This is a genomic window from Martinezella lusitana (assembly GCF_014207095.1).
GTDB classification, from domain to species: domain Bacteria; phylum Pseudomonadota; class Alphaproteobacteria; order Rhizobiales; family Rhizobiaceae; genus Rhizobium; species Rhizobium lusitanum_B.
Genome location: NZ_JACHBG010000004.1, coordinates 286565 through 401907, shown reverse-complemented (window position 1 = coordinate 401907; position 115343 = coordinate 286565). Strand labels below are relative to the sequence as shown.

Annotated in this window: 106 protein-coding genes (2 of these 106 running past the window's edge); 47 read left to right on the top strand and 59 right to left on the bottom strand. The window is 59.9% G+C overall.

The annotated features are described in order from the left end of the window. The 3 genes from GGD46_RS12235 to GGD46_RS12225 all read left to right on the top strand — a co-directional run. On the top strand, nt 1-718 hold the 3' portion of the coding sequence (locus GGD46_RS12235; RefSeq protein ID WP_184704088.1) for a YcjX family protein. The gene continues 758 nt to the left of window position 1, outside the view; only the last 718 of its 1476 coding nucleotides appear in the window; the start codon falls outside the window, past its left edge; the stop codon is at nt 716-718. After that, a complete protein-coding gene (locus GGD46_RS12230) occupies nt 715-1800 on the top strand; it encodes a YcjF family protein (protein WP_184704086.1) in 1086 nt (361 codons plus the stop codon). Before GGD46_RS12235 ends, GGD46_RS12230 begins: the two co-directional genes overlap by 4 nt. A gap of 104 nt (nt 1801-1904) precedes the next feature. Next, the gene (locus tag GGD46_RS12225; RefSeq protein ID WP_184704085.1) at nt 1905-2456 is read left to right on the top strand and encodes a hypothetical protein; all 552 of its coding nucleotides are present in this window, start codon (nt 1905-1907) and stop codon (nt 2454-2456) included. A 63-nt stretch (nt 2457-2519) separates the two neighbouring features. Here GGD46_RS12225 and folK read toward each other — a convergent pair whose 3' ends face one another. From folK to folP, 3 genes are all read right to left on the bottom strand, one after another. Beyond that, complete coding sequence (gene folK, locus GGD46_RS12220) at nt 2520-3020, bottom strand: 2-amino-4-hydroxy-6-hydroxymethyldihydropteridine diphosphokinase (protein ID WP_184704083.1); 501 nt, start codon at nt 3018-3020, stop codon at nt 2520-2522. A gap of 10 nt (nt 3021-3030) precedes the next feature. Then, on the bottom strand, nt 3031-3402 hold the full coding sequence (gene folB / locus GGD46_RS12215; protein WP_184704081.1) for a dihydroneopterin aldolase: 372 nt from the start codon (nt 3400-3402) through the stop codon (nt 3031-3033). 64 nt (nt 3403-3466) lie between these two features. Continuing rightward, nucleotides 3467-4336 (bottom strand): dihydropteroate synthase, encoded by an 870-nt coding sequence (folP, locus tag GGD46_RS12210; protein WP_184704079.1) that lies wholly within the window; start codon nt 4334-4336, stop codon nt 3467-3469. A gap of 92 nt (nt 4337-4428) precedes the next feature. Here folP and GGD46_RS12205 point away from each other — a divergent pair, with 92 nt between their 5' ends. Both GGD46_RS12205 and GGD46_RS12200 read left to right on the top strand, forming a co-directional pair. Continuing rightward, nucleotides 4429-5049 (top strand): DUF922 domain-containing Zn-dependent protease, encoded by a 621-nt coding sequence (locus GGD46_RS12205; protein WP_184704274.1) that lies wholly within the window; start codon nt 4429-4431, stop codon nt 5047-5049. A gap of 154 nt (nt 5050-5203) precedes the next feature. Then, nucleotides 5204-5515, top strand: coding sequence for a hypothetical protein (locus tag GGD46_RS12200; protein ID WP_184704077.1), 312 nt, complete (start codon nt 5204-5206; stop codon nt 5513-5515). On the opposite strand, the gene GGD46_RS12195 is transcribed toward GGD46_RS12200, so the two are convergent. Continuing rightward, entirely contained in the window at nt 5506-5826 is a 321-nt protein-coding gene (locus GGD46_RS12195) for a 2Fe-2S iron-sulfur cluster-binding protein (RefSeq protein WP_184704075.1), read from the bottom strand. The two genes, GGD46_RS12200 and GGD46_RS12195, sit on opposite strands and share 10 nt — an antisense overlap. Before the next feature lie 144 nt (nt 5827-5970). Beyond that, the gene (locus GGD46_RS12190; RefSeq protein ID WP_184704073.1) at nt 5971-6339 is read right to left on the bottom strand and encodes an Hpt domain-containing protein; all 369 of its coding nucleotides are present in this window, start codon (nt 6337-6339) and stop codon (nt 5971-5973) included. A 494-nt stretch (nt 6340-6833) separates the two neighbouring features. On the opposite strand from GGD46_RS12190, the gene GGD46_RS12185 reads away from it, so the two are divergent. Continuing rightward, nucleotides 6834-14018 (top strand): hypothetical protein, encoded by a 7185-nt coding sequence (locus GGD46_RS12185; RefSeq protein ID WP_184704071.1) that lies wholly within the window; start codon nt 6834-6836, stop codon nt 14016-14018. Nucleotides 14019-14156: 138 nt separating this feature from the next. Here the strand turns inward: GGD46_RS12185 and GGD46_RS12180 are convergent, their stop codons facing one another. From GGD46_RS12180 to GGD46_RS12135, 10 genes are all read right to left on the bottom strand, one after another. Beyond that, a complete protein-coding gene (locus tag GGD46_RS12180) occupies nt 14157-14486 on the bottom strand; it encodes an RcnB family protein (protein WP_184704069.1) in 330 nt (109 codons plus the stop codon). 138 nt (nt 14487-14624) lie between these two features. Beyond that, entirely contained in the window at nt 14625-16235 is a 1611-nt protein-coding gene (locus GGD46_RS12175; RefSeq protein WP_184704067.1) for a glycoside hydrolase family 43 protein, read from the bottom strand. Nucleotides 16236-16316: 81 nt separating this feature from the next. Continuing rightward, entirely contained in the window at nt 16317-17348 is a 1032-nt protein-coding gene (gene mgrA, locus GGD46_RS12170; protein WP_184704065.1) for an L-glyceraldehyde 3-phosphate reductase, read from the bottom strand. A 69-nt stretch (nt 17349-17417) separates the two neighbouring features. After that, complete coding sequence (locus GGD46_RS12165) at nt 17418-18551, bottom strand: Gfo/Idh/MocA family protein (protein WP_184704063.1); 1134 nt, start codon at nt 18549-18551, stop codon at nt 17418-17420. An 11-nt stretch (nt 18552-18562) separates the two neighbouring features. Beyond that, on the bottom strand, nt 18563-19324 hold the full coding sequence (locus GGD46_RS12160) for a sugar phosphate isomerase/epimerase (RefSeq protein WP_184704061.1): 762 nt from the start codon (nt 19322-19324) through the stop codon (nt 18563-18565). A gap of 105 nt (nt 19325-19429) precedes the next feature. Further along, on the bottom strand, nt 19430-21895 hold the full coding sequence (locus GGD46_RS12155) for a beta-mannosidase (protein WP_184704059.1): 2466 nt from the start codon (nt 21893-21895) through the stop codon (nt 19430-19432). 56 nt (nt 21896-21951) lie between these two features. Further along, entirely contained in the window at nt 21952-23043 is a 1092-nt protein-coding gene (locus GGD46_RS12150; RefSeq protein WP_184704057.1) for an ABC transporter ATP-binding protein, read from the bottom strand. Between the two features lie 3 nt (nt 23044-23046). Beyond that, a complete protein-coding gene (locus GGD46_RS12145; protein ID WP_184704055.1) occupies nt 23047-23943 on the bottom strand; it encodes a carbohydrate ABC transporter permease in 897 nt (298 codons plus the stop codon). 15 nt (nt 23944-23958) lie between these two features. Then, a complete protein-coding gene (locus GGD46_RS12140) occupies nt 23959-24849 on the bottom strand; it encodes a carbohydrate ABC transporter permease (protein WP_184704053.1) in 891 nt (296 codons plus the stop codon). A gap of 90 nt (nt 24850-24939) precedes the next feature. Next, nucleotides 24940-26178, bottom strand: a complete 1239-nt coding sequence (locus GGD46_RS12135; protein WP_184704051.1) for an ABC transporter substrate-binding protein — start codon at nt 26176-26178, stop codon at nt 24940-24942. 462 nt (nt 26179-26640) lie between these two features. On the opposite strand from GGD46_RS12135, the gene GGD46_RS12130 reads away from it, so the two are divergent. Continuing rightward, nucleotides 26641-27675 carry a LacI family transcriptional regulator gene (locus GGD46_RS12130; protein ID WP_184704272.1) on the top strand — a complete coding sequence of 345 codons (1035 nt, stop codon included), beginning with the start codon at nt 26641-26643 and terminating at the stop codon, nt 27673-27675. A gap of 63 nt (nt 27676-27738) precedes the next feature. On the opposite strand, the gene gndA is transcribed toward GGD46_RS12130, so the two are convergent. From gndA to GGD46_RS12095, 7 genes are all read right to left on the bottom strand, one after another. Next, nucleotides 27739-29166 carry an NADP-dependent phosphogluconate dehydrogenase gene (gndA, locus tag GGD46_RS12125; protein ID WP_184704049.1) on the bottom strand — a complete coding sequence of 476 codons (1428 nt, stop codon included), beginning with the start codon at nt 29164-29166 and terminating at the stop codon, nt 27739-27741. A 511-nt stretch (nt 29167-29677) separates the two neighbouring features. Continuing rightward, nucleotides 29678-30292, bottom strand: coding sequence for an ABC-type transport auxiliary lipoprotein family protein (locus GGD46_RS12120; protein ID WP_184704047.1), 615 nt, complete (start codon nt 30290-30292; stop codon nt 29678-29680). A 38-nt stretch (nt 30293-30330) separates the two neighbouring features. After that, nucleotides 30331-31701 carry an MlaD family protein gene (locus GGD46_RS12115; RefSeq protein ID WP_184704045.1) on the bottom strand — a complete coding sequence of 457 codons (1371 nt, stop codon included), beginning with the start codon at nt 31699-31701 and terminating at the stop codon, nt 30331-30333. A 9-nt stretch (nt 31702-31710) separates the two neighbouring features. Next, nucleotides 31711-32574 carry an ABC transporter ATP-binding protein gene (locus GGD46_RS12110; RefSeq protein ID WP_184704043.1) on the bottom strand — a complete coding sequence of 288 codons (864 nt, stop codon included), beginning with the start codon at nt 32572-32574 and terminating at the stop codon, nt 31711-31713. Nucleotides 32575-32586: 12 nt separating this feature from the next. Then, complete coding sequence (locus tag GGD46_RS12105) at nt 32587-33747, bottom strand: ABC transporter permease (protein WP_184704041.1); 1161 nt, start codon at nt 33745-33747, stop codon at nt 32587-32589. A gap of 153 nt (nt 33748-33900) precedes the next feature. Further along, nucleotides 33901-35118 (bottom strand): MFS transporter, encoded by a 1218-nt coding sequence (locus tag GGD46_RS12100; RefSeq protein ID WP_184704039.1) that lies wholly within the window; start codon nt 35116-35118, stop codon nt 33901-33903. Nucleotides 35119-35284: 166 nt separating this feature from the next. Next, a complete protein-coding gene (locus GGD46_RS12095; protein WP_184704022.1) occupies nt 35285-36091 on the bottom strand; it encodes a UDP-2,3-diacylglucosamine diphosphatase in 807 nt (268 codons plus the stop codon). Nucleotides 36092-36433: 342 nt separating this feature from the next. On the opposite strand from GGD46_RS12095, the gene GGD46_RS12090 reads away from it, so the two are divergent. Together GGD46_RS12090 and GGD46_RS12085 are read left to right on the top strand one after the other, a co-directional pair. Then, a complete protein-coding gene (locus GGD46_RS12090; RefSeq protein ID WP_184704020.1) occupies nt 36434-38746 on the top strand; it encodes an NADP-dependent malic enzyme in 2313 nt (770 codons plus the stop codon). Nucleotides 38747-38893: 147 nt separating this feature from the next. Beyond that, nucleotides 38894-39643: a hypothetical protein gene (locus GGD46_RS12085; RefSeq protein WP_184704017.1), complete on the top strand. Its 750-nt coding sequence runs from the start codon at nt 38894-38896 to the stop codon at nt 39641-39643. On the opposite strand, the gene GGD46_RS12080 is transcribed toward GGD46_RS12085, so the two are convergent. The 3 genes from GGD46_RS12080 to GGD46_RS12070 form a co-directional block, all read right to left on the bottom strand. After that, entirely contained in the window at nt 39603-41384 is a 1782-nt protein-coding gene (locus tag GGD46_RS12080) for an ankyrin repeat domain-containing protein (RefSeq protein ID WP_184704015.1), read from the bottom strand. The two genes, GGD46_RS12085 and GGD46_RS12080, sit on opposite strands and share 41 nt — an antisense overlap. Nucleotides 41385-41561: 177 nt before the next feature. Beyond that, nucleotides 41562-42389 (bottom strand): PD40 domain-containing protein, encoded by an 828-nt coding sequence (locus tag GGD46_RS12075; RefSeq protein WP_184704013.1) that lies wholly within the window; start codon nt 42387-42389, stop codon nt 41562-41564. Between the two features lie 28 nt (nt 42390-42417). Beyond that, on the bottom strand, nt 42418-44097 hold the full coding sequence (locus GGD46_RS12070) for an NAD+ synthase (RefSeq protein ID WP_184704270.1): 1680 nt from the start codon (nt 44095-44097) through the stop codon (nt 42418-42420). A gap of 201 nt (nt 44098-44298) precedes the next feature. Between GGD46_RS12070 and GGD46_RS12065 the strand changes: the two genes are divergently transcribed. Beyond that, nucleotides 44299-44835 carry a DUF1003 domain-containing protein gene (locus tag GGD46_RS12065; RefSeq protein WP_184704011.1) on the top strand — a complete coding sequence of 179 codons (537 nt, stop codon included), beginning with the start codon at nt 44299-44301 and terminating at the stop codon, nt 44833-44835. A 133-nt stretch (nt 44836-44968) separates the two neighbouring features. On the opposite strand, the gene GGD46_RS12060 is transcribed toward GGD46_RS12065, so the two are convergent. The 5 genes from GGD46_RS12060 to rpiA all read right to left on the bottom strand — a co-directional run bounded on the left by GGD46_RS12060 (nt 44969) and on the right by rpiA (nt 49916). Further along, nucleotides 44969-45367, bottom strand: coding sequence for a GFA family protein (locus GGD46_RS12060; protein WP_184704009.1), 399 nt, complete (start codon nt 45365-45367; stop codon nt 44969-44971). A gap of 160 nt (nt 45368-45527) precedes the next feature. Continuing rightward, nucleotides 45528-46901, bottom strand: coding sequence for a class II 3-deoxy-7-phosphoheptulonate synthase (locus GGD46_RS12055; RefSeq protein WP_184704007.1), 1374 nt, complete (start codon nt 46899-46901; stop codon nt 45528-45530). 153 nt (nt 46902-47054) lie between these two features. Next, nucleotides 47055-48440: a glutathione-disulfide reductase gene (gor, locus tag GGD46_RS12050; protein WP_184704005.1), complete on the bottom strand. Its 1386-nt coding sequence runs from the start codon at nt 48438-48440 to the stop codon at nt 47055-47057. A 185-nt stretch (nt 48441-48625) separates the two neighbouring features. After that, nucleotides 48626-49201 carry a DUF2059 domain-containing protein gene (locus tag GGD46_RS12045; RefSeq protein ID WP_184704003.1) on the bottom strand — a complete coding sequence of 192 codons (576 nt, stop codon included), beginning with the start codon at nt 49199-49201 and terminating at the stop codon, nt 48626-48628. Nucleotides 49202-49214: 13 nt separating this feature from the next. After that, a complete protein-coding gene (gene rpiA, locus GGD46_RS12040; protein ID WP_184704001.1) occupies nt 49215-49916 on the bottom strand; it encodes a ribose-5-phosphate isomerase RpiA in 702 nt (233 codons plus the stop codon). 197 nt (nt 49917-50113) lie between these two features. Here rpiA and GGD46_RS12035 point away from each other — a divergent pair, with 197 nt between their 5' ends. Together GGD46_RS12035 and GGD46_RS12030 are read left to right on the top strand one after the other, a co-directional pair. Beyond that, nucleotides 50114-50788: an HAD family hydrolase gene (locus tag GGD46_RS12035; RefSeq protein WP_184703999.1), complete on the top strand. Its 675-nt coding sequence runs from the start codon at nt 50114-50116 to the stop codon at nt 50786-50788. A gap of 172 nt (nt 50789-50960) precedes the next feature. After that, nucleotides 50961-52130, top strand: a complete 1170-nt coding sequence (locus GGD46_RS12030) for a TIGR02281 family clan AA aspartic protease (protein WP_184703997.1) — start codon at nt 50961-50963, stop codon at nt 52128-52130. A gap of 102 nt (nt 52131-52232) precedes the next feature. Here the strand turns inward: GGD46_RS12030 and GGD46_RS12025 are convergent, their stop codons facing one another. Further along, nucleotides 52233-54134, bottom strand: coding sequence for a murein L,D-transpeptidase (locus tag GGD46_RS12025; RefSeq protein ID WP_184703996.1), 1902 nt, complete (start codon nt 54132-54134; stop codon nt 52233-52235). 409 nt (nt 54135-54543) lie between these two features. On the opposite strand from GGD46_RS12025, the gene fumC reads away from it, so the two are divergent. Continuing rightward, nucleotides 54544-55935, top strand: coding sequence for a class II fumarate hydratase (gene fumC / locus GGD46_RS12020; RefSeq protein ID WP_184703995.1), 1392 nt, complete (start codon nt 54544-54546; stop codon nt 55933-55935). A gap of 57 nt (nt 55936-55992) precedes the next feature. Here the strand turns inward: fumC and GGD46_RS12015 are convergent, their stop codons facing one another. After that, the gene (locus GGD46_RS12015; RefSeq protein ID WP_184703994.1) at nt 55993-56229 is read right to left on the bottom strand and encodes a hypothetical protein; all 237 of its coding nucleotides are present in this window, start codon (nt 56227-56229) and stop codon (nt 55993-55995) included. A 238-nt stretch (nt 56230-56467) separates the two neighbouring features. Here GGD46_RS12015 and GGD46_RS12010 point away from each other — a divergent pair, with 238 nt between their 5' ends. Next, nucleotides 56468-58075: a fumarate hydratase gene (locus GGD46_RS12010; RefSeq protein ID WP_184703993.1), complete on the top strand. Its 1608-nt coding sequence runs from the start codon at nt 56468-56470 to the stop codon at nt 58073-58075. A gap of 200 nt (nt 58076-58275) precedes the next feature. Then, the gene (locus GGD46_RS12005) at nt 58276-59343 is read left to right on the top strand and encodes a GGDEF domain-containing protein (RefSeq protein WP_184703992.1); all 1068 of its coding nucleotides are present in this window, start codon (nt 58276-58278) and stop codon (nt 59341-59343) included. A gap of 55 nt (nt 59344-59398) precedes the next feature. On the opposite strand, the gene GGD46_RS12000 is transcribed toward GGD46_RS12005, so the two are convergent. Together GGD46_RS12000 and GGD46_RS11995 are read right to left on the bottom strand one after the other, a co-directional pair. Continuing rightward, entirely contained in the window at nt 59399-60007 is a 609-nt protein-coding gene (locus GGD46_RS12000; RefSeq protein WP_184703991.1) for a pyridoxamine 5'-phosphate oxidase family protein, read from the bottom strand. Between the two features lie 62 nt (nt 60008-60069). Then, nucleotides 60070-61035 (bottom strand): alpha/beta hydrolase, encoded by a 966-nt coding sequence (locus tag GGD46_RS11995; RefSeq protein ID WP_184703990.1) that lies wholly within the window; start codon nt 61033-61035, stop codon nt 60070-60072. Nucleotides 61036-61081: 46 nt separating this feature from the next. Here GGD46_RS11995 and GGD46_RS11990 point away from each other — a divergent pair, with 46 nt between their 5' ends. Next, complete coding sequence (locus tag GGD46_RS11990) at nt 61082-61567, top strand: MarR family winged helix-turn-helix transcriptional regulator (protein WP_184703989.1); 486 nt, start codon at nt 61082-61084, stop codon at nt 61565-61567. On the opposite strand, the gene GGD46_RS11985 is transcribed toward GGD46_RS11990, so the two are convergent. Next, nucleotides 61561-62760, bottom strand: coding sequence for a low temperature requirement protein A (locus tag GGD46_RS11985; protein ID WP_184703988.1), 1200 nt, complete (start codon nt 62758-62760; stop codon nt 61561-61563). The two genes, GGD46_RS11990 and GGD46_RS11985, sit on opposite strands and share 7 nt — an antisense overlap. 34 nt (nt 62761-62794) lie before the next feature. Next, nucleotides 62795-63169: a gamma-butyrobetaine hydroxylase-like domain-containing protein gene (locus tag GGD46_RS11980; protein WP_184703987.1), complete on the bottom strand. Its 375-nt coding sequence runs from the start codon at nt 63167-63169 to the stop codon at nt 62795-62797. A gap of 134 nt (nt 63170-63303) precedes the next feature. Between GGD46_RS11980 and moaA the strand changes: the two genes are divergently transcribed. After that, nucleotides 63304-64353, top strand: a complete 1050-nt coding sequence (gene moaA / locus GGD46_RS11975) for a GTP 3',8-cyclase MoaA (RefSeq protein ID WP_184703986.1) — start codon at nt 63304-63306, stop codon at nt 64351-64353. Between the two features lie 19 nt (nt 64354-64372). Then, nucleotides 64373-65125 (top strand): MBL fold metallo-hydrolase, encoded by a 753-nt coding sequence (locus tag GGD46_RS11970; RefSeq protein ID WP_184703985.1) that lies wholly within the window; start codon nt 64373-64375, stop codon nt 65123-65125. Nucleotides 65126-65229: 104 nt separating this feature from the next. Here GGD46_RS11970 and GGD46_RS11965 read toward each other — a convergent pair whose 3' ends face one another. Beyond that, complete coding sequence (locus GGD46_RS11965; RefSeq protein ID WP_184703984.1) at nt 65230-67779, bottom strand: methyl-accepting chemotaxis protein; 2550 nt, start codon at nt 67777-67779, stop codon at nt 65230-65232. A 334-nt stretch (nt 67780-68113) separates the two neighbouring features. Here GGD46_RS11965 and GGD46_RS11960 point away from each other — a divergent pair, with 334 nt between their 5' ends. From GGD46_RS11960 to mobB, 3 genes are read left to right on the top strand one after another with little or no spacing between them, the layout of a single operon-like run. Further along, nucleotides 68114-69025 (top strand): DMT family transporter, encoded by a 912-nt coding sequence (locus GGD46_RS11960; RefSeq protein WP_184703983.1) that lies wholly within the window; start codon nt 68114-68116, stop codon nt 69023-69025. A 10-nt stretch (nt 69026-69035) separates the two neighbouring features. Next, nucleotides 69036-69686, top strand: coding sequence for a molybdenum cofactor guanylyltransferase MobA (gene mobA / locus GGD46_RS11955; RefSeq protein WP_184703982.1), 651 nt, complete (start codon nt 69036-69038; stop codon nt 69684-69686). Next, the gene (gene mobB, locus GGD46_RS11950; protein WP_184703981.1) at nt 69683-70213 is read left to right on the top strand and encodes a molybdopterin-guanine dinucleotide biosynthesis protein B; all 531 of its coding nucleotides are present in this window, start codon (nt 69683-69685) and stop codon (nt 70211-70213) included. Before mobA ends, mobB begins: the two co-directional genes overlap by 4 nt. Nucleotides 70214-70260: 47 nt before the next feature. Here the strand turns inward: mobB and GGD46_RS11945 are convergent, their stop codons facing one another. Then, on the bottom strand, nt 70261-72783 hold the full coding sequence (locus tag GGD46_RS11945; protein ID WP_184703980.1) for an OmpA family protein: 2523 nt from the start codon (nt 72781-72783) through the stop codon (nt 70261-70263). 370 nt (nt 72784-73153) lie between these two features. On the opposite strand from GGD46_RS11945, the gene GGD46_RS11940 reads away from it, so the two are divergent. The 4 genes from GGD46_RS11940 (at nt 73154) to GGD46_RS11925 (ending at nt 76141) form a co-directional block, all read left to right on the top strand. Continuing rightward, nucleotides 73154-73936 carry a lysine/arginine/ornithine ABC transporter substrate-binding protein gene (locus GGD46_RS11940; protein WP_184703979.1) on the top strand — a complete coding sequence of 261 codons (783 nt, stop codon included), beginning with the start codon at nt 73154-73156 and terminating at the stop codon, nt 73934-73936. A 118-nt stretch (nt 73937-74054) separates the two neighbouring features. Further along, nucleotides 74055-74867 (top strand): ABC transporter permease, encoded by an 813-nt coding sequence (locus tag GGD46_RS11935; RefSeq protein WP_184703978.1) that lies wholly within the window; start codon nt 74055-74057, stop codon nt 74865-74867. Next, nucleotides 74864-75694, top strand: a complete 831-nt coding sequence (locus tag GGD46_RS11930) for an ABC transporter permease (protein WP_184703977.1) — start codon at nt 74864-74866, stop codon at nt 75692-75694. The genes GGD46_RS11935 and GGD46_RS11930 overlap by 4 nt, the downstream gene beginning before the upstream one ends. 180 nt (nt 75695-75874) lie before the next feature. Then, the gene (locus GGD46_RS11925; protein ID WP_184703976.1) at nt 75875-76141 is read left to right on the top strand and encodes an usg protein; all 267 of its coding nucleotides are present in this window, start codon (nt 75875-75877) and stop codon (nt 76139-76141) included. Nucleotides 76142-76188: 47 nt separating this feature from the next. On the opposite strand, the gene GGD46_RS11920 is transcribed toward GGD46_RS11925, so the two are convergent. Further along, entirely contained in the window at nt 76189-76914 is a 726-nt protein-coding gene (locus GGD46_RS11920) for a DUF2270 domain-containing protein (protein ID WP_184703975.1), read from the bottom strand. Nucleotides 76915-77059: 145 nt separating this feature from the next. On the opposite strand from GGD46_RS11920, the gene GGD46_RS11915 reads away from it, so the two are divergent. The 4 genes from GGD46_RS11915 to GGD46_RS11900 all read left to right on the top strand — a co-directional run bounded on the left by GGD46_RS11915 (nt 77060) and on the right by GGD46_RS11900 (nt 79512). After that, complete coding sequence (locus GGD46_RS11915) at nt 77060-77884, top strand: class I SAM-dependent methyltransferase (RefSeq protein WP_184703974.1); 825 nt, start codon at nt 77060-77062, stop codon at nt 77882-77884. Between the two features lie 128 nt (nt 77885-78012). After that, nucleotides 78013-78705 (top strand): glutathione S-transferase family protein, encoded by a 693-nt coding sequence (locus tag GGD46_RS11910; RefSeq protein WP_184703973.1) that lies wholly within the window; start codon nt 78013-78015, stop codon nt 78703-78705. After that, nucleotides 78698-79039 (top strand): helix-turn-helix transcriptional regulator, encoded by a 342-nt coding sequence (locus GGD46_RS11905; protein ID WP_184703972.1) that lies wholly within the window; start codon nt 78698-78700, stop codon nt 79037-79039. The genes GGD46_RS11910 and GGD46_RS11905 overlap by 8 nt, the downstream gene beginning before the upstream one ends. Then, a complete protein-coding gene (locus GGD46_RS11900) occupies nt 79036-79512 on the top strand; it encodes an SRPBCC family protein (protein WP_184703971.1) in 477 nt (158 codons plus the stop codon). The genes GGD46_RS11905 and GGD46_RS11900 overlap by 4 nt, the downstream gene beginning before the upstream one ends. Here GGD46_RS11900 and GGD46_RS11895 read toward each other — a convergent pair. From GGD46_RS11895 to GGD46_RS11880, 4 genes are all read right to left on the bottom strand, one after another. Next, the gene (locus tag GGD46_RS11895; protein WP_184703970.1) at nt 79509-80309 is read right to left on the bottom strand and encodes an ABC transporter ATP-binding protein; all 801 of its coding nucleotides are present in this window, start codon (nt 80307-80309) and stop codon (nt 79509-79511) included. The two genes, GGD46_RS11900 and GGD46_RS11895, sit on opposite strands and share 4 nt — an antisense overlap. Nucleotides 80310-80319: 10 nt before the next feature. Then, entirely contained in the window at nt 80320-81156 is an 837-nt protein-coding gene (gene ssuC, locus GGD46_RS11890; RefSeq protein ID WP_184703969.1) for an aliphatic sulfonate ABC transporter permease SsuC, read from the bottom strand. A 24-nt stretch (nt 81157-81180) separates the two neighbouring features. After that, nucleotides 81181-82356 (bottom strand): FMNH2-dependent alkanesulfonate monooxygenase, encoded by a 1176-nt coding sequence (gene ssuD, locus GGD46_RS11885; protein WP_184703968.1) that lies wholly within the window; start codon nt 82354-82356, stop codon nt 81181-81183. Between the two features lie 193 nt (nt 82357-82549). Then, nucleotides 82550-83518, bottom strand: coding sequence for an aliphatic sulfonate ABC transporter substrate-binding protein (locus GGD46_RS11880; RefSeq protein ID WP_184703967.1), 969 nt, complete (start codon nt 83516-83518; stop codon nt 82550-82552). A gap of 267 nt (nt 83519-83785) precedes the next feature. Here GGD46_RS11880 and GGD46_RS11875 point away from each other — a divergent pair, with 267 nt between their 5' ends. After that, complete coding sequence (locus tag GGD46_RS11875; RefSeq protein ID WP_184703966.1) at nt 83786-84658, top strand: NAD(P)-dependent oxidoreductase; 873 nt, start codon at nt 83786-83788, stop codon at nt 84656-84658. Nucleotides 84659-84719: 61 nt separating this feature from the next. On the opposite strand, the gene GGD46_RS11870 is transcribed toward GGD46_RS11875, so the two are convergent. The 3 genes from GGD46_RS11870 to GGD46_RS11860 form a co-directional block, all read right to left on the bottom strand. Then, entirely contained in the window at nt 84720-85208 is a 489-nt protein-coding gene (locus tag GGD46_RS11870) for an Lrp/AsnC family transcriptional regulator (RefSeq protein WP_068388031.1), read from the bottom strand. A gap of 66 nt (nt 85209-85274) precedes the next feature. Continuing rightward, complete coding sequence (locus GGD46_RS11865) at nt 85275-85907, bottom strand: uracil-DNA glycosylase family protein (protein WP_184703965.1); 633 nt, start codon at nt 85905-85907, stop codon at nt 85275-85277. After that, on the bottom strand, nt 85897-86475 hold the full coding sequence (locus GGD46_RS11860; protein WP_210325530.1) for a thermonuclease family protein: 579 nt from the start codon (nt 86473-86475) through the stop codon (nt 85897-85899). The genes GGD46_RS11865 and GGD46_RS11860 overlap by 11 nt, the downstream gene beginning before the upstream one ends. A gap of 126 nt (nt 86476-86601) precedes the next feature. Here GGD46_RS11860 and GGD46_RS11855 point away from each other — a divergent pair, with 126 nt between their 5' ends. Further along, nucleotides 86602-88131: a HAMP domain-containing sensor histidine kinase gene (locus tag GGD46_RS11855; RefSeq protein ID WP_184703963.1), complete on the top strand. Its 1530-nt coding sequence runs from the start codon at nt 86602-86604 to the stop codon at nt 88129-88131. Between the two features lie 130 nt (nt 88132-88261). Here the strand turns inward: GGD46_RS11855 and GGD46_RS11850 are convergent, their stop codons facing one another. Both GGD46_RS11850 and cobT read right to left on the bottom strand, forming a co-directional pair. Beyond that, nucleotides 88262-88654, bottom strand: coding sequence for a diacylglycerol kinase (locus GGD46_RS11850; RefSeq protein ID WP_184703962.1), 393 nt, complete (start codon nt 88652-88654; stop codon nt 88262-88264). Nucleotides 88655-88841: 187 nt separating this feature from the next. Then, the gene (cobT, locus tag GGD46_RS11845) at nt 88842-89858 is read right to left on the bottom strand and encodes a nicotinate-nucleotide--dimethylbenzimidazole phosphoribosyltransferase (RefSeq protein ID WP_184703961.1); all 1017 of its coding nucleotides are present in this window, start codon (nt 89856-89858) and stop codon (nt 88842-88844) included. A 128-nt stretch (nt 89859-89986) separates the two neighbouring features. Between cobT and GGD46_RS11840 the strand changes: the two genes are divergently transcribed. From GGD46_RS11840 to GGD46_RS11825, 4 genes are all read left to right on the top strand, one after another. After that, nucleotides 89987-90763 (top strand): adenosylcobinamide-GDP ribazoletransferase, encoded by a 777-nt coding sequence (locus GGD46_RS11840; RefSeq protein ID WP_184703960.1) that lies wholly within the window; start codon nt 89987-89989, stop codon nt 90761-90763. 19 nt (nt 90764-90782) lie between these two features. Next, entirely contained in the window at nt 90783-91004 is a 222-nt protein-coding gene (locus GGD46_RS11835; RefSeq protein ID WP_184703959.1) for a DUF1289 domain-containing protein, read from the top strand. Further along, the gene (locus GGD46_RS11830; protein WP_184703958.1) at nt 91001-91702 is read left to right on the top strand and encodes a TIGR02281 family clan AA aspartic protease; all 702 of its coding nucleotides are present in this window, start codon (nt 91001-91003) and stop codon (nt 91700-91702) included. Before GGD46_RS11835 ends, GGD46_RS11830 begins: the two co-directional genes overlap by 4 nt. Before the next feature lie 106 nt (nt 91703-91808). After that, nucleotides 91809-92714, top strand: coding sequence for a DMT family transporter (locus tag GGD46_RS11825; protein WP_184703957.1), 906 nt, complete (start codon nt 91809-91811; stop codon nt 92712-92714). A 130-nt stretch (nt 92715-92844) separates the two neighbouring features. Here the strand turns inward: GGD46_RS11825 and GGD46_RS11820 are convergent, their stop codons facing one another. The 6 genes from GGD46_RS11820 to GGD46_RS11795 form a co-directional block, all read right to left on the bottom strand. After that, nucleotides 92845-93375, bottom strand: a complete 531-nt coding sequence (locus tag GGD46_RS11820) for a GNAT family N-acetyltransferase (RefSeq protein WP_246806278.1) — start codon at nt 93373-93375, stop codon at nt 92845-92847. After that, nucleotides 93372-94700 (bottom strand): bifunctional folylpolyglutamate synthase/dihydrofolate synthase, encoded by a 1329-nt coding sequence (locus GGD46_RS11815; RefSeq protein WP_246806277.1) that lies wholly within the window; start codon nt 94698-94700, stop codon nt 93372-93374. The genes GGD46_RS11820 and GGD46_RS11815 overlap by 4 nt, the downstream gene beginning before the upstream one ends. Before the next feature lie 159 nt (nt 94701-94859). Beyond that, nucleotides 94860-95621: an ABC transporter permease gene (locus GGD46_RS11810; protein WP_184703956.1), complete on the bottom strand. Its 762-nt coding sequence runs from the start codon at nt 95619-95621 to the stop codon at nt 94860-94862. After that, the gene (locus GGD46_RS11805) at nt 95618-96544 is read right to left on the bottom strand and encodes an ABC transporter ATP-binding protein (protein WP_184703955.1); all 927 of its coding nucleotides are present in this window, start codon (nt 96542-96544) and stop codon (nt 95618-95620) included. The genes GGD46_RS11810 and GGD46_RS11805 overlap by 4 nt, the downstream gene beginning before the upstream one ends. 388 nt (nt 96545-96932) lie before the next feature. Further along, the gene (locus GGD46_RS11800; RefSeq protein WP_184703954.1) at nt 96933-97187 is read right to left on the bottom strand and encodes a hypothetical protein; all 255 of its coding nucleotides are present in this window, start codon (nt 97185-97187) and stop codon (nt 96933-96935) included. 106 nt (nt 97188-97293) lie between these two features. Beyond that, complete coding sequence (locus GGD46_RS11795) at nt 97294-98481, bottom strand: extensin family protein (RefSeq protein WP_184703953.1); 1188 nt, start codon at nt 98479-98481, stop codon at nt 97294-97296. Nucleotides 98482-98714: 233 nt separating this feature from the next. Between GGD46_RS11795 and GGD46_RS11790 the strand changes: the two genes are divergently transcribed. The 6 genes from GGD46_RS11790 (at nt 98715) to GGD46_RS11765 (ending at nt 104135) form a co-directional block, all read left to right on the top strand. Beyond that, entirely contained in the window at nt 98715-99104 is a 390-nt protein-coding gene (locus tag GGD46_RS11790; protein WP_184703952.1) for an acyl-CoA thioesterase, read from the top strand. 4 nt (nt 99105-99108) lie between these two features. Continuing rightward, nucleotides 99109-99699, top strand: coding sequence for a hypothetical protein (locus GGD46_RS11785; protein ID WP_184703951.1), 591 nt, complete (start codon nt 99109-99111; stop codon nt 99697-99699). 119 nt (nt 99700-99818) lie between these two features. Continuing rightward, a complete protein-coding gene (locus GGD46_RS11780; RefSeq protein ID WP_184703950.1) occupies nt 99819-101411 on the top strand; it encodes an SEL1-like repeat protein in 1593 nt (530 codons plus the stop codon). Between the two features lie 54 nt (nt 101412-101465). Next, a complete protein-coding gene (locus GGD46_RS11775) occupies nt 101466-102536 on the top strand; it encodes a tetratricopeptide repeat protein (protein WP_184703949.1) in 1071 nt (356 codons plus the stop codon). A gap of 151 nt (nt 102537-102687) precedes the next feature. Beyond that, nucleotides 102688-103524 (top strand): RDD family protein, encoded by an 837-nt coding sequence (locus GGD46_RS11770; protein ID WP_184703948.1) that lies wholly within the window; start codon nt 102688-102690, stop codon nt 103522-103524. A gap of 107 nt (nt 103525-103631) precedes the next feature. Continuing rightward, nucleotides 103632-104135 carry a hypothetical protein gene (locus GGD46_RS11765; RefSeq protein WP_313206295.1) on the top strand — a complete coding sequence of 168 codons (504 nt, stop codon included), beginning with the start codon at nt 103632-103634 and terminating at the stop codon, nt 104133-104135. A 53-nt stretch (nt 104136-104188) separates the two neighbouring features. Here the strand turns inward: GGD46_RS11765 and GGD46_RS11760 are convergent, their stop codons facing one another. Continuing rightward, on the bottom strand, nt 104189-105439 hold the full coding sequence (locus GGD46_RS11760) for an MFS transporter (RefSeq protein ID WP_184704262.1): 1251 nt from the start codon (nt 105437-105439) through the stop codon (nt 104189-104191). A gap of 285 nt (nt 105440-105724) precedes the next feature. Here GGD46_RS11760 and uvrB point away from each other — a divergent pair, with 285 nt between their 5' ends. The 3 genes from uvrB to GGD46_RS11745 all read left to right on the top strand — a co-directional run bounded on the left by uvrB (nt 105725) and on the right by GGD46_RS11745 (nt 110384). Continuing rightward, the gene (uvrB, locus tag GGD46_RS11755; protein WP_184703947.1) at nt 105725-108511 is read left to right on the top strand and encodes an excinuclease ABC subunit UvrB; all 2787 of its coding nucleotides are present in this window, start codon (nt 105725-105727) and stop codon (nt 108509-108511) included. Between the two features lie 188 nt (nt 108512-108699). Further along, a complete protein-coding gene (locus GGD46_RS11750) occupies nt 108700-109155 on the top strand; it encodes an SRPBCC domain-containing protein (RefSeq protein WP_184703946.1) in 456 nt (151 codons plus the stop codon). A 164-nt stretch (nt 109156-109319) separates the two neighbouring features. Next, the gene (locus tag GGD46_RS11745; protein WP_184703945.1) at nt 109320-110384 is read left to right on the top strand and encodes an adenylate/guanylate cyclase domain-containing protein; all 1065 of its coding nucleotides are present in this window, start codon (nt 109320-109322) and stop codon (nt 110382-110384) included. 44 nt (nt 110385-110428) lie between these two features. Here GGD46_RS11745 and GGD46_RS11740 read toward each other — a convergent pair whose 3' ends face one another. Further along, the gene (locus tag GGD46_RS11740; RefSeq protein ID WP_184703944.1) at nt 110429-110947 is read right to left on the bottom strand and encodes a nucleoside deaminase; all 519 of its coding nucleotides are present in this window, start codon (nt 110945-110947) and stop codon (nt 110429-110431) included. Nucleotides 110948-111420: 473 nt separating this feature from the next. On the opposite strand from GGD46_RS11740, the gene GGD46_RS11735 reads away from it, so the two are divergent. Further along, on the top strand, nt 111421-111633 hold the full coding sequence (locus GGD46_RS11735) for a cold-shock protein (RefSeq protein WP_184354750.1): 213 nt from the start codon (nt 111421-111423) through the stop codon (nt 111631-111633). Nucleotides 111634-111871: 238 nt separating this feature from the next. On the opposite strand, the gene dusA is transcribed toward GGD46_RS11735, so the two are convergent. Next, entirely contained in the window at nt 111872-112885 is a 1014-nt protein-coding gene (dusA, locus tag GGD46_RS11730; RefSeq protein ID WP_184703943.1) for a tRNA dihydrouridine(20/20a) synthase DusA, read from the bottom strand. Between the two features lie 141 nt (nt 112886-113026). Here dusA and GGD46_RS11725 point away from each other — a divergent pair, with 141 nt between their 5' ends. Together GGD46_RS11725 and GGD46_RS11720 are read left to right on the top strand one after the other, a co-directional pair. Beyond that, nucleotides 113027-113722, top strand: coding sequence for a fumarylacetoacetate hydrolase family protein (locus GGD46_RS11725; protein ID WP_184703942.1), 696 nt, complete (start codon nt 113027-113029; stop codon nt 113720-113722). A gap of 16 nt (nt 113723-113738) precedes the next feature. Continuing rightward, entirely contained in the window at nt 113739-114269 is a 531-nt protein-coding gene (locus tag GGD46_RS11720) for a gamma carbonic anhydrase family protein (protein WP_184703941.1), read from the top strand. A gap of 51 nt (nt 114270-114320) precedes the next feature. On the opposite strand, the gene GGD46_RS11715 is transcribed toward GGD46_RS11720, so the two are convergent. Beyond that, nucleotides 114321-114719, bottom strand: a complete 399-nt coding sequence (locus tag GGD46_RS11715; RefSeq protein WP_075850764.1) for a Fur family transcriptional regulator — start codon at nt 114717-114719, stop codon at nt 114321-114323. Further along, nucleotides 114716-115343 carry the 3' portion of a zinc ABC transporter permease subunit ZnuB gene (gene znuB, locus GGD46_RS11710; RefSeq protein ID WP_184704260.1) on the bottom strand. It continues 200 nt past the right edge of the window, so the window shows 628 of its 828 coding nt (coding positions 201-828); the start codon falls outside the window, past its right edge; it ends in the stop codon at nt 114716-114718. The genes GGD46_RS11715 and znuB overlap by 4 nt, the downstream gene beginning before the upstream one ends.

Here is a 115343-nt window from a genome sequence, read left to right as displayed (position 1 = left end):
TTCGCTCTGGGCGATGATGGAGCGCCGCTACGAGGCCTACAAATCGGTCGTGGTCAAACCCTTCTTTCGCGAACACTTCGCCCGCCTCGACCGCCAGATCGTTCTCGTCGATGCATTGCAGGCCATCAATCGCGGTCCGGAAGCCGTGCAGGATCTCGAACGCGCACTGACGGATGTGCTTGCCTGCTTTCGTCCCGGCAATAATTCCCTTCTTTCGTCGCTGCTGGGCCGGCGCATCGACCGCGTGCTGGTGGCAGCCACCAAGGCCGACCATCTCCATCACGAAAGCCACGACCGGCTGGAGACCTTGACCCGCCGTCTCGTCGAGCGCGCCATCGAGCGGATCGGCATGGCGGGTGCCGGCATCGAAGTCATGGCAATCGCCTCCGTGCGCGCCACACGCGAGGCGACGGTCACGCGCGACGGTGAGACGCTTCCCGTCATTGTCGGCACGCCGATGGACAGGGAAACGATTGCCGGCGAGACTTTCGACGGCAACCGCAAGACGGCCGTCTTCCCCGGCGACCTGCCCACCAGTCCGCATTGGCTGTTCGAAGCCCTTGAATCGGATGGAGCGAAGGTCCACTTGCCGGAGGTGAATGTCGTCCGCTTCCGCCCGCCGGAGCTGGACGAAGCCAATGGTGGCATCAAACTGTCTGTGCCGCACATTCGGCTCGACCGCGCCATGCAGTTCCTGTTCGGAGACCGTCTCGCATGACGAAACCGACCGCAAACGAACCCGGCGGGACCGCCCGCCGCCCGGCAGCCTTTGCGCTAGACCCGAGCGAAACGAGCGCCAAGGCACCCCCCGAAACCGTACGCCGCAAGCCGCAGAGCTTCGATACGGAAATCGTACTCACCCCGGATGAGGAAGATCCGTTCCTCAATCCGGCCCTCGACCCGGCATTTGCCGGAACCGCCGAGGCAAAACCGCGCCGCCGCGGCTTTTCCTTCGGCAAGGTTGCCTTAAGCGCGCTCGGCATTCTCATATCGCTTGCCTTCGGCCTCTGGACCGATCAGCTCATACGCAATCTGTTCAGCCGCGCCGACTGGCTCGGCTACACGGCCCTTGCTGCGGTCGCCGTCGGCATTCTTGCCGTGCTCGCCATCGTCATCAGGGAAACGGCAGGCATGATGCGGCTTGCTGCCGTGCAGACGATCAAGGCCGAGGCGGAAGCTGCCATATTGGAGACACGACCGGCGCGAGCGAAAGCCCTTGTGAAGCGCCTCTGCGTCATTCTCGAGGCCAATCCTGAAACAGCGAGGGGCCGCGCAACGCTGAAGGCGGCAGAGGATGACATCATCGATGCGCCGCAGCTGATCGACCTCGCGGAGCGCGAGCTCCTCGGCCCTCTCGACCGGCGCGCAAGGGCACTCATCCTCGGTGCATCAAAGCGCGTCTCGGTCGTTACGGCCGTCAGCCCGCGTGCGCTCGTCGACATCCTCTACGTTCTCTATGAGGCAGCCAAACTGGTGCGCGCCATGGCGGAACTCTATGGTGGAAGACCAGGCACGCTCGGAATGGTCAGGCTGGTGCGTGATGTGCTCGCCCATTTGGCCGTCACCGGGTCGATCGCGGTCGGTGATAGCATCGTTCAGCAACTGATCGGCCATGGTCTTGCGTCCAAGCTCTCGGCGCGACTCGGCGAAGGCGTCGTCAACGGCATGATGACGGCACGAATCGGAATCGCAGCCATGGATCTGTGCAGGCCGCTCGCTTTCAAGGCGCTCAAACGACCCGGCATTGCCGACTTCGCCGGTGATCTCACACCGAATGTAGCCGGCCGTTCCACAACGTAAACGCTTGCAAACCCGGCCTTGCAAGGCGCAAGAAACCAAGCATTAACCATTATCAGGCAAAAGTGAGTACCAGTTTTACGGTTCCGCCTCGCTAGGGAATGTCCATGTTTTCGCGTCAATTTCTTCTTGTAAGCAGCCTCGCCGCCGCGCCCCTCACCGCCGGTGTTTGCGTGCACTCTGCCGAAGCGGCTCCCCGCGACAAGGCATTCTTCCAGTCGGTCGCTGGCTCGTGGAATGGTCCGGGGGAAATCGTCGCCGGCAAATACAAGGGCACGAAGTTCACCTGCAGCCTCACGGGCAAAGCAATCGATGGCAGCGGCGCCGGCGTGAAGCTCGACGGCACCTGCCGCGTCGGCGTCTTCCAACAGCCGATGTCGGCGGAGATTACGCAAAGCGGCGGCTCTTATTCCGGCAAATTCTTGGATGGCGCAGCCGGAAAGGGCCTCGACGTCACCTCCGGCACGGTCAATGACGGCACGGTGGTTCTCGGCCTCAACCGACAGAAACTGAACGGCGCCATGATCGCCCGGGTTTCCGACAGCAAATCGATGAACGTCACGATCTCGGTCAAGGTCGGAGAACAGATGGTACCGGTTATCGGCGTCACTCTGAAGCGTGCCGATGTAGACCCGATAGCGGTGGGATCGATTCAGTAATTGCGGTGCACAGCACCATGATCGAAGGCCGGCTATTTGCCGGCCTTTTTCATTCATCCTCGTTCAGGCCGACCGCCACCACTCCTGGCTCTGATCGGCGACTTCAATTCCCTCGATCTCGACGTCCTGGAGCCACTCATTGATGGCCCGGCCTCCGACCACGAGATCCCCGGCAAAATCGGCAAGCGGCATCAGCACAAAGCCACGCTCGGTCATGCGCGGATGCGGAATGGTGAGCAACGGCTCGGCTTGCACCAGATCATCATAAGTCAGGATATCGATATCGATCGTGCGCGGCCCCCAACGCTCGATCCGGACCCGCTTCATTTGACGTTCGATGTCGAGACAGACGTCGAGCAATGCTTCCGGTGTAAGCGTGGTATCGATTGCCGCGCAAGAATTATAAAAGAAGGATTGATCCGTCTTGCCCCATGGCGGCGTGCGATAGAGCCGCGACACCGCAACCACATGGCAATCGTCGCGCGCATCGATGGCACGCAAGGCAAGCGCCATTGCCCGCACCGGATTATCAAGATTGCCGCCCAGACCGAGCGTCGCACGCATCGCAGTACCTTCAGGCAAAGTGCTCAACGCTCACCTGTACGTAATCGAGAACGCCGGGCACTGGGGCATTGGGCTTGCGCACCGTGATCTTAGCCCGGCGAATGCTGGGGAAACGCCGGCACAGCTCCTTCGCCACATCGAGCGCCAAAGCCTCGATCAGATAGCGGCGGCGACCGGTAACGATTTCCTCGATAACCGTGAAGGCGATGCCGTAGTTGACGGTATCGTCGATCGAATCGCGCTCTAACGCGTCGCCGGCCTCCACATCGAGTTCGGCATCGACAAAGAAGCGCTGTCCGAGGAATTCTTCCTCGTCATGCACGCCGTGGCGGGCAAAGAATGCGCAATTCTGCAGAGTAATAGTATATGTCACAGCGCTCATGGCGTCCCTCCATTTCGAACAGGCACGACGGCGTCCGAAAACCGTTCCCTATCATGTTTCGGGATCATGCTTTAAGTCTCGCGCGCGTCCTGAGAATAGCATCAGCAACCGCCAGTGCATCTCTGTTGATTGCGACATTGTGCACGCGGAATAGGGCAGCTCCCTGCAAACGCAATATCGCGCTTGTCGCCGCCGTACCCGCATCTCGATCCCCCGCATCGCGCCCCGTGATCGTACCGACAAACCGCTTGCGCGAAGTGCCGACCAGAAGAGGCAGCTCGAACCGGAGCAGCGCATTGAAACGCGCCATCAGTTCGAGATTTTCCTCGGCGCTTTCCTTGGCAAAGCCGAAACCGGGATCGAGCACGATATTCTGTCTGCTGACGCCCGCCGCGGCTGCAATGTCGAGCGAGCGGTTGAGGAACAGCAATTGGTCGTCGATCACATCGGGAAGCTTCTGCCGGTCGCGGCCGGTATGCATGATGCAAAGCCCCGCTCCTGTCTGCGCCGCCAAGTCAGCGATATCAGGCTCTCGTTGCAGCCCGAAGACATCGTTGACGATATGCGCTCCCGCGCCGATCGCCAGCCGGGCCGTATCGGCGCGGTAAGTGTCGACCGAAATCAATGCGTCGGTCTTGCCGCGCAATGCCTCGATGACGGGCAGCACCCGCCCCTGCTCCTCGCTGGCGCTGACGGCATCAGCGCCCGGCTTCGTCGATTCGCCGCCGATATCGATAATGGCAGCTCCGTCTTCGACGCAGGCGAGCGCATGGGAAACAGCTGCATCGACAGCTTCATAATGCCCGCCGTCGGAAAAGGAATCCGGCGTCACATTGACGATCGCCATGATCAGGCTCTGCTTGCCGACCTCGATGCTGCGGCCATGTGCGACATGCCAGATGTGGCTGCGAAGCTCCGTCAAGAACTGTCCCATCCCATTGAAAATGAAAAAACCTTGCGCTTGATATTGCGCTCACAGTGGCTATGCCGCAAGGTTCGCCGAAGTTCAACATGGTAGCGACACGAATGCCGCTTGCATCCCAAAAGTTCAGTATTTCGTGTGCATTGCTGCTCGCGTTGTGCCTGCCTGAAATAGCCAGGGCCGAAGTAGTCGCCCGCAAATCCATTTCCTATTTCGACATCAAGGGCCGCACCGCCGACGAAATCGACGCGTCGCTGAACCAGCGCGGTCCGCTTGCGATGGGCTCCAGCAGCCATCATCCGGGCGCCACCAAAATTCGCTTCGGCGGCAACGCGACCTATAGCGAGGCGAAGGGCCGCTGCTACATCTCGGGCGTCAAGGTCACGGTCGACACCGAGATCATCCTGCCACGCTGGCGTGACAGGCGCGGTGCAAACAAGCAGCTGTCGATGATCTGGGATACGCTGACGGCCGACATTCGTCGCCATGAAGACCGGCACGTCGAGATCGCCCGTCAGCATGCGCGACAGATGGAACAGCAGATCCTGGCGCTGCCGCCGGCGACCGACTGCGACACGCTTCAGGAACGGGCAAACGAGGTCACCGCAAGAGAAACAGATCGGCATGATGCCGATCAGGCGCGCTTCGATCGCGTCGAGGCGATCAACTTCCAGAGCCGTATGCGGAGACTGCTCTATTATCGCAGCCGGCAGAATAGCCAATAATTCATCTGCGAGAGCATCATCCCTGTGGGAATGATGATCGGAAGCCCGCCCTCTGTGGGAAAACCGCCACTATATCTGTGAATCGTCCCGTTTTTTCGTTCTTTGAACTTTACGAGAATCTGAAATAGGTTTTTTCTATCAAGCATAGAGATAGATGTACCAACTGATTCTAAAGAGCGGACAATATCTCGAAACGGAACGATTTTTGAGTGCCTGCGCCGTCAGGTTATCTCAGTGTTCGGCGCAGTTTGGGGTTTGTTTTTCAAAGCATGCGCTAAGTGTTCTCCTGGCGCGTCCTGAAGCCGCAGGTGTTTCCTCCCTTGCCTGTGGTGATGCGCCCGCCTCGCCTCGCTCGCTGCACCAGCTGAGCGGGGCATCTTTTTGGTACGGGCGCCAACCTCAGTATCCGACAGACCGGCAGGAAAAACACTGGCAGCCAATCAGCGCCGGAAAATCTCAGGCTTGACGTTCCGGCACATGGACGACGAGCCCGTCAAAGGCAGCCTTCATCCGGATCTGACAGGACAAGCGCGAGTTCGGGCGAACGTCGAAGGCGAAGTCGAGCATGTCTTCTTCCATCGCCTCGGGGCTGCCGACCTTCTCCGTCCATTCCTCGTCGACATAGACATGACAGGTGGCACAGGCGCACGCGCCGCCGCATTCGGCTTCGACGCCCGGAACGGAGTTGCGCACGGCATTCTCCATTACGGTGGATCCGTTGTCGACATCGAGGTCAAAGCGTGTGCCGTCGAAGGCGACGATGGTCAGTTTGGTCATGTCAGTGAATTCCGAAATTCGTGAATGAAGAACGATCCTGAATTTTACTTCCAACAAATCGTCTAGCCAGTCAACATTTGCGCCGCCGAAACGGTTTTGCCCGTCTGGCGGCGCAAGCATTTACCGATTGCCGGAGCGAAGAGGTCAGCGCGACAATTTGAGGATGAAGTTCTCTGCCTCGATCACCGAGGTGGTGACAGCCGCCATTTGAGCGGCGTCGCTTCCATTCCTTTCGAGCGCAGCAGCGGCATCCGCGACGCGGAACGCACCGACGGCGCTCGCCGCACCTGTCAGCTTGTGGGAGGCGGCGTGAATACGCTTGGCGTCGCCGCTGCCGATCTCCTGCAGACAGGAACGAGCCTGCCGGGCGAACATCTGCAGCACCTCGACTTCGAGTGCCTTGTCGCCCATCGTCTGTTTTCCGAGATGAACAAGATCGATTGCCTTCGTCTGCGCGGGGGTCGGTCCTCGCGAGTTATCCGGAGATTCAAATGCAATATTCGATGCTGCCATGTGCCAACGCTCCCGTCCTTTATCTATGACTGTATTAGCGACCTGCCCTATACTTGCGGCCTGGGCATGGCCATCGAGTTAAATTTTGGCACATTGAGGGCGTAAAACTCGAGACATGGTTAACGTGCGTTAAACATGCTCAAAATCTTGGATTTTCGTGACGTTGAACGTGCAAAGAGGGTTAACGCGACCCTAACGATCCACTGTATTTAAGGTGGAATTAATTGTCATGACTGGGGGAATGTGTCACTACGATACTGGTGAATTGGGTAGATGGCACATGCCTTTGCCCAGGAAGTGGATGATGGTAATGTTTTCATAACATCCGTTTGAAAAACCAGTTATCCACTCTGAAATGTAATGGGAATTCCAATACCGGTTTCGACCGGAGGCGGAGCCCCCCACGGGAGGCAGGGTTCGTCTTTTCCGGACGCGGCGGAATTACCGGAAACGACACGGCAGGCCCGAGTGAGTTTGTAACGAGGCGTAACCGCATGGCGAACAAGAAGTACATCGAGTCGGTCGAGGACAAAGCCTTCCAGGCGTTGGACGAAGCATTGCAGATCGATTTCAGTGACGAGAACTTGGAGTCTCGCAGCGGCCCTGCGCCTGATGTCCCGGAGCGAAAAGTGTCTGAGCCGCCAAAACAGCCGATCAAGCAGACCATGGACGATGCCGCTCGCAAGACCGCCGGCGCACGCAGTGCAGCCGCCCCGGCCGCATCGCCCCGCTCCGCCGAGGCGCCAAAGAGCCCTAACCTGGCAGCCGCCAACGACGGCAACCGGGCAAGCCCCGCCAGCATCCTGAAGGCGCTCGACGGCGGCTCGCAGAGCCATGCTGTCCGCAACGCGACGATCTTCTCGCTGTTCTGGATCATCGGCGGCGCCGGCCTCGCCTTCCTTCTTTATGGAGAGCAGATCCGCAACATTCGCTCGATTGCCGATCTCGCCGCCCTTCCCGGCGTCATCGCATGCATTGTCGGCGTCGTCGTTCCGGTTTTGCTGTTCTACGCCTTCGGCATGATGATTTCGCGAGCGCATGACATGCGCAATGCCGCGCGCTCCATGGCGGAAGTCGCCCTGCGCCTCGTCGAACCCGAAACCGTTGCCTCCGAGCGCATCATGACGGTCGGTCAGGCCGTTCGTCGCGAAGTATCCGCGATGAACGAAGGCATCGAGCGGACCATCGCACGCGCCACCGAACTGGAAACCCTCGTCCATTCGGAAGTCAACGCGCTCGAACGCAGCTACGCCGATAATGAATTGCGTGTCCGCGGTCTCGTCCACGAACTCGGCACAGAGCGGGACGCGATCGTCAACCACGCCGAACGGATCCGTTCGTCGATCGCAGGCGTTCACGATCAGATCAAGGAAGACCTGTCGCTTGCGACTGAAGAGATCGCGGTGCGCCTCTCCACCTCAGGCGAAGCCTTCGCATCCATGATCGATACGCGCGCTGCGGCGCTGATGGAGAAGTCGGATTCTGCCGTCCAGGCGCTCGGAACCCTGCTTTCGGCCAAGACCGACAGCCTCCTGCAGAACCTCAACGCTTCCGGCCTGGCGCTCAGCCATGAATTCGACTCCCGATTGGATGCGCTGTCATCGACGCTGAGCGAGCGCGGCAAGGAACTGCTCGGCCAGTTCGAGACCCGCGCATCCACGCTCGACGCGAACACGGAAAAGCTGAACAACGCGCTCAACGATCGCGCCCGCCAGCTGAACGAAACGCTGGTCGCCCGCACCCGCGAAATCAGCGAGAGCCTCACGGGCGGCGAACGCTCCATCACCGGTACGCTGGACAATGTTCTTGCCAAGCTCAATTCGTCCCTCGACGAAAAGGGCGCGAGCTTTCGCCAGAGCCTGCAGTCGACGGCCGACGATGCCATCATGGACATCGACCTGCGCTCCGGCTTCTTCGAGGAACGCTTCCAGTCGACGATCGCACAGCTTTCGACGACTTTCGACGAACGCGTCTCGGAATTCACCTCGGCCTTCGACAAGCGCGCCGGCACGCTGGACAGCAAGCTTTCGGAAAGCCTCGCCCGCATCAATCAATCGCTCGGCAGCAACTCCGAGGCTCTCGAAGGCATCCTGACTTCGAGCATCGAGCGTCTCGGCTCGTCCCTCACGGATCAGTCCTTTGCTCTTGCGACCACCCTTGCCACCGGCCAGGAAGTGCTGGAAAGCGCAATCGGTTCCAGAGCCGGGGAAATCACTTCCGCGCTCCAAAACGCCACCAGCGGAATTTCGTCAGCCCTCAGCTCCGGCACGGGCGAGTTGCATTCCGCGCTGTCGACCCACGCAAACACCTTCACCAATGCTGTGCAGGGTGTGACCCGGGACGTCACCGCCGCGCTTCAGAGCGGCACTGAAGAACTCACGACGACCTTCACTGGCCGCGCCGCCGAGATCAACGACACGCTCTCTTCGCGCACCAGCGAAATCACGCAGGCGCTGGGCTCTGCCCATGAGCGCATCGACGCCGTCATGGCCTCGCGCAGCAGCGCCCTGTTCGGCGCTTTGGCCGACAATCAGTCGCGCTTCGAGAAGACGCTCGCCGAGCGTTCCGAAGGTATCGTCAGCGCCGTCAGCGGCTCGCATGAGCATCTGACTGCCGCGCTCGACGAGCGCACCTCGATGCTGGCGATCTCACTGGCCGAAAACCAGCTTCGTCTGGAAAATACGCTGGCGAGCCGCTCCGATGCCATCACCGGCGTACTCGCCGATACCCATGGCAAGATCGCCGATACGCTAGACGATAAGACGATGGCGCTTGCCATCGCCCTCTCCGAAAGCCAGTCGCGGCTGGAAGATACTGTCTCCGGACATGCCGAGCAGGTGGCCGGCACCCTGGATGAAAAGACCAAGGCCATCGCCCGCGCTCTTGCGGAAGGTCAGGCCCGCCTTGAAAGCACCGTTTCCGGTCACGCGGAAAGCGTCACGAATGCGCTCGACGACCGTACCATGGCGTTGGCGATCGCTCTCTCCGAAAGCCAGGCTCGCCTCGAAGACACCGTTTCCGGCCATGCCGAGCGCGTCACCGAGACATTGGACGGCAAGACCGGAGCGCTGGCGCGCGCCCTCTCCGAGGGTCAGGCTCGCCTGGAAAGCACTGTGTCCGGCCATGCGGAAAGCGTGACCAACGCGCTTGACGACAGGACGATGGCCCTGGCGATCGCACTCTCCGAAAACCAGGCGCGTCTTGAAGAAACCGTCTCCGGTCACGCAGAGCGCGTCGCAGCAACGCTCGACGGCAAGACCGGAGCTCTGGCTCGCGCCCTTGCCGAAGGGCAGGCACGCCTGGAGAGCACCGTTTCCGGACATGCGGAAAGCGTAACCAACGCGCTCGACGACCGTACAATGGCGCTGGCGATCGCTCTCTCCGAAAGCCAGGCTCGCCTCGAGGAAACCGTCTCCGGCCACGCCGAGCGCGTCGCCGATACGCTGGATGGCAAAACCGGCGCCCTCGCCGCAGCCCTCACCAGCGGACAGAGCCGCCTTGAGGAGACGCTTTCCAATCGCGCCGAAGAGATCATCCGGGCGTTTGCCGGCAATCATGCCGCCCTGGCCAATGCGCTCGACGACAGGACGATGGCCTTGGCCGTCGCACTGGCCGAGAGCCAGGCTCGCCTGGAAAGCACCGTCTCCAGTCACACCGAAAGCGTTACGAACACGTTGGACGACAAGACGATGGCGCTTGCCATTGCTCTTTCGGAAACCCAATCCCGCCTTGAAGACACCGTTTCCGGCCATGCCGAGCGCGTCGCCGATACACTGGACGGCAAGACCAGAGCGCTCTCGGATGTTCTGACGAACGGCCAATCCCGCCTTGAGGCGACGCTTGCCAATCGCGCCGAAGCCATCGCCAGCGCATTTACCAACAACCATGCTGCCCTGGCCGATGCTCTGGACGACAAAGCGATGGCACTCGCCATTTCGCTCTCCGATACCCAGTCGCGCCTCGAAGACACGCTTTCGAGCCGGTTGGACGCGCTGTCCAGCACCGTGGCCGGCACCCACGACAAGATCGTCAACAGCCTCGACGACAGAACGATGGCGCTGGCAATCTCGCTCTCGGAAAACCAGGCGAAGCTCGAGGAAACGCTGGCCAACAGCGCTCGGACCATCGCAAACACGGTAACCAGCGGCCACGACGCGCTAACCAATACGCTCGATGACAAGAGCATGGCTTTCGCGATCTCTCTCGCCGAAAACCAGAACCGCTTCGAAAGCACGCTGGAATCACGCGCCAACGCCCTGCTCGACAGCGTCTCAGGCGCTGAAGCACGCGTCGCAGGCGCCTTTGGCGACAAAGCGGATGCCATTCGCGCTGCCTACTCCGAAAATCAGGATCGCCTCGATCGCTCGCTTGCCGCCCACACGGAATCCCTTTCCGGATTGCTCGGCAGTAACGCCGATCGGATGGAAAATGTCCTCGGCAACACGACGCGCCAGCTTGAGAATACGCTTGGTACGGGCCTGTCCGAAATGGATCAGAACCTTGCCTCTGCCTACGAGCGCATGCGTTCCACTTTGGAGGATCGCAGTAACGCGATCAGCCTGACGCTTCGCGATGCCCATGCCCAGATCGACAATACGCTGCTTGAGCAGACCACCAACATCGGTACGTCGATCGCAACCAGCGCCAGCATGTTGGAAATGTCTCTCGAAGACCGCGAAGCCTCGCTGCGCCAGACGATCGACAGCAGTGCCAAGATCCTCGAAGAGCGTCTGAACAGCGGTGCCGGCAATATCGCCGGCCGCATTCAGCAGGCCGCGGGCGATATCGCTCGCTCGGCCGATACCTTCTCGTCCAACCTCAATCAGTCGATCGACGGCATGAACAGCCGCTTCGCTGAAACTGGCTCGCGTGTCGAGGCAAGCCTTTCTGCCCTCGAAAACCGCATCCATGAGGGAGTGTCCGGTGTCACCGCCCAGGTCGACGCGTCCGGCAACCGCCTCTCGGACACGTTGGCAACCGGCTCGGCCCGGATCGATAGCAGCGGCAACGAGGCTGCGGCTCGGATCGAAGAGCGCCTGGCCACTATGGATCGCGCCCTCAATCTCGGTCTCGAAGCCGTCAACCGCACGATCGAAGGCAAGGCTGCCAACCTCGCGACGACACTGCGCACTGCCGTTGCCGATGCGGCTCAGGGCATGGACAGCGAGGCGACCCGCATGGCCGACCTGCTTGCCCAGACCGGCCAGCTGTTTGCCGAAAACCTTGGCACCCGCAGCGATGCCTTCACCCGCGCCATGACAGAACGCTCCGACGACCTCGTCAGCCGCGTCTCGGAAACGCAGAACCGGCTGGCAAGCCAGGCGGCTGCGGTTGCGCAGACCTTCTCAGAGGCCGGCAACGCGATCGTCAACAAGGTCGCGGAAGCCGAAGGCCTCGTCAGCAACCAGGTCAACACGATCTCACAGGCCCTTTCTTCAGCCGAGCAGTCGCTGGAAGCCCGTGGCGCAGCCATCCGCAATACGCTTGCCGGCGGCAGCGAACAGATCGCCTCCACCATGTCTCAGGTCGAGCGTGCCCTCGAAGAGCGCAGCACGGCTATCCGCAGCTCGCTGGAAGACCGTGCCCGCGAGATCGACGCCACACTCGCAGATGTCGACAAGGCACTGGAAGCACGCGGCTCCTCGATCCGCACGTCGCTCGACGAACGCACCCGCGAACTGAACTCGATGCTGGCCGGACGCTCCACCGAACTGTCTCGCCTAATCGACGAGAAGGCGCGCCCGATCGTCGACCGCTATGCAGCAACCGGCCAGGAAGCGGCAGCGCTCATCACGGCGGCGGCGCAGGAAAGCACAGAGCGCCTGCGCGCCGAAAACGCCGCCCTGATCAACGCCATCGCATCGCGCACCGAGCATGCAGTCGGCACCGTCAGCGCGCTGGAAAACAACCTGCTTGCAAGCGTCAACGGCATCATCGCCCGTCTTGCGGAAAACAACTCCGCTATCACCGGCCTGCTCTCCAATGCCGCAGCCGAGTTCGCAAGCGTCGACGATCGCCTCAGCGCAACATCGGCACGCTTCGCCGACTCCGCTGCAAAGGCCGGCGAGATGGTTTCGGCTTCCAGCCGTCTCCTCGAAGGCAAGGTCGACAAGCTGTCTGAGATCACCGGCCAGACCCTGTCGCAAGTCGGCAGCATCGTCGGCCGCTTCGACGACCACTCCAAGGTGCTGACGCAGGCCTCCCATCTCCTCGGTGCCGCCCAGTCGAACCTCGTATCGACGCTGGAAGAACGCGAAACGGCGCTGCAGAATCTGGCCGTCGGCCTCGTTCAGCGCTCGGAAGAGATCGAGAACACCATGCGCGCCCTCGGCTCCATGGTGGAAACCGCCTTCGATCGCGCCGAACAGCGTTCGAACCAGGTCACCGGCAATCTGCGCCAGAGCGTGCAGTCTTCCTTCGCGGACATCGGCCGCGTTCTCTCCGACGCAGAGAAGCGTGCCGAGGATGCAGCGGAAAACATGCGCGGCTCTCTCCAGAAGGCCGGCGAGGAAGCAAGCCAGGCGATGGAAAGCAGCTTCGCCAATGCCGAGCGCCGCTCCAACGATCTCACCAGCCGCCTGCGCGGTGGCTTGACCTCCTCTCTGTCGGAAGTCGAGCGGATGTTTGCCGAAGCCGGCAAGACCTCCGACGGTGCCGCCGAACAACTTCGCGAAACCCTGCGTGTCGCAGTCGATGACGCGATCGGCCGCTTCGCCGGCGCCACCGACGAGATCCGTCGTTCGGCCGGCGATATCCGTCGCGAACTCGACCTGACCCGCAGCGAGCTGAAGCGCGGCGCATTCGATCTGCCGGAAGAAGCCAAGGAAAGCGCCGCTGCCATGCGTCGCGCCGTAGCGGAACAGATCAAGGCGCTGCAGGACATCTCGCAGATCGTCGGCCGCTCGACGCAGCAGCTGGAAATCTCCGAACCCGCAGCGCGCGCCCTGGCAAATGCACAGCCGGCGCCGCGCCCGCAGCCCGCAGCAGCCCCCGCACCGGTGGCCGCCGCTCCCGCCCCAAGGCCGCAGCAGCCTGCTCCTCAGCCGGCACCGCAGCAGAGCGTCCAGCAACCGGCGCCGCAGCCGCAGCAGCCTTCGATCGAGACGCTCGGTCTTCGCGGTTCGATCCCTGTCGAACGCCAGGCCGTCCAGCCGCAGCGCCCTGCTGAAACGCCCGCACCTGCCCGCCAGGAAACGGCAGCCGGCGGCGGCTGGATCAGCGACTTGCTGCGCGGCGCCTCTCGCGACGAAAACGCAGATCTGCCGCCTGCGCGTCAGGCCGCGGCGCGTGCGCAGGTTGAACAGCCAGCCGCTCCGGCAGCTCGCAACCCGCGTCACGTCGTCGAGTCGCTGAACTCGCTGTCGGTCGATATCGCTCGCGCCATCGATCATGACGCCTCGGTCGACCTGTGGCGCCGCTATCAGCGCGGCGAGCGCGACGTGTTCACCCGTCGTCTCTACACGCTGAAGGGCCAGCAGACCTTCGACGAAATCAAGCGCAAGTACGACCGCGAGCCAGAATTCCGCACAGCAGTCGATCGCTACATCGCCGATTTCGAAAAGCTGCTTGCAGACGTTGCCCGCACAGATCGCGACCGCACCGTCACGCAATCCTATCTCACCTCGGATACCGGCAAGGTCTATACCATGCTGGCCCATGCCGCAGGCCGGTTGAGCTAGGATCCGGACAAGCAAGGATACTGAAAATCCCCGGCTAAACGCCGGGGATTTTGATTCCAGGCAATCGTGCGTTTGATGATATGAAAAAAGGCGCCCCGAAAGGCGCCCTCTCAAAATCCGTCGATGACAGTGCTGGAACTACCGGGCTTCATGCACCTTGGAGATCAGGCCGCTCGTAATGCCGACGAGCAGGAAGTTGTTCTTGATGCGAACCCAATGATAGCCGCGCGGCGGCGTCGACAGCTGCAAGGCGCGATAGTCGATTTCCACCGCACGACGCCGATCAGAAGCCGACAAACGCCGCCCCTTCACCCAGCCGCCCTTGCGCACGACGACCTTCTTCTTCACCACCTCCTTCTCGGCAGCGACGGCTTGCTTGCCGGCTGGCGCCGGCTTGACTTGCGCTGTCGCAGCGAACGGCATCGCCAGGATGGACACCGTAAGAAGGACGGTGAAGATTTTTCTCATTGGTGTTTCCTCATTTCAGAATCTGTGCGCACTCTTATCGTGACAAACATGAAACGAATCTGACAGTCGAATTACAATTCGGCAATGAAGACGATAGCTTACAGCCTTTGCTGCACATCGCAGCGAGCCATCGCACCCTTACAGTTCATCGTAGTTGAACCAGTCAAAATCCGCCGTCTTTGCCCGGCCTGACGTATCGAAGGCAAACATGCCGACGAAGGCGCCGGTGAAGGATCCGTGTTCGCCGCGCCCGCCCTCATCGGAGATGACGCCGGCGTCGAGCACCGGTCCGATCGCTTGCCACGCGCCCATGCCTTCCGCCTGCCAGAAGAACTGCAAATCATTGTCATGCACTTCCATGGCAAGCTGTATCCGTCCGTCCGGCACGGCTACACCGCCCGCGATCGGAAAGCTCAAGCGACCGTTCGGATAGTCTCCTGGGCAGGTCAGGATAGTGACACAGCGACCGAGCTTCTCATGCAGGGTTACGGCAATGGCGTGCAGCTTGAAGCGATTGTAGTAATGCGTCAGGCCGGCAACCTGCTGATAGGTATCGGGCTCGAAGTCGATGACGGTCTCGGCGCGGAAATTATGATGCTCCTGCCGGCGTGCCACAAGCGACTGCTCGAACCAGGAGCCGATGCTTTCACGGGCGAAAAGCCGCAAATGGCCGGGACGCTCCGTCACGCTGAAGATGCGCTCCGGCTGCGGCGTGCGCAGCCACTGGAAATCCGCCGGAAGTGTGCGCTCGTCGAAATTATAGCCGCTGCGGTGGGGCTTCTCGATGCGTCGGGCGCCATTCAGGCCAGCGACCTCGACATCGGGCACGCTGGTACCGTTCTCAAGATAGAGCCAGCCATCCTCTTTCCAAACACATTTCTGCAGGGCGGTCTCGCGACCGAGTGTGCAGCGTCGATGCGGTGGCAAAGGCCGGCCGCAAAGATGCGTATGATAGAACTGGCCATCCTGCGTCTCGACATATTGGCCGTGACCGGCACGCTGCAAGACCGCTTCCGGACGATCCTTCGAGGTGATCAGGTATAGGTTCGGATGCAGTTCGTAAGGGCCGGCGATGTCGCGGGAACGCGCCATGGTTACCGCGTGATCGTAGCCGGTGCCGCCTTCCGCCGTGGTCAAGTAGTACCAGCCGTCACGCTTGAAGAGATGCGGCCCCTCGACCAACCCCAGCTCCGTGCCTGCAAAGATGTTCCTGATTGGGCCTTTCAGGGATTTCGCCGCCGAATCCCATTCCTGCAGCAGGATACCGTCGAAAGCCGGCGTCTTCGGTGAGCCGCCATAGCTCTCTGTGCGATGGTTCCACTGCATGTTGACGAACCACTTGCGTCCGTCATCATCGTGGAACAACGAGGGATCGAAGCCCGAGGAATTCACATAGGCCGGCTCGGACCATTCGCCTTCGATGGTCGGTGACGTCACGATGTAATTATGGGCATCCTTGAAGTTGCCGTCGTAGCGCTTCACATCGGTGTAGACGAGCCAAAACTGACCGTCCGCATGGGAGAGGCAAGGCGCCCAGATGCCGCAGCTGTCGGGCTCGCCGCGCATGTCGAGCTGCGACGCGCGCTCGAGCGGCCGCCTGACGAGCGTCCAGTTCACCAGATCACGCGAATGATGGATCTGCACGCCGGGATACCATTCGAAGGTCGAGGTAGCGATATAATAGTCCTCGCCGACACGGCAGATGGACGGATCGGGGTTGAACCCCGGCAGGATTGGATTGCGGATCATGAAGCTCCCTCCTCCAGAGACCACGATAAGCACCGGCAAAAGCAAAAACGCCCGGAAACCAGTTCCGGGCGTTTCAGATGATCAGTCCCTCTCAGCCGACTTGGCCCAGAGATTGACGTCAGCCTCCTTGGCGTAGATGTCGATCTGCTTCAGCTCTTCTGCCGTGAACTCGCGATTGTCGAGCGCCTTGACGCAATCGACAATCTGCGACGAGCGGCTGGCGCCGATCAGAGCGGAAGTGATGCGGCCGCCGCGCAGAACCCAGGCGATCGCCATCTGGGCCAGCGTCTGGCCGCGCTTCTCGGCGATCTCGTTGAGCTTTCTTATATTGTCGATGATCGACGGGCGGATGAAGTCGCGCTTCAGGAAGTGGTTCTGGGCTGCACGGCTATCGTCCGGAATGCCGCCCAAATACTTCGTCGTCAGCATGCCTTGTGCCAGCGGCGAGAAGACGATGGAGCCGATGCCGAGATCTTCGAGCGTCTCCACCAGACCGTCATCCTCGACCCAGCGATTGAGCATGGAGTAGCTCGGCTGATGGATCAGGCATGGCGTGCCGAGATCTTTGAGGATCGCTGCAGCCTCGCGCGTGCGCTGCGAGTTGTAGGAGGAAATGCCGACATAAAGCGCCCTGCCCGAGCGGACGATATGATCGAGCGCGCCGCAGGTTTCTTCGAGCGGCGTATCGGGATCGAAGCGGTGCGAATAGAAGATATCGACATAGTCGAGACCCATGCGCTTCAGGCTCTGGTCGCAGGAGGCGATCAGATACTTGCGGCTGCCCCATTCGCCATAGGGACCCGGCCACATGTCGTAGCCTGCCTTGGAGGAGATGATCAGTTCGTCGCGCAGACCGGCGAAGTCGGTGCGCAGGATCTCGCCAAAGGCAGTCTCTGCGCTGCCGGGAGGCGGCCCGTAATTATTCGCGAGGTCGAAATGGGTAATGCCGAGGTCGAAAGCCGTGCGGCACATGTCGACCTTGCGATCGTGCGGCGTGTCGCCGCCGAAATTGTGCCAAAGCCCCAGCGAAACGGCCGGCAGCTTCAGACCGGAACGGCCGGTTCTGTTGTACTTCATTTTCGAATAGCGATCGGATGCCGGTTGCCAGGCCATGGTGGAATTCCTTCGAGATGAAAAAGCGCGCGGGTTGGTCACCCGCGCGCAAACTAGCTTTTATTGCGCTTACTTCAAGAGTGCCTGCGCTTCTTCAATGCCAAGGGCTGCAGGCTGCGTGCAGGTCGTGGTCAGATCGATGAAACGGCCTTCCTCGCCGGACTTCAGGATCGAGGTCATGACATCGACGCCGTGCAGGGTGCGGTCGAGCGAGCAACGCGCATCGCGCCCGTCGATCAGCGATGCTGCCATATCGGCAAGGCCAGCGGTGCGATAGTTGGCGCGCGAGCCGTTCGGGCTTTCCTGATTGACGATGCCGAAAGGATGCGCCCAATTTTCCAGCGGCTTGATGTCTTTGTCGCGGCCGCTCGCCTCGACGATGCCGCCGAAGAAATTCGGATCGGGCACATAGAGCGAGCCTTCGGTGCCGTAGAGCTCCATATTGGCATGGCGATGAGACCAGACATCCCAGCTTGCCGTCAACGTGATCCGCGCACCGCTGACGAATTCCAGCAATGCTTGGATCGTCGTCGGCGTCTTCACCGGGATGATCTCGCCATTGCGCGGCTGGCTGGTGATGGTGCGGGTCGGCGACGCCATCGAGGTCATCGCACCCACTCGCTTCACCGGACCGATCAGGTTGATCAGATTGGCAACGTAGTACGGGCCGAGATCGAGGATCGGGCCGCCGCCGGGCAGGAAGAAGAAGTCCGGGTTCGGATGCCACATTTCCATGCCTGGGCTCATCACATGGCAAGACCCAGAGGTGATGCGGCCGATGCCACCGTCATCGATGAATTTGCGGGCGAGCTGATGGGCGCCGCCGAGGAAGGTGTCCGGAGCGCAGCCGACAGCCAGCCCCTTTTCCTTGGCGATGCGGCGCAGCTCCTCACCCTGCTCCAGCGTGAGCACGAGCGGCTTTTCGGAATAGACGTGCTTGCCCGCCTCGAGGATGCGCTTGGAAACCGGGAAATGCGCATCCGGGATGGTCAGGTTGACGATGACGTCAAGCTCGTCATTGGCGAGCAGTTCGTCAATGGTCTGGGCCTTGACCTTGTATTCCTCGGCGCGCGCGCGCGCCGCATCCATGTTGATATCCGCGCAGGCCAGCACCTTCAGGCCCTTGAAGAGCGGTGAGAGCGAGAAGTAGGTGGTTGAGATGTTGCCGCATCCGATGATACCGACGCCAAGTTCCTTAGTCATGTGGAAGTGCCTCAAAAGCTCTTGAAGGATGCGATGGAGCGGGTGATCAGGCGATCGACGTCGCTCGGATTGTCGTGTTCGACGATGAAGTGCTTGGCCTTGGTGCCGGCGAGCGCCTTGAGCAGCTTTGCCCACGGAACCGTGCCGTGGCCAACATCGGCCCAGCCGTCTTCGTTCTTGTTCTCGCCAACCGGCGCAATGTCCTTGACGTGAACGGCGGTGATACGCGGACCGAGCTTTTCGATCCAGGCGAAGGGATCGCCGCCGCCACGGACGACCCAGGCGATATCTGCTTCCCAGGAAATATCCGGTGCAGCTTCAAAGATCTGCTCGATTGGTAGCGAGCCGTCCGCCTGCTTGACGAATTCGAAGTCGTGGTTGTGCCAGCCGAATTCGAAGCCCGCATCCTTGTAGGGCTTGCTCATTTCATGCAGGCGCTTGCCGAAAGTGCGCCAGCCGGCGGCATCGGTCGGACGCTGATCGGCAGCGATATGCGGCGCGTAGATCGAATCCATGCCAAGGACCTTGCCGATGGTGAGCGACTTCTGCACTTCGCCGTCAAGGAAGTCCGGGCTGAAATGGCCGCTTGCCATCCGCAGGCCGTTCCTGTCGAGTTCCGCGCGCAGGCTCTTGAGGCCCGTCTCGTCGAGATCGGCATAAATGCCGCCAAAGCCTTCCACTTCGGCATAGCCGGCCTTGCCGAGCTTTACAAAGATCTCCGAATAGGGCTGGAAATTGCGGGCGCTATAAAGCTGAAATCCAAGTTTCGTCATCGATACTCCTCCAATGGCCTCCGGGCCGTCTGTCCTGGGCTTGTGGCCCCGAAAGCGCCGCCGATGCGGCGCGATAGTTCAATCCATCAGCAAGGTGGCCGCCAGCTAGCTGTCCACCGACTGACTGGATTGCAAATCGTAGATGCGGAATGCAGGGGCGCCACCTGCAATGGGTTTGGCCGGCGTGAAAACGATGCGGCGGCTCTCGCCGGCGGCAAGATCGAAGGCGTTGTCGGAATAACGTCCCTCGATTTCGCTCTCGATCATCACGAACAGCGCAAGTCCCTTTGCGGTGACGGTGAGCTCCACTGTCCCGTTTTCCTCCTTCTCCTCCCTCAGCACCGTCAGACCGGCAGGCTGAAGCTCGAGCGCCTTGTAGGTGCCGTGGACATAATGCCCCTCGCCGCCCATGCCGTTCGATGCGGTGAAACGCCACGCCAGCAGGCAATCCGCCGGTATCTGGTCCGCATCGATCGACAAGGCCGTGACAGCCGCATCCGTCGTACAGGCGGCATGCGCCGTGCTGAGCGGCACCCGCTCGCCATTGAGCTTCAAGAGCGAGACGGAGATATCGGCCGTGACATCCGCATTGGTGTCGTTGACCAGAGAGAAGCGGATCGTCTTGCTGTCTTCGGAGGGAATGGCCGCAACAGATACTGGCTGGAAGAAGCGCCGCACCAGATAATGCATCACCTTCCACCGGCCACCGTAATCCAGGCTGGACCAAGAAGCCACTGGCCAGGTGTCGTTGAGCTGCCAGTAGATGGTGCCCATGCAATGAGGCTTCAGCGACCGCCAATATTCCACCGCCGTCTTGATCGCGAGGCCCTGCTGGACCTGGCTCAAATAGACGAAATTCGGAAAGTCCTTCGGGAAACGGAAATAGCGGAACATCGTGCCGGCAATCCGCTCGTTGCCGCCGGCATTTTTCTGGTGCAGCTCCATGACCGGAGAGGCGATATTCATATCCTTCGCCTCGGCATAGGTCTTGATAACAGGCAGCGAGGTGTAGGACTGGAAGCCGAACTCCGAGCAGAAGCGCGGCTGCACGGTGCGATAATTGTCGAAAGACTTATTTTCGTGCCAGACCGACCAGTAATGCATGTCGCCCGAGCCGTCGGCATGCCATGCGTCGCCGAAGTTGAGATAGCCCGAAGCCGGGCTCGACGGCCACCAGATCGCGTCCGGCAGCGCCTTCTTCATCGCCTTCTCGATCGTCCTGTTCAGGCGATCATAGGAGACGAGGTAGCGATCACGGTCTTTGCGGGACTCCTCGAACCAGGTAAGCGCGCCCACCAGTTCGTTGTCGCCGCACCAGAGAACGATGGACGGATGCGTCGCCAGACGGCGAACCTGATAGCCGACCTCCTCCTCGACATTTTCCAGGAAGTCACCCGTCGACGGATAGAGATTGCAGGCGAACATAAAGTCCTGCCACACCATGAGCCCCAGCCGGTCGCAGGTGTCGTAAAACCAGTCATGCTCATAGAAGCCGCCGCCCCAGACGCGGATCGCATTCATATTGGCGTCGACGGCCGATTGCAGCAGACCCTCGGTCGCGGCCGGGTTGGAGCGGGAAAACAGCGCATCGGCCGGAATCCAGTTTGCCCCGCGCGCAAAGATCTCACGACCATTGACCTTCAAAGCAAAACGGCTACCCGCCTCATCCTCGGTGGTAATCAACTCGACCGTGCGCAGGCCGATCTGCCGGGTGACGGTTTCAAAATTGGTTTCCACGGATAGGGCATAAAGCGCCTGCTCGCCATTGTCGGCCGGCCACCAGAGCTTGGGCTTGTCTATGTGGAAGAAGTGGGTGATCGACGTTTCGCCGGCATTGACGCCGACATCGAGACGCACCCGCTCATCATCGAGCATAAAATGGAGCTGCGCGATCCCGGTCCCCTTGGCAAACAACGCCACCGTCACCTTGAGGTCAACCGAGCCGTCGTCATTGTGAATCTGTTGAGTGACGAGATTTTCGATCCGGGCGATCTCAAGCTTCTTCAGCGCAACGGTGCCATAAAGACCAAGCGGCGCGATTGCGATGTTCCAGTCCCAGCCGAAGTGGCACTGCGGTTTGCGCAGCATGTTACCATTCGGAATCGGCGAATTGCCGGTGCTGTAGGGAATGTAGAACGGTTGCTTCGCCTGCAGGGCGGAGCCGGCCGAAATGCTTGAATGCAGGACGATGCGAAGGGTATTCTCGCCTGTCCTGAGCGCCTTCGAGACATCGGGACGATAGCGCTGGAAGCAGTTGTTCGCCTCCAGCACGAGCGCATCATTGACGTAGACGCTGGCGACCGTATCGAGATAATCGATGTCGAGATACCAGTCTCCGTCGACATCATCGAGCTTGAAGCTGCGCGTCAGCTCCCAGTCCTGCTTGGCGACCCATTGCACGACCTCTTCGTTGCGCGCGAAATAGGGGTCGGGAATAAGCCCTTCCGCATGCAGCGCGGAATGGACGTCACCAGGCAGAGACATGGACAGCGAATGATCGCTGTCGGGAGACGTCAGCCTCCATGACCCGGCCAGATCGATGGTGAAGTTATCATTGAGCGAAGACGACATCGGACCTCCCCGGACCGCTGTAGGTTGGAGGCGGTCAACCCGCCCCCGTGCATGGATCAAATTCTGAGTTCCGTCTGCGCATCAAAGAGCGATGCGAGAGACATGTCAAAGCCGAGTTTCACAGCCGAACCCGCGCCGAAACGTCTGGCGCCGTTGACGCGAACCGACATGGTATGGCCGGCATGCTTGAGCCACAGCAGATTGTCGGCCCCCATCGGCTCCTCGATATCGACGGTGGCATTGTGGATTTCAGCGCCGGACGCGGCTTCCTCGTTGACCTTGATGTGCTCGGGGCGGACGCCCAGCACGACCTTGCGGCCAGCATGCAACGCCTCACAGGACTTGTAGCCGTCGAGAGAAAACAGCACGTCATTGGTCGCGAACACGATCTTACCTTCGCGATTGGCCAGCTCTCCCCTAAGGAAGTTCATGGACGGCGATCCGATGAAGCCGGCCACGAAGAGATTGCGCGGCTCGTTATAGATCGTCGTGGGATCGTCGAGCTGCATGATGACGCCGTTCTTCATGATCGCGATGCGGTCAGCGAGCGTCAGCGCCTCGATCTGGTCGTGGGTGACGTAGATCATCGTGTTCTTCAACGACTGGTGCAGCCGCTTGATTTCCACACGCAGCTCCGAGCGCAACTTGGCATCGAGGTTCGACAGCGGTTCGTCGAAGAGGAAGACATCGACATCGCGCACTAAGGCACGGCCGATCGCGACGCGCTGGCGCTGGCCGCCCGAAAGCTCGGCCGGCTTGCGCTTCAAGAGCGGCTCGATCTGCAGGATTTCGGCAGCGCGCGCGATACGCTTGTTGATCTCGTCCTGCGGCACCTTGGCGACGCGCAGGCCGAAGGAGAGATTCTTCTCCACCGACATCTGCGGATAGAGCGCATAGGACTGGAACACCATGCCGATGCCGCGATCCTTGGGCTCTTCCCAGGTGACATTCTTGCCCTTGATGAAGATCTGCCCTTCGCTGATGTCGAGCAGGCCGGCGATGCAGTTGAGCAAGGTCGACTTGCCGCAGCCGGATGAGCCGAGGAGCACCAGGAACTCCCCGTCGTCGATTTCGAGATTGAGGTTTTTCAAAACACTGACCGCACCGAAATTCAGCGAAAGGTCTTTGATGGAAACGCTGCTGTTCATGGATCAACCCTTCACTGCGCCGGCGGCGATGCCCCGGACGAAGAGCCGTCCGGACACGAAATAGACGATAAGCGGCACCGCGCCAGTCAGGAGCGTTGCGGCCATGTTGACGTTGTATTCCTTCACGCCCTGCACGGCGTTGACGACGTTGTTGAGCTGCACGGTCATCGGATAGTTCTGCGTGCCGGCGAAAATCACGCCGAACAGGAAGTCGTTCCAGATGCCGGTGATCTGGATGATCATGCCGACGACGAAGATCGGCAGCGACATGGGCAGCATGATGCGCAGGAAGATCTGCCAGAAGCCCGCGCCATCGACGCGCGCCGCCTTGAAGAGTTCCGGCGGCAGCGAGGCGAAGTAGTTGCGGAACAGCAGCGTGTTGATCGGCATCCCGAAGATCGTATGCACAAGCACGATGCCGCCGAGCGTCGAGAACAGGTGAAGTTCGCGCAGCACCATGACGAGCGGATAGAGCATGACCTGATAGGGAATGAAGGCGCCGAACAGCAGGATCGTGAAGAAGACTTCCGATCCCTTGAAGCGCCAGTTGGCAAGCGCATAGCCGTTGACCGACGCAATGGCGATCGAGACGATGACGCTTGGAACGAGGATCTTCACCGAATTCCAGAAGCCGACCTGAATGCCGTGGCAGTAAAGCCCGGTGCATGCCTGCGACCAGGCTTTCACCCAAGGCTCGAAGGTAATCTCAACGGGTGGCGCGAAGATATTGCCCATGCGGATTTCAGGCATGCCCTTCAGCGAGGTGACGACCATCACATAGAGCGGCAGCAAATAGTAGAGCGCGGCCAGCCCGAGGATGCCGTAGAGCATGATCGTGCGCGGTGCGAAGCGGCGCTTGGGCTTAGCGCCCGAAGGTTCGATGGTAGCGGTAAGTGCCATGGGTTGCTTCCTCCCTTACCGGCGCTTCTGGCGGAACTCGTAGAGAGCCCACGGCACGACGAAGATGAACACGGTGACCAGCATGACCGTCGAGGCGGCAAGCGCCTGCCCGAGGTTCGAGCGCTGGAACATGAAATCATAGACATATTTGGCGGGCATTTCCGATGCGAAGCCCGGACCACCCGACGTCATGGCAACGACGAGATCGTAGACGCGCACAATGCCAGAGGCGACGATGACGAGCGTGGTGACGAAGACGCCGCGCATCATCGGAATGACGACGAAGATGTAGGTCCGCCAGGCCGGAATGCCGTCGACGCGGGCGGCCTTCCAGATCTCGCCGTCGATCCCGCGCAGGCCCGCGAGCATCAATACCATGACAAGCCCCGTACCCTGCCAGAGACCGGCGATGACGAGCGCATAAAGCACGGTCTTCTGATTGCCGAGCAGCGCGAAATTGAAGCCGGTGAACCCCATGTCCTGCATCAACTTCGGCAGCCCGAGCGACGGGTCGAGGATCCATTGCCAGACAAGGCCGGTCACGATGAAGGACAGAGCGAAGGGATAGAGAAAAATGGTTCGGAACGTGTTCTCGAAGCGGATCTTCTGATCCATCAGTACGGCCAGGAAAAAGCCGACGACGAAGGCGAAAACCAGACTGAGAACGCCGTATGTCGCGAGATTGCCGATGGAGACGTTCCAGCGATCGGTGCCCCATAGACGCTGATACTGCGACAATCCGACGAAGTTGGAACTGGGCAGCAGTTTGGAATCGGTGAACGAGTAGATGACGGTCCAGAGCGTGCAACCTACGAAGACGACGATTACCGTCAGCACCATCGGAATGGCGGCGATCTTTGCATTGAGATTGCGGAACAGACCAAGTGGCCGGACAGCGTTAGCCATCGATACCTCCGTTGGTGGCGTCACCGGGACAGGCAAGAACTCTCGCCTGTCCCAATGTCAGCCATCGCGATTGATAGGATGGTCGTCTGCTTACTGAGCCTGCTTGAAGATGGCGGTCTGCTTTTCGATCGCCTCGTCCACGGTCATCTTCGACGAGAAGAACTGCAGGCCGAGATCGGTCATCTGGCCGCGCGTATCGGGATCGATCAGCTGCGTCACGCCCGGCAGCACGTTGTCCGGGTTCTTCAGGATTTCCAGACCCTTCTTCATGCAGGAGCTGGCGGCGGTCAGATCGACATCGCCGCGAACAGGCAGAGAACCCTTGGCGAGGTTGAACTTGACCTGGGTTTCCTTGGAAACCAGCATGCTGGCAAGCTCGAGCTGCGCCTTGGTGATGTCCGGATTGCTGTTCTTCGGAAAATAGAAGCTGTCGCCACCGGTATCGAGCAGCGCATGGAATCCGAGGCCTGGCAAGCAATCATAGTCCTTGCCTGCAACCTGCTTCGCTACGCCGAACTCGCCCTGCGCCCAGTCGCCCATGATTTGGCCTGCAGCCTTGCCCGTAATGACCATGTTGGTGGCGACGTTCCAGTCGCGGCCGGAATAGCTGTCGTCGACCATGCCGCGAGCCTGTGCAAATGCATCCCAAACCTTGCGGTTCTCGGGGTTTTTGACCGCATCTGCGTTCTTCTTGTCGTAGATCGCCAGATAGGTCTCCTTGCCGCCGATGCCGACCTGCATGACGTTGCGGATACCGTCGACCTGCCATGGAGCGCCGGTCGCGAGCGGAACGATACCCTTTTCGCGCAGCTTCGGCGCATCGGCTGCAAACTCGTCCCAGTTCGCCGGCACCTTCATGCCGTTGTCTTCGAAGACGTGCCGATTGAGCCACAGCCACTGCCAGGAATGAATGTTGAGCGGCACGCAGAAGACGCGCCCTTGATAGGTGCACGAAGCCAGCAGGCTCGCCGGACGAATGATATCCTTCCAGTGCTCTTTTTCGGCGAGATCGGTCAGGTCCGTCATCAGGCCGGCCTTGACCAGCTCTTCGGCGTCGCGACCCGTATTGAGCTGCGTTGCGCCCATCGGATTGCCGCCCAGAATACGGCTGACGATCAAGGGCGTAGCCGTCGAACCGGATCCGGCAATCGCGCCGTCGACCCAGTGATTGTCGCCCAAACCATTGTACTGTTCGGCCAAAACCTTCACCGCGGCTGCTTCGCCGCCCGATGTCCACCAATGCGTTACCTCAAGATCGGTCGCATTTGCGGAAAAGGCTGGAATAGCGACAGATGCGAGCAAAGCGGCAGCCATCAAACGAATATTCATGAGTTCTCCTCCCTCACTGAAACGTTGCCGGAAAAACCTAGTCGAATCATTTTCGGTGCGCAACCGCCTATCCGAAAATTTTTTCGACGCACGCAATTATACAACCCATAGAGGAAAATAGACTTGTGAAGAACACACATTCGCAGCTCCACCTTCAAGCGAAAACCCTGCGGGAGGCAGTATCAGTGATTTGATTTTTATAATAAAATACCTTTGAATACGTCACCCATCCCATCGCCTTGCCATCGGGGACGGGAAAATCTTCGAAAAAGCAGACCGATACAACCAGGAAGTATTACTCCGGCAAGTCGTCATAAAATAGCACTCGACAATCGAACTGTATCGTTACAGTTTTTATCACTGACGATGGAGCGATCGCATTGCATCTATGCTTGCGGCGCAAGCATGAGCAATATAAGCGGATTGGTCGCGGGAGGCGGCCGGGAGGCGAGCTTGGACGAAATGGAAAATAAGAAGACTTCAGCGAGCGGCACGCAGCAGACGGCACCGGAGCGGCCGACGCTCAAGACGATCGCCTTCATGACCGGGCTTGGCATTACCACGGTATCCCGCGCATTGAAGGATGCCCCCGATATCGGTGCCGAGACCAAGGAACGCGTGCGCATGGTCGCCCGGCAGTTGGGCTACCAGCCGAACCGCGCAGGCGTACGCCTGCGAACCGGCAAGACCAACGTCATCGCTCTGGTTTTGAGCATCGACGAGGAAATCATGGGCTTCACCAGCCAGATGGTCTTCGGCATTTCCGAGGTTCTGGCGGGCACGCAATACCATCTGGTCATCACGCCGCATTCCCACAGCAAAGATCCGCTGGTGCCGGTGCGCTATATTCTCGACACCGGTTCGGCCGACGGCGTCATCATATCGCGCACGGAGCCGGATGATCCGCGCGTTCGCGTTATGCATGAACGCGGACTGCCGTTCGCCACGCATGGACGCACGGATATGGGTATCGTCCACCCCTTCCATGATTTCGACAACGAAGCCTTTACTCACGAGGCCGTGCGCGCACTTGTCGCCAAGGGGCGGCGTCGCCTGGCCCTGCTACAACCAGCCAGCAAGCTGACCTATTATTCGCATACCCGTATCGGCTTCCAGATCGGCCTTCATGAGTACGGCGCCGAGGAGATCCCGCTCAGGGTGACGACGGACGCGCCGCTTGCCGATATCAGGGACAGCGTGGAAGCATTGATGCGCTCCTCCCATCCGCCCGACGGTATCGTCTGTTCCAGCGGCGCCGGCGCCATCGCCGTCAACGCCGGCATCGAGGCGGCTGGTTTCCGCCTCGGCCGCGACATCGACATGGTCGCCAAGCAATCGACCGACGTGCTGAACTGGATCCGCCCGGAGATTATCACGATCTACGAGGACGTCCGTCAGGGCGGCCGTGAGCTGGCCAAGTCGATCATCGCCCGAATCGACGGCATAGAGCCGGAACTGCTGCAAAGCATCAGCTCGCCTGTCTGGCCGAAGAGCTGATGGCAAAAGCCCGCCGGATTTCTCCGACGGGCCTTTTTCTCAAAATCACATAGGACTGTTTTCTCAGCCCTGAGCGCCGCTGCCCCATGGGCCGTGGTGGATGTCCTTGCCGTCGACACGATCGAAGCCGTGCGCGCCGAAGAAGTCGCGCTGGGCCTGGATCAGGTTGGCGGTGCCGCGTGCCTGACGATAGGCATCGAAGTAAGTGAGCGCCGAAGCCAACGCCGGAACCGGCAGGCCGGCAGCAGTCGCAGCCGAAACGATGCGGCGCAGCGACGGGATCGATTCCTTGACCATCTCGGCAAAGGCCGGCGTGACGATCAGGTTCGCCGCATCCGGAGTCTTGGTGAAGGCGCTGGTGATCTCGTCGAGGAACTGCGAGCGGATGATGCAGCCGGCACGCCAGATCTTGGCGATGACGGGCATCGGTAGCGACCAGTTGAACTCCTTCGAAGCCTCCGCCATCACAGCAAAGCCCTGCGCATAAGCGCCGATCTTGGCGGCAAACAGCGCAAGCTCCAGATCCTTCAGCAGCTCAGGGCCGAAAGCGATCGGGAATTTATAGTCCGGCGTACCGAAGATCTTTTCGGCAGCTTCGCGCTCGCTCTTAAGGGCCGACAGGCTGCGCGCGGCAACGGCTGCCTCGATCGCGGTTGCCGGAATACCCATGTTCTGGGCTTCGATGGCAGACCACTTGCCGGTGCCCTTCTGGCCGGCCTTGTCGAGGATGACGTCGGGCATGGCGCTGCCGGTTGCCGGGTCCTTGGCGGCGAGAACCTTTTCGGTGATCTCGATCAGATAGGAATTCAGGCGGCCCTTGTTCCAGTCGCCGAAGATCGAGCTGATAGCGGCGGCACTCTTGCCGAGACCATCGCGCAGAATGCCGTAGATTTCGGCGATCATCTGCATGTCGGCATATTCGATGCCGTTGTGGATCGTTTTGACGAAATGGCCGGCACCGTCATTGCCGAGCCAGGCAACGCACGGATCGTCATTGTACTTGGCCGCAATCGACGTCAGCACCTTCTCGACGCGCTTGTAGGAGTCCTCCGTGCCGCCGACCATGATCGACGGTCCATGGCGTGCACCTTCCTCGCCGCCGGAAACACCCATGCCGATGAAGGTAAGGCCAGTGTCCTTGAGGCGGTCGAAGCGGGCGATCGTATCGCGGAAATTGGCGTTTCCGGCGTCGATCATGATATCGCCCTTGTCGAGATAGGGCTGCAACGCCGCCATCTGCTGGTCGACCGGCTCGCCGGCCTTGATCATGATGATGATCGGCCGCGGCGGACGGATCGCCTCCACAAACTCCTCGATCGTCTTGCAAGGGATGATCTTGTCCTTGAGCGCGCCCGCATTGGCGTAGAATTCATCCGTCACCTGCGGCGTACGGTTGAACACTGCGATCTTGTTGCCTTTTTCGGCGATGTTGAGCGCCAGATTCGATCCCATCACCGCGAGACCAATCAGCCCGATTTCTGCCTTTTCCACGACAATCCTCCAGTGAGTCGTTGGCTGCGCCGACCCATTCCGGAGATTCGGAGGACGCAACCACTTCCGATTTGACGCAATACCGCCGACGCTTGGCGCGACCGGCGAAAGCCCTGCGTTAGGGGTGTTGTTACACTCCGAACGGAAAACGGCAAGCCTCCGCGGGCCGTGAGCGGTTCGCTTTGCAGGACTGTGCAAGAATGTTGCGGAAATCGCCATTCAGCCGCTTCAGAGCCTGCGCCTGCTTCGCCGACCGAAACTCCGTTCTGAACGATATAGAGGAGGAAACCACCATGTCGACCGCAAGTGCAAAGATCGTGTATGTGTCGATCCCTAGCAATTGAAGAGGCCTGCGGAAGAAAGATACGCAACGCCCGAACAGGCTCCGCCACCCGAACCATTTCGGCGTGATCGACGATTGGATGAGGCGGTAACCCTCCCCGCATAGCCACAATGCTTCAGGCATTGCCGCCGATGGCAAAAGCTAAGAAGCAATCTTCGCCAAGCGCTTCTACAGCGAGCGCAGCGTCCAGTCGACAAGCTCGCCCGTCACGCCCGCAAATGCCGAATCGAGCGCCTTCACGAAGTCCGGATTGCTGCTGCCGCTGACGGGCACGACTTTGCGGAAGACGTTCTGTGCCTTCACAGTGCCCGTGCGGTCGTTCAGGATTTTCTCCGAGATTTCAACAACCGCTGTCTTCTGGCCACGCGACGCATTGACTTCGAAGGAGCGGATGTCCGTCACGATCTGATAATCGATCGCCAGTCCCTGCCCCGGAACCCCGACGCCGCCGAGCTTGCCGGTATTCTCAAATGCTTCCGCCAGCTTGGACTGGACCATCTTGCTCAGCTTGTCACTCCATTGCGACTTGCCGAGATACTGGATTTCCGAGGACGAAACGCGAATGACGATCTGGTTGCTGTCGAGCGCCTGCAACGCTGTCGGTTGAGGGATCAGGATCTGCATGCTCTTGGCCGAAGGCCCGTTCACCTTCGCCGACCCCGAGAGATCATAGGTATCGTTGTGGCCGGAGGTACCACAGCCTCCGAGCAAGGCTGCGAGCAACGGCAACGCAATCACGGCCTTCCACATCTGACGACGCTCACTCGATACGCAACCGACCATATTTCGCTTATCCCCTGGAGACCAGATCTCGCTATTCATCAACGCCGCGCGCGGCCGTCATATGTCTTCACCGTATCGCCACCGAACAGCAGTCGTTGCGGGTTACGGTCGAAATTACTGATAGTCGTGTTCAGATTGTCAACCGTACCGCGCATATCGTTGATAAGCGTCTGGGCATCGCGCAGACCGCCGCTCGAGAACTTCTGCAGATTGTCGGCAATCGGTCCGATACGCGAATTGAGATTGTCTGCCACCTTCTTGAAGGATTCGAGCGTATCCTTCGCCTCGGCGAACAACGATTTCGTGCTGTCGTCGCCGAGCAGCGAATTGACCTTGGTCAGGATCCCGTCGACCTTGCCGGATGCCGAATTGAGTTTGGTGGAAATATCACGCGCGTTGGCAATCGTCTGATCGATATCCTGCTGATGCGCCGCGACCGAACTGGCCACATCGCGGATGGAGGCAACAGCCGTACGCGCCTGCTTCGTCACGTCGGCAATGTCGTCGACCGATCCCTTGATCTTGGCCGGGTCGATCTGCGCGACGATCGCATCGACGCGATCCAGGGTCTTTTGCGCGTTCTGCCCGAAGGTCGTGTAGGTATCGGCCGTCTGCTTGAAGCTCGCAATGGTCGCCTTCAGGTCAGTCGTCGCGTCGGCAACGTTGGCCGTAATGCGGTCGGCATTGGCAATGACGTCATTGACCTTCTGGGCATCGACGGCACGCACCAGCTTCTCGACTGCGTCCAGGGTCGAATCGACGCGTGTCGAAACGGTCTTGAACGTATCGGAGAGCTGCCCGACGCTCGCCAGGAATTTGTCGATATTGTCGGAATTGTCAGCAATCGCCTTGGAGAATTTCTGCGCATTGCGCACCGTATCGGTGAGCGGCCCGCGTGAATCCGAGACGAACCCCTGAATGTCGCCGATCGTGTCGTTGGCGCGGTTCAGGATCTTGTCGGCCGTCGTCAGCAGGTTCGTGACGCTGGATTGATCGGCGAGAAGCACCGCTCGCTTGCCCGTATCGATAGAGCGTTTCAGAATGTTTTCGTCGCCATTGCGGCCGCCGGAAAGCTCGATGTAAGCAGCCCCGGTCAGGCCCTGGATCTCAAGGATGGCTTTGGTCGATGTGTAGACCGGCGCATCGGCGCGGACCTGCGTGAAAGCCAGCGAATAGTTGGGATCGTCCGCGTCGATCGACAGCCCCTGCACCGAACCGACCTGAATACCGTTGAAGCGCACTGGCGAGCCGACGCTCAAGCCGTTTGCCGAGCCGGGAATACGGACGACGAGTTCGACCATCGGGCCGCCGCGGCCATACTCGGCCATCCAGTAGACGAAACCGAAGGCGGCCGCGATGACAAGCAGCGTGAAGAACCCGACGATCGTATAATTGGCTTTGGTTTCCATAATCTCCAGTCACTTCTCGCGGCTGTGGGCGCTTGCGCCTTTGTCGTCGCTACGGCCTCTGATGTCCTCCCGCGGCACGATCGAACGTGCGCGCTTGCCCCTGAAGTAGGATTGCACCCAGGGATCATCACAGGCGAGCATGTCCTCAACCGTACCTTCCACCAATACCCGCTTCTGTCCGAGAACGGCAATACGGTCGCAGACGGAAAACAGGCTGTCGAGGTCGTGAGTCACCATATAAACGGTCAGGCCGAGCGTGTCGCGCAGCTTGGCGATCAGCTCGTCGAATTCTGTTGCACCGATGGGATCGAGCCCTGACGTCGGCTCGTCGAGGAAAACAAGGTCGGGATCGAGCGCCAATGCCCTGGCGAGCGCGGCGCGCTTGATCATGCCGCCGGAAAGCTCGGAGGGGTATTTGTCGGCGGCGTCGGCAGCGAGACCCACCATGCGGATCTTCATCAGCGCCAGCTCGTCCATCATCTCCTTCGGCAGGTCCAGATACTCGCGCATCGGCACCTGGATGTTCTCCTTCACCGTCAGCGAAGAAAACAGCGCTCCCTGCTGGAAGAGCACACCAAGACGCATGTCGAGCCGGTTGCGCTCATTCTCGTCGAGCTTGTCATAGTCCTCGCCGAGGATCTCGATCTTGCCGGAGCGCCGTGGCAACAGCCGCAGCACCGTGCGCAGCAGCACGGACTTGCCCGCGCCGGACGCGCCGACGAAGCCCAGGATTTCGCCGCGATAGATATTGAGGTTCAACTTGTCGAGGACGACTTTCGATCCGAAAGCGACGGTCACGTCCCGTGCCGACAGCACGATGTCCCTGCCATGCTCATCAGTTTCCAACGGGGTCTCCGAGTGAAGCGCGCTCATCCTTGCCATCCCTCAGAAATCGATCGCGGCATAGAACATGGCAAACAGCCCGTCCATCAGGATGACGACGAAGATCGACTTCACCACTGCCGAGGTTACGTGCTGGCCGAGCGATTCAGCGCTGCCGCCGACCTTTAATCCTTCGACAGCTGCGACGATACCGATCACCAGCGCCATGAACGGCGCCTTGATCATACCGGAAATCACAGTGGAAAGGCTGACCGCCTCATGCAGTCGCGAAATGAAGGTCGCGATGGTGATTCCGGAATAGCCCCAGGCAACCATCGCCGCACCGAAAAGCGAGGCGAAGTTGGCAATGATCGTCAGCAATGGCAGCGCAACCGTCAGCGCGACAAGACGCGGGAAGATCAGCACACCGACAGGGTTCAGGCCCATGACCTTCAGCGCATCCACTTCCTCGCGCATCTTCATGGAGCCGATCTCGGCCGTAATCGCGCTGCCGGACCGGCCGGCGATCATGATGGCGGTGAGAAGCACCCCGATTTCGCGCAATTGCAGGATGCCGACGAGATCGACGACGAAGACCTCGGCGCCGAAATAACGCAGCTGGAACGCGCCCTGCTGGGCGATGATCGCGCCAATCAGCGACGACATGAGCAGGATGATCGGAACGGCGCGCACTGCCATGTGGTCGATCTGGTTGACGATCGACGCCGGCGAGACGCCGCTGCCGCGTCCGAACTTCAGCTGCGCTCCCCTGACCGCCGAACCGAGAATGTACATCGCGGCAATCAGGTTGCCCCACAGGTCGTAGACATTCCTGCCGATAGGTGCCAACAACTTTTCGGCCAAGGATATTTGCGGCTTCGGTGCGGCGCGTTGCTCGCTTGCATCCTTATCGAAAGCGGTCAGCAATTCGTCGATATGCGGGTTGGAGCCGTCGATGGTCACGGTCGCTCCATGAGCTTCCTGACTCATCTTCAGCCGCCGGATCAGCAGCGCCCCTGCAGTGTCCACATCCGAGAGTGCGGAAAGATCGATGACGACATCGCCGCCGGCGCTGCGTTTCGAGAGTTGCTCGATCTGTCGCAGCACACCATGCACATTGGCGCTACGCCAATTACCCTCGAGCCGATAGCGATGCCCATGGCCATCACCCTCGTCATCGATCCTCGGTGCATCGGTTTTCTGTTCGGCTGCTTTCAAGCTCATGCGTCTTTCAGATCTGGCATCATCAATGTCGACTCGGATTGCCCGAACGACGCCGATGTTTAATACACCGACTGCACAGGAAATTGCTATGCCGCGCCGCGGCCAAGATATGGCACGGCTTTTTGATATCCAAATGAATTTGTTGCATCCGCGTCACGAAGCGCGATGCGCGCCTCCGCCGATCGCCGAGCTTTTGGACTGAAGCCCGCGTGCAAGGATGACCATGACCAGACCGATGGCCGCCAGCGCCGCCATGACATAATAGCTGTAGAGATCGAGCCAGGCGTACAGATAGCCCGAAGCCAGCGTCATCAGGCCGAGGAACATGCCGTTATAGAAGTAATAGGCGCCCTGGGCCGACGATTCCTGCGTTTCCTGCACCGATGCGACAATGCGGCGCTGAATGCCGGTATGCACGCAGGCGAATGTGCAGGAATGCAGGCATTGCAGCAGGAAATAGCCCAGGAAACCGAAATTGACCGGAAACAGGACCCAGCGCAGGACACAGACGGTCGCCCCGAAGAAAATGAGCGTCCACGCGCTGAAGCGGCGATTCAATGTCTTGGACAGGAAGAAAACCAGCACCTCGGCCGCGACGCCGATACTCCAGAGAACGGCAATTTCCGTGCCGGAAAATCCGAGCTTGCGCCAGTAGATCGAGGCAAAGGTATAGAGCATTGCGTGGCTCGATTGCTGCACCGAGACGCCGATCATAGTGATCAGCAATTGCGGAGAGCGCAGGCTCCCCGTCGGCGACTGCAGGTTGATCGGCTGGTTGCGCCGCCGCGTCGGTCCGATGCGTGGCGAGACCAAGCCCATCAGCATGGTCAGCACAAAGCCCGCGACCATGACGGGAAGCACCATAGTGCCACCCCACATTCCGATCATCTGCCCTCCGAGAAGGGTTGAGACAATGAAGGTGATCGACCCCCAGACCCGCATCGAGCCGTAATCGAAGCCCCAGCGCCTGACGCCGGACATGGCGATGGATTCGACCACCGGCAAATAGGGCGCATAGGTCGCCCCCTGAATGCCGTAGACCAGCAGCACAGGCCAGAATTCACTGGTCCAGTACAGCGCGATCGCCGTGAGCAGCGACAGGCCGCCTGACCAGAACAGCACATCGGCGCGTTCCTTCATATGGTCGGCGAGAACGGCGATAACGGGCGTCACGAGAACGCGCACCACCATCGGCACTGCAATCACGAGACCGATCTCGTGATCGCTGAAATTCAAGCCCGCCAGCCAGACGGGAAAGAATGGCAAGGCAATGCCGTTGACGAACAACGGGGCGCAATAGGACAAAGCAGTGCGCAAGCGGAAATACGGAGGCGCACCCTCACCCTGGAAAGATTTTATCGCGGGAATCATGACAGACCTGAAGGGAACTGATTTGTCCCTATCACTCTATCGGGAGCACGACTATGGCGAGAAGTGGTCGAACTGTAACGTTTCCGAAAAACTTCGGCTCTCCGACCCTTTCCTGGCAGTCAATATTTATGACAGCCTATCACCAAGTTCGTGAACAGCTGCAAAATCACGCTGCCTGAGCGCCCAGCGACTGCGGCAGCTCTTCTATCGACGCGCCGACGGGCTGCGTCTCAAGGATCGTCTGCCAGGTGATCAGCTCGAAGGTGCCGTCCTCATGCTCGGCAATCGCCGTACAGCTTTCCACCCAGTCGCCCGTATTGATGTAGCGCACGCCATCCAGATCCTCGATCACGGCATGGTGGATATGGCCGCAGATCACGCCATCGGCATCGTTGCGCTTTGCTTCCTCCGCAACCACCCGCTGGAATTCGCCGATGAAGTTGACCGCATGCTTGACCTGCAGCTTCGCCCAGGCAGAGAAGGACCAATAGGGCATGTTCAGGCGACGGCGTACCGCCGCAAGGCCGATATTGATGAGGATCGCCATGTCGTAGGCCCAGTCGCCGAGATAGGCGAGCAGGCGGGCGTTGCGAACGACGACGTCGAATTCGTCGCCGTGCAGCACGAGATATTTCTTGCCGTCGGCCGTTTCGTGCATGGCGCGCTGCGCCACTTCGATGCCGCCGAAATGCATGCCGGGGAAATCGCGCAGGAATTCATCGTGATTGCCGGGAATGTAGACGATGCGGGTGCCCTTGCGCGCCTTGCGCAGCAGCTTTTGCACAACGTCATTGCAATCCTGCGGCCAAAACCAATTCCGCTTCAGCCGCCAGCCATCGACGATATCGCCGACCAGATAGATGGTATCGGCCTCGTGATGACGGAGAAAATCGAGTAGAAAATCCGCCTTGGCGGCTTTCGAACCGAGGTGCACGTCAGAAATGAACAATGTGCGAAATCGCCGGGTGTCCATGTTTTCATTCACGAACTCTATGTCCGTGCCCTATCCTAACCTTACCTATTCCAAAACCAGACTCGTGTTTCAGGAAGATGACAAATCCTGTGTCTGGCGGCTCTGCGGGCTGATTCGGACGCTCGTGGCCACAGGCGCGAAACCCACCCGCGCGCCATGAAAATAGTCAGCATAAAGCGGATAGGTGTTTCGCATCGTTTCGCTCTTGTAAGTGACCCGGCGCACGGTCGATCAGGACATTGTCGCGGCAAAAACGCTCAGTGACGTCAATTGCATACTGTGAACCTAAACCGATTGATGTATGCAGGGACTCGAAGCATAGGCCTGGAATGGAGACGCAAGATGGATACGAACGACAATTCGAAAGCAGCCAAGAACATGGCCAGCGGCAATTTCGACGAACAGGCGCTCTATTTCCACCGCTATCCCCGCCCCGGCAAGCTTGAAATTCAGGCGACCAAGCCACTCGGCAACCAGCGCGATCTGGCACTTGCCTATTCCCCGGGCGTTGCCGCCCCCTGCCTCGCGATCCGCGACAACCCGGAAACGGCGGCCGACTATACGTCCCGCGCCAATCTCGTTGCTGTTATCTCGAACGGTTCGGCCGTTCTCGGCCTCGGCAATATCGGCCCTCTCGCCTCCAAGCCGGTCATGGAAGGCAAGGCCGTTCTCTTCAAGAAATTCGCAGGCATCGATGTCTTCGACATCGAAATCGCAGCCCCGACCGTCGACGAGATGGTCAACACCATCTCCGCGCTCGAGCCGACCTTCGGCGGCATCAACCTCGAAGACATCAAGGCGCCGGAGTGCTTCGACGTCGAACGCCGCCTGCGCGAAAAGATGGAAATCCCGGTTTTCCACGACGACCAGCACGGCACAGCCATCATCGTCGCCGCCGCTATCCTCAATGGCCTAGAGCTTGCCGGTAAGAAGATCGAGGACGTCAAGATCGTCGCCTCGGGCGCTGGCGCCGCAGCGCTCGCCTGCCTCAACCTGCTCGTCACTCTCGGCGCCAAGCGCGAGAACATTTGGGTCCACGATATCGAAGGCCTAGTCTACAAGGACCGCAATGTCCTGATGGACGAATGGAAATCCGTCTATGCCCAGGATAGCGACAAGCGCGTGCTTGCCGAATCCATTCCGGGCGCCGACGTTTTCCTCGGCCTGTCTGCCGCCGGCGTTTTGAAGCCGGAGCTTCTCGAACAGATGGCGGAAAAGCCGCTGATCATGGCGCTCGCCAATCCGACGCCGGAAATCATGCCTGACCTCGCCCGCGCTGCGCGCCCTGACGCGATGATCTGCACCGGTCGCTCCGATTTCCCGAACCAGGTGAACAACGTTCTCTGCTTCCCCTATATCTTCCGCGGTGCGCTCGATTGCGGCGCCAAGACGATCAATGAAGAGATGAAGATGGCCGCCGTGCGCGCCATCGCCTCGCTTGCCCGCGAAGAGCCTTCCGACGTCGCTGCCCGCGCCTACACCGGCGAAACGCCGGTCTTCGGCCCCAACTACCTCATTCCTTCGCCCTTCGATCCGCGCCTGATCCTGCGCATTGCGCCGGCCGTGGCGAGAGCCGCCGCCGAGAGCGGCGTGGCGCTGCGTCCGATCAAGGATTTCGACGCCTATATGGACGAGCTCAATCGCTTCGTCTTCCGCTCCGGCTTCATCATGAAGCCGATCTTTGCGGCTGCGAAGATTGCCGAACGCAAGCGCGTCGTCTTCTCCGAAGGTGAAGATGAGCGCGTGCTGCGCGCCGCCCAGGTCCTGCTTGAAGAAGGCACGGCAACGCCGATCCTGATCGGCCGTCCCTCGGTCATCGAGACTCGTCTGAAGCGTTACGGCCTGAAGATCCGGCCGAATACCGATTTCGCTGTTATCAACCCCGAGGACGATCCACGCTTCCGCGAGTATGTCGAGCTCTATTTCTCGCTCGTCGGCCGCGCTGGCGTCATCCCCGAAGCCGCTCGCACGATCGTCCGTACCAACGCAACCGTCATCGGCGCGCTTGCCCTGAAGCGCGGCGAAGCCGATGCCTTGATCTGCGGCCTCGAAGGCCGCTACGAGCGTCATCTGCGCATCGTCCGCCAGATCATCGGCAAACGGCCCGACGTAAGGGATTTCTCGGCGCTCAGCCTGCTCATCTCGCAGCGCGGCGCCACCTTCTACACCGACACCTACGTAACGTTTAACCCGACCGCCGAAGAGATCGCGGAGTCGACCGTGCTTGCGGCGCAGGAAATCAAGCGCTTCGGCATCGAGCCCCGCGCCGCACTCGTCTCGCATTCCAACTTCGGTTCGCGGGAATCGGAAAGTGCTACAAAGATGCGCGAGGCGCTTGCGCTCGTTCGCGACGCGGCACCCGAGCTGGAAGTCGATGGCGAAATGCATGGCGACAGCGCCATCTCCGAGAGCCTGCGCCGTCACGTCATGCCGGACAGCACGCTCACGGGCGAAGCGAACCTGCTCGTTTTCCCCAATCTCGATGCCGCCAACATCACGCTCGGCGTGGTCAAGACCATGACCGACGGCTTGCATGTCGGGCCGATCCTGCTGGGCACGGCCCTTCCGGCCCACATCCTCTCGCCTTCGGTCACATCCCGCGGCGTCGTCAACATGGCGGCTCTCGCTGTGGTCGAGGCGTCGCAGCTCGCTTGAGCCAAGCCTCTTGCGGCCGCCAGATGAGAGCGGCCGCAAGCGACAATTCGGTAGAACCTTCTCGAAATCTGTGCGTTTTGATGGATACGTTGTTAAGCTCCAAAGTGTAGCTTGCAGCAAACCTTAACCGCTTTCGAGAGCAGTATCGTGAATCGCGGCAGACACCTAGTTTCCATCGCCCTGCTGTCCCTGCTGACGGCAACCCCAAGCCTTGCTCAAACCAATCTTTGCGACGAACTGCGCGGCCGCTACGCGAATACCAACGAGGTGATCGGTGCAAGCGATGAAACGCGCCAGCTCTCGCGCGCCATCGTCCAGCAGAATGTGATGATCCGGCGAATGATGACCGATCTGCGCAACCAGGGTTGCGTCGTGGATGACGGCTTCGGCTACGGCGGCGACGACAATAGCGCCGTTTGCGACGATATGAGGATGTCGCTGGACGGTATGCGCCATGACCTTACCCTGCTGATGGACGAACGCGAGCAGAGCACCGGGCGTATCGATGCCGGCGGCTTCGATCGCAATCAATTGCTGGATGCGATGAAAAGAAACGGCTGCAGCCCACCGGCTTCGGCCGCACCGGATATCGTCATCGACACCCGTACGAAGCTCGACGCCTATGCGCCGCAGCAGCAATCCCTGGCGCAACCTGAAAGCTCGATCACGGTTATCGAGAAGCCGAGGCTGCAGAAGAATTCCAGCCTGCAGCAAATGCAGGCGCCCGCGGCAAAGGCACCGCCGGTCGCGCAGGCGCCGCAGCAGTTCCCGCCTGATCGCCCCTATGACCCTTCAGCCAACAAGGTCCGCCAAGTCGGGCCGCAATTCCTTGCGACCGACCAGGGCGGCATAGACCTCAAGCATCCGAAGGCGGCTGGCCCGCAACCGTCGCAATAGGCCGCGGTAGCAGGGAGATGATGATTTCATCTCCCGCTTCCCGCGCAAGATCGCGATAGGATCTGCCGGAAGCATCCCGGACCCCACCGTCAGCACCACGCTCCAGCAGAACCCGCACCGCATCGGCATGGCGATTGACGATCGCAAAACCGAGCGGCGTCATCCAATCGCGATCGGGGCTCGGCTGTCCGCCCGGGCGAAAATCGCCGAAACGCAGGTCCAGCTGCTCCGGATGACTGTTGATGAGATCCGTCAACTGTTCCATCTGACCGAAAGCAGCTGCGGCAAAGATATCGAGCGGATAGGCCTTCAGGAATTCGACCGTTTCCAACTTCCTATTGTAATCTGCCCAACCGATCGCCGGCGCGTAGAAATACGGATCGCGGATGGTGGTATCGGCCCCATGCTCGATCAGCAAACGCGCCATCTCGATATGACCGTGAAGCGCCGCCTCGTGCAGCGGCGTGCGGCTGGTCATTGCGTTCACATCGAGACCCAATGCCAGCATGACACCAACGGCCCGCAGGTTATTGTCGCCGGCGGCCTCGTGCAGCATAGCGGGATGCGCCCGCCGCATCGCTTCGGGAATATCAAGCTCGCGTGCAACGTTCTTTATGTGCTCGACGAGTATTGCCGGATCGTCCGCCTCGTTGCCGGCTCCCTCCTGAATTTTGACGTAGACCCAATCCTCACGTTTCAGACGAACCGCTATAGCTCCCCGCTGAACGAGATATAGTGTGAGATCCTTGTCATCGCCTAGCCGCGCCCATTCGTAAGGCGTCCGCCCATTGACAGGCTTGTTGGCGTCCGCTCCATGCTCCAACAGCAGGCGAACGCGCGAGGCCATACGGTGCTCGAGCGCCCATGCGAGCTGATAGTCGAAGACGGTCTGCGAGTTAGCGACGAATTTGCCGTCCTCACGCACCAGCCAATTGTTCCGATCGGCGGCGGACAGCCCATATTCCAGCAGCAAGTTCAGGCACGTATCGTCAGGTTCGAACATGCGATTATAAAGCGCCTGACTGTCGTTGGCCTCTGCACCGGCTTCCAGCAGCAAACGCGCGAAGGCCTCGCAATCAGGATGCTGTGGCTGGCGCTCCTTGCCCGCCTCGCCTTCACCGAAGACGCCGGTCAAGGCGGTAAACCGATATTGCCCACCATCGAGAAAGTAGGAGTTCACATCAGCCACGCGCCTGACCAGCTCGCGTGCAGCCGGCAGGCTTGATCGGCCAGGAAAGCGCGCATAGGCCGCATACATCAACGGCGACCAGTCATAAGGGCCGCCCTTGCGGTCGAGAAGCTGCGGTTGACGATCGAGCCAACGCCCGACACCATCGGCGTCACCAAGCGCTGCGGCGACATGAATATTCTCGGCGGCAATCTCCGGGTTTGCCTCCAACAGCACCAGCGCTTCTTCAAACCGGGCCGGATCGGCGGCGATGTTGCCGAAGTAGGAAAGTGTCACCAGCGAGAGGAAGCGATTGGCGAGCTGATCTCGCGGAGCGCTCTGGCGATCGCCCGCCTCCAGATGTGCCTTGAGCTTGGTCCAGCTGGAGAAGCCGAATTCACGGGCAAGGACGAGCTGAATGTCCTGCAATCCGACATTGGCAATGTCGGTGAAATAGGGCGCAACGCGGCCTTGCGCCGATGCGTCACCGGATTGAACGGCCTTGAGGAAAGTCTTGGCCTGCTTTTTCAGGGAGTCGAGTGTGGCATTCGCAGCCAAAGAGCGCGTGGTCAAAATAGACCTCCTTCCATTTACGTCCGGTATCCGCGCCCACAGACTGAAAAGAGGTGTGGCAGTCTCGTATTCTATGCTTCAGGTGGGCTTTGCCCTTCCCGCGGATCGGATGCGCCCTGAGAACGGATCACATCTATCGCGCGAGATACCATCTGTCCAGAGGTCACAATTCGAAGATCAGGCCGGCTCGTAGCGCACATAGGCAAACTCATCACCGTTCGGTGACCAGTTGGGCACATTGATCGATCCCTGCCCGCCGAAGAGCTCGAACAGGGTCGTAAGGTTGCCGCCGTCCATATCCATCAGCCGCATGCGAACATTGAGATCGCGCGGGTGATCAAAAACATCGGCATCGTAAGAGATCAGCACGACCTTGTCGTTTTTCGGCGAAGGATGCGCGAACCAGTTGCCGTAATTGTCATCGGTCAGCTGCTGCAATCCGGTGCCATCGGGATGGATGCGCCAGATCTGCATGAGACCCGTGCGGCTGGAATTGAAGTAGATCCACTGCCCGTCGGCGGAGAAATCCGGCCCATCATTGCGGCCCTCGCCATGCGTCAGCCGCGTCTCCTCGCCACCATCGATGGAGATGGTGTAGATATCGAAGACATCATCGCGGATGCCGCAGTAGGAGAAGCGCTGGCCGTCAGGCGACCAGCCGTGCCAATAGGAAGGTAGATTGGTGGTGACCTGCCGCGGCACCCCACCTTCGGCCGGCAAGACGTAAATGCAGGACTTGCCGTACTGCGTCTTGTCCGAGATCGCAATCTGCGACCCATCGGGAGAAATGCCATGATCATTGTTGCATGTGGTTGCGAAGCCGGTGTCGACACGAGCGATCCCGCCGCTGCCATCCAACGGCAGCCGGTAAAGCAGCCCGTCGCCGTTCAAAAGCAGATAGCGGCCGTCAGGCGAATAGTTCGGCGCCTCGATCAGCTGGTCGGTTTGCCAGACCACCCGGTTCGTCCCGGTGCGAATATTATAGATCTCGACCGAGCTGCGCATTCGTCCTCGTCCTGTCTCGGATGCGCGATCAGCGATCGCGGAACCGGTTGGTGATCGGATAACGGCGATCGCGGCCGAAATTCTTCTTGGTGATCTTCACGCCTGGCGCCGACTGGCGACGCTTGTATTCGGCGAGATAGAGCAGATGCTCGATACGATGCACCGTCGCAACGTCATGCCCGCGCGCAACGATCTCCTCAACCGACATTTCCTTTTCCACCAGGCATTCGAGGATATCGTCGAGCACTGGATAGGGTGGCAGCGAATCCTGGTCCGTCTGGTTTGGCCTGAGTTCGGCTGAAGGTGCTTTGTCGATGATGTTATGCGGGATCACCTCGCCCGAGGGGCCGAGCGCGCCCGGCGGCACATGCAGGTTGCGCCAGCGCGACAGCGCATAAACCTGCATCTTGTAGAGATCCTTGATTGGGTTGAAGCCACCGTTCATGTCACCATAGAGCGTGGCGTATCCGACCGACATTTCGGACTTGTTGCCGGTGGTCACTACCATCGAGCCGAACTTGTTGGAGATCGCCATCAGGATGGTGCCGCGAGCACGGCTCTGCAGGTTTTCCTCGGTGATGCCGCTTTCAGTGCCTTCAAACAGATCGGACAAGGCCGAGGTGAAGCCGGTGACAGGATCCTCGATCGGAACGATATCGTAACGGCAGCCGAGCGCCTTGGCGCAGTCCGCTGCATCCTTCAGCGAATCCTGCGACGTGTATCTGTAGGGTAGCATGACCGCGCGCACGCGCTCCTCGCCGAGCGCGTCGACGGCGATTGCGGCGCAGATCGCAGAATCGATGCCGCCGGAAAGGCCGAGCACGACCGACTTGAAGCCGTTCTTGTTCACATAGTCGCGGAAGCCCAGCAGGCATGCTCGATAGTCGGCCTCCTCACCTTCCGGAATATGCGCCATCGGCCCTTCGGCGCAGTGCCAGCCATCGCCGTTCTTCTTCCAGGTGGTGACCGCCAGTGCCGTCTCGAACTGGCTCATCTGGAAGGCCAGCGTCTTATCCGCATTGAAGCCGAAGCTCGCGCCATCGAAAACCAGCTCATCCTGGCCGCCGACCTGCGCCGCGAAAATCAGCGGCAGACCGGATTCGATCACCTGCCGCAGCGCGACCTGATGGCGGATATCGACCTTGCCGCGATAGTAGGGCGAACCATTCGGGACCAGCAGAATTTCCGCCCCGCTTTCAGCCAGCGTTTCGCAGATGCCGAGATCGTTCCAGATTTCCTCGCAGATCGGAATGCCGATGCGGACGCCGCGGAAATTGACAGGCCCGGCAATCGTTCCCTCATCGAAAACCCGCTTCTCGTCGAATTCGCCGTAGTTCGGCAGGTCGACCTTATCCCGGATGAAGATAACCTTGCCGCCATCGAGCACGGCCACGGAATTATAGCGGCCGGTATCGTCCTGCCGCGGAAAGCCTATAACGACGCCCGGCCCGCCATCGGCAGTATCGGCGGCAAGGCTTTCGACCGCTTTCCAGCAGGTGCGCAGGAAGGCAGGCTTCAGCACCAGATCCTCCGGCGGATAGCCTGAAATAAACAGCTCCGTCAGCAACACGATATCGGCACCCTCGCGCGCCGCTTCGGCCCGCGCCTCGCGCGCTTTGGCGAGGTTGCCGGAGACGTCTCCGACCGTCGGATTGAGCTGCGCAACCGCGATGCGGATCGTGTGGGTGATTTGGCTTTGCTCTGTCATGCCATACATTTAGCGGTGGCATCCTGCTTCCGCAACCGCCTTCCTCTGCCTCCGGACATCAAAGATCGTGCCACACATTCTCAGCCGACGGCACATCCAGCGACTCCATGAGCGATCGGCTCTGAAACTCTTCTGCCGTTGCATTTCCACCTATTGGTCGAATAGTTGCTTTCAACGCCATCACGCCCCCTGGAGCCCCCCATGCACAGCCTCCCCAACTTTGCTCATCTGCATTTCAACAAGACTTCCGAGGAACTCGGCGATATCGAGAAGCGCGTTCTGAGAAAGGCGCATGAGCGCAAGATCATATCCACGGATGTCAACGCGGCGCTCTCGGCAGACGCGTCGACCGGACAGCGCCTCGCAGACAGCATCGCCCGCGTCGGCGGCTCTTGGTCCTTTATTATCTGCTTCCTGCTGTTTCTCGTATTCTGGTGTGTCGTCAACACCGTCCTTCTCGCCACCGGCGCCTTCGATCCCTACCCCTTCATTTTTCTCAACCTCGTTCTTTCCATGCTCGCCGCCATCCAGGCGCCGATCATCATGATGTCGCAGAACAGACAGGCAGAGCGGGATCGCTTCGAAGCCACCAAGGATTATGAGGTCAATCTCAAGGCGGAGCTCGAAGTTCTGTCGCTACACCAGAAGATCGACATGCAGGTGCTGACCGAGCTTGCATTGGTGCGGGAGGAAATCTCCCGGCTTAACAAGCTGGTAGCAGAAAAGGGCGACGCCTGAGGCTCATTGAAAACCCGAGCCGACGGCTGCTAAAGCCTGCCGCCCAAAACTGTGCAGCGGTCTTGCGACAACGACATGCGCAAAATCAAAGACCTAAAGCGCGCGAAGCGAATCTGAAAGATCGCGCTGCACTTTAAGGTCGTCCCTGCCCGTATTGCGGCAAGCCATCGGTGATCTCGTAATAATCGCCCTTGTCGGCGCAATAGATATGATAGGCGATCTCAAGACCGGTTGGCCGATCGAAGAGCCCCGCCATAACGGAGATTTCCTCGGCACCATCCGCCTGCCAGAACAAGGCGGAACCGCAGGTCTTGCAGAAGCCGCGGCGGGCAAATGCGCTGGCGCGATACCAAGTGACAGACGCCTCCCCTTCAACAACGAGCTTGTCTGTCGCCACATTGGCTGCGGCGTAATAGAGTCCGGTTTGCTTGCGGCATTGTGAGCAATGGCAGGCAACAACCTCGCGCGGTCTGTCGCTTGTCTTGAAGCGCACGCTGCCGCAAAGGCAGGCGCCGGAATGTTCTTCGTTCATGATCGCTCCCTCTCATCGAAGGAAATTTTTCCAAGAACCATCTCCGGGTCAATCTCAAAGAAATGAAGCAACTTTCAACTGGATTGATCATATCGGACAAAGCAAACGGGCCGGCTTTCGCCGGCCCGTCAATTGCATGACAGCTTAGCTGTACCCGATATCAGCCGTGGGCGCGCAGACGCTTCTCGTCGCGGCCGCCCTTCATCCGCTCGGCGAGCAGGAAGGCAAGTTCCAGTGCCTGGTCGGCATTGAGACGCGGGTCGCAATGAGTGTGGTAGCGATCCTGCAGGTCCTCGGCGCCGACGGCGCGAGCACCACCCGTGCACTCGGTCACGTCCTTGCCGGTCATCTCGATATGGATGCCGCCCGGATGCGTACCCTCGGCACGATGGATCTGGAAGAAGCTCTCGACTTCCGACAGGATCCGCTCGAACGGACGGGTCTTGTAGTTGTTGAGCGTGATCGTGTTCCCGTGCATCGGATCGCAGGACCACACGACCTTGCGGCCTTCCTTCTCGACAGCGCGGATGAGGCGCGGCAGGTTGTCGGCAACCTTGTCATGGCCGAAACGGCAGATCAGCGTCAGGCGGCCCGCCTCGTTTTCCGGGTTCAGAATATCGATCAGATTGATGAGGTCGTCGGCCTGCAGCGAAGGACCGCACTTCAACCCGATCGGGTTCTTGATGCCGCGGAAATATTCGACGTGGGCATGGTCCGCCTGGCGCGTACGGTCGCCGATCCAGAGCATGTGGCCCGAGGTCGCGTACCAGTCGCCCGAGGTGGAGTCGATGCGGGTGAACGCCTCTTCGTAGCCGAGCAGCAGTGCCTCATGGCTGGTGAAGAAATCGGTTTCGCGCAGGCTCGCATTGCTCTCGGCGGTGATGCCGATCGCGCGCATGAAATCCATGGTCTCGCCGATACGGTCTGCGAGCTTGCGGTAACGCTCGCCCTGCGGGCTATCCTTGACGAAGCCGAGCATCCACTTCTGCACATTTTCGAGGTTGGCATAGCCACCCATCGCGAAGGCGCGCAGCAGGTTCAGCGTCGCGGCAGACTGGCGGTAAGCCATCAGCTGGCGCTCGGGATTGGGAATGCGCGACTCCTCGTTGAAGTCGATACCGTTGATGATATCGCCGCGGTAGCTCGGCAGCGAGATGCCGTTCTGCGTTTCGATATTCGACGAGCGGGGCTTGGCGAACTGGCCGGCGATGCGGCCGACCTTGACGACCGGCAGCTGCGCGCCGAATGTCAGCACCACGGCCATTTGCAGGAAGGCGCGGAAGAAATCGCGGATCGTATCGGCACCGTGCTCGGCAAAGCTCTCGGCGCAATCGCCACCCTGCAGCAGGAAGCCGTTACCTTCGGCAACATTGGCCAGATGGGCCTTGAGACGGCGGGCTTCGCCGGCAAAAACCAGCGGCGGATAGCTTGCGAGCTGGGCTTCGGTCTCTGCAAGCGCTGCCTTGTCCGGAAAATCCGGCACCTGCTGGATCGGTTTCTGCCGCCAACTGCTGGGTGTCCAATTCTGTGCCATATCACTCACCTGCTTGCGCGCCCGGTCCTGGCCGGGCGTCCCGTCGTCGTAAATAACGCGCGCTTATAAACCTTTGCCGCCCGCTTGCAAAGGCAGGCGAACTACTGCGCTGATCTTTTGTGGCACGAGCGGAAACTGCGCCAGTCAGGCGCATTACACGCGCTCGCCGTTGCGGATGCGGTAGCTTGGCGAATACATCGTCACCAATTCTTCCGCGGCCGTCGGATGCACCGCCATGGTCCTGTCGAAATCGTCCTTCGTGCAGCCAGCCTTCACGGAAATGCCGAGCAACTGCGCCATCTCGCCGGCATCGTGGCCGAGAATGTGGGCGCCGACCACCTTGCGATCGGCCGCGTTGACGATCAGCTTCATGATCATCTTTTCGATGTGGCCCGAAAGCGTCGCCTTCATCGGGCGGAATTGGGCGCGATAGACTTCGAGCTCCGGATAGCGCTTGGCAGCGTCTTCTTCCGTCAGGCCCACCGTACCGATTTCCGGCTGCGAGAAGACAGCCGTCGGAATGAGGTCGTGGTCCGGCCGCGTGGGATTGTTCTTATAGACGGTCTCGATGAAGCACATGGCCTCGTGGATCGCGACCGGCGTCAGCTGTACCCGGTCGGTGACGTCGCCAAGCGCATAAATGTTCGGCACGGAGGTGCGGGAATAGGCGTCGACGATGACGGCGCCATGCTCATTCGTTGCAACGCCTGCGGCTTGCAGCCCGAGATTTTCGGTATTGGGCGTGCGGCCGAGCGCCAGCATGACGGTATCGACACGCAGAACCTTGTCGTTCTTCGTCCGCACGGTAAGGCCGCCGTCCACCTTTTCGACGCTCGAGATGATGTCCTGGCAGAGAATGTGAATGCCCTTCTCTTCCATTGCCTCATGCAGTCCCTTGCGCAGGTCCTGATCGAAGCGAGACAGGATCTCGGCGCCACGATAGATCAGCGTGGTCTCGACCCCGAGGCCATGGAAGATATTGGCAAATTCGACCGCGATGTAGCCGCCGCCGGCGATCAGGATCGACTTCGGCAACTCTTCCAGATGGAAAGCCTCATTCGAGGATATGCAGAACTCGTGCCCCGGCAACGCCGTATGCAGGTTCGGCCGACCGCCGGTCGCGACAACGATGGTTTCCGCCGTGACGGTCTGTCCGGTCTTCAAAAGCTTGACCGTATGAGCATCCACCAGCTCCGCACGCGTGTCTAAGATCTCAGCCTTGGCATTGTCCAGACCCTTGCGATAGAGGCCTTCGAGCCGCGCAATTTCCTTGTCCTTTGCCGCGATTAGTTTCTTCCAGTCGAATGTGCTTTCGCCGACCGTCCAGCCGTAGCCGGCCGCATCCTCGAAATGCTCGCTATACTGCGAGGCGTAAACGAAGAGCTTCTTCGGTACGCAGCCACGAATGACACAGGTGCCGCCATAGCGATATTCTTCGGCAATACCGACCTTCTTGCCAAGCGACGCCGCGACGCGGGCGCTGCGTACGCCGCCGGAGCCGCCGCCAATCACGAAAAGGTCGAAATCAAACGAAGGCATGAACGGCTCCTTTGGAAATGAAACGAGCGCGACGCGCGCATTGGGGGTCGGCATTCATATAGGAAGCCGAGATGCAAAAAGAAAAGCCCGGAATGTCGTCCGGGCTTTGAATCTGTGGCTGCTAGCTGTGCGCTTAAAACGTGAAACTCGCCTCAAGCACGACAGTACCAACGAATTGCTAAATATTACTTCTTTGCTGCCGGTTGCGTCGCAGCACCTGTCGGTTGCGCTGCAGCGCCGGCATCCGGCGCGATAACCGGCTGCTTGACGACCTTCTGCAGCGCATCGTTGCTCTGCTTGGCGAGGTCGCGCGAAACGCCCTGGCTCCAGATGTCGGCAGCTTTATACAGTTCGCGGGTTGCCAGCGGGCCGTCCTTCAGAAGCTTCTTGCCGGCCGCCGAACCGTAGAAATCGGCAATTGCCTTCAGCTCTTCGGCCGAAAACGCCTTGGCGTAGGTCACGGCGGCTTCGCGCTCGAGATCCGCACGACGCGGTGCAAGCGCCAGCGCCGTAGCGTCGACGGTTGAATTGATCGCATCGCCGAAATTCGGGTTAGCCTGGATCATCGTGCTCTTCAGCTGCTCAGCCAGATTCGGGAGGATATTGTCGAACTGGTTGGTGATGCCAAGCGCATTGATCGCAGCACGCGCAGCCTTGATCTGGTCCTCGGAAACTTCCTGCGCGCTCGCAGAACCGAAAGCGATGCCCGAGAGAAGAATGGTTGCAGCGGCAAAACGGCCAAGACCCGCTAGTTTGATCATGAGATGAGTGCTCCTATGTATTGTTCGCCCGCAACGTGCGCGCACCGGCAGGGCCGGCAATGATCGCTAATGTCGCCATATTGATGAAGAGCCCGTGTTCGACAACACCGGGAATCGAGTTGAGCCCAATCGACAGCGCCTCTGCATCAGGAATGCGGCCGAAAGATGCATCAATAATAAAATGCCCGCCATCGGTAACAAAGGTCTCGTCGCCCGAGCGGCGCAGATTGAGCGCTCCCGACAGGCCGAGCTGCGAGGCGACCTTCTCGATCAGAATGCGGGTGGAAACCAGGCCGAAGGGATTGACTTCGATTGGCAGCGGAAACGCGCCCAGCATCTCGACGACCTTGCTTTCGTCGGCGATGACGATCATGCGGGCCGAGGATGCGGCAACGATCTTTTCGCGCAACAGAGCCCCACCGCCACCCTTGACCAGCGTCAGGGCGCCATCGAACTCGTCTGCACCGTCAATGGTGAGATCGAGCTCCGGAAGCTCGTCCAGCGACTTCAAGGGGACGCCAAGCTCGTTGCAGAGCTTTGCCGTGCGCTCCGAAGTCGGAACGCCTTCGATAGTCAGGCCGGCTGCAACCTTTTCAGCGAGCAACCGAACGAATTCCTCCGCCGTGCTGCCTGTGCCGATCCCTAGCCGCATGCCGCTCTCGACATAGGCGAGTGCGGCTCTTGCAGCCTCAATCTTCATCTGGCGGGCGTCCATGCGCCACCTGCTCCCATTGTTACGTTGGTCTGCTGTTTACACGGCTCTCCGGCCAAACGAAAGCCAAAATAACGGTACAACATAGAATTCCCAGCACCTCTTTGCCGAGGCTTTCCGGCCCTTCGGTTGCAATTGCCCGCCCGATCTTTTAACTCCGAAAGACGCACTATTTCTTCCGACGCAAAGGCCTATTCTCCGTGACATCTCCTCTCATCGTATTCGATCTCGATGGCACGCTGCTGGACACGCACGCAGATCTCATCGTCAGCCTCAATCATACCATCGCCGCTCTCAAGCTCCCCCCGGTCAGCTATGACGACGTTACGCATCTCGTCGGCAGCGGCGCACAGGTGATGATCGAGCGGGCCTGCAAGCTGCACGGCTATACGCTGACGTCCGAGGAGTTGCCGGCCCTGCTGCAGCGCTTCATAACGCATTATTCCGAAGCGATGCCGGGGGCCACGCAACCCTATCCGGGGTTGGTCGCGGCACTGACCATGCTGAAGAGCAACGGCTACAAGCTGGCCGTCTGCACTAACAAGATGGAATCGCTTGCGCGCACGCTGCTGGACCGCCTGGGCCTGACCCATTATTTCGAAGCCATCACCGGCGGCGACACTTTCGCCGTGCGCAAGCCGAATGCCGAGCACCTGATCGGCACCGTCGAGCGCGCCGGCGGCGATATCGCCCAAACCGTCATGATCGGTGACAGCATCAACGACATCCTCGTCGCGCGCAATGCCGGCGTGCCTTCGATCGCCGTCCCCTTCGGCTATTCCGACGTCGGCATCGAAACCCTCGGCCCCACGCGGATTATCTATCACTACGACGAACTGACACCGGAGTTGGTCGAGGGGCTCCTCGCAGCCTAAGCCGCCCAAAATCCCTGTTGGTTCAAAGAGCGAGGTTGTAGCGGGCCTTGCGCGATTCACGCGCTTCCGTCACAACTTGTCGACGCTTTGCTGCGCACCGAGACCGCCGAGTGAACGTGCTCTCGCGAGCTGCTGCAAACCAGTAAGGTAGCTCGATTGGGGGAGTCGTCGCTTGCTCGTTGCAGATCCGGAAGACCGCAACGGCGGTAGATTGCCAAACCGCAGAGGCTGGCTTGCCCCCATAGTCCGGACACTCTTCATTTTCGCGGTACTGTGTGCCGCTATCTGGTTCTACCTCTACGGTGACCGCGTTATCGGCTATGTCGAAACAGAAACCGGCACCGCTTCCGATCCGGCTCTGACTGCGGTCTACCAGCATTTCGACATCGCCCCACTGCCGAACATCGTTGCCGGCAGAACGGCTATGGCAACCTATCTCGATATGCTGCGCCGTGAGCATTGCGATTGGAATGCAGCCTACAAATTCGCAAACGAGCTGCAGGCCCAAGGCTACAACCGTGAAGCCGCCAAGGTCCTGATCGCCTTTTCCAACAAGTGCAAGCCTTCCAATGTTGCTCTGAGCGCCGCCGCCGAAATTCTCGACAATCTCAGCGACTACGATGAAGCGCTGAAGGTCTCGAACGACGTGATAGCGATGTCGCCGGGCATGCCCAGCTTCTATTTTCAACGGGCGCGAATTCGCCAAAATGCCAAGAAATATCGCGACGCCATCGACGATTACTATTCGGTCATCGGCCTGACCGACAATATCGCGATACTGAACGGCACGGTATTCGAGGGAATCTCTACCAGCTATCGTGAGCTTGGCGCCTATTGCGAGGCGATCGGACCGCTTCAGCTTTGGGTCTCCACCAATCCCAACCGCAACGACACAGCGGTCGTCCGCGGAATCATCAAGCTCTACGAGACCATGGGAAAATGTGCTTCAACCTACACCACCGGTAGCGATCGCTTTCCGACGCAAGGCAACAACGTGATCCTGGCCAAAGTCTCGGTCAACGGCACCGAAGGCACGTTCATTGTGGACACCGGCGCGAGCTTCGTGGCTGTGAGCAAAGCCTTTGCCGCCCGCGCAAAACTGCCGATCGACGGGAATAATGAGATCTCGCTTCAGACGGCTAACGGGCTTTCACAGGCCACCCATACGAATGCCACGACGGTAAGGGTCGGGCGAGTGGAAGCCAGCGACATCGCCGCCGTCGTGCTGGATAATGATGCAGCCCTCGGCAATGAGATTGATGGCCTGCTCGGCCGATCGTTCCTGTCACGTTTCGATGTGATCTTTGGTAACCGCGAATGGCGCATAGAAACAAAAAAATAACGCGATTGAAGAGACGCCTGAAAGCTAGCTCAGGACAGTTCTGTTAAATGGAAAAAGGGCGGTCAACTGGCCGCCCTTTTGCTTATCAATATCCCAGCAAACTCAGATCTGGGCGCTGCGTGCCTTTGAAGTTGCATCGAGTGCCTTCTGGGTGGCCGCATCGCGATCATAGACGTCGTTGAAGTACTGGACGACGCCGTCCTTGTTCGGCCACGCCGTGAAGTAGGCGATATAGATCGGGAACTTCTGCGGTACGGCCACGGCTTTGTTCTGCCCGGCCGCGATCTGCTTAGCCACGTCTTCAGGCGTCGTGTTCAGCACGGCAGCAGCCATTGCGCGCGGATCGGCAAGACGTACGCAGCCATGGCTGAGCGCGCGCATGTCCTTCTTGAAGAAGCTCTTCTGCGGCGTGTCGTGCATGTAGATCGCATGCGAATTCGGGAAGAGGATCTTCAGCTCGCCGAGCGCGTTATCGCTGCTCGGCGGCTGACGGACCGAGATATTCTTGGTCGAAGCGTTCCAGTCGACGCTGGATGAGGCGACGGCACGGCCGCTGACTTCGACCTGATAGCCCATACGGTCGAGGTAATTCGGGTCGGCACGCAGCTTCGGCAGCATCTCGTTGATGATGATAGACTGCGGAACGCCCCAGAACGGGTTGAACTCAACCGTCTGCACCTGATTTTCGAAGAAGAAGGTCTGGTGCTGCTTGCTGCCGACGACGACGCGCATCGACAGCTGTTCCTGGTTGTTGTTGTAGTAATAGACCATGAAGGCCGGCTGATTGATGAAGACATAGCGCGGGCCGAGTTCCGGCGGCAGCCAGCGCAGCTGTTCCATCGCGATGACCAGCTTCTGGATCTTCGCGTCATTGTTCTCGCCGACCATGGCGCGAACGGAAGACGGGCCGATGACGCCATCAGCCGTCAGCCCCCGCTCCCGCTGGAAATCTTCGACCAGGGATACGAGCTCAGGCGTATAGTCCGGCGTGCCCAGATAGGCGGAGAAAAGATCGGCATGCGCCGTCTTCAAAGCCTCGGAGCCGCGATTCTGGATCGCCTTGACGATATTGGCCATTTCCGGCGAGCTGCCGCCCGGCTTCAGGGTTCCGCTCAGCGAAATCGAAACATGATTGCCATCGGCACCGGATTCCGCCCGCAGCTTGGCAAGCTCGGCCTTCAACTGAATGAACTGCTGATTGGAAGGATTGCGGCTGTTGAGATAAGAGGCAACATCCGGGCTTGCGCGAAGCACGTCGAGCATGGCCGTCAGGTTGACGTCCTTGCGCTTGAAATCATGATAGCCGGACAGCTTGTTTGGATCGACGCGGCCGCGGACCGTGTCCTGGACATACATCAGCACCTTGCTGGACAGGGCCAGTTCAAACTGCATGAGGGCGCGATCACGCAGGACCGGATCGGCTTCCGCCGCTTCGGCTCCCGGCAAGGTCACGGCATAGTCAGCCGGATCAAGGCCGACCGAAGCCGCATCGGAAAGAACTGCGATGGCAGCCTTCGCCTTTTCGCCGACGGCATGATCGGTGACCCAGATCAGCGGCTTGCTCTGATCGGCATAATAGGTTTCGATCGCCTTTGCGACATCGTTGGTCGCCATGACGCGCGCATTCGCCAGATAACGGCGCTGCGAGGCCTCCGTATCGACGGCAACGGGGGTCGGTGACGCATCGGCAACCGCGCCGGTGACAACTGGGTCGGCAAAATGCGCCGTCGACACGAGACGCATCGAGTCGGCCTTGTAGGTATAATATTTCGGCGCACTGACGGTCGGCAACGGCTGCTTGACCGAAGGCGGCTGGTTCGGGTTCAGCATCGTCTGCGCCGGGTTCGCTGGAACGGGAGCCGATACCTGCGTGCTCTGCTGGCGTCCCTGGCCGCCACGGATGAAATCCATGAGCGTCATCGCGCTTGCGGATGTCGCGCCGATGGAGGAGAGGCAACAGGAAAGTGTCAGGACGGATGCTGTGGCTTTTGCTGCAAGTTTCATTCTCTAATCAGTCCCTGTATCGTGCGGTAACTTCGAGCCAGACGGTGCTGCTTCAATGCGGTCGCGATGTCGTAAACACCGTATACCCACTACTATAAAAACAGCGAGACCCCGCCTTTTGTTCAATGCCTCAACTTCACGTTACGAATCCGAGGCGCTTTCGACGATTCTATTCACGCAAAATTATGAAATTATTGGTTAATCTTTTATTGAGATTGGCTAAAGTTTTTGCGAAGGCGAAAAATTCGCTTTCACGAATATATCAGCGGCGTGTCAAAAAGGGCACGCTCGGCGCAGCCTGCCTAAAACATGATTTCTACGATCATATAATCGCGCTTTGGTGTTTTCATGAGCGCCGTTCGGGCCTATATGGCTGCTATCTATTTCCATAGAAAGCAGGATCAGGAACATGACTTCCACCCGCACCGAAACCGATACATTTGGCCCGATCGAAGTTGCCAGCAACCGCTACTGGGGCGCACAGGCGCAGCGCTCGCTCGGCAACTTCAAGATTGGCTGGGAAAAGCAGCCGCTATCGGTCATCCGCGCCCTCGGCATCGTCAAGCAAGCGGCCGCCCGCGCCAACATGGAGCTCGGCCAGCTCGATCCTGCGCTCGGCAAGACCATCATCGCCGCGGCACAGGAAGTCATAGACGGCAAGCTGAACGACCATTTCCCGCTGGTCGTCTGGCAGACGGGCTCGGGTACGCAGTCGAACATGAACGCCAATGAGGTGATCTCGAACCGCGCGATCGAAATGCTGGGTGGCGTCATGGGCTCGAAGAAGCCGGTGCATCCGAACGATCACGTCAACATGAGCCAGTCGTCGAACGACACCTATCCGACGGCCATGCACATCGCCTGCGCCGAGCAGATCGTCCACCATCTCCTGCCGGCTCTGCGTCATCTGCATGCAGCCCTGGAAAAGAAAGTTGCCGACTTCGCCCACATCATCAAGATCGGCCGCACCCATACGCAGGATGCCACCCCGCTGACGCTCGGTCAGGAGTTTTCTGGCTACGCCGCGCAGGTCGCCTCCTCGATCAAGCGCATCGAACTGACATTGCCGGGCCTTTGCGAACTCGCTCAGGGCGGCACCGCGGTCGGAACCGGACTCAACGCGCCAATCGGATTTGCCGAAAAGGTCGCAGGCGAGATCGCGGAGATCACAGGCCTGCCCTTCGTCACAGCTCCGAACAAGTTCGAAGCCTTGGCCGCGCATGATTCCATGGTCTTCAGCCACGGCGCCATCAATGCCGCCGCGGCAGCTCTCTTCAAGATCGCCAATGATATCCGCCTGCTCGGCTCCGGCCCGCGCTCCGGCCTCGGCGAACTGGCTCTGCCGGAAAACGAGCCTGGCTCTTCGATCATGCCAGGCAAGGTCAATCCGACCCAGTGCGAAGCCCTGACGCAAGTCTGCATTCAGGTCTTCGGCAACAATGCTGCGCTCACCTTCGCCGGCAGCCAGGGCCATTTCGAGCTCAATGTCTACAATCCGATGATGGCCTATAACTTCCTGCAATCGGTGCAGCTGCTCGGCGACGCCGCAATCTCCTTCACCGACCACTGCGTTGTTGGCATCGAGGCGCGCGAAGACAACATCAAGGCCGGTCTCGAGCGCTCTCTCATGCTGGTGACGGCACTAGCGCCGAAGATCGGCTACGACAATGCCGCCAAGATCGCCAAGACAGCCCATAAGAACGGTACGACGCTGAAGGAAGAAGCGCTGGCAAGCGGATTGGTGTCTTCGGAAGAATATGATGCCATCGTCCGCCCGGAAACGATGATCGGCCCGAAGTAAGATAGGAAATTGTGAGCAGGCATCCGCGATAGGTCCGGCATGCCTGCTCTTTCTGTCTTAACGGAGGTCTACCATGACTGGCACGTCTTTCGGCGGCGTCGTGGCCCTTCTCTGCTCCTGGATAGTATCGGCGGCAGTCAGAACGGTAGCGGGATCGATCCTCGCCAGGATTTCCTTGTGAAAGGCGCCCTTCAGATAGCCTCCCTGCATGAGGCCGAACAGGCCGGCTCCCGCCAGAAGCGCGATCACCGCGACTGGTGAAATATGATGGTGATGATTATGGGAGATATCCATGATCTGTATCCCGTGCACCGCGGCCTAGGCAACCTTTGCCCTGCCTCGTTTAACTGAAATGTGCTCCTTGTTGATCGTCCTTTAAAGCCGTTGGTTTCGATACCGATTGTCTATGCGGCGTTGACAATAGGTCTATTGAAATCCTGCAGCGCTTTGCAGCCGATTGCTTTTGGCGCAAGCCGGATTTAGACCGTCTCCAAACATTTTCCTCCGCCATCCGGCTTGAAAGGTTTCCCACATGGCTGACGATCTATTTCCCCTCGGCGACGACACGACCCCATATCGCAAGATTTCAGGCGATTACGTCTCCGTCGACACCTTCAAGGGTCAGGAAATCCTGACTGTCGATCCGGAAGGCATTCGTCTGCTTGCCGAAACCGCATTTGCCGACATCAATCATCTGCTGCGTCCCGGTCACCTCAAGCAGCTCGCTTCGATCCTCGAAGACCCGGAAGCGACCGATAACGACCGCTTCGTAGCCTATGATCTGCTGAAGAACGCCAATATCGCCGCCGGCGGCGTACTTCCCATGTGTCAGGATACCGGTACGGCGATCATCATGGGCAAGAAGGGCTGGCGCGTCTGGACCGAAGGCGGCGACAGCGGCGCCCTGGCCAAAGGCGTGCTCGACGCCTACGATAAGAAGAACCTGCGTTATTCGCAGCTCGCGCCCATCAAGATGTTCGAGGAAAAGAACACCAAGAACAATCTGCCGGCGCAGATCGATATTTACGAGGAAGGCACCGACGCCTACGAATTCCTGTTCGTCGCCAAGGGCGGCGGCTCGGCCAACAAGACTTTCCTCTATCAGGGCACGCCGTCTCTCCTGACGCATGACCGCATGCTGGACTTCCTCAAGGAAAAGATCCTGACGCTCGGCACGGCAGCCTGTCCCCCCTATCATCTCGCCATCGTCATTGGCGGCACCTCGGCCGAGATGAACCTGAAAACCGTCAAGCTCGCCTCGACGCGATATCTCGACTGTCTTCCCACGGAGGGCTCCGAAAGCGGGCATGCCTTCCGGGATATCGAGATGGAGAAGGAAATCCACAAGCTCACGCAGAGCCTCGGCGTCGGCGCTCAGTTCGGCGGCAAATATTTCTGCCACGACGTCCGCGTCATCCGCCTGCCCCGCCACGGCGCCTCGCTGCCGATCGGCCTTGGCGTTTCCTGTTCCGCCGACCGCCAGGCCAAGGGCAAGATCACGCGCGACGGCATCTTCATCGAGCAGCTTGAGACCGATCCGTCCAAGTACATGCCCGAGATCGACGAAGCCAAGCTCTCCGAATCGATGGTCCGTATCGATCTCAACCGGCCGATGGCGGATATCCTTGCCGAGCTGTCGCGGCACCCGGTCAAGACGCGCCTGTCGCTCACCGGCACCATCATCGTCGCGCGCGATCTGGCGCATGCCAAGATCCGCGAGCGCCTGGAAAAAGGCCAGGGCATGCCGGACTATCTGAAGAATCATCCGGTCTATTATGCCGGCCCGGCAAAGACGCCTGCCGGCTATGCATCAGGCTCCTTCGGCCCGACAACAGCAGGCCGCATGGACAGCTATGTAGATCAGTTCCAGTCCTTCGGGGGCTCGATGGTCATGCTGGCAAAGGGCAATCGCTCGCGCGCCGTGCGCGAAGCCTGCAAGACGCATGGCGGCTTCTATCTCGGCTCGATCGGCGGCCCCGCCGCCCGTCTTGCGCAGGATTGCATAAAGAAGGTCGAAGTATTGGAATATCCCGAACTCGGCATGGAAGCTGTCTGGAAGATCGAAGTTGAAGACTTCCCGGCCTTCATCGTCATCGACGACAAGGGCAACGACTTCTTTCAAGAGCTCAATCTCGGATAAAGACCAGCACCCTTCTATATCATGCCATAAAAAGAGGACGCCTTTGGCGTCCTCTTCTGTAAATCGGGTTTCATTTCTAGTTATTTTGAATAAAAGGGTAGTGAGTGGGGATTTTTCACAATCATTTCCTTAATATTTTTTCAAAGAATCTCTGCATAAGTAAAAATGGGAATTAACCAATACATGTACGGAGCTCACCGATGAGTACGGCGATTGCGCCCAAGGCGCAAATTCCCGACGTGGCAGGGCAGATTACCTACGCCATGCGATCCATGGGGGTCGCGCCGATTCCACGTAATTACGAACTTTTCTACGAAGCTTATATTGGCTCGAATCCCGCATTGACCCGCGAACTCGCTGCCCTTGGCAACAGTGCGACACAGGAAGAGCTGGATAATATAGGAGCCAAATATTTCCCTCGCCATGCGGGCCGCATATTTGACGACGCCCACGCCCGCCTGACTATCGGGCTGGATGCCGTGTTGCGCGCGCTGAAACAGGAACGGTCGACGCTCGACAGCTACAACAGGCTTCTCGGCGAAACCTGCGAACGTATCAGTTCTCGGAACCATAACAGCACCGACCTGTTGCGAAGCGCCATCGATATGCTGACTGCAGCGACAGGCGATACGATGGCTCACGGCGAAAAGACCGTTGAGAATGTCGCGCAACGCAGCCAGGAGATGGATCAGGTCCGCAAGGAGTTGGACGAATACAAGCGCATCGCCAATACGGACGCCTTGACCCGCCTCTCCAATCGCCGCGCATTCGAGGATCGCTTGATCTCCATCTTCGACAACCAGTTGACGCGCCAAACAACGGCGCTCGTACTGGCCGATATCGATCATTTCAAGCGGATCAACGACACATACGGCCATCCGGTCGGCGATAAGATTCTTGCGACGGTCGCTTCGATCATCCGTGCCAATGTCCGGCGCGAAGTCTTCGTATCCCGTGTCGGTGGCGAAGAGTTCGCGCTGATCATGGAAGGCGTCGCTGTCGATGATGTCGTGGCGGTTTGCGAGCGCATTCGCCGCACGCTGGAATCGACGCCGTTCAAAAACTCGCGGACGAAGATCGATTACGGCCCGATCACCCTGTCGCTTGGCATCTGTATGGCTTCGGAAGCGGCCGATTCCGGCGAGCTTTACAACAAGGCGGACCTCGCGCTTTATTGCGCCAAGAATGCCGGTCGCAACTGCAGCAACGTCTATCAGGAAGGCATGCAGAAGGACTTCACCAAAAGTTGGCTCATTTATAAGAATTAAAAGTGAAGCCAACCAACCGCCGGAGCGGCTTTCCCAGGCTGCCCGGCGGTTTTGTTTACCAGAGCGTCTTGGCCGCCCGCGCCGGCCACTCCCGATCATAGGTCTCCTGGTCGAAATCGCCCTTCGCCGATTTGAGCATCATGCCGGGGCTGGGCAGGCTCGCAGGATCGGAAAAACGCTCCGCGTTCCAGAGTTCCGCTCGCATCACCGCCCGAGCACACTGGAAGTAGACCTCCTCGGCCGTAATGACGACAACGCAGCGAGGGTGCTTGCCATCCATCTCGAAGCTCTCAAGCAGGCTTGGTTCGATGGAGACGACAGCCCGGCCGTTGAGCCGCATTGTCGTGCTCGACCCGGGAACAAGAAACATCATCGCCACGCGCGGATCGCGCACGATATTTTCAAGGGAATCGACGCGGTTATTGCCGCGCCAATCGGGAAGGTGCAGCGTCCGCTCGTCTTCGACACGGACGACGCCGCCGAGGTCACCGCGCGGTGAACAGTCAAGTCCTTCGGGGCCGACCGTTGCCAGCGCCATGAAGGGCGAAGCCTCGATCATCCGTCGATAGAGCGGCGTCAGCACCTGCGTCACCTTGGTAATGGACGCCTCGCCCACGACGCCATAAAGCGTCCTCAATTCCTCGACCGATGTGATGATGCTCATGCTGCCCCGCATTCTCTTATGTGGCGATCCGCCAAAAAAAGTCCGGCGCAGCGCACCTCCTGCTACAGGCAGCGCCGAACCGGGGTTCGATAGAACGATAGCACCGTCCCATCGCCGCTTTCGAGCGTTTTCTCAATCTTCATGGGTTCAGCGAGAAAGGCGTCGATCGCCTCGAACACGGGAGGAGCGCTGACGATGCGCCGATGACCGAAACCATTCGCCCAGAAGAGACGAACATGCTCCCCTTGCGCGGCATAGACACGGGCATGTCTGGCGCTCACTTCCTTGTCGTCCTCGGCGTGAATAACCAGAACAGGGCGGGCTGGGTCGAGCATGCCGCGCGGTTCGTCATAGGCTGTCAGCACCTTCCCCGTGATCCGCCCGACTTCTGCCTCCAGCGCCTCCTGCGCCTGTGAGCGAAGCCCCATGAAACGGCCAAACTCCTTGAATAGCCAACCCATGCCGCTCGGTGCTCCGATGAGAACCAGCTTCTTGGTCTCAATGGGATCGATGCCGGGCAGGAATCCCGCCGAGGCAAGAGCGAGGCAGGCTCCGCCGAACGAGTGTCCGATCGCAGCATCCAGCGCACCGAAGCGCGTGGCCGCCGCTGATATGGCCGATATGGCGAGCCGCACATTGAGAGAGCGCCCGGCCGAGCGGCCATGCCCAGGAAGGTCGAGCGAAATCACCTCCGCACCGCTGCTTGCCAGGAACGTGGTCAGCTCCGACATATACTCGCTGCTGGAGCCCCAGCCATGCACGACGAGATAACGCTTGCGCGGCCCCTTGGCACCGCCATTGAAGCGATAAGCCATCGCGCGGCCGCCGGGAAACGGCAACATGAATTGCTCAGCCCCAAGCAGGCGCTGCCTGCCTTCCATATGGGCGGCCTTGGCCTTGGAGCCGCGCGGACGACGGGAAGGTGTGAGACAGAAAAGCCGGAAAGCAGCCTTGCCGGCAAGCTGCGGAGACAGCCTCCCGAGGCCGGACAGACCCGACCGGGTGACCTTGAGCGCAAAGGATGGCATAGTGGGAATCCAAAAAATGTTCAACTATGAACAATAAAGTACAACGATGAACAAAAATCAATCCCTTCCCTGGGACCATCCGCGTTTTCGAAGCTGGATTGCCGTGGCGCGGGCCTGCCAGCTCATGCAGCAATCGCTGGCGCGGGAATTGGCATATCTCGATATCAAGCCGCCGCATCTCGATATTCTCGTCAATCTGTTCCGCTTCGAGGGTATCTCGCAGCAGGAGCTTGCCCGCAAGCTGCTGGTCGGCCGCTCCAACATGAGCATGCTGCTGCCGCAAATGGAAAAGCGCGGGCTGATCGAACGCCGTGGGGACAAGCAGGACAAGCGCGTGCTGCGGCTCTATCTGACCGAGTCGGGCCGGCGCCTGACAAAGGAAGCCATGACCATCCAAACCGCCCTCATCGACCGGATGATGTCAGACGCCCCCATCGAGGAATGCGAACTCATGACCGCGCACATGGAGCGGGTCATCACCCTGCTCCTACGGGACGAACGAGAGCCTGTGGGGGCGTTTGGCGATCAGTGATCGCCGGTAGAGCGCGCCGTGGGCACGACACGGGTAAGCGACGCGAACTCCCATATCGCCACGACGACGAGCACGGCTGTGGCAAGAATGCCGAGCTGATAGACCACGACCATCGGCAAGGTGAACAGCAGCAGTGCCAGCCCCGCGAGCCCGACCATATGCGATAGCGGCGGACGGCCGGTTGTCACGCCCTTGAACCACAGATTTCCGAAGAGGAAGACCGCCGGGCCTCCGAGAAGGGCTGCGGCGGCACGCAGGTCTGCGGCTTCGTGAGGATGTGCGAACAGGAATTCATCGCCGACGACACTCAGGATGATGCCGGCGAGAATCGGAATATGCGCATAGGTGAAGGCCTGCCGCGCCAGGCTGCCCGGCACCTCGTCATGCTCGATGCGATGGGCCGCACGTTCGTGGCCGAACTGAAAGTAGATCCACCAGAGCGCGACCGTGCCGACGAAGGCGGTGATGAATACGGCGATGATCAAGGGCGTGACCGGCTGTTCGGCAAAGGTCTTGCCGGCCTGCAAAACGGCCTCGCCGAGGCAGATGATGATGAAGAGCGCACAACGCTCGGCAAGATGGGCACCCGAGACGTTCCAGTCCGCCGTCGTCGACTTGCCGAGACCCGGTACCCGAAAGCCAAGCGCGGGGGCGGAATACTCTATGAGAAGAGCGATCAGCCAGATTATGACCCGCATCTCCCCTTCCATCAGGGCGCCTGTGATCCAGAAGATGCCGGACAGCACCAGCCAGCTGGTGATGCGCAGGAAATTGCGATGGTTGGACCGGCTGGCATTCTTCAGCGCGTAGACTGTGAACAGCGAGCGCCCCACCTGCATGAACACATAGGCGCCGGCGAAATAGATCGCTTTTTCACCGAAAGCTTCGGGTATCGAGGCGGAAAGGATAAGACCCGCAAACATCAGCGTAAACAGCATGATGCGCACCGGCATGCGATCCGGATCCAGCCAGTTCGTCACCCAGGCGGTGAAGACCCAGACCCACCATACCGCAAAGATCAGCATGATGGCTTCCAGGCCGCCCAGCAGTGTGAAATGCTCGCCCAGGGTATGGGCAAGCTGCGAGATCGAATAAACGAATACGAGATCGAAAAACAGCTCGACGAAAGAAACCTTGCTCTCGTTCTTGCTGCCCTTGGCGCGAAGCCAGCCTTCCCTACCCTCGAGGACCATCCCCACGCCCCTTCTCAGGTCGTTGATACCAATACTAATGCGACCTGACAGCCGGATCCCGGCTCAGGCCTTTTTCCTTCAATTCCGCTTCGTAGACGGCAAAGAGTTCCTGCCCCTTTTCGCCAAGTTCGCGCAAATAAATCCAGGTGAAAATGCCGCTGTCGTGCATATCGTCAAAACCGATGCGAACGGCGTAGTTGCCGGTCGGCGTCATGGACATGATGCCGACATTGCGCTTGCCCGGCACCGTGACTTTCTGTCCGGGTCCATGCCCCTGAACCTCGGCCGAGGGCGACAGGACACGCAGCATCTCGGCCGGCAGATCGAAGCTCGCGCCGTCGTCAAATCCCACCACGAGATGACGACGGTCCTTCGATACTCGCAATTCAGTTGGCCAGACGTCGCTCATCGGTCGTTCCACACGTTTCACTCTATAACTTGAGAATTATGCCGCCGTTCGTTCACGCGCAAGTGCATTCGAAATGCATTTTCCTTGACGCGCCAGTCGCCTATACACACATTAGCAGTGTTACGGAGGCTTGAGTGAACAGCATAGTCGGTACGATAGGTAGCGCGTCAGCACTGCAGGCAGATGCGTCCCCCATGATTGACCCATTCGGGCGGGCCGTAACCTATTTGCGTGTTTCAGTCACCGACCGCTGCGATTTCCGCTGCACCTATTGCATGGCCGAAAACATGACTTTCCTGCCGAAGAAGGATCTTCTGACGCTGGAAGAACTCAACCGGCTCTGTTCCGCCTTCATCGCCAAGGGCGTTCGCAAGATTCGCCTCACCGGCGGTGAGCCGCTGGTTCGCAAGAACATCATGTTTCTGGTCCGCGAACTCGGCAGGCAGGTGCAGGACGGAGCACTGGACGAACTGACGCTGACCACGAACGGATCGCAGCTCGCCCGCCATGCCGAAGAACTCTACGATTGCGGCGTGCGGCGCATCAACGTCTCCCTCGATACGCTCGATCCCGACAAGTTCCGCACCATCACCCGCTGGGGCGATTTCACCAAGGTGATGGAAGGTATCGACGCCGCGCAGAAAGCCGGCCTAAAGATCAAGCTCAATGCCGTCGCCCTGAAGGGCTTCAACGATGCAGAGATTCCCGGTCTGCTACGCTTTGCCCACGGTCGGGGCATGGATCTGACCGTCATCGAAACGATGCCGATGGGCGAGATCGACGAGGATCGCACCGATCAGTATCTGCCGCTATCCGAGTTGCGCGCGGATCTCGAACGTCAGTTCACGCTGACGGACATCCCCTACCAGACCGGCGGCCCTGCCCGCTATGTCGAAGTCGCCGAAACCGGCGGCCGTCTCGGCTTCATCACGCCGATGACGCATAATTTCTGCGAGAGCTGCAATCGCGTGCGGCTCACCTGCACCGGCACGCTCTATATGTGCCTCGGACAGAACGACGCCGCCGACCTGCGCACCGCGCTGCGTGCGGCGGACGACGATGCGCTTCTTCACACCGCCATCGATGAAGCCATCACCCGCAAGCCGAAAGGCCACGACTTCATCATCGACCGCACCCACAACCGACCAGCGGTCGCTCGCCATATGAGCGTGACTGGCGGCTAACCCCACCGAGAACATCGATATGCAGCTTGAGCTCATTCGCAATGCGACGCTGAAGATTACCTATGCCGGTCATGTCCTACTGATTGACCCTTATTTCGCGCCGCGCCATAGCCTTCCATCCTTCACCGGCCGGTCTCCCAACCCGATGACGGAACTGCCGCGTTCGACCGACGAAATACTTGGAGGCGTCGAACTGGTGATCGTGTCGCACCTGCACACCGATCATTTCGATGCGGTCGCAAAGGAGCGTGTGACGAAATCCCTGCCGATTTTGTGCCAACCCGGCGACGAAGGAAGCATTCGGGATGCCGGTTTCATCGATGTCACGCCCTTGGCTGATACGACCGTCTGGAATGGAATTACGATCACACCGCGGCAAGGCAGCCACGGCCTCGGACCGGTCATCGAGAAAATGGGCAGGGTCATCGGCCTTACACTGGCAGCACCGGGCGAACCCACGGTCTATTGGGCAGGCGATACCGTCCTCTATCGGCCCGTTATCGAGACGATCCGACAGGTCTCCCCCGACATCATCGTCACCCATTCCTGTGGCGCCAAATGGGACGGCGACCTCATCGTCATGGATGCGGAACAGACTGTCGAAGTCACCCGCCTCGCGCCTGAGGCAATCGTCGTCGCAACCCATATGGAAGCGCTCGACCACGCCACGATCACGCGGCAAGACCTTCGGCAGACCGCGGATGCCACCGGCGTCGATCCGTCACGCCTGCTGATCCCTGCCGACGGCGAAACGCTCCGACTGGACAAGTGACTCCGATCGAGCATCACCGAGCGCGCTAAACGAGCCAAACAAAAGCGCCGGATCAATGGTCCGGCGCTTTTCCGTTACAAGTTGTCTTTCCCGCGAGGCGCTTGTTAGGCAGCGCGATAACGGCCCTCGGCGATGCCATGGCTTTCATAACCCACGTCGCCCTCGCCCGTCCGGAAGCGATCTATCTTCTCGGAGAGCATATCGACACGCTGGCGCAGGCCATGAATCTCGGCGTTGTTTTCTTCGACCATCGCCGCGTTCCGCTGGGTGATCAGCTCGACTTCGGAAACAGCGCGGGTCACTTCCTCGATGCCGGTCGACTGCTCGGTGGTCGCAGACGAAATATCGGCGACGAGCCTCTGGACGCCGGTGACATGGCTGATGATCTCGGCCAGTGCGGCACCAGTCTGCTCGACCAGATGAACGCCATTCTGGACTTGCGAGGAGCTGGCCGAAATCAGGCCCTTGATCTCCTTCGCCGCATTGGCGCAGCGCTGCGCAAGTTCGCGCACTTCCTGCGCGACCACGGCAAAGCCTCGGCCCGCTTCGCCCGCGCGGGCAGCCTCAACACCTGCGTTCAATGCGAGAAGGTTGGTCTGGAACGCAATCTCATCGATGACGCCGATGATCGTCGCGATCTTTTCCGACGAACGATTGATCTCGCTCATCGCGCCCACGGCACGGGCGACAACTTCGCCGGACTGGGTGGCGTAAGCCTGCGTCTCGTTGACGGAGGTCGCCGTCTGGCGTGCACGGTCGGCCGTCGAGCGCACCACGTCGCTGAGGCGATGCAGTGCCCGCGAGCTTTCCTCAAGCGCTGCCGCCTGCTGCTCGGTGCGCCGCGCCAGATCGTCCGCCGACATAGCGAGATTACCGGTGCCGCCCTTGATCTCTTCGGCAGTGTAGCGAACGTCCGTCAGCGTCTCGCGGAGGGCTTCGATGGCGTGATTGTAAGTGAAGGCCATCTCGACGAAATCCGCCGACAAGTCCTCGCGCATGCTTTCTTCCAGATTGCCGTCGGCAAGCTTGGCAAGGACATCGGCAAGCGCATTGAGAGCCTGCTTCTGTTCGGCTTCGATGCGGGCACGTTCAGAAGCCCGGCGAGCAGCCTCCTCAGCCGAAAGCGCCCGAGCGCTCTCTGCCTCCCGCTCCAGCCGCACGTTCTCAAGCGCAGCGTCACGGAAGACACTGACCGAGCGGACCATATCTCCGATTTCGTCGCCACGATTGCGTCCGTCGATCGCAACCTCCAGATCGCCGCCTGCAAGGCGTGTCATGATCTCGGTAACGCGCTTCAGCGGTGCACGTAAGGTTTCCACGAGCATCAAGCCGCCGACAATCGCAAGCAGCGTGCCGAGGATCATGGCGATCACGGAAACATTGGCCGAGCGCTCGCTGTCTTCCTTGCCGAGTTCCTGTGCCCGGGCCACAAAGCCACGCAACGACGTCATGGCACCGGCCAGCAGAGTATTGGACTGAACCCGCGTCGTCTTCCAGTCTGCCGAAGTCTGCAGCAGATCGGCAGAGCTATTGGTGAGGCTGTCGATCAGCGGTTGGACATGCGCGGCAAAATCTCGCATCGTCGCATTGGTCTGGCCGAGCGCTGAAATTTTCACAGCCGCGGCCTGCAAATCCTTGAGATCAGCCACGACAGGCTCGCGCGACGCAGCGTCGCGGACGTTCTCCATGCGCGATGCATGCAGCGTCAGGCGATCGACGATGCCGAGCGCTCCGTCGACACGATCGAGAAGCTCCTTCTGGCCGTCGATGATCTTGTCCAGGCTGACGAAACGATCGGCGGCGGTATCGCTATTCTTGGCCGATTGCAACGTCATGTCGGCCTCGATCTTCACAAAGCTCTGTAGGATCGGTCCCATAGCCTCGACTTTCTGGTCGGGCGTGGCGGAGCCCTTCAGCACGGCGTCGAGCTTGTCGGCAGCGTCGGCGGCATTGGTGACGAGCGGGGCGCCGCGCTTGGATACCAGTGCCTTCGACACGGCTACTTGCTTCAGTATGGCATCGGCGTAGGTGCGGGCATCGGAGATCTCTTCGGTGGAATCCGCCGCCATCTGCACTTGAATACGCAGATTGCTCATCTTCTCCGAAAGGCCCTTATAGGCGGCTGCGTCGTAGAGCAGCTCCTTGGCGAAGGTTTCCTTGTCGTTGAAGTCCTTGCGGATGATGTCGATCTGCTTGCCTGCGGCCTTGCTTGCGACCTCGATACCCTGCACGGCCTTGCGGATAGCTTCGACATCGGCATCCTGTTTCTGGCGGATGGACCAGAGGGTCGCCTGTTGCGCGCGCATCTTGGCGGCGAGCTCGTTGACCGGCACGATCTTGGCGCGCTGATCGTCGCTCAACAGCCCGCTCAGCCGGTGAACGCCTTGCTCCTGAGCATCGATCTTGTCGCTCAGCGCCTGACGCGTTTCGTCTGACGGGGCTGCCGTGAACTCCAGAAGAGCGGCCTGAAGATTTTCGAAATCACTAATGTTTTCTATGGTTGCACGCGTCACGGTCATGTGACCGTTGAGAATATTGGCAGTGTGATAGCCGACGAGACCGACGCCAGCGATGAGAACCACCAGGGGGACCACGAAGATTAGAACCTTGGTCACAATCCGACGGCTTTGCAAAAGACGATCAATGAAAAACATGCGGCGCCCCAAAATGGATCTATTAAGTCTTCGGAGTTGGCCGGACCGTCATTCCCGCTGCGCTGCCGTAGATGCTTCTGCCTCATGCAAAACCGCAGAGAGCCTCAAGAAATAAGATTGAATAAGGATTAATCGCGCCGCCAAAACCGGTTGGGCCGGCAAGTTTTTACAACCTGCACAGCATTTTACAACCAAAAGAAGAAAGATTGTTCGGCTCGCAACAACTCTGCTGCGTCGCACAATAGAATTGGCGCGCGGCAAGATGGCTGACGATTCCAATTTGGGAAAAACGGCGCTAATCCGGAGTGGTGTATCCAGGGACTCATTCATACCAATGCAATTGACCAAGAACATGCGAGGCGCGCTTTTCATGGCCGCTGCCATGGCGGGCTTCTCCTGTAGCGACGCACTGTCCAAGACAGTCATCGCCAGCATGAATGCCGGCCAGATCATTCTCATCCGTGGCATCTTCACCACGCTCTTCGTTTACCTGCTTGCCCGCAGAATGGGAGCCTTGCGATCCTGGAAGGTCATTTTGCAACCTATGATCGCGCTACGCATCGCCTGTGAGGCGATAGCTGCTGCGACCTACATCACCGCTTTGGGGATGATGCCGATCGCCAATGCATCGGCAATCCAGCAGGCCGTTCCCCTCGCCGTAACGCTCGGAGCGATGATATTCCTGAAAGAGCCTGTGGGGTGGCGGCGCTGGACGGCCATTCTCGTTGGCTTCGCCGGCGTGCTGATCATCATCCGGCCGGGACCGGATGGGTTCACCCTGGCCGCTCTGCTGGTCACGGCCTGCATGTTCGCGACCGCTGCGCGCGATCTGGCAACGCGCTGCATCAGCAACGACATACCGTCTCTGATGGTTACGATGTGCACAGCCGTTTCGATCACAATTTTCGGAGCCTTCTGCATCGTCCCTTTTGGCGGTTGGCAGCCGGTGAGCACGACGTCGCTCTTGGAGATCCTGCTGGCTTCCGTTCTGGTATTGATCGGCTATCAATCCGTCATCCTGGCCATGCGCACCGGTGAAATCTCCTTCGTTGCGCCGTTCCGCTACCTGAGCCTCATCTGGTCCACCCTGCTCGGCCTGATCGCCTTCGGAGAAATGCCTGACGGCTGGTCGATGATCGGCGCCGCGATTGTCATCACGTCAGGCATCTATACATTCTACCGGGAAAACAAACGGCGGGCTGCCGAGCGCATGGCGCAGCAGGCAGAAGCGCGTATTCCTGCCTGAGGTCGATACCATGCCGCGCTATATTGCAGATGCCGCCGATATTCCCGTGGTTCTTCTCGCAGGCGGACGCTCAAGCCGCATGGGTATGAACAAGGCCTTCGCGATGCTCGGCAACCAGCCCCTCCTTACCCGCATCATGGCGCGCATTGGACAAACGCAGAGGAAGCCGTTGTCACTGAATGCCGATGCCGATTGGCCCGACGCTATGGGGCTGAGGCTGGTTCCGGATACGCATCCGGGCAAACTCGGCCCGCTTGCCGGTGTGCTCGCCGCGCTTCAGGATACTGCAAGGCATTATCCGGATGTCTCGCATGTCGCCACGGTGCCTATAGACAGCCCCTTCTTTCCCGTCGATCTTGTCGTGCGGCTGGCCGAAGCGATCCAGGGCAGCAATGAAGCCGCCATTCCCGTATCGCTCGATCAGGATCATCCCGTCTTCGGCCTCTGGCCGATTTCCGTCATCGACGACCTAGAAACATGGATCGTCAGCGATCCGAGAAGGCGTGTAAGGGATTTTCTAGCACGCCACACGGTGCGGCGGGTGGAGTTTCCGACCATTCAGACCTCGATCGGCCCCCTCGATCCCTTCTTCAACGTTAATACGCCGGACGATCTCGTCGAGGCGGAAAAATGGCTAGCAGCATTGGAAGAAATGTTATGACGCTATCTCGACCGAAAATCTTCGGCATCGCGGGCTGGAAGAACTCCGGAAAAACCGGCCTTGCCGTGCGCCTTGTCACCGAATTCACACGGCGAGGTTACCGGATTTCGACGATCAAGCATGCACATCATGATTTCGATATAGACAAGGTAGGCGCCGACAGTTTTCGCCATCGCGAAGCCGGAGCACACGAGGTCACCATCGTTTCGGGCACGCGCTATGCCATCATGCATGAATTACGTGGCGCACCCGAGCCGGATTTCGAAGAAATACTGGCACGCCTCGCCCCTTGCGACCTTGTCCTGATCGAAGGCTATAAACACGAGCCGATCCCGAAGATCGAGGCCCGTCGCCTGGACGCAGCAAAGAGAGAGCCACTCGCTCCTCAGGATCGCTACATCGCAGCCATAGCGGCCGACCACCCCGTCGAGGACGCCGGCTCGCTTACCGTCTTCGACCTCGATGACACCGTTGCGATTGCCGATTTCATCGCGGCGACCATCGGTCTCGGTGAGCTGGAAAAATAAAAGGCCGCCGGTTTCCCGGCGGCCTCCATTCCTGTGTCAGCGAACGCTTACCGCTTTGCGACCGGACGAACCAGCGGCGTGATACGCCGGATAGTGACGCGGCGGTTTTCCTGCGACGGGCCGAGCGTATTCACCTTGAGATACTGCTCGCCATAGCCCTGTGTCACCAGGTTCTCGGCCGGAATTCCGTAGACATCCGTGAGAACATTGGCGACGGATTCCGCACGGCGGTCCGACAGGATCAAGTTGCTCTGGGCCGACCCGACCGCATCCGTGTGGCCTTCGATGAGGAAGGTCTCGGTCGGGTCACGCTGGATGACCTTCGAAATGCCGTCCGCAACCCCACGCAGCGTACTTGCCTGCGTCATCGGAATATCGGCGCTGCCGGTCGCGAAAGTGATCGTATCAAGGTCGATACGGCGGATCTTGTCGCGAATACGGGCCGAATAGCGCACTTCGTTGACCGAATAGATACGCTCGACCGGCTCGACCGGCGGTTCCCGCAGGAAGTCGTAGTAGTTCGCATTGCGGTTGGATGCCGTGTCGATGATGTACTGGCTCAACGGAATGAGCAGGCGCATCGGCGGCAGATCGTCACCCGGATCGCGGAAGTAGTCGTCACGATCCGGCCGATCTTCAAGCTCCGGCGAATAGAACAGGACATATTCACGGCCGCGGGCATCGACACGCGAGCGCTGGATGATGTCGCCGTAGCGATTGCGGATGGTGATGATCCGGTCGCCATTCGGCTGATCGATGGTTTCGCGATAGCGATCCCGCGGCAACTGCTCATAGGTCGGCCGCTCGCCGCCGCGGACGAAGCGGTCGGTGTCGTCATGGCGAACAACATAGTTGTTGTCGACATTCACGATGGTGCGATTGTCCTGATTGATGATCGTCTGGACCGTTGTGCCCTGCGGCGGGACAAAATCCGGACGGCGATCGATGCGGCGACCCTGCTCACTGGTCACAGCCTCGATCTTGACGGGCGGTTGCGGCTGTCCACCGGCCGGTACGCGCTGCGCATCGGCGTCGGAGGTCGGCGGCTTGGTGTAGGCCGGCGGCGGCTGCTGAGCGGGGTTGTTCTGGGCCTGCCCATTCTGCCCCTGACCGGCTTGACCTTGGCCAGCCTGTGCGCCGGGAGTGCCGGGGCTCTGGCCGCCATTCAGATGCTCTCCGCGACGGACGGAATCCTTCTGGCTGTCAAGCACGGCACTGCCGTTCTCGACCGGCAGAATGACCGGACCTTTTGCAGAACCCGGATTTTCCGCGATCTTCTTGCGGCGCTCCAGCTCCTGCGGTGAAACCTGTTCGGCCGGAGGCACCTGGATTTCGCCAGCCTGCTGGCCGCCATTGGCGGCAGGAGGCGTTGCGTTGCCCTGGGCAGGCGTCTCGGCTTCGTTGGCAGGCTGCTGCTTGCCGGGTTGCGTCGTCGTCTGATTCCCCGGCTGTACCGGCTGCCCCTGCGGCTCGCCCTTTGTGGCCGGCTGCTGTGGATTAGCGGCCGGCTGCTGCGGATTGGCGGCTGGCTGTTCGCCCTGCTGCTGCCCCTGCGGCTGCTTGCCATGCGTCTTGTCGGCGGGCTTCTGCCCTTGCTCGGTGCCGGGCGCTACCTGCGTTCCGGGCTGTGCCGCGGGCTGCTCCTGCTTCGCGGGCTGCTCCTGCTTCGCAGGCGGCGTCTTCTCGCCCTTGGGCGGCTGGGCGGCCGGTGTCTGCGGCTGTTCCGCCGGCTGCTGTGCTGGCGCCTCGGGCTGAGCCTGCTTCTTCGGGTGAGCGCTCTGGTCGGGTTGCGCCTGCTTTGCCGGCTCCTGCTGAGTTTGCGGCTCGGCAGTGGCGGGAGCTTCCTTCTGCACGGGAGCGGGTTGCTGCGCCTTCGGTTCAGGCTTTGCCTTGGGCTGAGGTTTTGCCTCCGGCTGCGCTTCCACAGCAGGCTGCTGCTCTACTTTCGGCTGCGGAGCCTCGGCAGGCTGCTTTGCCTCCGGCTGCTTGCCTTTATGCTTGGGCTGGGGCGCTTCCGGTTCGGCTTCGGGAGCGACCGCCTTGGGTTGCGGCTTTGCTTGAGGTTGGGCTTCAGGCTGGGCCTGCGGCTCCTCGGCCGGCTGCTGGCGCTGCTTCTTCGGCTCGGGCGGAGCTTCTGCCGCCGGCTGCTGCTTCTGCGGCTTCGGCTGCTCCTGCTCAGCGGGCTGCTGGTGCTCAGCCTTCGGCGGCTGCGCTTCCGGCTGTGCCTGCTTCTGCGGCTTCGGTTGCGGCTGCGCTTCGGGTTCGGCCTGCTTCATCTGGTGCTGTGGCTCGGCGCCGCCCTCAGGCTTCTGACCCTCGTGCTTCTGGCCCTGCGGCTCGCCTTCGGCCGGCTTCTTGTGCTTGAGTTGCTCTTCTTCAGGCTGGGCGGCCGGCGCCTCCTGCTGAGCCACTTCGAAACTTGCAGTGGCACCCACCGTTCCGACGATGCCATTGTTCAGCGGCGCGATGGGCTGCTCGCGCAGCGCCGCAGCTGCCGCCGGCTCGAATACGAGCGAAAAAGAAAGCAGCGGAAATGCGGCGCTGGCAAATAGTCTGGATCGCTTACCCATATGGGGTCTCCTCTTATAATCTTTGTCTGCCGAATTGCGAATCTCAGCCGGCAAGGCGATGCCTTACGAAGCAGGCCATTTTCCGGTTCTCGTAAGGCTGAATCGCGGCAAGCCGCTATATGTTCCCAAACTTATTAGGTTGCAGCCATTAACCCTGGCTGAACGCATTGGACGGCTTCCGTTCAGATTTACCGGCAGCGCCTTCCCATCCTCGTCGGATCGCGTGACGATGAGATCCTTCGTAATTCCAGTTGCAATTTCCGAAAAAAAAGTACGAATATCGCGCCAAGGCGGGTCACCGACCCGCTCCACTCGAGCCGCCCGCCAAGACATAATAATGGGCTGACGGCCACCACCAGAGAGGATCAATATGCGCATCTCCACTCGTCTCTTTGCCGCTGCCTCCTTCGCTGCGATGTCGCTTCTTGCCGGCGCCGCGCTGGCTGACGGCGACACGATCGTCTTCGGCACCGATGCGACCTACCCGCCTTTCGAATCGCTGGAAGCAGGCGGCAAGTTCGTCGGTTTCGACATTGATATAGCCAATGCGCTTTGCGATCAGATGAAGGTCAAGTGCAGCTTCATAAACCAGGACTTCGACGGCATCATCCCGGCCCTGCAGGCCAAGAAGTTCGACGCTGTCATCTCGTCCATGTCGATCACGCCTGAGCGCCAAAAGATCGTCGACTTCACCGATAAGGTCTACAACACGCCGCCGGCGATCGCCGTGCCGAAGGATTCCACCGTCAAGGAAGCAACAGACGAAGCCCTGAAGGGCAAATCCATCGGCGCTCAGTCCTCCACGACCCACGCCAACTATGCGACGGTTCACCTGAAGGACGCCGAGCTGAAGCTCTATCCGTCGGCCGACGAATACAAGCTCGACCTCGGTAACGGCCGCATCGACGCCGCCATCGACGACGTCGTCGTGCTGTCGCAATGGGTCAAGTCGGATGCCGGCTCTTGCTGCAAGATGCTCGGCACACTGAAGACCGACCCGGTCATCAACGGCGTCGGCGCCGGCATTGCCATCCGCAAGGGCGACACCGCTCTCAAGGAAAAGCTGAATGCCGCGATCGCTGCGATCCGCGCCAACGGCACCTACAAGAAGATTCAGGACAAGTACTTCGATTTCGACGTTTACGGCGGCTGATCGCCTGTCGATTCCTTGGGAAAAGACGACGGCGGAAGCTTGCTCTTCCGCCGTTTTTGTTTGACAACGAGAACAATACAAGCAGAAACGCGGCAAAAGCCGCCAGGGGAAATAAAGCATGAGCGGATTGTTTTCCGCCGTAGGTTCGTTGTGGACCTGGTTGAGTACGATATTCGACCCATTGTGTGGTCCGGCTGGTCTGTTCACCATCTACAGCATGTTCAGCCCGCACACGATGCTCGCCTGCGGCGATTCCGGCTGGGGCGACGAACTGGCCGGCGGCCTGAAGATTACCATTGCGGTCTCTCTCGCGACGCTGCCGTTGGGGATCGTCATCGGCTTCTTTGTCGCACTCGCCCAGCAATCGGAAGAAAAGTCATTGAGACTTGCCGCGGGCGTCTTCACAACAATCTTCCGCGGCCTGCCAGAGCTTCTGACACTCTTCATCATCTATTATGGCCTGCAGATCCTGCTACAATCCGTGCTCGCCAAATTCGGCTATGACGGGCCTATCGAGATCAATGCCTTTGCTGCCGGCATGGTGGCGCTGGCAATCGTCTTTTCCGCCTATTGTTCCGAAGTGCTGCTATCGGCCTTCAAGGCCATACCGAAGGGTCAGTACGAAGCGGGCGATGCCCTCGGCTTCCATCGGGCCCGCACCATGCGGCTGATCATCGTTCCGCAGCTCGTGCGCATCTCGCTGCCGAACCTAGGGAACCTCTGGATGAACCTACTGAAGGATACATCCTACGTGTCGATCATCGGCCTTGCGGATATTATCCGCCAGACCGGCATCGCGGTACGCGCCACCAAGGCACCCTTCACCTTCTATTCGATCGCCTGCCTGTTCTATCTGACGCTGGCCGTCATTTCCTCGATCGGCCTCTTCTATCTCGATCGATGGGCCAAACAAGCGGAGGTTCATCGATGAGCCATGCCGAGGTTCTGATAGCGGCGCAACCGGCGCCGCCGCAAACTGCGAAAAAACTCTCCAAGGCCCGGGTCGCCGGTTATTTCTTCCTGACCCTCTGGGCCATTCTCGGCATCGCATTGATTGCGATGATCGTTTTCGGGTGGGACGTCGACAAGCTCGAAACCTTTGGGCCGCGGCTGGTCAACGGCCTGGGGATCACCATCAAGCTCGTCGCCATATCCTTCATTCTTGGCGCCATCCTGTCGATACCGCTGGCCTTCGCCCGCATGTCGAACAACAAGGTCTTGAGCACGCTAACCTATTGCTATGTCTATCTGTTCCGCGGCACGCCGCTGCTGGCGCAGATATTCATGGTGTATTACGGTTTCCCGAGCTTCCGCTGGTTCTTCGAAGACATCGGCATGTGGTGGTTCTTCAAGGATCCGTTCTATTGCGGCGCCTTCGCCATGACGCTCAACACCGCCGCCTATCAGACGGAGATCGTTCGTGCCGCCATCCAGAGCGTGCCGAAGGGGCAGAGGGAAGCTGCCAATGCGCTCGGCATCCACACCTGGATCGCCTTCCGCAAGATCATCATCCCCCAGGCGCTCATCGTCGCCCTGCGCCCATACGGCAACGAGATCATCCTCTTGATCAAGAGCTCGGCAACCGTCTCCATCATCACCGTCTATGACCTGATGGGTGAGACCCGATATGCCTTCTCCCGCACATATGATTATCAGATCTATCTCTGGGCGGCGATTTTCTACCTGGTGATCGTCGAGTTCATGAGAAACGGCTGGGCATGGATGGAAGGCCGGCTGACACGCCACCTCAAGCGTTGAGCAGGTAAAGGCGGCGCAAGCCGCCTTTACTGGCAGCACTCGCGCATAATCGCTGCTAACGCATTGATTTTTTTGCGTGAAATTCTGTATGTGACACTTTTGTAAAGCTTGAGTTTACCTTGAGCTGTTTCCATATTTTAGTGACCATGAGTCACGAACAAGAATGGAAAGAGAAAGCTCATGCACGACGACATGCAGAAGCAGTTGCGAGGCTATGGCTTGACGACGGCGCAAATCCTGTACCGTCTGCCCGACCATCCGCAATTTCTCCAAACCTACATCTGGCAGGACTATGACCTTGCGCCGAACTTCCCGGAAATGCGCGGTTTCCTGAAGTTCTGGCAGGAGACGCTTGACGGGCCGCTGCATTCGGTCCGCTACGTTCACCGCAAACTGATCTCGGCGACCGAGTGGCGGGCTCTGAAAGGCGAATTCATCCTGCATTGAGACGATATCCGAGCGCGCAACGCTGCCGCGCGGCGACAACGCCGCTGTCAGACATGCGCTTCGCCATGGATGAAGTCCCCATCATCCGGCCCACGATGGAGCGTGCCGTAGAGAACGGCGGCATAGAAAGCTGCGACGAGCACTATAACGAACCAGCCGGAGATCGGCCCAAGAGCCGCATTGTCGGTGACATAGCTCCATGAGTGCGCCGCCTCCTGCACGGATGCATCCGTTTGCAGTCTTGGCGTCGAGATTTTCAGGATCCAGGCAAGAAGCAGGATCGCGTACATCCAGCAGTAATTGCGCCGCAACCGTCGCTGCGCAGCCTCAGCGTAACTGAGCAACAGCCGCGGGGCACGCAGGCTGGTCGCAATCGGCAACGCCCAATCGAAATTAGGATCGGCCTGTGGTGCCAGGATCTGCGCAAAATAATGCCGCTCAAGCTGGCGCACCCGCGAACGGTAGACATCGAAAAAGCGATATCGCCGCGCCTCGATCATCAGCAGCAACGTGATCAGCATCATCCCGAACAGCAGCACCCCGTGATGCGACGAAGGTGTCGACAGGGATACGGACAGCAGGGCCGCAACCACCGTGATCGCCCAGTTCGACGTCCGGTCGATGCGATCGCGCCAGCTCGTCATCCGCGCAAGCTCGCCGCGATAATAATGGGTCAGCGTATTCGTGACTTCCGCCGATGTTGACGGCAGCGAGGGACGGCTGCGCTCGGTCGGGCCGCCTGTCGAATTCGGTGCAGTCAGTTCGGTATCCATTGTTGTTCCTCCCTTGTTTTTTATTCGGATAGCGCCCCCAAACTTTCCGTCGTCGGTCGCGATATTCTGCGCCTCCATCGCAAGCATTGCAAAAGCTGATCAGGCATTTTAATGCCTGCAGAACAAACAGAAGGGCTGCTGAACCATGGCAAAGAAGAAGATCGACGAAGACGCGCTGGCGGAAGCCTATAATCGGGCATTGGCGCTGGAAAAGGCGGGCGATATCGACGCCGCGGTCAAGGCCTATGAAGAGGTTCTCGCGCTCGATCCGGAAGACCACGGCGGCGCCGCCGTGCGCATCGCTTCGATGGGCCGCGGTGAAACGCCGGTAAAGGCGCCCGACGCTTATGTCGAGACGCTGTTCGACCAGCATGCCGAAGTCTTCGAAGACGTGCTCGTCGAGCAGCTCGGCTACCACGTTCCGGTTCTTGTTCGCCAGCGCCTGCAGACGCTCGGTCTCGGTCCGTTCAAGCGCATGCTCGATCTCGGCTGCGGCACGGGCCTGACCGGCAGCACCCTGCGCGATATCGTCGATGACATCACCGGCATCGATATCTCTGAAAACATGGTCGAAGTCGCCCATGAGAAAGACGTCTATGAGACGCTTTTCGTGGCTGAGGTCGAGGATTTCCTTGACGACAATGACGAGGAGCCCTTCGACCTCATAACCGCCACCGACGTTCTGCCTTATCTCGGCGCGTTGGAACCGCTGTTTTTCGGCGCAGCGGAAAATATGACGCCGGGTGGCCTCTTCATCTTCTCCTCCGAGACTTTGCCCCAAGCGACGATGGCGGGACGCTCCTATATGGTAGGCCCGCATCAGCGCTTTGCCCATGCCGAAGCTTATGTTCGCGAACGGCTGACGGCGACCGGATTCGAGCTTGTCGAAATCACCGACATCAATGTACGGATGGAAGACGGCCAGCCGACACCGGGTCATCTGATCATCGCCCGTCGCCTCGCCGATTGACATCGCCGGCTTCAAGTGGAAAATAGTTATCCAGATGGATAACTATTTTCTTGCCCAACAATCATCGAGTTGATACTTAGCCAATTAGGTAAGTTTTAACTCGCTCTTGGTTTTGGAAAGGCCGCCCAATGTCGCTCACACTCTACCAGCATCCCCTCGCCTCATTCTGCCACAAGGTGCTGATGGCGCTTTATGAAAACGGCACGCCGTTCGAGAGCCGGATCATCGATCTCGGCAATGAGGGATCGCGCGCATCGCTGGTGCGCCTCTGGCCGCTCGCCAAATTCCCGGTGCTTCGCGATGACGCACTCGACAGCACCGTCCCGGAAACCAGCATCATCATCGAGTATCTCGATAGGCACTACCCCGGCGCATCACCTCTGTTGCCGACAGATCCCACCGATGCGCTGTGCGTGCGGCTTTGGGACCGCTTCTTCGACCTATACGTTCAGGACCCGATGCAGAGAATCGTCGCCGACGTGCGCCGGGCAGATGGCGATCGAAGCCCGCAGGGCGTTACCGAGGCGCAGGCATTGCTGCGCACCGCCTATGGAATGATCGAGAAGCAGCTGGACGGCAAGACCTGGATCACCGGCGACAACTTGACGATGGCTGATTGCGCCGCAGCACCAGGCCTGTTCTATGCTGAAACCGTTCTTCCATTCGGCGAGGAACATACGCGGCTGAAGGCCTACTACAAGCGCCTCCTCAACCGCCCATCCTTTGCCCGCGTCCTGGAGGAAGCCATGCCCTATTTCCACATGTATCCCTATAGTGAGAAACTGCCGGCGCAATTCCGGCCGGAAAAGCCGAATGCTTGAAGACGGGCAAGCACTCGACCGCATGTTCCAGGCCCTGTCCGATCAAAGCCGGCGCGGTATGATCGACAGGCTTGGGCGCGGACCTGCGTCCGTCACTGAATTGGCTCAGCCCCTGGACATGGCATTGCCGACCGTGATGAAACATCTACAGGTGCTGGAAACCAGCGGGCTGGTTCTTTCGGAAAAAGCGGGCCGGGTGCGGACTTTTCATCTTCGCAAGGAGGCGCTTGCAGCCGTCGAGCGATGGATTACCGAACGCAAGGCATCCTGGAACAGAACCTTCGACCGGCTCGACATCTTTCTGGCCGATGCTTCGACGGAGACGGACGAATGAGTGCAAGATCGACAGACCATACGACGATCACCATCGAGCGTCACTTCAAGGCGCCGCTGTCACGCGTCTTCAATGCCTGGGCAATCCCCGAACACAAGCAGCAATGGTTTGCCTGCCATGGTGAGTGGAAGCAGCTGGATTTCCAGCTCGACTTCCGCTCCGGCGGCAGTGAAAGCAACCGTACCGCCGCAACGGATGGTGTCGTGCATGCCTATGAGGCGCGCTATATCGACGTCATCCAGAATGAGCGCTTCATCTACGCCTTCGACATGATGCTCGATGAGGTCAGAATTTCCGTATCACTGGCAACGGTCAGCTTCGCCCCGGAACCCGGCGGCACGAAGATGACCTTCGTCGAACAGGTCGTATTCCTCGACGGCTACAGCGACAGCGGCTCAAGACTGATGGGCACGGAAATCGGCTTCGACAACCTCAGGCTCTATGTCGAAGGAGACAATGGCAGGCCGAATTAACCCCTGGCGCCACCAAGAATGGCGCCCAGAAGCTGCCCTTCGAGCTCCGCCAGTGCGGGATTGCCGTGACGGCGGGGGTGAGGATAAGGAATGTCGAGATCGAGCGCGATCCTGCCCTCATCCAACACCACGACCCGATCCGCCAGATGCACCGCTTCGCTAACGTCGTGCGTGACAAGCACCGCTGTAAAACCAAGCTCGCGCCAGACGCGGTTCAGTAATTCCTGCATGCTGATGCGGGTGAGCGCATCCAATGCGCCAAGCGGCTCATCAAGCGCGAGGATTCCTGGCTTGCTGACGAGTGCGCGCGCCAACGCAACGCGCTGTTTTTGCCCGCCAGAAAGGCTGGAGGGCCATTCGCCAGTCTTTTCGGCGAGCTGGACTTCGGAGAGGACGGATGCAGTCTCCTTGCGGGACACCTCCTGCGGCACGCCCTCCCCCAGACCGACGGCAACATTGTCGGCGACGGAAAGCCATGGCAGCAGGCGCGGCTCCTGAAAGACGATACGAGTATTGGGCTGTGTATCGCTGAGATCGGACGCCTCGAAACGCAGATGCCCGGCACCCGGCTCTTCCAGCCCCATCAGAATGCGCAGCAATGTACTCTTGCCGCAGCCGCTCTTGCCGATGACGGCAACGAACTGACCGGCAGGAATATCGAGATCTATGCCGCGCAGGACGCGATTGTTTCCGAAACTCTTCTCCAGGCCCCTGATATGGATGGCCGCAGCACCCACAGCCCTCGGAACCGCATGTTCGGCGTCCGTCCGTGCGCGATCGAGTATGGTGACACTCATGACAGGATCCTCAATTCTGATAGGCTGGGTTCCATCGCAGAGCCCTACGCTCGATCGTCCGTGCGACGACATCGGCGAGCTTGCCGAGGATGGCGTAGACGACCAGCGTCAGGACGACTACGTCGGTCATGCCGAATTCGCGTGCATTGTTGGCCATGTAACCGATGCCTGACGACGCCGCGATCGATTCCGCCACGATGAGCGTCAGCCACATGATCCCGAGCGCGAAGCGCAGCCCGACAAGTATGGACGGCAAGGCACCGGGAAAGATCACTTTCCGGAATAGCGTCCAGTTGCTCATGCCATAGACCCGTCCCATCTCGATCAGCCCGCGATCGACATTGCGCACGCCATGATAGGTGTTGAGATAGATCGGGAAGAGCACGCCGAGCGCCGTCAAGAACAGCTTCGACTCCTCGCCGATACCGAACCAGAGGATGACGAGCGGCACCATGGCGAGGTGTGGAATGGTGCGCAGCATCTGCAGCGTCGTATCCGTCAGCTGCTCGGAGAGTTTCGATACGCCGTTGGCGATGCCGAGGAGAAAGCCGATTGCGCCGCCGACCAGCAGCCCCGCAAAAGCGCGGCCGGCGCTGACGAGGATATTGTTCGGCAATTGGCCGGAGATCGTGGTCTGCCAGAAGGCGACCACGACAGCTGCCGGTGATGGCATGATGCGGGTGGAGATCCAGCCAGCCGATGAGCCGAGCTGCCACGCCGCGACAACGACGATTGGCAGCAAAAAAGGCAGAAATCCCTGCAGAGAGATGGCTTGCCTCCTGGCCTTGACTGGCTGGGCGCGACGCTCTGAGCCTACACGGACGAAGGACGTATCGAATGCCGACATGAGGATCTCCCTGGACGGATGGCGTTACGAGCCGGAAACCACCTTCAGATTGCCGCCATGGCTGCCGCCGGCGAAGATCTGCTTGGCGCCGAATTCGTTGCGGAATCCGGCGCGCTGCTCCTCGCGGCTCAGGCCAAGCTCGGGGAATAGGAGTTCCGCCACACGATAGGCTTCTTCCAGATGCGGATAGCCGGAGCCGATCACCGTTTCGATGCCAAGCTCCTGATACTCCCGCAGCCTTGCAGCCACCGTCTTCGGCGAGCCCACCAGTGCCGTGCCGGCGCCGGCGCGCACCAGGCCGACACCAGCCCAGAGGTTCGGCGACACTTCGAGCTTGTCGCGACGGCCGCCATGCAGCGCCGCCATACGCTTCTGCCCGACGGAATCGGACTGCGTGACGAATTGCTCCTGCGCCTCGCGGATCGTCTCGTCGTCGAGCTTGGAAATCAGCTTCTCGGCGGCGGCCCATGCTTCCTCATCCGTCTCGCGAACGATGAAGTGGAGGCGGATGCCGAAGCTCACTTCGCGGCCACGCTTGGCCGCCGCGGCGCGCACTTTTTCGATCTTTTCCGCCACCTGTGCCGGCGGCTCGCCCCAGGTCAGATACTTGTCGACGCGGCCGACGGAGAAGTCGATACCGGCATCGGAAGAGCCGCCGAAATAGAGCGGCGGCCGCGGCGCCTGCACCGGCGGCAGGCCGAGCCGCGCATTGGTCGCCTTGATATATTTGCCTTCAAAGGTCGAAGACCCCTTCTCCAGCAACTCCTCCCAGACATGGAAGAATTCGTCGGCATGGGCATAACGCTCGTCATGCTCGAGATGAATGCCGTCGCCCGCCAGCTCCGCAGGACTGCCGCCAACCACGATGTTGAGGAGCACGCGGCCGTTCGAGACGCGATCGAGCGTCGAGGCGAGGCGCGCATAATAGGCCGGCGACGCCGTGCCCGGCCGGATCGCAACCAGGAACTTCAGCTTCTGCGTATGGGCAGAAAGCGCAGCCGCCGTGACGAAGGATTCCTCGCAGGAAACGCCCGTTGGCAGCAGTACGCCGGAATAGCCGAGCCGATCGACCGCCTGCGCGATCTGCTGGAGATAGCCGATCTCCGGCCCCCGATTGAGATCGGCCGTGCCGAGATAGGTGCCGTCGCCGGATGTCGGAATGAACCAGAGGAAATCGATGGGTTTTTCGGTCGCGGTCATGACGTTTTCCTGTCTTCTGGATGCGCGTGATCGGAAGCCACTTCCCGATGCTCGTTACGGATAGTGACATAGACTATGGATTATATCGACAATGCAGATTTTCTATTGTCGTGTACCGGACGGAATATTTTTGCCGAAACGACCATCGCCCGTAGTGTTCGGCCGCAGGTCGCCGCGGCATCACATGCCCTTATCAACTCGCCTTTGGTCGCCAGACGATATCGGTGATGCTAAGTTTTCTCGGGATGACACCGAGATTGTAGAACTCGTCGGCCAGCCCCTGCTGATAGGCGATAGCAGCGTCCGTGATGGTCGAGACGCTGCCGAGATTGGCGCCGGGGCGCGTCAACGTCACCCGCGTTATTGTTGAGGGAACGCCGGTGATTTCGGCAAGCGCGGCAATACTCTCGTCGAGATTGGATTGAGCCGCCGCCCCGACCTTTGCAAGCTCTTCGATAACGTCGACGATGACCTGCGGGTTGCCCTTGGTGAAATCGGCGTTTGCCAGGAAATAGCTGAAGGAGTCGACGATGCCGCGTGCGGTCGTCAAGATGCGGGTGTCCGGATCAGCCTCGGCGATGGCGAGATAAGGATCCCAGATGGACCAAGCATCGATCGCGCCGGTCTTGAAGGCTGCGGAAGCGTCCGGCGGCGCGAGGTCGAGTGCCTGAATGTCGCTGATACCAAGCCCTCCCTTGCGCAGCGCCTTGACGGTAACGTTATGGGCGCTGGAACCGCGCTTGAAGGCGACCTTCTTGCCCCTCAAGTCGGCGAGCGTCTGGATCGGCGAATCCTTGCGAACCAGAATGGCCGAGCCTTCGGGACTGCCGCTATAGAGGCCGACATAAAGGAGGTTGCCGTTGGCGGCCTGCGCAAAAAGCGGCGGCACATCACCGGTAGCCCCAAAGTCGAGCGCACCTGCCCCGAGCGCTTCGAGGAGCGGCGGCCCGGAGGTGAACTCCGACCATTCGACGGAGATACCGCGATCGGAGAGCCGTTTTTCCAGCGCCCCCTTGCGTTTGGCAAGCGCCAGGACGCCATTCTTCTGCCAGCCGATGCGGAGTGTTGTCGCGGCCGCTGCGCGCGCCGAACGGATCGAGGGTAAAGCGAGGGTGGCTGCCGTGGCGCCCAGGAGGCCGAGTGTGTGTCTGCGCGAAATCATCGGAGATCCCTTTTCATAAGGCCCTGCCGCCCTCGCGGTCATCGGCTTGTTGTCGATATCTAAGGATCGCAAATCCATAGATTATATCGACAAAGGAATTTATGAAGTTTCTAAAGCATGGCGAAATTTCATTTCAAAAATTAGGAAAATCAGAAACAGAATTCCAAATGCCATGCCACCATGACAAGTTCCTCCGCCGATCAGTCTTTCGCCTCATCGGGCTTTCAGCTAAGCCTTCAAGTCAAATTCGGTCAGGGAGTTACAAGAATGGCAAAGGTCTCATTCATCGGCATGGGCGTCATGGGCTATCCCATGGCCGGGCATCTAAAGATCAAGGGCGGACACGACGTTACCGTCTATAACCGGACCGCCGCCAAGGCTGAGGCATGGGCCAAGCAATATGACGGCAAGTTCGCCCCTACCCCGGCTGAAGCTGCCGAAGGCGCCGACTTCGTCTTCACCTGTGTCGGCAATGACGACGATCTGCGTTCGGTAACGACGGGCGAAAATGGCGTCCTCTCAACGATGAAGGCTGGGACGGTCCTTATCGACAACACGACCGCCAGCGCCGAAGTTGCCCGCGAACTCTATGCAGCAGCCAAGGATAAGGGGATCGACTTCATCGACGCTCCGGTTTCCGGCGGGCAGGCTGGCGCGGAAAATGGCGTTCTCACAGTCATGTGCGGTGGCGATGAGGCTGTCTTCGAGAAGGCTCGCCCCGTGATCGACGCCTATGCCCGTATGGTTGGCCTGATGGGGTCGGTCGGCGCTGGCCAGCTGACCAAGATGATCAACCAGATCTGCATCGCCGGCATCGTCCAGGGCCTGGCCGAAGGCATCCACTTCGGCAAGCAGGCCGGGCTCGATATCGAAAAGGTCGTGGAGGTCATTTCCAAGGGTGCCGCCGGATCCTGGCAGATGGAAAACCGCCACAAGACCATGAATGCCGGCAAATATGACTTCGGCTTCGCCGTGGACTGGATGCGCAAGGATCTGGGCATCGTGCTGGAGGAAGCGCGCCGCAATCAGGCCAAGCTGCCGCTCACGGCCCTCGTCGATCAGTTCTACGGCGACGTCCAGGCGATGGGGGGCAATCGCTGGGATACCTCCTCGCTGCTCGCGCGCCTGGACAAGAAATAAGAAAGCCGCCCCGGTTCAGGGGCTAAGCTGAGCGCCTCCTCGAAGCGGCGCTCAGCCGATTTCAGTCCTCGTTGGACTTGGCATTCTCGATCAGCATGTAATCGAGCGGCAGTTCCGTCGAATACTTGATCTGCTCCATCGCAAAGGCCGAGGAAACGTCGCGAATTTCGATCTTGGCGATCATCCGCTTGTAGAAGGCGTCGTAAGCGGCGATGTCCGGAACGACCACGCGCAGCAGATAGTCGACGTCGCCGCTCATGCGATAGAACTCGACCACTTCAGGGAAATCTGCAATCACCTCGGAGAAGCGCTTCAGCCATTCGATGGAGTGGCTATTGGTGCGGATGGAAACGAAAACCGTGACCTTGGTGTTGACCTTCTCCGGATCGAGCAGGGCTACGCGGCGGCGAATGACGCCATCCTCTTCCATCTTCTGGATGCGGCGCCAGCACGGCGTCGTCGACAATCCGACCTTCTTGGCAAGGTCGGCCACGGCCAGAGTGGAGTCCTCCTGCAGGAGGCGCAGGATTTTGCGGTCAAGACGGTCCATTTTCAGCATCCCTTCGAATTATATTCTCTCTATAGCCTATTTTGGGGACAAGAAAAGAAACTTGTTTCAAGAAATGAGGATTCTCACACGTTCTTGCAATGTCGGAAGCAGCTCCGTCTCGAACCAGGGATGACGCTTCAGCCAGCCGCTATTGCGCCAACTCGGGTGCGGCAGCGGCAATATGGCCGGCGACCGGTTGGTCAGAAGATAGCGCCGCCAATCCGCGACCGTTTCCGTCATCGAGGCTTTCCGTTCCGGACCCAGATGCCATGCCTGGGCGTATTGCCCGATGGTCAGGATTAGCTCGATCTGCGGCATCGCATGCATGGCCCTTTGCCGCCATAGTGGCGCGCATTCCTTGCGCGGCGGCAAATCGCTGCCGGCCGCATCGTAGCCGGGAAAGCAGAAGCCCATCGGCAGAATGGCAAAATGATCGGGATCGTAGAAACTTTCGCGGTCGACATTCAACCACTGCCGCAAGCGATCGCCCGATGCATCGTTGAAGGCGAGACCACTCTCGTGGACGCGCAGACCCGGCGCTTGCCCGGCAATCAGGATGCGTGCCGTCGACGAAAGCGTGGCGACCGGTCGCGGCTCGTGGGGCAGCCGGTCCGCGTCACCCTTCGCCGGCATATCTCGACAGAAGCGGCAGGCGACGATCTCCAGGCCCAGCTTCTGCAGCTCTGCTTCATTCGCCATGCGAACCCCATCCTATAGACTGTGAGATATAGTCGATCAGACCCTTCATCGGACCACCGGCTGCAGATTGTTTGCCACGTTCCTCGCGACGATAGTCGGCTGGGCGCTCGAAATCGCCGGCCCATACGCCCAGTTTCGCCTGACGTGCTATCCGCTCTTCAGCGGCATAACCGCCATAGGACAGTGCCATGCCAGTGCGGACCAATGCGGCATTGATATCGACATCGCCAACCACGCATGTCACCAGCAAGCGACCGTAGCGATCCCTCTCTCCTCCCCGGCATTCCGGCCGACCGGTTTTAACGATTGTGACAAGAGCCTTGCGTGCCTCTTCGCCGCACGCCCAATCGGCGCCATCGCGCCGACATGGTTGCCGATATTCAGGCGCATCGATACCTTTGAGCCGCAAACGCTCGCCATTGGCGGAAAGCGTGTCTCCATCGATGACGTAAAATTCGCCAGTTTGAACGGGTTCCGGCCGGTTATTCAGTTTCGACGCGAGCAGAGAGAGAATGCCGAGCAAAGCAAATGTGGCCACGCCGTCGCGAAAAAGGCGGCCTGACCGCATCACGTTCTTGCCTCCTTTAACAACAAATCCTTGGCGAAGATGGCAAACAAAACATTTCTCCGCAGCATCTTCTTAAGAATTGGCCGGTAGTCTCTAATCTCACTAAGACCAAGTTTCAATGAAACCATGAGAACCGGCGCTAGCACATCGACAGATAAAAACATCGTCGACCGATCACGCAGCCACCGCAACCGGGCTGTGTCGAAGGCCGTGCGGCAGACGCGTGAGCGCCTGCAGACGGGGCATAGCAGCAATTTCGACCGCGAACTCATGGACATGCACATCGACACGCTCCTGCAGAGCGCAGCGATAGTGCCGATCTTTGTCGTCGTCGTCGCAGCACTTGGGGTTTACCTCACCCGCGATGCCGCCATTTTCCTGTGGACCGTTCCGATCCTGGTGGCGCATGCCATCAACATGCTGCTCGGCAGACGCGCCAAAAAGCAGGAGATGACACTCGAAAGCGCCAGGAAGTGGCGGCAGCTCCTGTTACTCGGACAGCTTCTGACTGGCCTCTGCTGGGCGATTTTCGCAATGCAGAATTGCTCGACCTGCGGCGGAGACAGTTTCAGCTTCTACAAGGGCACCACCCTGCTGGTGGCGATCTGCATCACGGCCATGGCGAGCTTCATGCTGCCGCGTGCCGTGCCCTTCGCATATGCGCCGCCTACGGTCGTGCTTGTCGTCACCGCAATCCTGACCCGAAAGCCCTCGGACATAGCGCTGACTGCAGCTATCTCCGTCGCGGTGATCTTCTTCACCTTCATCACCAACAGAATGTTCCAATCCAACCTGAAGATTCTCTCCTTCCAATCGGAAAAGGACGATCTGATCGCTGAATTGGAAGTCGCAAATTCCATGTCCGACGAGGCGCGCCGCCGTGCGGAGGAAGCAAATCTCGCCAAATCGCGCTTCCTCGCCTCCATGTCGCATGAGCTGAGAACGCCGCTGAACGCCATTCTTGGCTTCTCCGAAGTCATGTCCGCCGAAGTGATGGGGCCGCTCAACAACCCGACCTACCGGGAATACACCACCGACATCCATCGATCCGGACAGCATCTGCTGAACCTGATCAACGAAATCCTCGACCTCTCGCGCATCGAAGCCGGAAAATACGAGCTGAACGAGGAATCCATCTCGCTGCTCGATATCGCGGAAGATTGCATCGGCATGGTGCAGCTGCGCGCCCGCGCCAAGAACATCGCCATCTCCTCGCAGATCGAGCCGCAGCTTCCTTCCGTCTGGGCGGACGAAAAGTCGATGCGCCAGGTCATCCTCAATCTGCTGTCGAATGCGGTGAAATTCACGCCACAGGGCGGCGAAATCACCGTCAAGGTCGGCTGGACGGCGGGTGGCGGCGAGTATGTGGCGATCAAGGACAACGGCCCCGGCATTCCCGAAGAGGAAATTCCCGTGGTGCTCTCTGCTTTCGGCCAGGGCTCGATCGCCATCAAGAGCGCCGAACAAGGCACCGGCCTCGGCCTGCCGATCGTGCAGGCAATCCTCGCCAAGCATGATGGTCAGTTCGTGCTGAAATCGAAGCTGCGCGAGGGCACCGAAGTCATCGCAATCCTGCCGGCCAAGCGCGTGCTGCAAAGCCTGCCAGCCGTGGAAGACGCGCCGCTTGCCGGACGTCGCAAGAAGAGCTTCGCCTGAGATCTGATGTTCTGCGCTTAGAGCATGATGCCGAAAAGTGTAAGCGGTTTTCGGACGACATCATGCTCTACTTCTTTGATTCTAAAGCGGATTCAGATTTTAGGTGGACTCGACCTAAAATCATCCGGCTCTAACGGAAAAACAGATGACTGCCGATGACGTAAAGCATGTAGAGGCCGGAAGCGACCAGCATGCAAAGTACCGCGAATGAGCCGAGATCCTTGGCATGCTTGCCGACGTTGGAAATCTCGGGTGAGATGCGGTCGATGACCTCTTCGACGGCCGTATTCATCGCCTCGATCGCGAAGACGCCTAGAAAAAGCACCAAGGCGATGACGATTTCTCCCAGGCTCGCCCCGACGACGATCAGCAGGATCAGCGAAATCCCCGCAAATAGCAGTTCCTGACGGAAGGCCGATTCCTGAAGCAGCCGTTGAAAACCGCCCCATGAATAGCTGGCGGCGGCGAAGAAGTGCCGGATTCCGGTTTCCTTGGTGACTGTGGGTTTCGAAAACTCGGCCATGCCAGCTCCGCCGTAATGTCCCGACTGCAAATTTAGACGCCTTGCGAATACTGCCTCGCTTCCGTTGAAGCAAGACGACACATCTGAACGCCTTTCAGAATTCATTACAGATTTATGACGCGAACCGATAGTTCCACAGCAAAATCGGTGGCGAAATGCCATTTCGGCACTTCGCCACCATATCCCGTCAATGCTTGTTGGTGACGCCCGCGCTGGCGAATGTCGCCATGCCAGAGTGGCATGCCGCGGCAGCCTTGACGATGCCGGCGGCGAGCGCCGCACCGGTGCCCTCCCCAAGGCGCATGCCAAGCGCCAGAAGCGGCGTCTTGCCGAGCTTCTCGATCGACTTCAGATGACCAGGCTCTCCCGAGACATGGCCGATCAGGCAGTGATCGAGCGCGGCCGGGTTGGCAGCCTTAAGAACGGAGGCGGCAGCCGTTGCGACATAGCCGTCGATGATGACGGGGATGCGTTCCATGCGTGCGGCCAGGATAGCGCCCGCCATGGCGGCAATTTCTCGGCCACCGAGGCGGCGCAGGATTTCGAGCGGATCGGAAAGGTGAGCGCGATGAAGGGCAACGGCCTTCTCGACTGCAGCGATCTTGCGCTTCAGCATCTCGCCCTCGGAGCCAGTTCCTGGTCCGACCCAGTCTTCCGCCTTGCCGCCATAGAGCGCATAGTGGATCGCCGCGGCGATCGTGGTATTGCCGATGCCCATTTCGCCGATGCAGAGCAGATCCGTACCACCGGCGATCGCTTCCATACCGAAGGCCATGGTCGCCGCGCAGTCGCGCTCGCTGAGCGCCGGCTCCTCGGTGATGTCAGCCGTCGGAAAATCGAGCGCAAGGTCGAAGATCTTCAGACCGAGATCATAGGTGACGCAGATCTGGTTGATCGCCGCGCCGCCGGCGGCGAAATTCTCCACCATCTGCTGCGTCACGGAAGGCGGGAACGGCGTAATTCCCTGCTTGGTGACGCCGTGATTACCGGCGAAAATCGCAACCAGAGGCCGGGTCACTGCCGGCGGCCGGCCGGTCCAGGCGGCAAGCCAGAAGGCGATCTCTTCGAGACGGCCGAGCGCGCCTGGCGGTTTGGTGAGCTGTGCGTCGCGCTCGCGCGCCGCCACGAGCGCGCGGGCATCAGGGCCCGGAAGGTCGCGCAGCAGCGTGCGGAAATCGTCGAATGGCAAGCCGGTTACGCTCATGAATGCCGTTCCTTGTCTTTTGGTCTCAAATCAGGTTCTTTGCGTGCGACTCTATTAGTCTTCGGAACCGGCGCGAACAACTCCAAAAGCGTTCGATGCTGTCGAGCGAAATGCGGGGAGAGGAAGAAATGCGGGAATATATGCGCGACATCGCGCGCGCCGTCGCCTTCTTGAGCCGCATTCCCGTATCGGCATCCTTCTTTGCGGGCTATGGCGGCAAGCTCGGGACGGTGTCACGCGCTTTTCCGGTCGCCGGCTTGCTGGTCGCATTTCCGGCCGCCATCGCCTTCGGTATGCTGCTCGCCTTTCATGCCGATCCGCTCATGGCAGCGCTTCTGGCCCTCACGGTACTGACGGTGACGACGGGCGCCCTGCATGAGGACGGCCTCAGCGATACCGCAGACGGGCTCGGCGGCGGCACGGATCGCGAGCGCATAATGACGATCATGAAGGATAGCCGTATCGGCGCCTACGGCGCTGCTGCACTGATCCTGTCCTTCGGACTGCGGGCCGCCGCACTTGCCGCTATCGCCCGTCACGTCTCGCCATCACATGGAGCAATTGCGCTTCTTGCAACGGCCGTGCTCAGCCGCGGTGCGATGGTGTGGCATTGGCATGTGCTGCCTGCGGCTAAGCCGGAAGGGGTCGCCGCCTCCGCCGGCCAGCCCGATGGCGACGCGATGCAGCTGGCGCTGATTACGACGCTCGTCCTCGCCATCCTTCTGATCGGCCCGAGCATGGGGATATCAGCACTCGTTCCCTGCCTGCTCGTCGTCGCCGTCGCGACGTTTTTCCTCAACAGGCACATGCGCCAGAGACTGTCCGGTCATACCGGAGACACGATCGGCGCCACCCAGCAGATTTGCGAAATCGCGTCGCTGTGCACCCTTGCCATGTGTGTTTGAAGCCTCGATATATGATCCCATGCTGACACCCTGCATCCTTGTCTGTTCTCTCGACGAAAGCACCGGCTATTGTCTCGGTTGTGGCCGCACAGGCGCAGAAATCGGCGCTTGGATAAGCTACAGCGACGATGAACGGCGCCGGATCATGGATATTCTTCCCGAGCGCATGACAAAGCTCGCGCTTAAGCCCGGTGGGGACGATCGTCGGTCGCAACGGGCACGGGAGCGCAGCGCTGTATGAACCGCCTGAACATCGTTCTCGCCATTCTCGGCATCGGCCTTGCGCTGCTTATCTTCAACAACAGCTCCGGCATGACCTTCGGCATGCGCAATGACGACTTTGCTCGCGTCATATATCTTGTGCCGATCGCGCTCATGATGAGCGCCGCGGTTTGGGGCAGCCGTCACACGGTCAGTCAATCGCTGCGCAATCTCCTGATCTGGTTCGTCATCATCATGGCGCTCGCGACAGGCTATATCTATCGCTACGACGCCGAGCGTGTCGGAAATCGCCTGTTCGCCGGCCTGATACCCGGGCATGCGGTCGTCGTCACTACGAGTGAGGGCGGGCAGGAAGTCATCATCCACAAGCGATCCAGTGGGCATTTCGAAGCCGTGGTCAAGATCAACGGACAGCCGATAGAAATGCTTGTCGACACCGGCGCCAGCACGATCGCCTTGTCGCAGCAAGACGCAGAGCGTGTCGGGATCATTCCGGAAAACCTGACCTACTCGATGACCGTGATGACCGCAAACGGCCGGGCAAACGCTGCTCCCGTCGAGCTTGGATCGGTATCGATCGGGCCGATCAAGCGTCACGATGTCAAGGCAAGCGTGGCGGAAGCGGGCAAGCTGGATCAAAGTCTGCTCGGCATGAGTTTCCTGGAAACCTTGGGATCGATGCAGATGCAGACCGATGAGCTTCGGCTGCGCGATTGAGCGCAACGAAGAACGGCAATCGATAGTTCGGCGGAGAACGAAGCATTTGCCGGTCTATTCACTCTAAAAAACGGCAGACCCGAACAGCCCGGAGAGTGAGACACACATGGCGCCTGCTAAGACAAACATAACCAAGGAACTGTTGCTCCTTTTGCTTCTCGCCACCTGCTGGGGCGCGTCCTATAGTTTTATTCGCGTCGGCGTAGCGACGATTCCGCCGATTACGCTGATTGCCGCGCGCACCCTGATCGCCGGTGTCATTCTGCTCGTCATCATTCGCTGGCGCGGCCTGAGCCTGCCGAGGGATCCGGCAACATGGCGGCGCTTCCTCATTCAATCCTGCCTCAACAGCGCCATTCCCTTCACGCTCATCGCCTGGGCCGAACAGACGCTCGACGCCGGGCTGGCAACCATCTTGAATTCCACAACGCCGATCTTCGCTTTCCTGATCGCGTCGCTCCTGCTGCGCAGTGAACGGTTGACCGGCCGCAAGCTCTTTGGCGTCATCGCAGGCATGGCGGGTATTTGCCTGATCATCGGCGTCGACGCGCTGCACGGGGTCGGCCGGCAGTTGCCTGCACAGCTCGCCGTCGTCGCCGCATCCATCTGCTATGCCAGTGCAGCTCTGTTCGGGCGCAATTTCAAGGGACTGGATCCGATGATGCCGGCGGCCGGCTCGCTGCTGTGCGGAGCAGCGCTCCTCATCCCCGCCAGCCTGATCATTGATCATCCCTGGCAATTGGCACCGTCCGCGGCGTCGATCCTGTCGCTTCTCGGCCTGTCGGTCGTGTCGACCGCCCTCGCCTTCAGCATCTACTTCCGACTGATCCAGACCCTCGGCTCGGTGAGCACGACAGCACAGGCCTACCTGCGGGTTCCCATCGGCGTCGGCATCGGCGTGATCTTCCTGGGGGAGCCGGTATCGTCCACGGCAGCCATCGGCCTCGTCTGCGTCGTAGCCGGCGTCATGGCCATGACCATTGCCCCGCGCAAGAAAGTCGCCGCTGGGTGACTTTCCGCGAAGGCGACATATTGCATGTCGCGCAAAAAGTGCGCAGCGATTTTGCGACAACGACATGCGCAAAATCAGGAAACTGAAGCGCAGGAAGCGGATCTCGAAGATCGCGACGCGCTTTGGAAGATCAGCGCAACAATGACAAATCGTCCCAGACGAAAATCAGATTGTCGGAACGCCAGATCGGCCCGGGATCGGTATATTGCCCGATCATGCGACCTCCGAGTGACCGGTAGAACGCGATCGCCGGTTCATTGCCGACCACGACGCCGAGCGCCGCGCTCGAATAACCGAAAGCGGCCAGCAGCGCCACCAGTTCCCGCATGAGGCGGCGGCCAAGCCCCTGCCGCTTCGCCGAGGGGTCGATGTAAAGCGAGCGGATTTCCCCTCGCCCTTCGAAAGCCGGCTCCGATGCAGCGCCGACCGCACCGATGGCAACGAGCCGGTTTCCCTGTTCCGCCAGCAATATGCCCTGATGCCGGCGCGGATTGGCGAGCATTTCGCTCCACCGCGCCCGGCGAAAATCTTCGTCAAGCGTGCGATAGACATTCGCCGGCGCGAGATCGCGATAGGTCTCGCACCAGACCGCACGATGCAGCCTGGCAATAGCGGCTGCATCGTCGACAACAGCTGGTCTGATGGCAATTTCCATGGTCATCCGATGGTCCCGGAAACGGTGTTGCGCAGCGCGCCGACAAGATAGAGAGAACCTGTAACCAGTATCCAGCCGCCACGCTCGGAGGCCTTCTCAAGAGCCCGATCCAGCGCCTTGTGCGGGTCCGGCTCGGCTTCCCCCGCCATTCCCAAAGACCGCCAGATTTCTGCCAGTTCCTCCGCCACGTGGGCGCGGCCAGACCCCGACGCTTCGGTAAATACCGCATCGGAAACGTAGCGGGACAACACGCCCAGAAAACCAGGGGCATCCTTGTCGGAGGCCAGCGCAACGACGGCAACGCATTCGCCGCTAACATCGGACAAACGCGTGATGTCGCGCAGGACAGCCTCGATATTGAACGGCACATGAGCACCATCCATCATCAAGGGCACGGTTTCCCGTCCTCTTCGCAACGCAGCCGGCAGCACGAAATCGAAGCGTTCCATTCGCCCCGGCAACCGCGCCTTGGCGACGACGTCCGGTTGGAGCAGTTCCGGCCCGATGGGTCGCCCCTTCACATCTCCTTCGAGAACGCTTTCGCCTTGTCGGCCGAGATGCTCGAGCACCAGGCCGACCAGCGCGATATTTGTTTCCGCTATCGTCGCATCGCCGGCAAGATCGGTTCGAAGCACATCGCAGCCGAGTTGGTCGGCCCGCTCCTGCAAAACCCGCCCAGCCTCATCGTCAGCGGCAAGCGTGGTCGCAAGCGTTGCGCCGGGCTTCAAGATGCCAACTTTCTCCCGTGCGATCGCTTCGCGCGTCGTGCCGAGAATTTCCGTATGCTCAAGACCGATGTTGGTCACGATTGCAACTTCACCGAAGACCACATTCGTCGAGTCCAGCCTGCCGCCAAGCCCGACCTCGACGACAACCCAGTTCAGCCCGGCATCTCTGAAGACGACGAAGGCAGCAGCCGTGATCACGTCGAACCAGGTCGCATCCTCGCCGGCCGTCGCAGCTTGCTTGGCGCCTTCATAACAGTCGAGGACCTGCATGATCGCTTTTGCAAGAGCCTCGTCATCGACCTCGCTGCCGAGAACGCTGACCCGCTCATTCACCCGGTCGACGTGCGGCGACGCATAACGGCCGACCCGCCAGCCAGCCCGAAGCAATCCTGCTTCGAGAAGTGCACAGACCGACCCCTTGCCTTTGGTGCCGGCGACATGAATGGCGCGAAAACTCCTGTGAGGATCGCCCAACCGCTGCATGAGGTCGAGCATCGGCTCAAGGCCGACGCGCATCTCGCCTCGCGGCTTGCGTTCCCAGTTGGTCAGTTGGTCGAGCCGGGAGAGTGCGGCGGGCAAGCCAGGAGTGGTGGGCTGTGGCATGATATACCTTCATCAAGATATCACGCGAGTGGCGAAAGGTGCCGACGGTCTTCAAAGCGTGCGGACACCCGACCATCTCGCTACATCAAATCAGAAACAATCACTTCCACGCAGCGGCGAACGCCGCAAGATCCTAAATTTGCGGATCAGGTTCCGCCATCAGTTCCTCAACCGATATCCGGTCTTGAAGATCCAGCCGAGAACCGCCAGGCAGAGGATGAGAAAGAGGGAGATGATGGCAAGGCTCAGCACCGGATTGACGTCCGCAATCCCATAGAAGCTCCATCGGAAACCGCTGACGAGATAGAGAACCGGGTTGAGGTGGCTCACCGCCTGCCAGAACGGTGGCAGCATGTTGATCGAATAGAAGCTGCCGCCAAGAAAGGTCAGCGGCGGCACGACCAGCATCGGGATGAGGTTCAGCTGCTCAAAATTCCCGGCCCAAATGCCGATCATGAAACCGAACAGGCTGAACGTTACGGCCGTCAGGACGAAGAACAGGATCATCATGAACGGATGCTCGATCCTGATATCGACGAAGAAACTCGCCGTCGCCAGAATGATCAATCCGATCAGCATGCCCTTGGTCGCAGCCGCGCCGACATAGCCCAGAACGATTTCGGTCATGGCGACGGGCGCCGACAGCACCTCATAGATCGTGCCGGTGAATTTCGGGAAATAGATGCCGAAGGAGCCGTTGCTGATGCACTGGCCAAGCAACGTCAACATGATCAGGCCCGGCGTGATGAAGGCGCCATAAGAAACGCCCTCGACCAGATTGATGCGCGAGCCGATCGCCGCCCCGAACACGATGAAGTAGAGCGAGGTGGAAATAACGGGCGAAACGACGCTCTGCAGCAGCGTGCGACGCGTGCGTGCCATTTCGAACGTGTAGATGGACTTGATCGCTTCGAAGTTCATTTTCCTGCTCCTACCAGCGATACGAAAATATCCTCAAGCGAGCTCTGGCGCGTCGACAGATCCTTGAAATGAATGCCCTCGGCAGCAAGTTTCGACAGCAAAGCGGCAATGCTCGATTGCTCGTTCTGCGCATCGAAATCGTAGATCAGGGTCAGAGCATTTGGCCCGAGCGAAAGCCCGTTGCCTTCAAGACATTGCGGTATGGCCTCCAGCGGCTCATTCAAATCGAGAATAAGCTGCTTGCGGCCGAGCTTGGCCATCAGCGCCTTCTTCTCTTCCACCAGCAGCAGCTGGCCGCCATTGATAACGCCGACACGATCGGCCGCCTCTTCCGCCTCTTCGATATAGTGGGTCGTGAGAATGATCGTGACGCCGGAGGCTCGCAGGCGCTCGACCACATGCCACATATCCTTGCGCAGCGTAACATCCACGCCCGCCGTCGGCTCGTCCAGGAAGAGGATCTCGGGTTCGTGCGACAGCGCCTTGGCGATGAGGACACGCCGCTTCATGCCGCCGGAAAGCTGGCGAAGCATGTTGTCCTTCTTTTCCCATAGCGACAGGTCACGCAGGATCTTCTCTATGTAAGCCGGGTTCGCCTTCTTGCCGTGCAGGCCGCGCGAGAAGCTGACGGTATTCCAGACAGTTTCGAACTGATCCGTCGTCAGCTCCTGCGGCACCAGGCCGATCATGCTGCGGGTGGCGCGGAAATCCCGAACCACGTCGCGACCGCCGACCAACACCGTGCCGCTGCTCGGATTGGCAATCCCGCAGACGATCGAGATCAGCGTCGTCTTGCCGGCACCGTTCGGTCCAAGCAAGGCAAGAATTTCCCCCTGTTCGATATCGAGATCGACACCCTTGAGTGCCTGAAACCCGTTTCCATAGGTTTTGGTGAGACTGCGGATGGAAATGATCGGAGCCATGATGCGGGCAAGTCCGGCCTTGTAATGGTGATGAATATGTCGGCGTTTGCCCGCTATATAGCCGGTTTTACACTTTGACCATCCTATCGAGGCTAAACACAGCGTTCGCTTAAGCCAAATAAGCTGTCATCAAATCGTGACCTTCGTCGGGCATATAGCTCGTTAGGTGAGCAACGTTCGTCGCACTCCGCCCAACGCCTCTTGGCGACGCGTAAGCGCCTATCGTACTGGACGATTTATTGCCTTCGCATTCATATTGCGTGCCTCATTGCAACATGAAGTTTTTTTCTGGCGCAGGCAAGGATTCCCCGTCGTTGCCATGCACCGCTCAAGCCGGCTCGCGCCGGCTTTTTTCTTTTCTGCACGACGTCGAGGGGCGTAATGCGGGCTACCAGCTGCCGTTTACGCCGCAACCGGCCGGCGGCAACGTCTTATGCTCGAAGCGAGCCTTGAGCATCTGGCATCCCTTGTCGCGAATGGGTGTCGGCATCATGGTATTGAGGCCGATACCGACTTCGTCGAAAGGGTCTTCGGCATATGCAACATAGATGTACCAACGACCGCCTATGACGACAACGATGGCAATCAGAGCAGCGATGAGCGCTCTGCCCAGGCTTCTTTTTCGTCTCGGCACGTTTTCCATGAAACCCTCGCTTGCCCTCGATCGGCTTACCTAACCGCGTTTTCGCAGCTAGGTAAATCAGCTTTCGCTCCCGGCAAGTGCGGATGTGTTTCCGGCGAAACGCCAATCACAGGCTGCAGTAGCGCCGGCCACCCTGTCGATCCCGCAGGTCGAAGTGGAAATGGTTCCAGTGTTCGGGATTGCTGCCGGGTCCAAGGACGGTATCGAAATAGCGGCAGCTGTCGGAGCGGACGGCCTTGAGCAAACCACCCTCGCGGAAGGAGAACAGGCCCTTCTTGCGCACGTCGATCACATGACCGTTCTTCAGCACGAAGGTGCCGACATCGATGGCATTGCCATGGGCATGCTCCGACATGGGATTATAACGTTGCCGGCTATTGTTCATGCGCCGGCAGGAGTAGCCGCCCAGCGGAACGATAGTGCCGATGCCGGACCAGTAGCGGGTGCGTGCCGCCGGAGCGAGCTCGTTCTTGACCCATTTCGCAAAGGCAAGCGTCACCTGGCAATTCAAGGTCACCGCGGGGCGAACGGCGATATTGCCGGAAAGTCCGCTCAATGAGACGGGATAGGGAACCTGGCATGCGGGACCGTTCGAAATTGCCGGCTTGTCGGTGTAGATGACGCCCAAACGGCGCAATTCCTGCCGACAGGCGATTTCTGAAGGCGGCATCATGCCCGGTGTCGATTGCGGCGCCTCGAACTGCCGGTCGAGACGGGCAACGGGATTGTCGATGCGCGGCAGCATGGCGACCTGCGTCCCCGGTTGCCGCTGTGGTATCGGCGATCGATTGAGTTCAGCCTGCGCGGCCGATCTTTGAAGAGCGGAACGATTGGTCTGCGTAGGCGCATCCGAGCCGATGCCGTCGACCACCGGCTCATCGGTTGCGCCTTCGGCAATATTCTGCTGCTCCTCCTGCGCCAGCCCGACGACCGATGCGGATCGAGCCTCTTCGGCCGGCCCAACGCCGAGCTCGGCATCCATATTGACGCCCTGTGAAGGAATGTCCGACTGCTGCGCCAGGCCCGTTTCGACATCCGTCGTCGTCACAGCCTCGCCACTGCCGGAGCGGCGTTTGCCGCTCGCATAGTTGTTGGAGGCGGAGACCATCGGGTCCTGAGCGCCGGGATAGGAGAATTGTCTTTGCGAAACGCTGCGATGCGGCTTGATCGAACCGACCCGGGAGGAACTGTCGACATTCGAGGGCGGCACGAGGCTATCGGCCGTGCAGGCGACCAGTGCCGACGACAATAATAACGGCAACAGAGCCCGCCGAAGAATGGGTAAATAGGTCATAGTCCTGATCCGCTGCCCCAGCCACGGTCGGCAACACTTACAAACTCTAAACGGGAACGGTGAACGAAAACTTACCGCAGGAGATCGCTATGTATCCGAATGATCCTTCGTAGCGATGCCGGCACCTGCTTGCCGACGGAAAGCCCCCGCTGAAGCAAGTGCACGGTCTTTCCCATCGCGGCCGGATTGCATAGGCTGGATCGGAATCAGTAGCTGGCAACAGGAGCGAACGAATGAATGACAGCGTCAAACCAAGAGGTGAGCTGACATTGCGCACGCTGGCAATGCCGGCCGACGCCAATCCCGCGGGAGATATCTTCGGCGGCTGGGTCATGGCGCAGATGGACTTGGCGAGCGGCATTCGCGCCGCCGAGCGGGCTCGCGGCCGCGTGGTGACCGCCGCCGTGAAGGAAATGGCTTTCGAACTGCCGGTCAAGATCGGCGATACGCTGAGCGTCTTCACCGACATCGAGCGCGTCGGCCGCACTTCGATCACGCTGAGCGTCGAGGCCTGGGCGCACCGCGCCCGTTACAACACGCTGGAAAAGGTCACGGCCGCCACATTCATCATGGTTGCCCTGGACGAGAACGGCGCTCCGAAGCCTGTACCGACGGAGAGCTGACGATATGGGCGCCGCGCACGCACCGGAAGTTTACGTCTATATCCGAACTGTCATGAGCATGGTGATCGGCCTTTCGCTCGCCCAGCTCCTGACGCGGCTCGCCGGCTTCGTGCAGGCCCCGGGCAAGAACAAGATCTACTTCGTCCACATCGGCTGGGTGCTGTCGATGTTCCTCTACATCATCCATTTCTGGTGGTGGGAATATCGGCTGCAATCGGTGCAGGTCATTACCTTCGCGGTCTATCTTTTCCTGATCTGCTTCTGCTGCCTCTTTTACTTCCTCTGTGTGCTCCTCAATCCGCCGTCGATCGACGAGTATGGCGGCTTTGAGGAATATTTCATCTCCCGCCGCCGCTGGTTCTTCGGCCTGCTCGCCGTAACCTACGCCGTAGACCTCATCGACACGCTGCTGAAGGGGGAAGCCTATTTTCAGTCTCTCGGCTGGGAATATCCGACGCGCAACATCGTCTATTTCGTCCTGTGCATCGTTGCGGCGATCACCGCCAACAGGCGTTTCCAGGCTGCATTCGTGATCCTGGGGTTGATCTACCAGGTCACATGGATCTTCCGTCTCTACGACGTGCTTCCCGGATAGGGTCACGTACTATCCTGTGTAAAACGGCCGCCATTTCGATACTCTGCGTTTCTTGATCAAGACACAGCCATATTGTTCAGATCGATTGTCCTGCGGAAAGTAGGAGGGAGATTCTGGCCTTGACGCTGAAGAGCTATGCATTTGGGTTGGCGCTTGCCGTTTCTTTGCCCCTGCTCGCTCATGCGGAGGATCCTGCGCCCGGCCCGGCCAACACCACCATCGCGCTGAAATATTGGCTGGAATTCGCCAAGCAGGGCAATGCCGCCGCCCAATATGGTCTTGGCTATCGCTACGCCAACGGCCAGGGCGTGGAGCAGGACGATGGCCAGGCCGTCGACTGGTATCAGAAAGCGGCCGACCAGGGTAACGCCCAGGCGCAATATGCCCTCGCCTACATGTACGCCTCCGGTCGTGGCGTCGATGCCGATCAGAAGCAGGCAAACGACTGGTATCTCAAGTCAGCGCAACGCGGCAACGCCGATGCGCAATATGCCATCGGTTATTCCTATGCCAACGGTCGCGGCATGGATGCCGACAACAAGCAAGCCATCAACTGGTATCAGAAATCCGCAGTTCAAGGTCAGGCTCAGGCGCAATACGCCCTGGGCTACATGTACGCCAACGGCTTCGGAGTTCAGCAGGATGCCGCGATCGCCGTCACCTGGTATCGCAAGTCAGCCGACCAGGGTCGCGCGGACGCCCAATACGCTCTCGGCTACATCTATGAAAGCGGCCAGGGCATAACGGCGGACCAGGCAGCAGCCATCGACTGGTACAGGAAGGCCGCGGATCAGGGCGACGGGCAGGGCCTGTATGCCCTTGGCTATGCCTATGCTAACGGCAAGGGCGTGGAACGAAACGATGCCGAAGCCTATTCCTGGTACAAGAGGGCAGCGGAAAAAGGCCGCCCCGACGCGCAATATGCTGTCGGCTACAGCCTCGCCAATGGGCTCGGAGTCGAAAAGGACTACAGGCAGGCGCTTCAATGGTATCGCAAGTCGGCTGACCAGGGGCGATCCGATGCCGAATATGCCCTGGGCTACCTCTATGCCAATGGCCATGGCGTCAAGGTCGACGATCCGACAGCAGTGAGGTGGTATCGCAAATCGGCGACGCAAGGAGACGCGCAAGGCGAATACGCCCTCGCCTACATGTACGCCGGCGGACGCGGCGTTGCGAGGGACTACCACACGGCCTTCGAATGGTACGGGAAGTCCGCGGCTCAGGGTCACGCCGAGGCGCAATATGCGCTCGGTTACATGTATGACAACGGTCAGGCGACGACCGCTGACAAGGCGGCAGCGGCAGACTGGTATCGCAAGGCGGCCGATCAGAACAATCCGCAGGGGCAATACGCCCTCGCCTATCTTTACTATCACGGCGACGGTGTGCCGAAGGATTACGCCCAGGCTGCCGACCTGTTTCGCAAAGCGGCGGGACAAGGCGACGCACGCGCGGAATATGGCCTTGGATATCTGTATTATAACGGCTACGGAGTAGCCAAGGATACCGCAATCGCCGCGGAGTGGTTCAACAAGGCGGCCGCGAAGGGATTGCCGGAGGCTCAGCACGGGCTCAGCTACATGGAAGCCAACGGCGACGGCCCCATCCCGGATCTCGGACCATCGGGTGAAGGGCGAACGAGCGGCAAGAATACCGGTGGATCGTCAGGTTGGGCCGTCTTTCACCTGTTGATGGCGCTTCTGCCGTAACCGCGGCAAATGCATTGATATCGATCCAGAGAATCATCGACTGAGGGGTAGATCGTGAATTGGAAGAAGGGAGCAACAGGATTGCTCTTCGCATTGGCATCCGTCAGCACCGCCCATGCCGATGTCGGCCGGAACACCTACGATCGCGGAAACTTCAGATCGACCCTCGACTATTTGCGTCCCCTGGCGAACCAGGGCGATGCCAACGCCCAGATGAAACTCGGCCAGATGTACGAGGAAGGCAACGGTGTCGCGAGAAATCTCGCGCTGGCGTTCAGCTGGTACAAAAAGGCGGCCGACCAGGGCCGTGCCGAGGCACAATTCAATATCGGCACCATGTATGACCAGGGCGAAGGGGTGGCCGTAGACAAAAACCAGGCGATCGAGTGGTACAAGAAGGCCGCGGCACAAGGCCATTCCAACGCACAATACAATCTGGCCGTCATGTACGATACGGGTGAAGGTATCCCCCAGGACAAGGCGCAGGCTTTCGTCTGGTATCGCAAGGCGGCGGAACAGGGAGATATCGACGCGCAGTATAATGTTGGCGTCATGTACGATCAGGGAGACGGCACGAGCAAGGACAAGAGCCAGGCCCTCGTCTGGTATCTGAAGGCTGCCGACCAGGGTAAGGTCGAGGCGCAATACAATCTCGGCATCATGTATCGCGATGGCGAAGGCGTCGGAAAGGACGGCCCGAAAGCTCTCTTCTGGTTCAGCAAGGCGGCCGATCAGGGAGACGCGGACGCCCAATATAATATCGGTGCGATGTATGCCGACGGCGACGGGATAAAGCAGAACGATCCCGAAGCGATCATCTGGTTTCTGAAGGCCGCAGGGCAGGATAATGTCGAAGCCGAATACAATCTCGGCGTGATGTTCCGCGACGGCGAAGGCGTCGCCAGGAACGCGACCCAGGCCATCTTCTGGTTCAAGCGGGCGGCCGAGCATCAATATGCCGATGCAGCCAACAATCTCGGCGCGATGTATCGCGACGGCGACGGCGTCCCGGTCGATCCGGGCAAGGCCCAGGAGTGGTTCCGCAAGGCAAAGAGCCTTGGCTATCAGGGCGACAGCGACGACGACCAAAGCGCGCCCTCGAACACAAGCAGCATCCCGATCTGAGCAGATCGGAGGGATCGGCAACTAGCCACTCCATTTGTCGATGGCGCAGCCCTCATTCGCTGCCGAATCTCGGCAAGCCATGCTATTTCCTGCAACCTGAAGCACGCTGCGCTGCGACCGGCAGGAGCAGGTGTTGCAAGTTGGGGGAATCATGAGTTCTGCAGCATCGGACGATCGAACGGCTTCCTTGCCTCCGCGCCATTTCTGGCGACGGTTTGGTGCCTATGCGATCGACATCGTCATCTTCCAGATTGTCTTCATCCTGCTGTTTCTCGCTCTGTCCGTCGTGACATCCCGGGATCTCACACTGCCGTTCCTCCAGAAGCAACAATGCGCTGAAACGACGTCCGGGCCGCTCATTCCGAAAATAGAAGCCGAGTGGCCGCTGCAATCAGGCGAAGTGAGAAGCAACCAGCTGTGTCGCATCTCCTGGCTTGGCAGTGAGGGATACACCATCTTCGTTTCGAAGGTCGCTTCGCAGCACGGAAAGACGACGTCCGTACGCTCGGTCGCAGTCCCGGTAGACAAGAAGGGAGATCCGGTCGATCCAAGCGTTGTCACCAGGCCGACATCCAGCATCGTCCTTCTGCTGTTGCCTGTAATCTTTGCCTTCTGTTCGGCAGGCACGAGACGAACGCCCGGCAAGCGCCTGCTCTCGCTACGCGTGAAGACGCTCGAAGACTTTCCCCTGCCCCTCAGTCTGGCAACGAAGCGGGAGATATTTAAATTTCTGCCGCTCATGCTCATCGCGATCGTCGACCTCGCGAGCCTGCTTCTCGTAAGACCGCTATCGCAGCCGATCGAGCAGTTGATCCAGCAGGCGCGCGATTTGAATCTTCTGTCCACGAGCGGTGTTTTCGCCCTGACTGGCGCATTGACGCCGATGCTGTTCGTTTTCGCGCTCATCTGGTGGGTCTATCCGCTGGTCGTGTGGCGTGGGCAAACTTTCTACGACCGTTTCTGCGACACGAAAGTCGTCAGGGATTGACTCACCCCCCTGAGATACGGGGATTGCCTTGCTGGTGAGGGGCATGACAGACTGCGGCAGGGCCGGAACATGCTTTGCTTCTTCTTCCTTTCAGAGGTTAGATCGCCGTGAATCCGAAATATGCCGCACTTCCTTCCTCGTTTCGCATGGCGTTGCTCGCCGCAATCGTCGTTGTGCCGCTGTCGCCTCTGCCGCTGGCGGCAACGCCGGCAGAGGCCGCGCCCGGCTTGTGCTGGTCGCTGCTGCAGAGCAAATTCGGCCCCCAGATCGAGAAATCGGTAAACGAAGCCGACCCCTGCAAGAAGCTGCCGGGGGTCGATCATAAGGAGAAATTCGAGGTAAAGTCGCTCGACGTCTGCGATGGCCCGAACGGTGGCGTGCAGATCAATGCTCACGCAGATATGGTCTGCAAGTCGCACGGCGTGCTGAAGGCGACCGTCAAAGGCGAACTCGACGCATCCATGACAGTTGATGTCGGCGCATGCCACATCACCGATCTCCATCTCGGCATCAACGGCCCGATCGGCGAACTCATATCATCTGTCGGCGGGCTGCAGGATCTCGCCCGCGGTTTCGCGCAGGCGAAGATTTCGGAGGTATGCGGCAAGTAAGGGAGAAGCCGGTCGCTTCAACCGGCTTCCTTTAGGCTGGATGTCGAGACGGCTCAGGTTTGCGCGACACCATCCGCTGAGCCAGCGCTCTTGCCGCCGAAACGAACACCCTTCTTCTCGAAGCCAAAGCCGGCAAAGATAGCCACGACGACAGCGACGATGCAGGCCACGACCAACAGCGCGAGGGCATAGTCGCCGCCCCATCTCTTCGCCAGCCCAGCCTGGATCGAAGCATTGCCCGACGCCAGCAGGTTGCCGAGCTGATACGCGAAGCCGGGAAATGTGCCGCGCACCTCATCCGGTGACAATTCGTTCAGATGCACGGGAATGATACCCCAAGCGCCCTGCACGAAAAGCTGCATCAGGAATGCGCCGATCGCAAGCATCACCGGCCCGTGCCCATAGACCCAGAGCGGCGCGGCGGGGATCGCCAAGAGGGCAGCAATGACGATGGTTCGACGCCTGCCGATACGCTCGGACAGCGTGCCGAAGGACAGACCTCCGACAATCGCACCGATATTATAGACGATCGCGATGGCCCCGACCGTATAGGAATCATACTGCCTCTGGGTTTCGAGGAAGGTGGGGTAGAGATCCTGCGTGCCGTGGCTGAAGAAATTGAAGGCCGTCATCAACAGGACGGCCCAGATGAACAACGGGATGTTCTCGCGCAGCACGGTGAGGAACGGCCGCTGCGGCTTGGATTGCCGCTGCACGAAAGCCGGCGATTCCTGCACGTTGCGCCTGATATAGAGCACCAGCAGCGCCGGGACCGCCCCGACCATGAACATGCCGCGCCAACCGATGATCGGGAATAGCAGGAAGAAGACGATCGACGCGATCAGATAGCCGGAGGGATAGCCCGCCTGCAGGATACCCGAGACGAGGCCGCGCGACTCCTCGGGAATGGTCTCCATCGTCAGCGATGCACCAACGCCCCATTCGCCGCCCATGGCAACGCCGAAGAGTGCCCGAAGGACGAGGAACATGGTCAGTCCCGTCGAAAAGCCGGTCAGGAACTCGAAGACCGAATAGAGCAGCACGTCGATCATCAGCGTGACACGCCGGCCGTAACGGTCGGCCGCAAGACCAAAGATCAGCGCGCCAATCGGACGCATGGCCAGGGTGAGAAAAATCGCGACGGCAACCGCCGGCACGTCCGTGTGAAATTCCTCGGCTATGTGTTTGAGAACGAATACCAATATGAAGAAATCGAAAGCATCCAGCGTCCAGCCGAGATAGGCCGCGATGACGGTGTTTCGTTGCTGAGGGGACAAGGAATGTAAGCTATCCAATGCGGTCATCATGATCCTCCGACCGGATGGCGGCGGCGAGGCGGGCAATACCGGATGCCGTCGAAAGCTGGGGGAGCCCGGCACTGACCGGGCATGTCGACGCTGCAGCCGGCTCCTCCTGTGGCGCCTGCGAGGATCGCGCTATGCGGACTTTCAGATCAGCGCTAACGCATCGGCCGCCTTCAGGTTGTAACATATTTAACATGGTCGACGAACGGAAAAATCTACCATTTTGTTTCCCTTTTGTACCCTTTGCCCCTTCACATCTGTGCGATCTGCCTCCATATTCGCCGCATGGCCAAATCACCGAAAAAACCCTCCGCCCCGACCGGTTTCGAAGAGGCGCCGCAGGCACCGTTTGAAGGTGCGCCGCTCAGCGGCAGCGTTGCCGATTGGGTGAAGCAGCTCGAGGCCGACGCCGAAATGTCCGGCATCGAGACGCAGCGCGAGATTGCCTCCAAAGCTGGCAAGCATCGCAAGAAGGTGGAAATCGCAGCTTCGAAGTCGGGGCGCGGCACGTCCATGGGCGGTTCGACGGATCCGAAGACACGAGCCGCGGCCGGCCTCAATCCGGTTGCTGGCCTGGATATCGCGCTCGAAGATGCCGACAAGATCGCCACCAGCGGCGTAACGGCCACGGTGGAAGCGCTGTCGAAGCTGATCGAGAGCGGCAACCCTCTCTTCAAGGATGGCAAGCTCTGGACGCCGCATCGCCCTACCCGGCCGGCGAAATCCGAAGGCGGCATCCAGATCCGCATGGCCTCGGAATATCAGCCCGCTGGCGACCAGCCGACCGCGATCCGCGACCTTGTCGAAGGCCTAGAGAATGGCGACCGCAGCCAGGTGCTGCTCGGCGTTACCGGCTCCGGCAAGACGTTTACAATGGCCAAGGTGATCGAGGCGACGCAGCGCCCCGCCGTCATCCTCGCGCCCAACAAGACGCTGGCCGCTCAGCTCTATTCCGAATTCAAGAATTTCTTCCCCGACAACGCAGTCGAGTATTTCGTCTCCTACTACGACTATTACCAGCCGGAAGCCTACGTACCGCGCTCGGATACCTTCATCGAGAAGGAAAGCTCGATCAACGAGCAGATCGACCGCATGCGCCACTCGGCGACGCGCTCGCTGCTGGAGCGTGACGATTGCATCATCGTCGCCTCGGTCTCCTGCATCTACGGTATCGGCTCGGTCGAAACCTATACGGCGATGACTTTCCAGATGAACGTCGGCGACCGTCTGGACCAGCGCCAGCTTCTGGCCGACCTCGTGGCGCAGCAATACAAGCGCCGCGATATGGATTTCATCCGCGGTTCCTTCCGCGTCCGCGGCGACACGATCGAAATCTTCCCGGCCCACTTGGAGGACGCTGCCTGGCGCATCTCCATGTTCGGCGACGAGATCGACGCCATCACCGAATTCGACCCGCTGACCGGCCAGAAAACCGGCGACCTGAAGTCGGTGAAGATCTACGCCAATTCGCACTATGTGACGCCGCGCCCGACGCTGAACGGCGCCATCAAGGCGATCAAGGAAGAGCTGAAAATCCGGCTCGCCGAGCTGGAAAAAGCCGGCCGCCTGCTCGAAGCGCAGCGCTTGGAGCAGCGCACTCGCTACGACGTCGAAATGCTTGAAGCCACCGGCTCCTGCGCCGGCATCGAGAACTATTCGCGCTATCTGACCGGCCGCAATCCCGGCGAGCCGCCGCCGACGCTATTCGAATATATTCCCGATAACGCGCTGCTGTTCATCGATGAAAGCCACGTCTCGGTGAGCCAGATCGGCGGCATGTACCGAGGCGACTTCCGGCGCAAGGCGACGCTGGCCGAATACGGCTTCCGCCTGCCCTCCTGCATGGACAACCGACCGCTGCGCTTCGAGGAATGGGACGCCATGCGCCCGGACACGATCGCGGTTTCTGCTACACCGGGCAGCTGGGAAATGGAACAATCCGGCGGTGTCTTCGCCGAACAGGTCATCCGCCCCACAGGCCTCATCGACCCGCCGGTCGAGGTCCGCTCTGCCCGCACCCAGGTCGACGACGTGCTCGGCGAGATCCGCGAAACTGCCGCCAAGGGCTATCGCACCCTCTGCACAGTCCTTACCAAGCGCATGGCCGAGGATCTTACGGAGTATCTCCACGAACAGGGCGTGCGCGTGCGCTACATGCACTCCGATATCGACACGCTGGAGCGTATCGAGATCATCCGCGACCTTCGCCTCGGCGCCTTCGACGTGCTCGTCGGCATCAACCTGCTGCGCGAAGGTCTCGACATTCCCGAATGCGGCTTCGTGGCCATCCTCGATGCCGACAAGGAAGGCTTCCTCCGTTCGGAAACTTCGCTCATCCAGACCATCGGCCGCGCCGCGCGTAACGTCGACGGCAAGGTCATCCTCTATGCCGATACGATCACTGGTTCGATGAAGCGGGCGATGGATGAGACCAGCCGCCGCCGCGAGAAGCAGATGGCTTTCAACCTCGAAAACGGCATCACACCGGAATCGGTGAAGGCAAAAATCTCGGATATTCTCGACAGCGTCTATGAGAAGGACCATGTCCGCGCCGATATCGGCGGCGCCTCCGGCAAGGGTTTTGCCGATGGCGGTCATCTGGTCGGCAACAACCTGCAGGCCCATCTCAACGCGCTGGAAAAATCCATGCGCGATGCCGCCGCCGACCTGGATTTCGAAAAGGCCGCGAGACTGCGCGATGAGATCAAGCGCCTCAAGGCCGTCGAACTTGCCGCAATGGACGATCCCCTAGCCCGCGAGGAGGCGAAGAGCCTCGAAAGCCGCGGCGCGTCGAGCAAGCGCGCAGCGCCAGAATCTGAGGCATCCCGCTCCTATTTCGCCAAGCCGAACCTTGATGAAATGGGACCGGGCAGCGATGCCGGCACACCGCTTTTCCGCAAGAACACGCTGGACGAAATGACCGTCGGCCGCACCGAAAAGCCGGTAACCGGCAAGGTGCCGGACAAGCCGGTGATCCGCGCCAAACCCGGCGTCGGCTCCTACGAGGATCCGGTGGACGAGAAGCAGCGCAAGGGCCGAACGAAGGGGAAGACCGGACGGCCCGGACGCTAAGACTGCTGTCGCCGGCCGGTTGGAACTGTGGTTCTTGATGAGCAGTGCTCGCAAGTATCAAGCGATGTCTTGTTGGCTGTGCATCAGCACCTACATATTTTCTATGAGGAGACCCACGGAGGGACGGAGGACGCTTTTTTTGCGCGCCGTGCCGTGAGAAGGCGATAGCACCCACGGGAGAGAGATCGATGTCAGAGCCCTTAGTCGTCCGCCGGGAGACCCATGTCCCGGCACCGCCTGCCGCCATATTCGCATTGCTGACCGACCCCGAGAAGATCCTGCGCTGGATGGGCACGGAAGCCAAGACCGAGCCGCAGCCTGGCGGCATCTATCTCGTCAACGTGACCGGGGCGCGCGTCGCACGCGGCGCGTTCCGCGAGGTCGTCCCGGTCCATCGCCTCGCCTACAGCTTCGGCTGGGAAGGCAGCGAAGAAGTGCCGCCGGGATCGAGCCTGGTGGAGATCGACCTGATCGAACAGCCTGAAGGAACCCTGGTCCGCCTCACACACACCGGCCTGCCGACGGCCGGACAATGTGAGGCCCATGCAAAAGGCTGGGCGCATTATCTCGACCGCATGGCCGCCGTGGCCTCCGGACGAGATCCCGGTCCAGATCCGATGCGCGGTCACGACGGCAAAAGCTGACAACGTCCTGGGCGCTGTCCCATCAGGCGCGTTGGTTTGATGTTCGCTCGATATCACCGATTGGCGACAGCAGCCTTGCCCGTTGAACCGGGAGAGTTGAGGCCGCACCAAAAGGCTGCGTCGGCGAGGATGACAGCCTGCAACTGCCATGGCATGATCCTCGCATGGATTTGCCCGCCTCTCTCGCCTGGCTTGTCGACAAAGCCGCCGCCTCTCCCAGCCCCGAGCGCTTCCTGGCCGATCTGGGCGGACAGCTGCTGGCCGCCGGACTGCCACTCGCCGGCGGCGCACTGACGCTTTCGGCGCCGCACCCAATCATCACGCAGCATAGCTGGTTGTGGCATGCCGAAGATGGTGCCGTTAACGAGGCCCTCGGCTTTGCCGGCACTGCACTTGGGCAAGCCGGCCGTGACTGGTTGGCCGAGTTCGGCCCGATTTGCGAGGAAACGATTGCAGGCACGCCTGGCAACTCCGTTCTGGCCTGGGCGGGCACGCGGCCCTTCACCACAACCGAAGCGGATAGTTTGCGCCAAATCGCCCGATTTGCCGCTGCCCCCTTGAGCGGCTTGGCCGCCCGGGCGGCGTTGTCCGCCTTGCTGGAGGCCTATCTCGGCCGCCGCAGCGCCGCGCGCGTGCAGGCCGGCGCGCTCAGCCGCAGCACCGGCGAGACCATTCGCGCCGCGCTCCTCTGCGCCGACCTGCGGGATTTCACCGCACTGTCCGAGGCGACGGAGCCGACCATCGTGATATCCGCCCTCGACGCGTGGTTCGACCGCGTCGCGGGCGCTGTCCACGCCTTCGGCGGCGAAGTGCTGAAATTCGTCGGTGACGGAGTGCTGGCAATCTTTCCGGTGACCGGAACGTCGGCGGAAGCCTGCGAAGCGGCCCTCCGCGCCGTTACCGCCATCCGCGCCGGCATGGCCCACCTCGATGCGACCCGAAAGGCTCAGGGCCTGCCGCCGCTCCCTTTCGGCGCCGCCCTGCATTTCGGCGACATGCTCTGGGGCAATATCGGCGCCGCCGACCGCCTGGACTTCACCGCCATCGGCCCCGCGGTCAATCTCGTCAGCCGTCTTGAGGGCCTTTGCAAGCCGCTGGGCTGCAACGTACTCGTCTCGGGCGCTGTCGCGGCCGAAACGGGCACGGCGCTCGTCCCACTGGGTAAACATGAGCTGCGAGGGATTATCGAGCCTTGCGCGGTCTTTACGCTGGCGGAAGCAGTGACCTGACCGACAGAATGCCTGCAAGAGCGGCATCGGCCATGCCACATCCGTTATGCTCCCGCCTCCGCCTTCACGGTGGCTTGGAAATGCTGCGCTCCCCCCGTCAGCCAAAACTCCTCGGTGGTTGTATCGAGAAATTCTGCAAAGAGCTTGCAGGCGTCCGCTCGCAGGACACCCCCAACTATCTCTATCGATCGAGAAACATGACGGGGAGGAGCGTTTTCGAGCCTCATATGCGCACAGCCGCCATATGTGTCCTCCATCGCGAATACAAGGCGCGCGATCGGCAGATGCAACATCGTGCCAAAGCACATGATGCAGGGCTCAAGCGTTGTGTAGAGCGTCAGATGATCGGCCCTTGAAAAGACATAGTCGCCCTCGAATACCTGATGAAACAGGTTCATCTCCGCATGGTTTAGATGATTCGAGATCATGGTCTTGTGCGAGCGTCCCAGAATCCGGTTTCCGGCTGAAAGAACCGCGCCGACGGGAAATACGCCTTCCTCCAATGCGATTCGAGCCTCCGCAAGCGCAAGCTCCATCATGCATTCGTCATTCAATTGAACCATGTAATCCCCGCATCGCCATGATTTTAGGTTGCATCGTCGTAACATAGCGACTTTTGCTACAGTTACATGACAAGATCCTACATCCGTTGAGGTCGCCTCGTCGAACCATCGAGCTAGTCGGGAAACGCATTTTGTAGGTCGTTGCCGGTGGATCCGTTCATCGCAGAATCTCGCCTTTCATTCCCAACCCCTTGAAATCCCCACCCTATCCCACCCGTTTCCCCACCCTGCCCCAATATTGCCCCTTGCCTTTTTCCACAAACCCTGTCACCCATATGCATGCTCGGGCATTTTCATGCCGGTGACTGGACTGATTTGGTGATCCGCTGACGGCAGGCAGTGGTTGGGTTTCGGACCCGCGCAGACGTTCTTTCCCCGTACGTGACTTCTCGACTGGCTTTCGCATGGCGCGGAGGCAAAGCCGTCCGGATTTTCCGGATTAATTAAGACTGATGGGTAAAGGACTATCCCCCATGGCCACCAAGGGCACCGTAAAATTCTTCAACCAGGACAAGGGTTTTGGTTTCATCACTCCGGAAGGCGGCGCTAAGGACGTTTTCGTTCATATCTCCGCTCTCCAGGCTTCCGGCATCCAGTCGCTGCGCGAAGGCCAGCAGGTAACCTTCGACACCGAGCCGGATCGCATGGGCAAGGGCCCGAAGGCTGTCAACATCCAGGCTAACTAAGCCCTAGATGACTGCCTGAAAAGGTTTCGGACGGCGCGGTGCAAACCGCGCCGTTTTTCGTTGCCTTATGCTGTTTATCGTGAGCAGCCATGGCCGCCGCATCCTTCCATAGACTCAACAGAAGGCAGGATAACGCGGCGGAGCAAGCCGAGGCTAAAGCCAGCCGACATCCGAACGAGGACATCCCCCTCATGGCGAGAAGGGTCGTCGCGAAGTCCGAAGGACCAATTGAAGCGCTTCAGGCGCTCGCGCGCTCGCCCTCACCGGCAAAATCGACCGCTGCAAAGGCGGCTGCGATCACTTCGGGCCCTGCGCCCGGCTTGTTGGCGTCGGTGGAGAGGATCTGGCGGTATCTGCGCGAGCCGGGCAAACCGCTGAACAGGCCGACCATGTGACGCGCGACGTGCTGCAGGCGTCCACCCTCTGCGATGTGTCGTGCGGTATAGGCCATCATCCGGTCGCGCAGAACGTTCCAGTCGGTCTCGACGGCCGGCTCGCCATAGAAGCGATGATCGACATCGGCGAGAATTGCGGCATTCTGGTAGGCGGCACGGCCGAGCATGACACCGTCGACATGGGCAAGATGCGCCTCAGCCTGATCCAGTGTCTGGATGCCGCCGTTGATGCCGATGAAAACCCCAGGCCACCGCTGCTTCATGCGGTAGACGATCTCATAGTCCAGCGGCGGTATCTCGCGGTTCTCCTTTGGCGACAGGCCCTTCAGCCAGGCCTTACGCGCATGGATCCAGATTGCATCCGCACCAGCATCGAGCACGCGCGTGATCAACTCGGGAAGCGCCTCTTCCGGCTCCTGCTCATCGACACCGATACGGCACTTCACCGTCACGGGCGCCTTCGATACCGCCTTCATCGCCGCGATGCAGGCCGCCACCGTCTCCGGCGTCAGCATCAGGCAGGCACCGAACGTGCCGGATTGCACGCGGTCCGAAGGACAGCCGACATTGAGGTTGATCTCGTCATAACCATAGGCTTCGGCAATCCGCAGTGCCTCGGTCAGCTTAGCCGGATCCGAACCGCCCAGTTGAAGCGCGACGGGATGCTCGGCCGCATCGTGACCCAGCAACCGATCCCGCGGCCCATGGATGACCGCATCGGCCACAACCATTTCCGTGTAGAGCAGCGCATGCCGGCTGATCTGCCGATGCAGGAACCTGCAGCGAGTGTCAGTCCAGTCGATCATAGGGGCCACCGCAAAAATCTTGCGGCCGTTTTTCAGTGCGTCGCTATACATGGGATACCTTTCTGCCTCGCGCTCTACACCAAAAGCTTTCCGAAGGCCAGTTTTCCCGGTGGTAACAATGATGCTAGGTTGCCTGCACGGAGTCGGACGGCACATGCCGTTCCGAGATCAATGAGAGTTTTGAAAGCCCCCATGAACGCCAAGTTCAAGACAGTTATCCCACTTCCCGCCCCTGTCCTGCTGCCGATCGAGGGCGAAGCCGAGCATTTCCCCGTGCGCCGCGTCTATTGCGTCGGCCGTAACTATGCCGACCATGCCATCGAAATGGGGCATGATCCCAGCCGCGAGCCGCCCTTCTTCTTCCAGAAGAACCCGGACAATCTGGTCATGTCGAGCGACTTCCCCTACCCGCCACTATCGTCAGACGTGCATCATGAGGTCGAACTCGTGGTTGCCCTGCGCAGCGGCGGCGCCGATATTCCGGTCGAGCAGGCGCTCGACTGCGTCTATGGCTACGGCGTCGGCATCGACTTCACCCGCCGCGACCTACAAGGCGAGGCCAAGAAGCTCGGCCGCCCGTGGGAGATCGGCAAGGCTTTCGAGCATTCCGCGCCTGTCTCCGCCCTGGTGCCCGCCACCCGCGTCGGCCATCCCGACAAGGGCGGCATCTGGCTGATGCGCAATGGCCAGGGCGCACAGCGGGGCGATCTCTCGCAGATGATCTGGAAGGTGCCCGAGATCATTGCCGAACTCTCCAAGCTCTTCACGCTTGCGCCGGGCGACATCATCCTGACCGGCACGCCGGCCGGCGTCGGCCCCGTCTCGCGTGGCGACAGGATCAGCTGCGCCGTCGACGGCGTCGCGACACTGACCTTGAATGTAATCTGATCGAGGAGGATCGACCATGCCGCTCTATGCTCTTGCGGGCCTGACACCGAAGACACCCGGTCCTGGACGGTATTGGATCGCGCCGGACGCGAGCGTGATCGGAAAGGTCGAGATCGGCGAGGATGTCGGCATCTGGTTCGGCTCGGTGCTGCGCGGCGACAACGAACCGATCATCATCGGCAAGGGCACGAATATTCAGGAAGGCACGATGGTCCATACGGATCCGGCTTTCGCCGCCATCATCGGCGAAGGCTGCACCATCGGGCATCACGCCATCATCCATGGCTGCACGATCGGCAACAACTCGCTGGTTGGCATGGGCGCCACCATCCTCAACGGCGCCAAGATCGGCAATAATTGCCTCGTCGGCGCCAATGCGCTGGTCACGGAAGGCAAGGAGTTTCCGGACGGCTCCCTGATCGTCGGCGCTCCGGCCAAAGCGATCCGTACACTCGACGAAGCGGCGATCGAGGGACTTCGACGCTCAGCCCGCAATTACGTCGCCAACTGGCAGCGTTTCGCGCGCGATCTTAAAAGATTAGATTAGAAAACAATAATAAATGACTGACGGAGTAGCGAATGTGACTCCGTCAGAGGCTCACGCTGCACAATTGGCGCAATGGCCGCGGATCTCGATCGTCGACTTTTCCGCCTTGAATTTCTGCGATTTCAGCCAATCCATCAGGCGATGATCCACCTCGTGATCGTGGAACTCGATCACCTGGCCGCAGCTTTCGCAAATGGCGAAGGCAACGAGACCATGGCTGTGGCAATCCTCATGCGGATGTGCGCAGGCGACGAAAGAATTGATGCTTTCGAGCCGATGTACGACGCCATATTCCAGCAGCTTGTCCAGCGCCCGGTAAACCTGCAGCGGCGCGCGAAAGCCCTGGTCGCGCAGTTTGTCGAGAATCGTATAGGCGCTGAGTGGCGCCTCCGCCTTGGTCAGGACATCGAAGACGAGGGACTGGTTCTTGGTGAGCATCGGAGTGGTCATGACGACTGTCCTCTCTGTTGCGCCGCTGGCGTGCCGCTCCTGCGAACGAGGGGCAGCAGACTGACGATAAATAGGATGAGCGCCGCAACGACGATCGACGGGCCGGATGGCGTGTCGTAGCGCAGCGACCCGAACAGCCCGCCGACGACGGCGACTGCGCCGAGCAGCGAGGCGAAAATGGCCATCGTTTCCGGTGTGCCGGCAAAGCGACGCGCGGTGGCGGCAGGAATGATCAGCAACGCCGTGATCAGCAGAATGCCGACGATCTTCATGGCAATCGCGATCACCACGGCCATCAGCAGCATGAAGAACAGCCGCGCCCGCTCCGGCCGTAAGCCCTCTGCCTCGGCCAGCTCCGGATTGACGGTCGATGCCAGCAAAGGCCGCCAAAGCCACGCGATCGCCGCCAGCACGAAAATGCCGCCGACCCAGATCACAACAATGTCGGATTGGCTGACGGCAAGAATATCGCCGAAGAGGAAGGCAATGAGGTCGATCCTCACCCAGCTCATGAAGGCGACGATGACCAGGCCGATTGCCAATGTCGCATGCGAGAGAATGCCGAGCAGCGCATCCGCAGACAGCGCCTGCCGCCGCTGCAGGAAGAGCAGCAGAATGGAAACC

Bases quoted from the DNA above. Each gene is read 5' to 3' on its own strand.
- GGD46_RS12105 (WP_184704041.1), bottom strand. From the start codon at position 33,747: ATGAGCTTGAAAGCAGCCGAACAGAAAACCGATGCACCGAGGATCGAT.
- GGD46_RS11965 (WP_184703984.1), bottom strand. From the start codon at position 67,779: ATGTTTTTCATTGATCGTCTTTTGCAAAGCCGTCGGATTGTGACCAAG.
- GGD46_RS11880 (WP_184703967.1), bottom strand. From the start codon at position 83,518: ATGATTTCGCGCAGACACACACTCGGCCTCCTGGGCGCCACGGCAGCC.
- GGD46_RS11820 (WP_246806278.1), bottom strand. From the start codon at position 93,375: ATGACCATGGAAATTGCCATCAGACCAGCTGTTGTCGACGATGCAGCC.
- GGD46_RS12140 (WP_184704053.1), bottom strand. From the start codon at position 24,849: ATGGCTAACGCTGTCCGGCCACTTGGTCTGTTCCGCAATCTCAATGCA.
- mobA (WP_184703982.1), top strand. From the start codon at position 69,036: ATGCCGCGCTATATTGCAGATGCCGCCGATATTCCCGTGGTTCTTCTC.
- GGD46_RS11760 (WP_184704262.1), bottom strand. From the start codon at position 105,439: ATGACCGCATTGGATAGCTTACATTCCTTGTCCCCTCAGCAACGAAAC.
- GGD46_RS11970 (WP_184703985.1), top strand. From the start codon at position 64,373: ATGCAGCTTGAGCTCATTCGCAATGCGACGCTGAAGATTACCTATGCC.
- GGD46_RS12180 (WP_184704069.1), bottom strand. From the start codon at position 14,486: ATGAGAAAAATCTTCACCGTCCTTCTTACGGTGTCCATCCTGGCGATG.
- GGD46_RS11925 (WP_184703976.1), top strand. From the start codon at position 75,875: ATGCACGACGACATGCAGAAGCAGTTGCGAGGCTATGGCTTGACGACG.
- GGD46_RS11900 (WP_184703971.1), top strand. From the start codon at position 79,036: ATGAGTGCAAGATCGACAGACCATACGACGATCACCATCGAGCGTCAC.
- GGD46_RS11840 (WP_184703960.1), top strand. From the start codon at position 89,987: ATGCGGGAATATATGCGCGACATCGCGCGCGCCGTCGCCTTCTTGAGC.
- mgrA (WP_184704065.1), bottom strand. From the start codon at position 17,348: ATGGCCTGGCAACCGGCATCCGATCGCTATTCGAAAATGAAGTACAAC.
- GGD46_RS11795 (WP_184703953.1), bottom strand. From the start codon at position 98,481: ATGACCTATTTACCCATTCTTCGGCGGGCTCTGTTGCCGTTATTATTG.
- GGD46_RS11800 (WP_184703954.1), bottom strand. From the start codon at position 97,187: ATGGAAAACGTGCCGAGACGAAAAAGAAGCCTGGGCAGAGCGCTCATC.
- GGD46_RS11785 (WP_184703951.1), top strand. From the start codon at position 99,109: ATGGGCGCCGCGCACGCACCGGAAGTTTACGTCTATATCCGAACTGTC.
- fumC (WP_184703995.1), top strand. From the start codon at position 54,544: ATGACTTCCACCCGCACCGAAACCGATACATTTGGCCCGATCGAAGTT.
- GGD46_RS11735 (WP_184354750.1), top strand. From the start codon at position 111,421: ATGGCCACCAAGGGCACCGTAAAATTCTTCAACCAGGACAAGGGTTTT.
- GGD46_RS12100 (WP_184704039.1), bottom strand. From the start codon at position 35,118: ATGATTCCCGCGATAAAATCTTTCCAGGGTGAGGGTGCGCCTCCGTAT.
- GGD46_RS12190 (WP_184704073.1), bottom strand. From the start codon at position 6,339: ATGGCAGCATCGAATATTGCATTTGAATCTCCGGATAACTCGCGAGGA.
- GGD46_RS11995 (WP_184703990.1), bottom strand. From the start codon at position 61,035: ATGCCATCCTTTGCGCTCAAGGTCACCCGGTCGGGTCTGTCCGGCCTC.
- GGD46_RS12060 (WP_184704009.1), bottom strand. From the start codon at position 45,367: ATGAACGAAGAACATTCCGGCGCCTGCCTTTGCGGCAGCGTGCGCTTC.
- GGD46_RS12055 (WP_184704007.1), bottom strand. From the start codon at position 46,901: ATGGCACAGAATTGGACACCCAGCAGTTGGCGGCAGAAACCGATCCAG.
- gor (WP_184704005.1), bottom strand. From the start codon at position 48,440: ATGCCTTCGTTTGATTTCGACCTTTTCGTGATTGGCGGCGGCTCCGGC.
- GGD46_RS12095 (WP_184704022.1), bottom strand. From the start codon at position 36,091: ATGGACACCCGGCGATTTCGCACATTGTTCATTTCTGACGTGCACCTC.
- GGD46_RS11805 (WP_184703955.1), bottom strand. From the start codon at position 96,544: ATGGCTCCGATCATTTCCATCCGCAGTCTCACCAAAACCTATGGAAAC.
- dusA (WP_184703943.1), bottom strand. From the start codon at position 112,885: ATGTATAGCGACGCACTGAAAAACGGCCGCAAGATTTTTGCGGTGGCC.
- GGD46_RS12025 (WP_184703996.1), bottom strand. From the start codon at position 54,134: ATGAAACTTGCAGCAAAAGCCACAGCATCCGTCCTGACACTTTCCTGT.
- GGD46_RS11825 (WP_184703957.1), top strand. From the start codon at position 91,809: ATGGCGCCTGCTAAGACAAACATAACCAAGGAACTGTTGCTCCTTTTG.
- GGD46_RS12135 (WP_184704051.1), bottom strand. From the start codon at position 26,178: ATGAATATTCGTTTGATGGCTGCCGCTTTGCTCGCATCTGTCGCTATT.
- GGD46_RS12130 (WP_184704272.1), top strand. From the start codon at position 26,641: ATGGAAAATAAGAAGACTTCAGCGAGCGGCACGCAGCAGACGGCACCG.
- GGD46_RS12065 (WP_184704011.1), top strand. From the start codon at position 44,299: ATGCACAGCCTCCCCAACTTTGCTCATCTGCATTTCAACAAGACTTCC.
- GGD46_RS11940 (WP_184703979.1), top strand. From the start codon at position 73,154: ATGCGCATCTCCACTCGTCTCTTTGCCGCTGCCTCCTTCGCTGCGATG.
- GGD46_RS12230 (WP_184704086.1), top strand. From the start codon at position 715: ATGACGAAACCGACCGCAAACGAACCCGGCGGGACCGCCCGCCGCCCG.
- GGD46_RS11920 (WP_184703975.1), bottom strand. From the start codon at position 76,914: ATGGATACCGAACTGACTGCACCGAATTCGACAGGCGGCCCGACCGAG.
- GGD46_RS12015 (WP_184703994.1), bottom strand. From the start codon at position 56,229: ATGGATATCTCCCATAATCATCACCATCATATTTCACCAGTCGCGGTG.
- folK (WP_184704083.1), bottom strand. From the start codon at position 3,020: ATGCGTGCGACGCTCGGTCTGGGCGGCAATCTTGATAATCCGGTGCGG.
- GGD46_RS11725 (WP_184703942.1), top strand. From the start codon at position 113,027: ATGAACGCCAAGTTCAAGACAGTTATCCCACTTCCCGCCCCTGTCCTG.
- GGD46_RS12175 (WP_184704067.1), bottom strand. From the start codon at position 16,235: ATGATCCGCAATCCAATCCTGCCGGGGTTCAACCCCGATCCGTCCATC.
- GGD46_RS11915 (WP_184703974.1), top strand. From the start codon at position 77,060: ATGGCAAAGAAGAAGATCGACGAAGACGCGCTGGCGGAAGCCTATAAT.
- GGD46_RS11875 (WP_184703966.1), top strand. From the start codon at position 83,786: ATGGCAAAGGTCTCATTCATCGGCATGGGCGTCATGGGCTATCCCATG.
- GGD46_RS12045 (WP_184704003.1), bottom strand. From the start codon at position 49,201: ATGATCAAACTAGCGGGTCTTGGCCGTTTTGCCGCTGCAACCATTCTT.
- GGD46_RS11865 (WP_184703965.1), bottom strand. From the start codon at position 85,907: ATGGCGAATGAAGCAGAGCTGCAGAAGCTGGGCCTGGAGATCGTCGCC.
- GGD46_RS12115 (WP_184704045.1), bottom strand. From the start codon at position 31,701: ATGGAAACCAAAGCCAATTATACGATCGTCGGGTTCTTCACGCTGCTT.
- GGD46_RS11910 (WP_184703973.1), top strand. From the start codon at position 78,013: ATGTCGCTCACACTCTACCAGCATCCCCTCGCCTCATTCTGCCACAAG.
- GGD46_RS11980 (WP_184703987.1), bottom strand. From the start codon at position 63,169: ATGAGCGACGTCTGGCCAACTGAATTGCGAGTATCGAAGGACCGTCGT.
- GGD46_RS11815 (WP_246806277.1), bottom strand. From the start codon at position 94,700: ATGCCACAGCCCACCACTCCTGGCTTGCCCGCCGCACTCTCCCGGCTC.
- GGD46_RS11835 (WP_184703959.1), top strand. From the start codon at position 90,783: ATGCTGACACCCTGCATCCTTGTCTGTTCTCTCGACGAAAGCACCGGC.
- GGD46_RS11740 (WP_184703944.1), bottom strand. From the start codon at position 110,947: ATGGTTCAATTGAATGACGAATGCATGATGGAGCTTGCGCTTGCGGAG.
- GGD46_RS11720 (WP_184703941.1), top strand. From the start codon at position 113,739: ATGCCGCTCTATGCTCTTGCGGGCCTGACACCGAAGACACCCGGTCCT.
- GGD46_RS11810 (WP_184703956.1), bottom strand. From the start codon at position 95,621: ATGAACTTCGAAGCGATCAAGTCCATCTACACGTTCGAAATGGCACGC.
- GGD46_RS11850 (WP_184703962.1), bottom strand. From the start codon at position 88,654: ATGGCCGAGTTTTCGAAACCCACAGTCACCAAGGAAACCGGAATCCGG.
- GGD46_RS11905 (WP_184703972.1), top strand. From the start codon at position 78,698: ATGCTTGAAGACGGGCAAGCACTCGACCGCATGTTCCAGGCCCTGTCC.
- GGD46_RS11750 (WP_184703946.1), top strand. From the start codon at position 108,700: ATGTCAGAGCCCTTAGTCGTCCGCCGGGAGACCCATGTCCCGGCACCG.
- GGD46_RS11745 (WP_184703945.1), top strand. From the start codon at position 109,320: ATGGATTTGCCCGCCTCTCTCGCCTGGCTTGTCGACAAAGCCGCCGCC.
- GGD46_RS11860 (WP_210325530.1), bottom strand. From the start codon at position 86,475: ATGCGGTCAGGCCGCCTTTTTCGCGACGGCGTGGCCACATTTGCTTTG.
- GGD46_RS12205 (WP_184704274.1), top strand. From the start codon at position 4,429: ATGCCGCTTGCATCCCAAAAGTTCAGTATTTCGTGTGCATTGCTGCTC.
- mobB (WP_184703981.1), top strand. From the start codon at position 69,683: ATGACGCTATCTCGACCGAAAATCTTCGGCATCGCGGGCTGGAAGAAC.
- GGD46_RS11935 (WP_184703978.1), top strand. From the start codon at position 74,055: ATGAGCGGATTGTTTTCCGCCGTAGGTTCGTTGTGGACCTGGTTGAGT.
- GGD46_RS11770 (WP_184703948.1), top strand. From the start codon at position 102,688: ATGAGTTCTGCAGCATCGGACGATCGAACGGCTTCCTTGCCTCCGCGC.
- GGD46_RS12155 (WP_184704059.1), bottom strand. From the start codon at position 21,895: ATGTCGTCTTCGCTCAATGATAACTTCACCATCGATCTGGCCGGGTCA.
- GGD46_RS11945 (WP_184703980.1), bottom strand. From the start codon at position 72,783: ATGGGTAAGCGATCCAGACTATTTGCCAGCGCCGCATTTCCGCTGCTT.
- GGD46_RS11790 (WP_184703952.1), top strand. From the start codon at position 98,715: ATGAATGACAGCGTCAAACCAAGAGGTGAGCTGACATTGCGCACGCTG.
- GGD46_RS12200 (WP_184704077.1), top strand. From the start codon at position 5,204: ATGTACCAACTGATTCTAAAGAGCGGACAATATCTCGAAACGGAACGA.
- rpiA (WP_184704001.1), bottom strand. From the start codon at position 49,916: ATGGACGCCCGCCAGATGAAGATTGAGGCTGCAAGAGCCGCACTCGCC.
- uvrB (WP_184703947.1), top strand. From the start codon at position 105,725: ATGGCCAAATCACCGAAAAAACCCTCCGCCCCGACCGGTTTCGAAGAG.
- GGD46_RS11855 (WP_184703963.1), top strand. From the start codon at position 86,602: ATGAGAACCGGCGCTAGCACATCGACAGATAAAAACATCGTCGACCGA.
- GGD46_RS12070 (WP_184704270.1), bottom strand. From the start codon at position 44,097: ATGACAGAGCAAAGCCAAATCACCCACACGATCCGCATCGCGGTTGCG.
- GGD46_RS12225 (WP_184704085.1), top strand. From the start codon at position 1,905: ATGTTTTCGCGTCAATTTCTTCTTGTAAGCAGCCTCGCCGCCGCGCCC.
- GGD46_RS11870 (WP_068388031.1), bottom strand. From the start codon at position 85,208: ATGGACCGTCTTGACCGCAAAATCCTGCGCCTCCTGCAGGAGGACTCC.
- GGD46_RS12000 (WP_184703991.1), bottom strand. From the start codon at position 60,007: ATGAGCATCATCACATCGGTCGAGGAATTGAGGACGCTTTATGGCGTC.
- GGD46_RS12185 (WP_184704071.1), top strand. From the start codon at position 6,834: ATGGCGAACAAGAAGTACATCGAGTCGGTCGAGGACAAAGCCTTCCAG.
- GGD46_RS11990 (WP_184703989.1), top strand. From the start codon at position 61,082: ATGAACAAAAATCAATCCCTTCCCTGGGACCATCCGCGTTTTCGAAGC.
- ssuC (WP_184703969.1), bottom strand. From the start codon at position 81,156: ATGTCGGCATTCGATACGTCCTTCGTCCGTGTAGGCTCAGAGCGTCGC.
- GGD46_RS12005 (WP_184703992.1), top strand. From the start codon at position 58,276: ATGAGTACGGCGATTGCGCCCAAGGCGCAAATTCCCGACGTGGCAGGG.
- folB (WP_184704081.1), bottom strand. From the start codon at position 3,402: ATGAGCGCTGTGACATATACTATTACTCTGCAGAATTGCGCATTCTTT.
- GGD46_RS12110 (WP_184704043.1), bottom strand. From the start codon at position 32,574: ATGAGCGCGCTTCACTCGGAGACCCCGTTGGAAACTGATGAGCATGGC.
- GGD46_RS11985 (WP_184703988.1), bottom strand. From the start codon at position 62,760: ATGGTCCTCGAGGGTAGGGAAGGCTGGCTTCGCGCCAAGGGCAGCAAG.
- GGD46_RS11960 (WP_184703983.1), top strand. From the start codon at position 68,114: ATGCAATTGACCAAGAACATGCGAGGCGCGCTTTTCATGGCCGCTGCC.
- GGD46_RS12090 (WP_184704020.1), top strand. From the start codon at position 36,434: ATGGATACGAACGACAATTCGAAAGCAGCCAAGAACATGGCCAGCGGC.
- GGD46_RS12075 (WP_184704013.1), bottom strand. From the start codon at position 42,389: ATGCGCAGCTCGGTCGAGATCTATAATATTCGCACCGGGACGAACCGG.
- GGD46_RS12010 (WP_184703993.1), top strand. From the start codon at position 56,468: ATGGCTGACGATCTATTTCCCCTCGGCGACGACACGACCCCATATCGC.
- GGD46_RS11895 (WP_184703970.1), bottom strand. From the start codon at position 80,309: ATGAGTGTCACCATACTCGATCGCGCACGGACGGACGCCGAACATGCG.
- GGD46_RS11830 (WP_184703958.1), top strand. From the start codon at position 91,001: ATGAACCGCCTGAACATCGTTCTCGCCATTCTCGGCATCGGCCTTGCG.
- GGD46_RS11715 (WP_075850764.1), bottom strand. From the start codon at position 114,719: ATGACCACTCCGATGCTCACCAAGAACCAGTCCCTCGTCTTCGATGTC.
- GGD46_RS12165 (WP_184704063.1), bottom strand. From the start codon at position 18,551: ATGACTAAGGAACTTGGCGTCGGTATCATCGGATGCGGCAACATCTCA.
- ssuD (WP_184703968.1), bottom strand. From the start codon at position 82,356: ATGACCGCGACCGAAAAACCCATCGATTTCCTCTGGTTCATTCCGACA.
- GGD46_RS11930 (WP_184703977.1), top strand. From the start codon at position 74,864: ATGAGCCATGCCGAGGTTCTGATAGCGGCGCAACCGGCGCCGCCGCAA.
- GGD46_RS12120 (WP_184704047.1), bottom strand. From the start codon at position 30,292: ATGGTCGGTTGCGTATCGAGTGAGCGTCGTCAGATGTGGAAGGCCGTG.
- GGD46_RS12160 (WP_184704061.1), bottom strand. From the start codon at position 19,324: ATGACGAAACTTGGATTTCAGCTTTATAGCGCCCGCAATTTCCAGCCC.
- GGD46_RS12145 (WP_184704055.1), bottom strand. From the start codon at position 23,943: ATGGCACTTACCGCTACCATCGAACCTTCGGGCGCTAAGCCCAAGCGC.
- GGD46_RS12150 (WP_184704057.1), bottom strand. From the start codon at position 23,043: ATGAACAGCAGCGTTTCCATCAAAGACCTTTCGCTGAATTTCGGTGCG.
- GGD46_RS12195 (WP_184704075.1), bottom strand. From the start codon at position 5,826: ATGACCAAACTGACCATCGTCGCCTTCGACGGCACACGCTTTGACCTC.
- folP (WP_184704079.1), bottom strand. From the start codon at position 4,336: ATGGGACAGTTCTTGACGGAGCTTCGCAGCCACATCTGGCATGTCGCA.
- cobT (WP_184703961.1), bottom strand. From the start codon at position 89,858: ATGAGCGTAACCGGCTTGCCATTCGACGATTTCCGCACGCTGCTGCGC.